The 88050-nt window shown below is 63.5% G+C and carries 70 protein-coding genes, 1 tRNA gene, 2 rRNA genes and 1 pseudogene (2 of these 74 cut by a window edge); 27 read left to right on the top strand and 47 right to left on the bottom strand.

Annotated elements, in window-relative coordinates:
• The 3 genes from HH800_RS12600 to HH800_RS12590 all read left to right on the top strand — a co-directional run.
• Positions 1-1643, top strand: a 23S ribosomal RNA gene (locus HH800_RS12600); it begins 1149 nt to the left of the window's first position.
• A 176-nt stretch (positions 1644-1819) separates the two neighbouring features.
• Positions 1820-1934 (top strand): 5S ribosomal RNA (rrf, locus tag HH800_RS12595).
• 112 nt (positions 1935-2046) lie between these two features.
• Positions 2047-2123 (top strand) — tRNA-Met (locus tag HH800_RS12590).
• Positions 2124-2148: 25 nt separating this feature from the next.
• Here HH800_RS12590 and HH800_RS29370 read toward each other — a convergent pair.
• From HH800_RS29370 to HH800_RS12555, 8 genes are all read right to left on the bottom strand, one after another.
• Positions 2149-2280, bottom strand: coding sequence for a hypothetical protein (locus HH800_RS29370; protein ID WP_268932926.1), 132 nt, complete (start codon positions 2278-2280; stop codon positions 2149-2151).
• Positions 2280-2462: a hypothetical protein gene (locus tag HH800_RS12585; RefSeq protein WP_169861288.1), complete on the bottom strand. Its 183-nt coding sequence runs from the start codon at positions 2460-2462 to the stop codon at positions 2280-2282. Before HH800_RS12585 ends, HH800_RS29370 begins: the two co-directional genes overlap by 1 nt.
• A 98-nt stretch (positions 2463-2560) precedes the next feature.
• Positions 2561-3514: an aminotransferase class I/II-fold pyridoxal phosphate-dependent enzyme gene (locus HH800_RS12580; RefSeq protein WP_235682110.1), complete on the bottom strand. Its 954-nt coding sequence runs from the start codon at positions 3512-3514 to the stop codon at positions 2561-2563.
• Positions 3515-3620: 106 nt separating this feature from the next.
• Positions 3621-5204 (bottom strand): PepSY-associated TM helix domain-containing protein, encoded by a 1584-nt coding sequence (locus HH800_RS12575; protein WP_169861286.1) that lies wholly within the window; start codon positions 5202-5204, stop codon positions 3621-3623.
• Positions 5201-5509 (bottom strand): hypothetical protein, encoded by a 309-nt coding sequence (locus HH800_RS12570; RefSeq protein ID WP_169861285.1) that lies wholly within the window; start codon positions 5507-5509, stop codon positions 5201-5203. Before HH800_RS12570 ends, HH800_RS12575 begins: the two co-directional genes overlap by 4 nt.
• Positions 5506-5781 carry a hypothetical protein gene (locus HH800_RS12565; RefSeq protein WP_169861284.1) on the bottom strand — a complete coding sequence of 92 codons (276 nt, stop codon included), beginning with the start codon at positions 5779-5781 and terminating at the stop codon, positions 5506-5508. Before HH800_RS12565 ends, HH800_RS12570 begins: the two co-directional genes overlap by 4 nt.
• Entirely contained in the window at positions 5778-6620 is an 843-nt protein-coding gene (locus HH800_RS12560; protein ID WP_169861283.1) for an alpha/beta hydrolase, read from the bottom strand. Before HH800_RS12560 ends, HH800_RS12565 begins: the two co-directional genes overlap by 4 nt.
• Positions 6617-8857 (bottom strand): TonB-dependent siderophore receptor, encoded by a 2241-nt coding sequence (locus tag HH800_RS12555; protein WP_169861282.1) that lies wholly within the window; start codon positions 8855-8857, stop codon positions 6617-6619. The genes HH800_RS12560 and HH800_RS12555 overlap by 4 nt, the downstream gene beginning before the upstream one ends.
• A 454-nt stretch (positions 8858-9311) precedes the next feature.
• Here HH800_RS12555 and HH800_RS29095 point away from each other — a divergent pair, with 454 nt between their 5' ends.
• From HH800_RS29095 to HH800_RS12540, 3 genes are all read left to right on the top strand, one after another.
• Positions 9312-9602: a hypothetical protein gene (locus HH800_RS29095; protein WP_235682109.1), complete on the top strand. Its 291-nt coding sequence runs from the start codon at positions 9312-9314 to the stop codon at positions 9600-9602.
• Between the two features lie 92 nt (positions 9603-9694).
• A complete protein-coding gene (locus tag HH800_RS12545) occupies positions 9695-11290 on the top strand; it encodes an FAD-binding protein (protein ID WP_169861281.1) in 1596 nt (531 codons plus the stop codon).
• Entirely contained in the window at positions 11287-11679 is a 393-nt protein-coding gene (locus HH800_RS12540) for a 4Fe-4S dicluster domain-containing protein (protein WP_169861280.1), read from the top strand. Before HH800_RS12545 ends, HH800_RS12540 begins: the two co-directional genes overlap by 4 nt.
• Here HH800_RS12540 and HH800_RS12535 read toward each other — a convergent pair.
• The 9 genes from HH800_RS12535 to HH800_RS12495 all read right to left on the bottom strand — a co-directional run bounded on the left by HH800_RS12535 (position 11676) and on the right by HH800_RS12495 (position 25208).
• Entirely contained in the window at positions 11676-12401 is a 726-nt protein-coding gene (locus tag HH800_RS12535) for an SDR family oxidoreductase (RefSeq protein ID WP_169861279.1), read from the bottom strand. The two genes, HH800_RS12540 and HH800_RS12535, sit on opposite strands and share 4 nt — an antisense overlap.
• A complete protein-coding gene (locus HH800_RS12530; protein ID WP_169861278.1) occupies positions 12401-13081 on the bottom strand; it encodes a DOPA 4,5-dioxygenase family protein in 681 nt (226 codons plus the stop codon). Before HH800_RS12530 ends, HH800_RS12535 begins: the two co-directional genes overlap by 1 nt.
• A gap of 41 nt (positions 13082-13122) precedes the next feature.
• A complete protein-coding gene (locus HH800_RS12525; RefSeq protein ID WP_169861277.1) occupies positions 13123-14487 on the bottom strand; it encodes an LLM class flavin-dependent oxidoreductase in 1365 nt (454 codons plus the stop codon).
• Positions 14488-14500: 13 nt separating this feature from the next.
• Entirely contained in the window at positions 14501-16999 is a 2499-nt protein-coding gene (locus HH800_RS12520) for a TonB-dependent receptor plug domain-containing protein (protein ID WP_169861276.1), read from the bottom strand.
• Between the two features lie 41 nt (positions 17000-17040).
• Entirely contained in the window at positions 17041-18003 is a 963-nt protein-coding gene (locus tag HH800_RS12515) for an ABC transporter substrate-binding protein (RefSeq protein WP_169861275.1), read from the bottom strand.
• On the bottom strand, positions 18003-18848 hold the full coding sequence (locus tag HH800_RS12510; RefSeq protein WP_169861274.1) for a class II aldolase/adducin family protein: 846 nt from the start codon (positions 18846-18848) through the stop codon (positions 18003-18005). Before HH800_RS12510 ends, HH800_RS12515 begins: the two co-directional genes overlap by 1 nt.
• 173 nt (positions 18849-19021) lie before the next feature.
• Positions 19022-21718 (bottom strand): Tat pathway signal sequence domain protein, encoded by a 2697-nt coding sequence (locus HH800_RS12505; protein ID WP_169861273.1) that lies wholly within the window; start codon positions 21716-21718, stop codon positions 19022-19024.
• 14 nt (positions 21719-21732) lie between these two features.
• A complete protein-coding gene (locus HH800_RS12500) occupies positions 21733-22425 on the bottom strand; it encodes a DUF6250 domain-containing protein (RefSeq protein WP_206379222.1) in 693 nt (230 codons plus the stop codon).
• Positions 22425-25208 carry a TonB-dependent receptor gene (locus HH800_RS12495; RefSeq protein WP_169861272.1) on the bottom strand — a complete coding sequence of 928 codons (2784 nt, stop codon included), beginning with the start codon at positions 25206-25208 and terminating at the stop codon, positions 22425-22427. The genes HH800_RS12500 and HH800_RS12495 overlap by 1 nt, the downstream gene beginning before the upstream one ends.
• 1105 nt (positions 25209-26313) lie before the next feature.
• On the opposite strand from HH800_RS12495, the gene HH800_RS12490 reads away from it, so the two are divergent.
• The 4 genes and pseudogenes from HH800_RS12490 (at position 26314) to HH800_RS12475 (ending at position 29486) form a co-directional block, all read left to right on the top strand.
• Entirely contained in the window at positions 26314-26688 is a 375-nt protein-coding gene (locus tag HH800_RS12490; RefSeq protein ID WP_169861271.1) for a hypothetical protein, read from the top strand.
• Positions 26689-26749: 61 nt separating this feature from the next.
• Positions 26750-27531, top strand: a pseudogene (locus HH800_RS12485) (IS5 family transposase).
• 8 nt (positions 27532-27539) lie between these two features.
• A complete protein-coding gene (locus HH800_RS12480; RefSeq protein ID WP_169861270.1) occupies positions 27540-27782 on the top strand; it encodes a hypothetical protein in 243 nt (80 codons plus the stop codon).
• 531 nt (positions 27783-28313) lie between these two features.
• Entirely contained in the window at positions 28314-29486 is a 1173-nt protein-coding gene (locus HH800_RS12475; protein ID WP_235682108.1) for a rhomboid family intramembrane serine protease, read from the top strand.
• A 420-nt stretch (positions 29487-29906) separates the two neighbouring features.
• Here HH800_RS12475 and HH800_RS12470 read toward each other — a convergent pair whose 3' ends face one another.
• The 6 genes from HH800_RS12470 to HH800_RS12445 all read right to left on the bottom strand — a co-directional run bounded on the left by HH800_RS12470 (position 29907) and on the right by HH800_RS12445 (position 40184).
• Positions 29907-33140 (bottom strand): glycoside hydrolase family 2 TIM barrel-domain containing protein, encoded by a 3234-nt coding sequence (locus HH800_RS12470; protein WP_169861268.1) that lies wholly within the window; start codon positions 33138-33140, stop codon positions 29907-29909.
• A gap of 10 nt (positions 33141-33150) precedes the next feature.
• A complete protein-coding gene (gene kduI / locus HH800_RS12465; RefSeq protein ID WP_169861267.1) occupies positions 33151-33987 on the bottom strand; it encodes a 5-dehydro-4-deoxy-D-glucuronate isomerase in 837 nt (278 codons plus the stop codon).
• A gap of 20 nt (positions 33988-34007) precedes the next feature.
• Entirely contained in the window at positions 34008-35147 is a 1140-nt protein-coding gene (locus HH800_RS12460) for a glycoside hydrolase family 88/105 protein (protein ID WP_169861266.1), read from the bottom strand.
• On the bottom strand, positions 35144-36454 hold the full coding sequence (locus HH800_RS12455) for an MFS transporter (RefSeq protein ID WP_169861265.1): 1311 nt from the start codon (positions 36452-36454) through the stop codon (positions 35144-35146). The genes HH800_RS12460 and HH800_RS12455 overlap by 4 nt, the downstream gene beginning before the upstream one ends.
• A gap of 62 nt (positions 36455-36516) precedes the next feature.
• A complete protein-coding gene (locus tag HH800_RS12450; protein ID WP_206379221.1) occupies positions 36517-39378 on the bottom strand; it encodes a TonB-dependent receptor in 2862 nt (953 codons plus the stop codon).
• 92 nt (positions 39379-39470) lie between these two features.
• Positions 39471-40184: a FadR/GntR family transcriptional regulator gene (locus tag HH800_RS12445; RefSeq protein ID WP_169861263.1), complete on the bottom strand. Its 714-nt coding sequence runs from the start codon at positions 40182-40184 to the stop codon at positions 39471-39473.
• A gap of 123 nt (positions 40185-40307) precedes the next feature.
• Here HH800_RS12445 and HH800_RS12440 point away from each other — a divergent pair, with 123 nt between their 5' ends.
• The 5 genes from HH800_RS12440 (at position 40308) to HH800_RS12420 (ending at position 45935) form a co-directional block, all read left to right on the top strand.
• Entirely contained in the window at positions 40308-41282 is a 975-nt protein-coding gene (locus tag HH800_RS12440; protein WP_206379220.1) for a DUF4861 family protein, read from the top strand.
• A 2-nt stretch (positions 41283-41284) separates the two neighbouring features.
• Positions 41285-42562 carry a DUF2264 domain-containing protein gene (locus HH800_RS12435; RefSeq protein ID WP_169861262.1) on the top strand — a complete coding sequence of 426 codons (1278 nt, stop codon included), beginning with the start codon at positions 41285-41287 and terminating at the stop codon, positions 42560-42562.
• A gap of 269 nt (positions 42563-42831) precedes the next feature.
• Positions 42832-43806, top strand: a complete 975-nt coding sequence (locus tag HH800_RS12430) for an ABC transporter substrate-binding protein (RefSeq protein WP_169861261.1) — start codon at positions 42832-42834, stop codon at positions 43804-43806.
• Between the two features lie 4 nt (positions 43807-43810).
• Entirely contained in the window at positions 43811-44986 is a 1176-nt protein-coding gene (locus HH800_RS12425; protein ID WP_097383539.1) for an acyl-CoA dehydrogenase family protein, read from the top strand.
• A 4-nt stretch (positions 44987-44990) separates the two neighbouring features.
• Positions 44991-45935 carry an NAD(P)-dependent oxidoreductase gene (locus HH800_RS12420; protein WP_161733307.1) on the top strand — a complete coding sequence of 315 codons (945 nt, stop codon included), beginning with the start codon at positions 44991-44993 and terminating at the stop codon, positions 45933-45935.
• 18 nt (positions 45936-45953) lie between these two features.
• Here HH800_RS12420 and HH800_RS12415 read toward each other — a convergent pair whose 3' ends face one another.
• Positions 45954-46790: a LysR substrate-binding domain-containing protein gene (locus HH800_RS12415; RefSeq protein WP_004207521.1), complete on the bottom strand. Its 837-nt coding sequence runs from the start codon at positions 46788-46790 to the stop codon at positions 45954-45956.
• 266 nt (positions 46791-47056) lie between these two features.
• Between HH800_RS12415 and HH800_RS12410 the strand changes: the two genes are divergently transcribed.
• From HH800_RS12410 to HH800_RS12375, 8 genes are all read left to right on the top strand, one after another.
• Positions 47057-47875, top strand: a complete 819-nt coding sequence (locus HH800_RS12410) for an ABC transporter permease (protein ID WP_169861260.1) — start codon at positions 47057-47059, stop codon at positions 47873-47875.
• Positions 47876-47877: 2 nt separating this feature from the next.
• Positions 47878-48669 (top strand): ABC transporter ATP-binding protein, encoded by a 792-nt coding sequence (locus tag HH800_RS12405; RefSeq protein ID WP_169861259.1) that lies wholly within the window; start codon positions 47878-47880, stop codon positions 48667-48669.
• On the top strand, positions 48666-49280 hold the full coding sequence (locus tag HH800_RS12400) for a cysteine dioxygenase (protein ID WP_169861258.1): 615 nt from the start codon (positions 48666-48668) through the stop codon (positions 49278-49280). The genes HH800_RS12405 and HH800_RS12400 overlap by 4 nt, the downstream gene beginning before the upstream one ends.
• A complete protein-coding gene (locus HH800_RS12395) occupies positions 49277-50539 on the top strand; it encodes a rhodanese-like domain-containing protein (protein ID WP_169861257.1) in 1263 nt (420 codons plus the stop codon). Before HH800_RS12400 ends, HH800_RS12395 begins: the two co-directional genes overlap by 4 nt.
• 21 nt (positions 50540-50560) lie before the next feature.
• Entirely contained in the window at positions 50561-51649 is a 1089-nt protein-coding gene (locus tag HH800_RS12390) for an LLM class flavin-dependent oxidoreductase (protein WP_169861256.1), read from the top strand.
• A 1-nt stretch (position 51650) separates the two neighbouring features.
• Complete coding sequence (locus HH800_RS12385; protein ID WP_169861255.1) at positions 51651-52604, top strand: aliphatic sulfonate ABC transporter substrate-binding protein; 954 nt, start codon at positions 51651-51653, stop codon at positions 52602-52604.
• A gap of 17 nt (positions 52605-52621) precedes the next feature.
• Positions 52622-53413 carry a class II aldolase/adducin family protein gene (locus HH800_RS12380; protein ID WP_169861254.1) on the top strand — a complete coding sequence of 264 codons (792 nt, stop codon included), beginning with the start codon at positions 52622-52624 and terminating at the stop codon, positions 53411-53413.
• 95 nt (positions 53414-53508) lie between these two features.
• Positions 53509-54159 (top strand): peroxiredoxin-like family protein, encoded by a 651-nt coding sequence (locus HH800_RS12375; protein WP_169861253.1) that lies wholly within the window; start codon positions 53509-53511, stop codon positions 54157-54159.
• 55 nt (positions 54160-54214) lie between these two features.
• Here the strand turns inward: HH800_RS12375 and HH800_RS12370 are convergent, their stop codons facing one another.
• The 8 genes from HH800_RS12370 to HH800_RS12335 all read right to left on the bottom strand — a co-directional run bounded on the left by HH800_RS12370 (position 54215) and on the right by HH800_RS12335 (position 62786).
• A complete protein-coding gene (locus tag HH800_RS12370; RefSeq protein ID WP_169861252.1) occupies positions 54215-55552 on the bottom strand; it encodes an LLM class flavin-dependent oxidoreductase in 1338 nt (445 codons plus the stop codon).
• 113 nt (positions 55553-55665) lie between these two features.
• Positions 55666-57813, bottom strand: a complete 2148-nt coding sequence (locus HH800_RS12365; protein WP_169861251.1) for a TonB-dependent receptor — start codon at positions 57811-57813, stop codon at positions 55666-55668.
• A 157-nt stretch (positions 57814-57970) separates the two neighbouring features.
• The gene (locus tag HH800_RS12360; protein WP_235682107.1) at positions 57971-58333 is read right to left on the bottom strand and encodes a hypothetical protein; all 363 of its coding nucleotides are present in this window, start codon (positions 58331-58333) and stop codon (positions 57971-57973) included.
• Entirely contained in the window at positions 58330-60384 is a 2055-nt protein-coding gene (locus HH800_RS12355) for a TonB-dependent receptor plug domain-containing protein (RefSeq protein ID WP_169861250.1), read from the bottom strand. The genes HH800_RS12360 and HH800_RS12355 overlap by 4 nt, the downstream gene beginning before the upstream one ends.
• Entirely contained in the window at positions 60381-60635 is a 255-nt protein-coding gene (locus HH800_RS29085; protein ID WP_235682106.1) for a hypothetical protein, read from the bottom strand. Before HH800_RS29085 ends, HH800_RS12355 begins: the two co-directional genes overlap by 4 nt.
• A gap of 2 nt (positions 60636-60637) precedes the next feature.
• The gene (locus HH800_RS12345; RefSeq protein ID WP_169861249.1) at positions 60638-60934 is read right to left on the bottom strand and encodes a hypothetical protein; all 297 of its coding nucleotides are present in this window, start codon (positions 60932-60934) and stop codon (positions 60638-60640) included.
• Entirely contained in the window at positions 60931-61221 is a 291-nt protein-coding gene (locus HH800_RS12340) for a DUF3325 domain-containing protein (RefSeq protein ID WP_069338624.1), read from the bottom strand. Before HH800_RS12340 ends, HH800_RS12345 begins: the two co-directional genes overlap by 4 nt.
• Entirely contained in the window at positions 61218-62786 is a 1569-nt protein-coding gene (locus HH800_RS12335; protein ID WP_169861248.1) for a PepSY-associated TM helix domain-containing protein, read from the bottom strand. Before HH800_RS12335 ends, HH800_RS12340 begins: the two co-directional genes overlap by 4 nt.
• Positions 62787-63280: 494 nt before the next feature.
• On the opposite strand from HH800_RS12335, the gene HH800_RS12330 reads away from it, so the two are divergent.
• Positions 63281-65401: a TonB-dependent siderophore receptor gene (locus tag HH800_RS12330; protein ID WP_169861247.1), complete on the top strand. Its 2121-nt coding sequence runs from the start codon at positions 63281-63283 to the stop codon at positions 65399-65401.
• Between the two features lie 136 nt (positions 65402-65537).
• Entirely contained in the window at positions 65538-65906 is a 369-nt protein-coding gene (locus tag HH800_RS29490) for a type IV toxin-antitoxin system AbiEi family antitoxin domain-containing protein (RefSeq protein ID WP_328805867.1), read from the top strand.
• 100 nt (positions 65907-66006) lie between these two features.
• Here the strand turns inward: HH800_RS29490 and HH800_RS12320 are convergent, their stop codons facing one another.
• The 8 genes from HH800_RS12320 to HH800_RS12285 all read right to left on the bottom strand — a co-directional run bounded on the left by HH800_RS12320 (position 66007) and on the right by HH800_RS12285 (position 74084).
• A complete protein-coding gene (locus HH800_RS12320) occupies positions 66007-66471 on the bottom strand; it encodes an SRPBCC domain-containing protein (RefSeq protein WP_066043757.1) in 465 nt (154 codons plus the stop codon).
• A gap of 265 nt (positions 66472-66736) precedes the next feature.
• A complete protein-coding gene (locus HH800_RS12315; RefSeq protein WP_066043755.1) occupies positions 66737-67306 on the bottom strand; it encodes an alpha-ketoglutarate-dependent dioxygenase AlkB in 570 nt (189 codons plus the stop codon).
• Positions 67307-67308: 2 nt separating this feature from the next.
• Positions 67309-67719, bottom strand: coding sequence for a thermonuclease family protein (locus HH800_RS12310; protein WP_066043752.1), 411 nt, complete (start codon positions 67717-67719; stop codon positions 67309-67311).
• Between the two features lie 10 nt (positions 67720-67729).
• Positions 67730-67993, bottom strand: a complete 264-nt coding sequence (locus HH800_RS12305) for a DksA/TraR family C4-type zinc finger protein (protein ID WP_066043749.1) — start codon at positions 67991-67993, stop codon at positions 67730-67732.
• 57 nt (positions 67994-68050) lie between these two features.
• Entirely contained in the window at positions 68051-68338 is a 288-nt protein-coding gene (locus HH800_RS12300) for a hypothetical protein (RefSeq protein ID WP_066043747.1), read from the bottom strand.
• Positions 68325-71585: an error-prone DNA polymerase gene (locus tag HH800_RS12295; protein ID WP_066043744.1), complete on the bottom strand. Its 3261-nt coding sequence runs from the start codon at positions 71583-71585 to the stop codon at positions 68325-68327. Before HH800_RS12295 ends, HH800_RS12300 begins: the two co-directional genes overlap by 14 nt.
• The gene (locus HH800_RS12290; protein WP_235682105.1) at positions 71585-73165 is read right to left on the bottom strand and encodes a DNA polymerase Y family protein; all 1581 of its coding nucleotides are present in this window, start codon (positions 73163-73165) and stop codon (positions 71585-71587) included. The genes HH800_RS12295 and HH800_RS12290 overlap by 1 nt, the downstream gene beginning before the upstream one ends.
• 142 nt (positions 73166-73307) lie before the next feature.
• On the bottom strand, positions 73308-74084 hold the full coding sequence (locus tag HH800_RS12285) for an ImuA family protein (protein WP_169861245.1): 777 nt from the start codon (positions 74082-74084) through the stop codon (positions 73308-73310).
• A gap of 151 nt (positions 74085-74235) precedes the next feature.
• Between HH800_RS12285 and HH800_RS12280 the strand changes: the two genes are divergently transcribed.
• Positions 74236-75339 (top strand): IS110 family transposase, encoded by a 1104-nt coding sequence (locus HH800_RS12280; RefSeq protein ID WP_015063481.1) that lies wholly within the window; start codon positions 74236-74238, stop codon positions 75337-75339.
• Between the two features lie 305 nt (positions 75340-75644).
• Here HH800_RS12280 and HH800_RS12275 read toward each other — a convergent pair whose 3' ends face one another.
• On the bottom strand, positions 75645-75887 hold the full coding sequence (locus HH800_RS12275) for a DUF6582 domain-containing protein (RefSeq protein WP_066043767.1): 243 nt from the start codon (positions 75885-75887) through the stop codon (positions 75645-75647).
• A gap of 74 nt (positions 75888-75961) precedes the next feature.
• Complete coding sequence (locus HH800_RS12270) at positions 75962-76549, bottom strand: SOS response-associated peptidase family protein (protein WP_066043739.1); 588 nt, start codon at positions 76547-76549, stop codon at positions 75962-75964.
• 52 nt (positions 76550-76601) lie between these two features.
• Between HH800_RS12270 and HH800_RS12265 the strand changes: the two genes are divergently transcribed.
• Positions 76602-77111, top strand: coding sequence for an SOS response-associated peptidase family protein (locus HH800_RS12265; protein ID WP_235682104.1), 510 nt, complete (start codon positions 76602-76604; stop codon positions 77109-77111).
• A gap of 497 nt (positions 77112-77608) precedes the next feature.
• On the opposite strand, the gene HH800_RS12260 is transcribed toward HH800_RS12265, so the two are convergent.
• The 5 genes from HH800_RS12260 to HH800_RS12240 form a co-directional block, all read right to left on the bottom strand.
• On the bottom strand, positions 77609-78631 hold the full coding sequence (locus tag HH800_RS12260; RefSeq protein ID WP_169861244.1) for a hypothetical protein: 1023 nt from the start codon (positions 78629-78631) through the stop codon (positions 77609-77611).
• Positions 78628-82662, bottom strand: coding sequence for a hypothetical protein (locus tag HH800_RS12255; RefSeq protein ID WP_169861243.1), 4035 nt, complete (start codon positions 82660-82662; stop codon positions 78628-78630). Before HH800_RS12255 ends, HH800_RS12260 begins: the two co-directional genes overlap by 4 nt.
• Before the next feature lie 211 nt (positions 82663-82873).
• Entirely contained in the window at positions 82874-83032 is a 159-nt protein-coding gene (locus tag HH800_RS12250; protein WP_169861242.1) for a hypothetical protein, read from the bottom strand.
• 275 nt (positions 83033-83307) lie between these two features.
• Complete coding sequence (locus HH800_RS12245) at positions 83308-86391, bottom strand: DEAD/DEAH box helicase (RefSeq protein WP_206379219.1); 3084 nt, start codon at positions 86389-86391, stop codon at positions 83308-83310.
• Positions 86388-88050 carry the 3' portion of a phospholipase D family protein gene (locus tag HH800_RS12240; RefSeq protein WP_169861241.1) on the bottom strand. The gene runs 146 nt beyond the window's last position, so 1663 of the gene's 1809 nt are visible here — the last part of the coding sequence; the start codon falls outside the window, past its right edge; it ends in the stop codon at positions 86388-86390. The genes HH800_RS12245 and HH800_RS12240 overlap by 4 nt, the downstream gene beginning before the upstream one ends.

Genomic DNA, 88050 nt, shown 5'->3' with positions numbered 1-88050 from the left:
ATCCTGCGGCGAAGATGTAACGGGGCTAAAGTGATGCACCGAAGCTTAGGGTTCAGTCTTTGACTGAGCGGTAGCGGAGCGTTCCGTAGGCCGTTGAAGCGGAAGGGTAACCGACCGTGGAGGTATCGGAAGTGCGAATGCAGACATGAGTAGCGATTAAGAGGGTGAGATGCCCTCTCGCCGAAATTCCAAGGGTTCCTGCTTAAAGCTAATCTGAGCAGGGTAAGCCGGCCCCTAAGACGAGCCCGAAGGGGGTAGTCGATGGGAACCACGTTAATATTCGTGGGCCTGGTGGTGTGTGACGGATGCCGTAAATTGTTCGGGCTTATTGGATTGCTCCGGGCAGTGAAGGGGTCCCAGGAAATAGCCCCACCGTATAGACCGTACCCTAAACCGACACAGGTGGAATGGTAGAGTATACCAAGGCGTTTGAGAGAAGTATCCTGAAGGAACTCGGCAAATTGCCTCCGTACCTTCGGAAGAAGGAGGCCCCATCTTAAGGCAACTTTTGATGGGGGGCACAGGCCAGGGGGTAGCGACTGTTTAGCAAAAACACAGGGCTCTGCTAAGTCGGCTTCAAGACGACGTATAGGGCCTGACGCCTGCCCGGTGCCTGAAGGTTAAGAGGAGGAGTGCAAGCTCTGAATTGAAGCCCAGGTAAACGGCGGCCGTAACTATAACGGTCCTAAGGTAGCGAAATTCCTTGTCGGGTAAGTTCCGACCTGCACGAATGGCGTAACGACTTCCCCACTGTCTCCAGGATATGCTCAGCGAAATTGAATTCTCCGTGAAGATGCGGAGTACCCGCGGTTAGACGGAAAGACCCCGTGCACCTTTACTGCAGCTTCAGAGTGGCATTAGGAAAGAACTGTGTAGCATAGGTGGGAGGCTTTGAAGCATTGACGCCAGTTGATGTGGAGCCATAGGTGAAATACCACCCTGTTGTTTTCTGATGTCTAACCTCGCACCGTTATCCGGTGCAGGGACCCTCTGTGGCGGGTAGTTTGACTGGGGCGGTCGCCTCCTAAAGAGTAACGGAGGCGCGCGATGGTGGGCTCAGGACGGTTGGAAACCGTCTGTTAGAGTGCAATGGCATAAGCCCGCCTGACTGCGAGACTGACAAGTCGAGCAGAGACGAAAGTCGGTCATAGTGATCCGGTGGTCCCTCGTGGAAGGGCCATCGCTCAACGGATAAAAGGTACGCCGGGGATAACAGGCTGATGATTCCCAAGAGCTCATATCGACGGAATCGTTTGGCACCTCGATGTCGGCTCATCACATCCTGGGGCTGGAGCAGGTCCCAAGGGTTTGGCTGTTCGCCAATTAAAGTGGTACGTGAGCTGGGTTCAGAACGTCGCGAGACAGTTTGGTCCCTATCTGCCGTGGGCGTCGAAATTTGAGAGGAGTTGACCCTAGTACGAGAGGACCGGGTTGAACATACCTCTGGTGTACCTGTCGTCACGCCAGTGGCGCAGCAGGGTAGCTATGTATGGACGGGATAACCGCTGAAAGCATCTAAGCGGGAAGCCTCCCTCAAGATAAGATTTCATCGAGCCGTCGTAGACCACGACGTTGATAGGCTGGATGTGGAAGTGCGGTAACGCATGGAGCTAACCAGTCCTAATTGCTCTGTTCGCGCTTAAGAGTCCCACCATCAACGACAATGCTGGAAACAGCTAAGACGCTGATGGCGTGGTGTTAAGCCAGCCCAGATATACGAACATACAAACTCAAAAGCTCTTGTTGTTCACTTTCCCAAGTGAAAGTGAATAGTGCACGGTATCGATTAAAAACCCGCAGTTATGCGCCTGCTTCATTGCTTGGTGACCATAGCGTCTGTGACCCACCCGATCCCATCCCGAACTCGGCCGTGAAACCAGTCTGCGCCGATGGTACTATTGCTCAAGCACTGGAAGAGTAGGGCGTCGCCAGGCATTGAAGCACGCGCATAGCAACGGATCAAAAACCCATCACAATGTTACAAAACAGGGCGGCCCGCAAAGCCGCCCTTTTTGCATGTCAGGGCCACACAAAAACGCCCAGTGTCGCGGGATGGAGCAGCCCGGTAGCTCGTCAGGCTCATAACCTGAAGGTCGTAGGTTCAAATCCTACTCCCGCAACCAACGCCATAGAACTACAAACACCGCCTCAGGACCTCCCCGGGGCGGTGTTGTCGTTCAGGGCGTAAACCGCCAGATCCGCCACCTTGGCGACAACCTCTGCCTCGGGACCATTGGCGCCGTCGGGATAGATCGTCACGCTCTCGATCAGCTGATCCATCAGTTCTGCAGCCTCAGTGCGGATAACGCTCTCCTTGAGCGTCTCGCGTAGCGCGCCAGGCGGCTTTCCAAATCCGCCTTCTCCGCTTCCGGATCTGAAAGCATCTTCATTAGCGTCGGGTTGAGGAGCCCGGTCAGCAGGATCGAGCGCATGTTCGGCCATTTGAAAATCAACCGCGCCATTGCTATGCGATATGAGCAGCTTGCCGTCAGATTCATGGCATTGCTCAGATCGCCACAGCCAGATACTGGCTCAAACGCGTCCACGCCGCCTAGATGGCTCAGATGATCTTGTCGACCACGCTGCAGAACTTCTCCATGTTGGCAGCCGATCCGACGGTGATGCGCGAGATGGTCGGCCAGATGTCCCACGACCGGCCGATCGCGACGTCATTCTGTTCGAACAGCGCCACAACATCCTTGGCCGGACGTTTCCAGTCCACCATAAACATGTTCGCATCGGATGGGATGTAGCTGAGCCTCTTATTCTGGAGATGATCGAAGGTGGCGTTGCGGGCGGCGATCATTTCTGCTTTGCGCTGGGCGATTAGCGCCGGCTGCTTCAAGCTGGCGGTCGCGCAGGCCAATGAAGGCAGAGGGAGCGTGCCCGACTGCTGCCGACCGTCGTAGCGCATCATCTTGTCGTGCAGGGCTTTGGGCGCCATGCTGATGCCCATGCGCATCGATGCCATGCCGAACAGTTTCGAGAAGGTGCGGAGCACCAGCACATCCTTGCCTTGCGCGACCAGATAGGAAGCGGGCTTGGCATTGGAAAAATGGATATAGGCTTCGTCCACCAGCACGATCGATCCGGCCGGCTTGTTGGAGAGGAGCCATTCAATATCTTCCAGTGGGGTATTGGTCCCCGTGAGGCCGGCATTGGGATCCGCCGCCAGCATGGCCTTCACATCATGCCGATAGTCCGACGTCAGCGGCACTTTCGAGATTTTCGCGCCCACCCAATCGGCGGTCCACCAAGGGAGTTCGAAGCCCGGATTGGCCGTCACGATGCCGCGTGTCGGCGAGCAGAAGGTCACAACCGCGCGCGAGAGCGGGTCGCTCGATCCCGGCCAGGGGAGAACAGTTTCGAGCGGCACTCGCTCGATTTCCGCGACTGCGCTCAGAAATTCGGGATATTCGTCATTGGGGCGATAGAAATTGCACAGCGTCAGTTTGGACGCGGCGGCCTGAACACCGGGATCGAAGGGGCCGACCCAGCATTCATTGCCGTTCAATCGACCAATCCTATGCCACCGATCGCTATGCCAGCCGCCGCTGCGACGCCTGCCATAACGGCCGATTGCACCGTGATTGATTTGAAGAGCGCGATTGAAGTGGGCATCAACCAGGGTCGGCAACCGGCCTGATCGTCGACCAGATGCTGTCGCGCTGACCGGCCGCCGCACGACGGGCCGCAGCCCGCGCCGACAGGAACAGCAGCACTGCCAGCAGCACTGCCGTGAGATCCACCAGCATCAGTGCAGGCGCATCATACCAGCCGGTCCCCGCGATCAGGCTTGCGGCCGGGATGCACAACATCGCCACCGCGCCCAGGATCGCCAATTCCACGCCCGATCGCGCCGCTCCGCGCGCCAGCGCCCAGCCGGCCGCGATCAGGAAGAGGGCATAATAGATGACGCTGTGCATGCCATAGCTGGCATGGCTGCCCAGCAGTTTGGCCGCCGCCAGCGTCACCGAAATGCCGGCGATGCTGCCCATCGGCACGCCCACAGTCAGCGCGCCCAGGATGCGTGTCGCCCGCGTCTGTTCGACCGCGCCCGCCTTGCGCTCCTTCTTGCGGCGCGATTCCACCCAGAGGAGATTGCCGGTATAGAAGAGGAAGGCACCGGCTAGCCCCAGCAGGAAATAGGCCCAGCGGATCGTATTCCCGCCAAAATTGCCGAAATGCAGGGCAAAGAAGCTGGTGATCGTCGCCGACCAGCCATCCTGCATGCCGGGCATATAGTCGGTGCCGGTGATCGCACCGGTCTGCGGATCGATCCCGGCCATGCCATAGGTCGGCGCGCGCAGGCCGTAGCGGGCATCGCTGCCCTGCACCCGCAGCGCCGGCAGGCCGCCACGTCCCTGACCATAGACTAATGTCTCTGGCGTGAAGCCGGGCGCCTGCTCGCGCACGCGGGCGACGATCTGCGCCGGCGTCAGCGTGGCGGGCGGCGGTCCCTCGGCCGGGGCCGACAGGCTTGGCCGCGCCCGCTCCGCGCCGCCACCAAAGGCCAGCCCCTGCGCACCGTAGAATTGGTCATGGAAGGCGAAGACGACTGCGGTCAGCGCCATGATGATGTGGAAGGGCAGGCTGAACAGGCCCAGCACATTGTGGACATCGAGCCACATGCGCTTCACATTCCTGCCGATGCGCAGCGCGAACAGGTCGCTGACGAGGCTGGGCAGCAGCACGACCAGCCCCGACACCAGAGCGATGGTGTAGAGCAGCGCGATCGCGCCCATGATCGGCATGGAAATCTCATGGTCGAAGGGCAGGCCGACCTGCTGGTGCAGCACATCGATCAACTGCGCGACCTCGGACGGCCCCTGGCTTTCGACCTGCAGTGCGCCATCCGGCGCCAGCGAAGCATAATAACGCTGGCCGCCGCCATGCTCGTCCGCTTCGCCACGCACCATCCATGTCATTCGGGCCGGATGGGCAGCATCGATGACGAGGTTGATGTCATAGCCCTTTGCCGCCTGCGGATGGGTGGCCAGAACCTTGGCGACCAGTTCCGGCGTCCGCTCCAGCGAAGGGGGCGGCGCCAGCGTCGGCGGGGGCGAGGCCCAGCGCTGCAAGGGCAACTCGAACATGGTCAGTGCCCCGGCATAGAAGGCGATGAACAGGCACAGGCCGGAAATGATGCCGACCCAGCCATGCACTTCCTTGTACATCTTCACGACGTCGGTCGGCAGTTTCACGGCCGCAGCCCTCCCATCAGCAGCACCGGCACCCAGACCAGCAGATTGGCGGCGAAGAGCCATAGCCAGGCGCGCAGGCCCGAACGGAAGAGGAAGCAGAAACTCAGCGTAAGCGCCCAGACCGGCGACATCAGCCACATGGCGAACTGCCCCTTGGTGGAGAAATAGCCTTCCCCCACATCCATCAGTTCGCGAAACAGGCCGGCGCAGCCGAGCGCCAGCGTGAAGCCCAGGATGAAGGCGGCCGATACCTTGCCGAACCAGTCGCCACTGGACAGCGGCCGGCGCGATCCGATCCTGCTCATCGTTTGCCCTCTGGCGCGCCGCGGCGCCAGGCGATGGTGACGGGCACTACCGACCAGATCGTCATCACCAGCGTCAGGACGATGAAGATCGCCGTCGCCACCCCGGCCCAGCGAAGCAACAGGCCGGTGCCGACGATCAGCAGTGCCACGCCGCCCCACCCGGCAAGGCGCGGCGGACAGGGCAGCCGCCCCATCCGCTGGTGCGGCGCCGCCAGATAGAGCAGCATCGCCGCCAGACAGGCAAGCAGCCCGCCAAGGATCGCAAAAATCATTTCGATTCCGTTTCAAATGCCATGGCAATGCCGTCCGTCATCATCGCCATCATCGTCGATCCATGACTATGCCCCGACAGCAGCCGGAACTGCGCCTCGACCCCATGGGTCGTGAAAAGGGCCGCTACCCTGTCACCTTCGCTGTCGCCCTTGGTCGGACCGCCCTCGCTGTCGCCACTGGCGGCCAGCAGCCTCTTGCCCGGCGCAGGCGCCATGTCTTCGACCTCCCGCGCGACCAGGCCATTGCCGAACCAGAAGGATGGACTGACCGCGACATAACGGCTGAAGGGCGCGCCCTTGGCCAGCGCGTGCAGCGCCAGCAGCCCGCCGAAACTGTGGCCCATCAGCGTCTGCCGGCTGGCGTCGATCTTCCAGCGCGCCACGATCTGGGGCCGGACCTGCTGCTCGATGAAGCGCAGGAAAATGTCGGCGCCGCCGGTTGGCAGGCCACTGGCCGGCGCCCCGGCGGGAATGGCATAGTCCGGCGCTGCCGGCGTATAATCGAACACCCGCCGGGCCAGCGGCCCGGAATCGATCGCGACGATCAACCCCGGCCCGATACCCGAGCGGGCGCCAGCACGCGCCAACCGACGGGCAGTGGTCGCGGCGATCGGAAAATTATCCTCGCCATCCAGCATCCACAGCAGCGGCCAGCCGCCGGCGGGTGGTTCGCCCTCCGGCCAGGCGACCAGCACCCGATAGGCATGGCCATCGGGCGACCTGATGGTCAGCACGTCGGATCGTTCCAGCTGCCATGGCGCCGTCACCGCAGGCGATGACGCCACGCCCGGCGCCATCGTCAGCAGGCCGAGCGCCGCAAGGGCCGACAGCCGCCTCACCAGTTGAACTGCAGGCGGGCGGTGAGGCTGCGGCCCTGGCCATAATAGCAGGCAGAAACCGCGCTGCAGGTCGCGACATAGCGCTTGTCGGCGATGTTGCGGCCGTTGATCGAGAAGGTCATGCCCTCCAGCGCACCCGACGCCTTGCCCAGATCATAGCGGATGAACAGGTCGAACAATGTATAGTCGGGAATGCGGAGCGAATTGGCTGTGTCGCCATAGCTCTTGCCGGTATAGCGCACGCCGCCACCGAAGCCGAGGCCGGCGAGCGAACCGCCTTCGATCGTCTGGTTGAGGAATAGCGACGCCATCCATTCGGGCACCTGCGGCAGTTCATTGCCGACCTGGCCCGCCGTGTTCGACTTGGTGACCTTGCTGTCCATGCGGGTCGCGGTGGCGATCACCGCCATGCCCCAGGGCAGGGTCGCTTTGCTCTCGAACTCAAGCCCGCGCACCCGTCCCTCGCCGGTCTGCACCTGACAGCTGGGCGCACAAGGCTTGGCGGCCAGCGTGGCGGCAGTGCTGCCTGTGGGAAGGTCCGCTAGGGTCGCGGGCGTGGTCATATTCTGCTGGGTGATCTGATAGGCGCCCAGCGTCACATAGATATTGTCGCCATGCTGGTAGCGGATGCCCGCTTCATATTGCTGGCCCGTCGTCGGCTTGAATGGCTCAGCCGTCAGATTGGTCGTGGGGTCGCTGACCTGCGGCTGGAAGCTTTCGGAATAGCTGGCATAGGGTGCCAAACCGTTGTCAAACATATAGACGGTGCCGGCGCGCCAGGTGAAAGCATCGCTCTTGGTGATGTAGCGATTACCGGTGATGGGGTTGTAGGTATTGTCCTTTGCCCAGTCCTGCCGGCCGCCCAAGGTCAGCCGCAGCTTGCCCAGCTTGATCTGGTCCTGGAGATAAACACCCGCCTGCTTGCTGACGGTCTCCGTATAGATTTGCGGCGACATGTTGCTGGCATAGCCGGCCGAGCCGCGCGACACCGGATCGAAGATATCGAGGATTGGCAGCACCAGCGACGAACTGACGAGATCGCGATAATGCTCCCACTCCGTGTGGAAATAATCGACCCCACCCAGCAGCGTATGCTCCACCGGACCGGTGGTGAACTTGGCCTCCAACTGGGTGTCGGTGGCCAGGCCGTCGCTCTCGCCCTTGCCCTGCACCGCACGGCGACTGATCGTCTGGCCGGGAATGCAGCCCGCGATGCTCGACGGGCAGGTCGTCAGCGTGTTCCCCGACAGCACGACGACGCGATAGAGCGTGTCGAGATGGGTATAGCGGCTGTTGTTGCGGATCGTGATCGCGTCGTTGAACTTATGCTCGAAGAAGGAGCCGATCAGATATTGGTTGCGGTCAAAGGTGTTCCAGTCCGGCTCGCCCAGATTGTCGTCATTGGCGATATATTTGCCGTTGCTGGGATAGAGTGCACCGAGCGCCGGCAGGAACTGGAAAGTCGAACCGCCCTTATCCTGCTGATACTGGCCCAGGATCGTCCAGGTCGTGGCATCGTCCGGCTTCCAGGTCAGGCTGGGCGAAATATAGCGGCGGCCGATCGAGACATCCTCGACCTGGGTATCGCCATAGCGCGACAGGCCGACGATCCGGCTCGACAGGGTCGAAGTAATTGGCCCGCTGACATCGGCCGCCGCCTGATAGTTCCAGTTGTCGAGGTCGGTCGTCCCTATCGCCTGCAACATGACATTGGCCTGGAATTCGTCGGTCGGCCGCTTGGTGACGATATTGACCAGGCCGCCCGGCGCGGTCTGGCCGTAAAGCGCGCCCGAAGGCCCCTTGAGCACTTCGATCTGTTCCAAAGCATAGGAATCGAAGCCCGGCCGCGTCCATTGTCCACCCGAAGGCAGGCGCAGACCGTCGACGAAATTATTGTTGGACGAAAAGCCGCCTGCGCCAAAGCCGCGCACCGACACTTCGTCGACGCGGCTGTCCACGCCCCAGCTTTCTGACTGCACGCCCGCCGTATAGGCCAGCGCATCGGCGATCGTCGGAGAGGCGCGCAGATTGATCTCCTCGCGGCTGATGATCGAGATCGACTGCGGCGACTCGATGATCGGCGTGGCGCTCTTGGTCGTCGAAATGGCCGACGACTGACCGGTCGCGGTGACGATGATGATGTCGTCGCGGTTCGCCTCCGCGGGCGCCGCCTGTGCATGGGCGATGGTGGACGTGTCCGCCAGAATGAGGGCGGTGGCGATGGAAATTCTGCGCATGATGATCCCCTAAATTCGGGACCCAGCTAATGCGAATAGGTCGCGTTAGCAACCTTGGAGATATTTCAGCTTCTTTGCAGGATGTTGCAAAGCGTCTGTTTGCGCGTCGGAGCAGAGCAATATCAGCCATTTCCTCGCGGGTTGTCTATTACGCTGACCGGACGGGACGCGTTCCTAAACTGTCGACAGGAACTGGCTTTTTAGAAAATCACCGTCATTTGAGCAGCATTTTCGGAGGTAATCCGTAACTAATGAACTTGGCCTTTTCGTTGCGTTCTTCTGCAACAACCTGTTCATCAGCCTTTCACAACAGCCTATGAGAAGCTCTCGTTATGCCGGTGGGGTCCGCACGGTTACGCTCGTCTCATTCAAGGGAGGCGACGATGGCCGACGAAACGCACAGCCAACTGCATCAGGGCGCGATCCTGGAGGGGGCGGGTGGCAACCAGTCGAGTTGGCTCGATCCCGAGCCTATCAATATCCTCGCCGACCCGAAGCCATTGCCGACAGCGAGAAGGCTCGCGCGATCGAAGACGCTGGTCGCGAAGCGCTCGACCACAGCTATATGGGGCAGGCCAAGCGGATCATCCAGACAGCGCAGGAGGCGGGTGTGACACTGCGCCTGGCCGTCGGTCGCTTCGGTGATTGGCGCTCGCAATTCGCCGGTTCGCCCGAACCGTTCCGCCGCTTCCGTGAGGAGGTGGTGCCGATCCTGCAAGCGCGGGGTCTGTTCCGCACCGAATAAGCGCATGACACGCTGCGCGGCCATCTTGGCCTGCCGGTGCCGGAAAACCGCTACAGCGCCATTGTAGCTTCGCCTGCCGCTGTTGCCGCTGAATGAGCGAAGCCGCGCCGATCACGCGCAGCGCCGATGTCCTGATCATCGGCGGCGGCATGGCGGCCTGCTGGGCAGCGATCATGGCGGCACAGGCGGGCGCCGACGTGCTGCTGGTGGACAAGGGCTTTGTCGGGACGAGCGGCGTCACGGCGACCGGTGGTCCCAATCATTGGTGGGTCGCGCCGGAACCGGGACGGCGCGAGGCCGCGATCGAGGAGCGTTACGCCCGCAGCTTTGGCCTGGCCGAACGGGACTGGATGGCGCGTATCATCGATGAAACCTGGCGTGCCCTGCCGCAGCTGGCGGGCTATTATCCTTTTGCCGGCGACGGCAAGGGCGGCACTTTCTACTCCGGCGTGCGCGGGCCGGAATATATGCGTGCCCTGCGTCGCTTTGCGCAGTATGCCGGTGTCACCATATTGGATCATCATCCCGCACTGGAACTGCTGCTGCATGCCGATGGATCGGTGGCGGGGGCGGCCGGCTATGCGCGGCTGAAGCAACAGGCCTGGACAGTGCGCGCGGGTGCGGTCGTGATTGCGACCGGCGGCTGCGCCTTCCGATCCGGGCTGATCGGCAGCCATGGCAATAGCGGCGATGGATTGCTGATGGCGGCGGAAGTCGGCGCTGTGCTGTCGGGCATGGAATTTTCCGTATCCTATTCCCTCTCGCCGGCCTGGAATTCGACCCGGACGCTGCCCTATTTCGCAGCCCGCTTCTTCGATACCGAAGGCCGCGAACTGGATGTGCCGCCACCGATGAGCGGGGAGGCGGCGCATCTGCGTGCCCTGGCCCGCGCGCTGGAGGCTGGACCGGTACTGGCCGACCTGTCCGACGCGCCGGACGCTCTGAAACAAGGCCTGCGCCGCATCCAGCCCGCCTCGCTCGCGCCGTTCGAGCACAAGCGGATCGATCTGTTCCGCGATCGCTTCCCGGTGCGACTATTCGGCGAAGGCACGGTCCGCGGCACCGGCGGGGTGCAGATCGTCGGCGACGGCTGCGAGACCAGCGTCGCCAATCTCTATGCGGCGGGTGACAGCGCCACGCGCGAACTGGTCGCCGGCGCCACTAGCGGCGGCGGCGCGCAAAATGCCGCCTGGGCGCTGACCTCCGGCCGGATCGCCGGCGCCGCTGCGGCGGCCCATGCACGTCGGACCGGACGACGAGGCGATACGCCGGTGCTGGCGGCCGGCACGGTCGGCCTGCGGCCCGCTTCCACCGCACGGCTTCCCGACGTTCGTGAGGGGCTGCCGATCATCCAGGCCGCGACCATCGGCTATGATGCAGCGCTCTGGCGCAGTGCGGGCAAGCTTGAGCGGCACCGGGACGCGGTCGAGGCCGTCTGGCGCACGATCGCGGATCATGGCCGTGCGGAGGGGCTGGCGGCGGTGGCCTTGCGCGAACATGCGGCAATGGCGGCGTGTGCGGGCTGGATCGTGGCAGCGGCCCTGGCGCGCGACGAAAGTCGCGGCATGCATATGCGCATCGATCGGCCGGGGACCGATCCGGCGCAGCAGAGCCGGCTGCTGGTCGCAGGGCTGGATCACGTCTGGACCCGTCCGGAACGGCCCGCAGCGCAGGAGATCGCCGCATGATCGCACAGATATTCGAGGAGCGCTGCACCGGTTGCCAGGCCTGCGTTGTGGCCTGTCCCACCCATGTCTTCGACGCCGGAACCGATGGCGTGCCGCTGATCGCACGGCTGGATCAGTGCCAGACCTGTTTCATGTGCGAACTCTATTGCCCGGCCGACGCCCTCTATGTCGCGCCCGAGCAGGAGGGCGCGCCAAGCCTGTCCGCCGTTGAGGCGCTGGCCATGGGGCAAGTCGGGCGGCTGCGCCATGATTATGGCTGGGATCGCGATGCACCGCCAGAGGCACCGCATCTACAGGACTTCTGGCAACTCGGCCCCTTGTTGCGCGAAGGGGCGGAGATCGCCGCCCGCCGTTATGCCGCGCGATGGGCGGACACGGACATTGCCTAGCGGAAACTATAGCCGCCATCGCAGAACAAGGTGGCGCCGGTCATATTGCCATTGTCGAGCAGGAACAGGGCCGCCTGCGCCTGTTCCTCGACTTGGGCGGGGCGTCCGGTCAGGCAAAGTCCGTTCCAATGGGCGTAGGCGGTCTCACGCTGCGGCGCGGGGCGACCCCGCCACAGGTCGCTGTCGGTGGTGCCGGGAGACAGGCAATTGACCCGGATCGGGGACAATTCGAACGCCAGGCCGCGCGCCAATCCCTCCAGCGCTGCATTGCAGGCGGCATAGGCCGGCGCGCCGATCGGTCGGACCGAGGCCGCACCCGACATCAGCAGGATCGATGCTGTCTGTTTCAACATCGGAAGGGCGGCGTGGACGGTCCAATATTGCCCCCAGAATTTGGCGTCGAACAGCGCTTCGCTTGTGTCAACATCGCCGTCACGAAAGGCCCCGGTGCGATAGCTGGCGGCCGGGGTGAATAGTCCGTCGAGCGCCGGCACATCGTTGAAGAAGGCCGCGATCGATGCGCGATCGCCGGTGTCGATGGAGCGGGCGAAGGCCTGCTCCCCCAATGTCGCGATGGCGCTGGACAATCGGTCGGGCGATCGCCCGCCGATCAGCACTCTGTCGCCGCGCGCGACCAGCAATTTCGCCACGGCAAGGCCGATGCCGCTGCTGCCGCCGACGATGGCATAATGCCGGCCCGCTTGTTCCCTCGCAGCGCCCATCAGCTACGCTCGATCGCGACCGTCGGCCGGGTATTGGGATAGATTTGTTCCACGGCCGGCTCGCCAGCCGCAAGGTCCGGCTTCTTCATGCCATAGGCGTTGACCGGCTGCGACCGGTTCACCCACAGGGCATAATGGAGGTGGTCGGCGCGCGGATCGTCGGTATTGGGATGGACAAGGATGGTCAGGCCCAGGCTGTTGAGCTGGAGCCAGGGCAGGATCAGCGGCTGCAGGTCGGTGCCGAAGCCGAAATAGAAGGATGGCGTGACATGCGGGCCGCGCGGCTTCGCATTCCAGTTGCCCAACTCCACCGCAAAGCGTTCCGCCGTCCATTGCCGGATGCGGACTGCCTTCTCGTAACTATCCTCGTCGAAATAGATATGGGCATGATAGCTCTTGATATCGGTATAGGCGCGGGGCCGATCGGGCAGACCATGCTCCTCGCCGGGGCGCACCGCCAGGGGACGGGGCGTCGGTTCCGTGGCGGTGGCATAGCCCCAGGGGCTCTTGCCCGTATGGGCGGCGATGGCGGCGGGAGAGGACGGAAGAGCGGCGGCAAAGGCAGGCGCGCCGATAAGGCCACCGGCAGCAGCCAGTCCGCCTGCGCGCAGCAATTGCCTTCGGCCGGGCGAGAGAAGATCGGCCCAATGTTGATCGATTGGGTCATGGGGCTGGGACATGTCCGGTTCCTTGTTCTAAGATTTTGGGAATGAAGCGCCGCTCAGTTCCTGACAGCCGCCACTGGCGGGGGACGGGTGAAGCGGTTGTCCGGGCGATCGAGGCCCAGATTGTCGCGCAGCGTGGCGCCCTCATAGGCGGTGCGGAACACACCGCGCCGCTGCAGTTCGGGGACAACCTCCTCAACGAAACGGTCGACCGATCCATGCAGGTCGGGGAACATGATGTTGAACCCGTCGGCCGCGCCGGCATGGAGCCAATGCTCAAAATCATCGGCAATGTCGCGCGCACTGCCGAACAGGATGCGATGCCCGCCGGCGACCATCTTGCGCAGCAATTGCCGCACCGTCGGCTGTTCGCGGCGGATCAGGTCGATCACCAGTTGCTGGCGGCTCTTGTGCGTGTTGGTGACGGGGATTGCGGCGGGCAGTACGACCGGTTCGTCCAGCGGCAGAGTCCACAGGTCGATGCCGATATTGACGAAGCGGGATATGCCCTTGAGCGCGAAAACCGGATCGAGCAGATCCTGAAGCGCTTCGTAGCGGGCGCGGGCTTCCTCGGCATCCTGGCCGACATAGACCGATATGCCGGGCAGGATGCGGACGTCGCTGCGCTTGCGGCCATAACGGCCGAGGCGGGCGGTGATGTCCGCGCCGAAGGCCAGCGCCTCGTCGATCGTCTGGGCGGCGGTGAAGATGATTTCCGCCGTCCGCGCCGCCAGTTCGCGGCCGTCATCGGATGATCCGGCCTGGGCGATCACGGGATAGCCCTGGACCGGGCGCGCCGCGTTGAGCGGTCCCTGCACCGAAAAATGCGCGCCCTTGTGATCCAGCCGGTGAAGCTTGGCGGGATCGGCCCAGATGCCGCTCTGCTTGTCCTGGACGAAGGCGTCATCTTCCCAACTGTCCCACAGGCCGGTGATGACATCGAAAAACTCCTCGGCCCGCTGATAGCGCTGGGCGTGCAGGACATGATCCTCGCGGTTGAAATTCTCGCCACCGCCGAGCGAGGTGACCAGGTTCCAGCCGGCGCGCCCTGCGCTCAGATGGTCGAGCGAGGCGAGCCGGCGGGCGAGCGTATAGGGTTCGTTATAGGTGGTGTTGGCCGTGCTGATGAGGCCGATCCGGCTGGTGACAACAGCCAGGGCGGGCAGCAGCGTCAACGGATCCCAGCGCATGCCCTGCGACGTGCGCGCCAGTGAATCGGCGTCGAGATCGGGAATGGCGACGCTGTCGTTGAGGAAGATCGCGTCGAACAGGCCCTGTTCCAGTTTCCGGGCGACCCGGGCATAGGGCGCGAAGCTGCGCGAGGCATCGACATCCGCCTCCGGCAGGCGCCAGCTCGCATTGTGCGAGCCGTGCCCCGACAGGAAAGCGCCGAGCTTGAGCGTGCCGGAGGGGTGGGTCATGCCTGCGTCTCCATCAGAAGCTGAAGGCCAGGCGGCCATAATAATAGCCGCCATAGAAGCCGAACGGGGACTGGGCCGGATAGGGCGGGAAGCCGTTGGTATCCGCCAGTATGTTCTTGTCGGGATAGGTGTCGAAGAAATTGTTCGCGCCGATCGCGACATTGATGTTGCGCGTCGCCTGGAAGGACAGGTCGATGTCGGCGATCCATTTGGCGCCGTAGAACTGGTCGGTCGCGGCCGTCGTGCCGAGGAAGGCGACCTTGGCATAGCGGGTCTCGCGCAGGTTGAGCTGGAGAGTGCCGAGCTTCAGATCCTGGCCCAGGATCAGTTTCGACTTGGGCAAGTTGCCGGCGATATAGCCCTGCGCCTGACGGTCGAACAAGGTGAGGTTGAGCGCGGCCAGTTCCGGCGGATTGTCGGAGACATGGGTGATCTTGGTCTTGTTGTAATTATAGCCGATGGTGAAGCGGATCGACTTGTCCTCGCCCAGTGGCTGGAGATAGTTGGCGACGGCTTCGACGCCGCGGGTCCGGGTGTCGATCGCATTGGCGAAATAGCGCACCGAATAATTGGGATCGAAGCCGTTGGCGACCAGGATGGCGCTGACGCCGGCGCCGGTCAGATAGCCGGTCTGGGCGATGCGATCGTCCAGCTTGATCTGATAGGCGTCGACCGACAGGTTGAACCGGGTGCCGATCTTGTAGCTGAAGCCGGCGCTGAGGTTGAAGGATTTTTCCGGGGTCAGCGCTTTGGCGCCCAGCGCGTCGCCGATCGGCGTGCCCGGCCGCACCGACTTTGCGGTGATGAAGGTCTGGACGCCGTTGACGGTGGTATATTGGTTCGACGTCTGGGCGAAGGCGGACTGGGCCAGCGAGGGCGCGCGGAAGCCGTTGCTGATCGTGCCGCGAATGGCGAAATTGTCGGTGAAGTCGTAGCGGGTGGTGAACTTTGCGTTCAGCGTGTTGCCGGCGCTGTCGTCATAATGTTCGGCCCGGCCAGCCAGGCCGATGAACCAGCGCGGCACCGGATTGACGCCCAGATCGACATAGGCGGCATAGCTGTTGCGGCTGAGCTTGGCCGCATCGTCGGGGGTGAGGACGATCGCCCCCTGCGCGCCGATGGTGGCATAGCGGCCGGCCAGCGGCGTACCGGCGGGATATTGATAAAGGCCGTTGGCATAGGCTGCCGGGTCGCCGGCGATGGTCTGGAACCGCTCATAGCGATGTTCGGCACCGAAGGAGATTTTCAGCGGTTCGGCCAGACCGATATCCACCCCCTTGGAAATATCCAGATTGTTGGTCCACTGGGCGAATTTCGCAGTGAAGGTCCAGAATTCGGTTGGACTTGCATCGCCCAAGGAGGCGTTGAGGCTCTCCGTAGAGCCATTCTTCGACCGGTTCTCGCCATAGGTGCTGGACAGATCCCAGCTCCAGCCCCCCGCTTCGCCCTTGATGCCGGCGAGGATCTGGAAATCATTCTCGTCCAGCGTGTAGTTGGGCGCATAGCCATCGGGATAGATGGACAGCACCGCATTGGTGGAATTGGGGCGCCGGAAATTCTGCCCGATGATCGCGGATCGCGTCGACCAGGTCGAGGAGGAATAGAGGGTTGCGGCCGGCGAAAGCGGCAGTTCTGCATTATAGAGGATCGTCAGCGCGCGCAGGTCGGGCAGGCCGCCGGTAAACACCGTCTTGTCCCGGCTCTCGCGCGGGTCGGGCTGCCCATTGGCCAGCGGATAATAGAAGGCGCCGGTCGCGGGAATGGCGCGGCGGGCATGATTATTGTCCTTGGCGCTGGCGGCAATGTTGACGAACCCGTCCGGCCCCAGCTTGAAACCGATATTGCCGCCTGCCTCGATATTACGCCCGTCGGAATTGCCGCGGTAGCTGTAGCGCTTGCCGCCGTTCACCGTCAGCGTGCCGCCATGGTCGTCATCCTTGAGCACGATGTTGATGACGCCGGCGATCGCGTCCGATCCATATTGGGCGGCCGCGCCGTCGCGCAGCACCTCGATCCGCTTGATCGCTGCCGCCGGGATCAGGTCGATATCGACCGAATTGGCGCCCTGGTCGACGCTACCGGTCGACAGGTTGAGCAGCGAGCTATTGTGGCGCCGCTTGCCATTCACCAGCACCAGCACATGCGACCCGCCCAGGCCGCGCAAGCCGGCTGGACGCGCTACGCTGTTCCAGGACGAGGAACTGACGGTCAGCGAGTTGAAACTAGGCAGCAACACGCCCAGTGCGTCGCGCAGCGAACTGTTTGCTCCCAATGTCGTCAACTGGCTGTCGTCGATCACATTGATCGGCACGGGGCTTTCCAGCGCGGTGGTCGCGCGGCTGCGGTTGCCGACGACGACGATCGTCCCCTCGACCTTGGCTTCGGTTGGGGCTGGGACAGGTTGTTCCTGCGCAAGCGCCGACGGACCGACCCCGAGCGCGGCCAGGGTAACCGTCGAAAGCCATAGCCGGCGCAGGACGCCAAAGGCCGGCCGGCTGATCTCATGTCGCATAAATTCCCCCTTTTTTAAGATGTTCGTGACGGTCGGCCCGATCAGATCAGGTCCGGTTCCCACAGCGCGGACAGGTCGTGGCGATCCCGCACCAGCGCGAAGCGGGCGAGATCGTCGGCGACATGCTGCAGGCTTGCGATGGCGGCCTTGGCGGGCGGGACGATCAGGGCAGGCCGGCTTGCCTCGCGGGCCAGGCGCTGGAACAGGGCGGCGGGCTGGCTACTGAGCGTTGCCGACAGCGCCGCCCAGCGTTCCGGGTTTCGGTCGATCCATTGCCAGGTCGCCTGTTCCCGGCGCAGATAGTCGCGGATCGCCGCTCGCTTGAGCGGATCGGCCAGCGCGGTCGGATGGGCAGAGATGCAGAAATTGCCCGAATAGAGACCGGCGACCGATCGGACGATCCAGCGTCCGCCGAGCAGGCTTTCGGTCAACAGGGCGGAAATGCCGCCGGTGACGATCGCTTCGACATGACCACGCGTGAAAGCGGCATTGGCGTCGTTGGCGGGCAGGCCGACGGCCTGCACGTCGGACAGGCGCAGATCATGCGCTTCGAGCAGTTTGAGCAGATAATAATGATTGTTGGTGTTGGGCGTGTAGGCGATGGTGCGTCCGCGAAGGTCGGGAAATTGCCGTGCGCTTGATCCCTTCACCACCAGCACGCCGCTATTGTTCACATCGCCCTGGTGGGTGGCGATCAGCCTGAGCGGCGTGCCCGACTGCAGCGCGAAAGCCGGTGGAATTTCGCTCATATAGGCATAGTCGAGCGCACCGGCGGCATAGGCATTGAGCACCAGCGGGCCGCCGGGCAGGTCGACATAGCGGACCTGGTATGGCGTGTCGGCCTGTCCTGCCGCCGCCATGAAATTGCCGGCCGTCGTCTTGTAGCGCCAGACGCTCAGGGTCACGTCGGACAATGCCCGTTCCGTGGCCGCGCCGCATCCGGCCAGCGTCAGGGCGCCGGCGCCGGCTAGCAGCGCCCGCCGGGAATAAAGCTGACGGGGCATCAGTCGAGCAGATCGGGCTGCGCGCGGACGATCTCGTCCCAATAGGGCAGGAAGCTGAGCCAAGCCCATCCTTCCCGCTGGTCGGGAGAGGGACGCTGGGTCGGCGGATCGACGATCGCTGTTCCGGCGGCCCGTGCGGTCAGTTGCACGCGGGCCGCGCTTTCATAGGCAATGAAGCGCCATGCCGCGCTTTCGACGCTGTTGCCGACGGTCCAGTGGCCATGATTGGCCCAGAGCAGGATGTTGCGGTCACCCAGTGACTGGACGAACTGCTGCGCGACGGCATCACGCCCCGTAGCGGCATCCAACGACCGGTCGGGCACGAAGACCACCTGATCCTCATGGAAGGCGGCGAGGTCGGCGATGATCGGCTCGACCGGTTGCCGGAAGGCGGACCAGGTCTTGGCGTGGAAACTATGGGCATGGACGATCCCGACGACGTCCGGCCGGGCACGCTGGACCGCATGATGATAGGGGATGCCGGAGATGTTGACTGGCCCGTCGCCCTCGACGACCCGCCCGTCGCTGTCGATCCGCAGCAGGTCCGATACCCGGATATGGGAAAAGGGGACGCCGACCGGATTGACCCAGAAATGGTCCACATGTTCAGGGTCGCGGGCGCTCAGATGGCCGGCCAGGCCAGGCTCGACGCCATGCTGGGCCAGCAGGCGCAGCGACGCGGCCAGTTGCTGCTTGCGGTGCAGCCGCTCGTCCCGAACTGTGCGCCGGGCCGCTTCCGCATGCAGCCGTGGCGCATCGCCATCGCGGGGAACGTCATGGATGCGGGGACGCCGTAGCGCTGGATGCGAGAATTCGTCCGCGTGACTTTGCGATATTATCGTCATTCACCGCTCTCGTTGGCAAACGTGGCTGGTGATGTTTTTTAGATAAGTCCCGTGATATGTATCAAATGACTATGGCGTCATTTGAATTGTAAGATTGAATAGGTGAATATTATCTATTTATGATTTTTCCTTTTTTATCATTGTCGCAATTGATCGGTCGTTGATCGAGATGTTCAATCTGGCGGGATCAGGGCCAGATTCTGGATTGCTGCCAGCCCCCATTGGGCTGCGCCATTTGTCGACAGGCCGGGAATCTCCACGATGCCGTCGCCCGCCTGGATGGTCGTCAGGCCCGGTTTCAGTTCGCCATCCTGAAATTCGTTCCAGGCGCGCGCTGCCAGCGCCGCGTCCTGCAACGCGTGCGCGGCATAGGCGGTCAGGCGCGAATGGGCCTGGCGCAGATTATGGCCGCGCGGCGCTTCGCCAAAACGCCTTTCCCATTGGTCGGCGGGGGCGTTGTACCATTTGCAATAGTCGATCCAGGCCGCCCGATAGCCGGGCGCATCGACCAGCGACAGAAGTTCGGCCATGATTTCGACAATGCCGAAGACCGCGTTGAGGTGGCTGACGCTGATATGATCGCCGCCGGACACGAAGCGGCCGCTGGCGAGATCGAAATTGGCGCCGCCGGCCCACCATTGGCGGGGCAGGGCGGCGATGCTGTCCATGCCGGCCAGGATGCGGTCCCGCCAGCGGCGGTCGCCGGTCCTTTCCCATTCGGTGAACCAGGCCGCGACCAGGCTGCCCCAGCTTGTGCCGAAGGACAGCTGGATCACGCCGTCGGGTAATCCTGCGGGTTTGACGACGGCGCCGACCCCGCCGGGCGGCAGCGATTCCGGCGCCCGATCGGCAACCTTGCGGCCAATATCCACATGTTGCAGCGCACGGTCGGAATGGACCAGCGAGTGCATCAGGTCGCCGACCCGTTCGTCGCCGGTCAGATAATAGAAGATGCGGCGATAGGCAGCGTTGGATACACGCGGCTGCTTGCTGCTGTCGCTCCAGTGCTGGACGCCATGGCGCGTGCCAAGGCCGGCCCAGGGGCCGGCATGATAGATATCGACCTCGCCGGTGTGCCGGGTCATCGCTTCCGCCATGCGGAATATGTCCGCTCGGCCCGATCGCAAATAGCTGTACCAGAACCACAGGTCGGTCGACAGTTCGCTATTGTCCCAGGCATAGCCGCCAATGTCGTACCGCCATTGATGCCGATCGCTGTCATAGCTGTGCATCACGTCGCCATGGTTCCAGAAACCATACCAGTGGCGCCGGTCGATTTCGTCGCGATAATGATCGATCAGCAGGTCATTCTGTCGCTCGATCGCCAGGGACAGGGCACCACTGGTCGCGCGCGGCGCCCAATCGCCGAACACGCCGGCGGCATGAATGCGATCCGGCTGGACCTGCAACCGGGCGGGGCGGGCCACCTGGGCGGCATAGCTGTCCAGCGTTGCGGCATCGGGCGTCGCGGGCAGCGCCCAGAGCCACAATTCATTGGTGCGGGCAATGCCTTTGGCCTGATCCCAGCCGGGTTCATAATCCTCATAGGTCATGTCCAGCCCGTCATTTTGGCGGGCATAATCGGTCATCCCCAGCACATCGCGATAGGAGCGCATGTCCATGGCAGGCGCGTCTGGTGCATGCAGCCAGGCGGTCAGGTCGGCCGTGTCTCCCGCCGCGCCGTCAATATCGAGTTGGACCGGATGGCGTTTCCAGAAATCGGCCATGCCGATCGCCGCGCCGCCCGATGGCGTGCCGACATAGGCCAGCCCACGGGCGCGATCGCCTTCGAGCGACTGGATCGGCGCACGCCCCTTGCGGGTGCGCTTGGTCAGGGTGAAACCCTGGGCATTGCCCTGGAACAGCCGGAAATCGCCCCATGCCGGGATACTGTCGAGCAACTGGCGCAGCCGATCCGGCAGCGTGTCGACCGATGGGGTTGCGCGTCCGTCAATCTGTGCCTGACGAAAGGCTTCGCCGACATCGCGGCGGAGGCCCGTGAGCGGCCGAACTGCTTCACTGAACAGGCCATGATCGGTGGCGATGCGGACATGTCGATCGTGCAAGGGCGCGGCCATCGGCACCTGCGCCCGGATGCCGAGACCGCGCAGGAAATCGCGATCGGCGTCGCCATCCCAAATGAAGCTGTGGACGATGCGGACGGCCGGACTGTCGGCGGTGAAATAGAGGCGCAGGCTGAAGGGCAGCCATTGGCGGCCGTTGTCGGCATGACTGCCCTCCACCTTGACGACGGCACGGACCGGACCGCTTTGTTCGACGGTCAGCGCGTCGATCCGGCTGGTATAGCGCTGGACCGACAGATTTTCCGATTCCTCGTCGGACGCCGCATTCTGGGCGCTGGCCAGCAGATGGACATTGCGCAGCAGGGTTTGGCCATCCCGTTCTGCCGCGGCGATGATGGCGCTGCCCGTGCGTGGTAGGCGCCAGGATGTCGCGCCAACCTGCACCAGCACGGCATCGGCCTGCTGTTCGACGCGGACGGGATGCGCGGGAGCGGGATTGCGTCCGATGCCGATCGAGACATGGGAGGGGGCTTTGTCGATCATCGCCGGCAGCGCATGGCCGCTCCATTTGATCGATCCGTCCGGCCAATAGGCCAGCGGCCAGCTTTGCAGCGGCAATATGGTACCATCTGCACCATGGGCCTGAAGCCGGTCCGTTGTGCGCAGCGTGTCGCGCGGCCAGGGCGTGCCCCAGCTCTGGCCGCCGTCCCAGGCTGGCGGGCTGCCGTCTAACCAATGCACATTCGTTGTCGGCAGCGCCTTCGCGGCGCGCGCGGGTGTCGGCAGGGCGAGCGCGGCGCCACTCAGCAGGCTGGACTGGAGCAGGGCGCGGCGGGAGAGGGGCATGCGGTTTCCTTGGGTCAGCGAAGTGCGCGAACGGTGAAGTCGCGGATTTTCAGATGGCTGGCGGTGGTGCGCAGGGCGAAATGGCCATGGGTGTAGGGATGATCGTCCTGAAAGGCGAACAGTCGCTGGCCATCGCGCAAGAAGGTGATCTCGTTCCCGTCTGCGGTCAGGACGATTTCCTGCCAGCGATTGGCGACCAGCATGTCTTCGGACCCGCGCCGGTCGTTTTCCGGCAAGAGTGGTCGCTCGCCGGCGCTGCCGACATAGCGGCGAAAGCGGGTGGTGCTGTTGCCGTTGCCGCCCAGCCCGACATAATAGGTCTGCAGGCTGTCATATTCCTCGAACTTGCCGCTGCGCGGTCGGGCCAGGACATCGCCGTCTGGCAGCGCGGGGTCATTGGCCATCCAGAAGCAGTTGAGATCGCTCACCCGATCATGCGGTCCGCCCTGCGCCACGGCCTGCGCCCGATAGCGGATTTCGAGAGGCCCGTAGAGCAGCGGGCGGAACCACAGGGTAAGCCCGGCGGGGGCTTCGATATCGAGCAGCCCGCCCTGCGCGCGCACCGTGGCGGGCTTTTCGGCTTCGATCTGCCATTGGCCCAGCCCATGCCGGAAATCGTCCCGATGCAGCAGGCGGCCGGTAGCGGCACGGGCAAAGGCCGGCAGGAGCATAGCCCCCGCCAGGCCTGCCAGCGTATCGCGCCGCATCACAGCTTTGCCCGGACGCCGAAATAGATGCGGCGGCCATATGTTTCGATCACGTTGCGACGATAGATGCTGTTGGCATTCTCGATCCGGGTGGAATCGGTCAGGTTGACGCCCTCCAGGAACAGAGAGACATGCGGGTTGACGACATAGCTGGCTGATCCGTCCAACTGGCCAAAGGCTTCGCCAAAGGACGGATTGTTGCCGCGATCGACCGCGTTGATCAGATAGCGGCTGCGCCAGTTATAGGATCCGCGAATGGCGAAGCGCCCGTCATCGTAGAAGAGCGAGGCATTATAGCTGTTCCGCGACACGCCGGGGAAGGGCAGGCTGGCATTGGTGAAATAATCACGCCCTTCATAGCCCTTGTCCTTGTTGTAGGTATAGTTGGCGATCACCCCCAAATGGCTCAACATGCCGGGCAGGAAATCGAGGCCCAGTTGCACGCCGGCCTCCACGCCCTGGATGGTGACATGCTGGGTGCCGTTGACCGGCAGGCGGATGGTGTAGACTTGCCCGTCAATTTCCTCCTCACGGCTGTCGGTGTCGATGAAGGACTTGATATCCTTGCGGAAAGCGGTGACCGACAGATAGTTGGTGCGCGAGATATAATATTCGACGCCCAGATCATATTGCCAGGCGCGATAGGGCTTCAGCCCCGGATTGCCGCGCGATCCGGTCAGCCCGACGGGATCGAGCCGGACATTGGGCGCCATTTGCGAAGGGGCGGGGCGGGCCAGCACGTCAGACGCGGTGGCGCGCACCACCAGCCTGTTGGGGACGAGTTCGGCACGCAGGTTCGCGGACGGCAGCAGAACGGTATATTCGCCGGTGTAGCGGGCAGGGGTGATGACGCCGCCGCTGCTCTGGCTGCCGGTCGATATGGTGCGGGTGTGGACCAGGCGCGCGCCGAACACGCCCGACAGGTCGAAGCCCAGATCGGCCTTGAACGCGGCCTGACCATAGCCGGCGATGGTTTCTTCCTTCACCCGATAGGTGTCGAGCGGCGATATGCTGGTATAGGGATCGGGAATGCCGATCGCATTGGCGAGGTCATCGCCCAGGTTCCACCAGCGGTCGATGCCGGAAAAGCCAAGGTCGCCGGTCTTGAAGAAGCTGCCGTCGCCCATGCCGCCATAATTGTTGAGCAGGCTCTGGATCGTCGCGAGTTGGGCCGCGGGCGTCGTGGTCGCCAAAACCTGCGTGCCGCTGATGCCTGACCGGGTCAAGGTGGTCTGGCCCGTGATGCCGTTCAGCGTATAGACCGCGTTGCTGAAGCGGCTGCTCGACACCAGCCTGTTCTGTTCGATGCCGCCCTTCAGCGATGTCAGCAGGCCGTCATTGTCCGGCCGATATTCGGCGTCGAACTTGCTGCCCTGTTCCTGCTGACGGTTGAGGCGCGGCCGCGCCTCGACGGACAGCGTGTTGATCCCCTGCGTCGTGGTGGTGTCGATCGGCAGGATGATGTTGGGGGCATGCTGCGGATTATTATAGTCGATGGTGATCCAGGGCAGGGCATCCTTGCCGGATACCGAAGCCGTCACGTCCACTTCGTCATTGAACACGCGCGACGCGGCATAGGTGCCACGGGCCGACAGCTTGACCTTGCCGACCTGCCATTCCGCGCCGACGATGCCGTTGAAGGTGCGACGGCGCAGCCCGCCGATGACGCTGCGATAATTGACGCTGGGGCCAGTCCCTGCGGCGCTGTTGTTGACGAAGGTGACGGTCTGCGCCGTTTCGTCACGGATCACGACGCCGGTCGGATCGATGCCGCCATTGGCGACCGACTGGGTAGTCGAAAGCTGGAGATATTGGTCGTCCGACCGCGTGTCGCTCTTGGTCAAGGTGCCCTCGACATAGGCCTTGAAATTATCGTCCGGGCGCCATTCGACGATGCCATTGAGGGCATAGCGCTTGGTCGGCTCGGTCGCTGTGATGTAGCGCGGAATGTCCGGATAGAAATCGCCAAAGCCGCTGCCGTCCAGGTCGACGCAGCGCGCCTGGTTGCGACCCGACAGGCAGTTCTGGTTGGCGGGCGTTGCCGGTTGCACCGTTTCCACCTGGCGCCAGCCGGTGGTGCGCGCCTGATCGTAGCGGATGGTGCGATCTTCATAGGTGCCCGACAGCAGCACGCCGATCGTGTCATGCGCGAACAGCTTGGAGCCGATCAGCGCGAATTTGGGATCCACCTTGTCCGCCAGTTCATTGTAGATGCCCTGTGCCGACCCGGCCAGATAGCCTTCCTTCGCATCGAACGGGCGGCGCGTGATGATCCGTACCGTGCCGCCCAGGCCGCCTTCGGTCATGTCGGGCGTGGCGGACTTGAGCACTTCGAGGCGCGAGACGAATTCGGCGGGCAGGTCGCGGAAGTCGACCGCGCGGTTGCTGCCATTCCCTGCGGCTGCAGCGATCGACGTCGAGAGGGCCGACTGGCCGTTGATCTCGACCCGGTTGAGTGATGGATCGGCGCCGCGAATGGTGATCGCCTGGCCCTCACCGCCGCCGCGGGTGATCTGGACCCCGGTCACGCGTTGGAGCGCTTCGCCGATATTCTTGTCGGGAAACTTGCCGACATCCTCGGCCGAGATGACGTCGACGACCTGCGCGGACTGGCGCTTCACTGCCAGCGCGTCGGCCAGGCTCTTGCGGATGCCGGTGACGACGATGTCGGAGCGTTCCGTTGCCCCTTCCTGAGTGGCTTGCTGCGCGGATTGGTCTTGCGCCTGGGCGAAGGTGGATGTCGTAGAGAGAAGCAGGAAGACGGCGCTGGTAAGACGATGCACGACAGAGGACCCCTTTTGTCGGACTATTGGACGAGGGGCGGGCTAAAGGTAACGGAATTGGTAGACAAAAAAGTTTTTCTACCCCGGTATGAAGGGAGAGGCGGTGGCCGCTGCTCCTATTGGCAATGCTAAAGGTTTGAAATTTGGCCATTGGTGCTGGAGAAGATGGCGATACGGAAATTAGGCATCGTCGGCGCGTATGGGCACATTGGGGTCGGCCACGACCTATGAGATATACTCATGGGTCAACAACAGGGCTATTTGCTTCTGAACGCCAAGGCACGCCGCACGCCCCCCCCCCACTGCTTGGTTCGATCTTAGCAGACCCGAATGGAGCCGTTTATTTGGTCATCTGGGGCGACGAAGTGGCAGTAGTTGCCCCAGCCGTCGGTCGGCCTTGGTCAGGTTGCTGCCATGAGGGGGGGGCGGAAGCGGTGGGATTCGAACCCCAATCTCAACCGCCTTTATTTGAATATCCCGGATTTCCTGATTGATAAAGGCGCAAGTGAATGCGCATTTACAGCCGGCCCTTGGCGGTGGCCGGGCTAAAGTTGACCGGGCTAAAGCGTCGTTCTTGCAGATTGACTTCCGATCTGCGACGGATGCGATGTCGTCGATGAAAGCTCGGCGATGGGGCGTGGAAACCTCAACGAATGAACTCGGTCACCTATTCGGAGGCCGGGTGGCATGCGCGCATGTCCAATCGGCTTGCCGATAAAGGCGCATGCGCCTGTACATTCGTCAGGTTTCCAACACCCGGCTCGTGCCGGTCCGCCCCTGCTTCTAGCGTTTGAGGACCGAGCATGCGTATCGAGTTTACGGGTAACATTAAGCCCGAGGATTTCGACCGGATTGTAGCAGCAGCTATGGGCGTGCTTTCAGACGAAGGCGTCGCGAAGATAAACAGTGTTACCCTAGATTTTCTTGCTTGGAGAGCGACGGCAAGCGGTCGACAGCGACGGATACATGGCATCGTTGACGATACCAGGTGAAGAACTGGCTGCCATTCCAACCGTTGTACACCTTCAAGCGCCGGGAACTATCACGTTCCGCGATCGGCCTGACGACATGGAATTCAGCATGTTCAATATAGGAGCGGGTCGAGATGACTGAGGATGAAATTCTCCTAAGAAATCTCGAGTTGGCAGTCGGTCTACCGGCCGGATGGCAAGCGCTCTATCGGCAACTGATCAACGATGTAGCAAAGGTCGATGGAACCACAACGGTAGTCCAGGCAAAGGAGAAATTTGGCGAGATGCGGGTCTATTTGAAGACCTATAGCGAACCGGCATTTGCTCTCACAGACGCGGCCACGGCTCGTTCTCGTACCCTGTGCCAGACATGCGCGAAGCCTGCCGTTCTTTCACGAACGACTGATGGGTTTCATGCGACCGTCTGTCCACAACATGCAGATGGATTTGCACCCGCGAAATTTACTCCCATGCGCCATGTAAGGGTGTTGATCCCTAGGTCGCGTTGACAAAGTGGATTCCCAATCGGCCTGATTTCTGATTCAGAGCTTCTCTTTGCGAGGAGCGACGATGGGCCGGGGCGATCTGACGGATGAGGAATGGGATGTGATCGCGGGACTGCTGCCATCGGAGCGCGGTCGCAAGTCCCGTCCTGCCCATGATAACCGGCGTTTCCTCAACGGCATGCTGCATGTTTTGCGGGTCGGCTGTCCGTGGCGGGATATGCACGAACGCTATGGTCTGTGGAACTCAGTCTATGTGCGGTTCCGGCGCTGGGCCGAGCAAGGCGTGTGGGATGCGATCCTGGCGACATTGGTGGAATTGGGACTGACCGACGACTGGCAGCATATGATCGACAGCACCATAGTCCGCGGCCACGTATCGGCGGTGGGCGGAAAAGGGGGGCCTTTGCGCAGGCTCTTGGTCGATCACGCGGCGGCTTTACGTGCAAGGTCCACGCCCGCTGTGACAATCAGGGACGCCCTATCGGCTTCATCCTGACGGGCGGTGAAGCGTCCGACTATGGCGCTGTCGATGCCCTGATGGCGATCCCCGTCGCCAAGCCCAAGGCGCTGTTGGCCGACAAGGGCTATGACGGTGATGCTGTCCGCGAAAATCTGCTGATGCACGGCATCCTGCCGATCATCCCGCCCAAGGCCAATCGCCGCGAACCCATTCACTGCGACTTCCGCCGCTATCGTGACCGCAACCGCATCGAGCGCATGTTCGGCCAACTCAAGCAGTTCCGCCGGATCGCAACCCGTTACGACAAAACAGCCCTATCCTTCGCAAGCTTCCTGAACCTCGCCGCCATTCGCAGATGGTTGCCACACTTTGTCAACGCGGCCTAGAACTGACGATGATGTCGAAGGCGATTCAAGCTGGTGATGCGAAGGGAGCAAAAATGATCGCTACTCTCTTAGAGCATTTGGCGCGGATCCGGGCCCGCAAAGTCGAGCTCGGTATCGTTGATAGCCCTGAGCGCACCGAAGCAATGCGCAACTCAGGGCTTCGGCGCACGGCGCGGAAGCGGGCAGCTCTCGCGCGGATCGACGAACGCGCTCTCGCCGTGGGTGTCGTACCGCTAAACTCGCGCTTCTAACATTTCGACCGTGGAGCGGCATCGCTATGGACGACATGGTAGCTATTGTGGCTGGTTCGGAGAATTTCTTCACGTACTCGGCGAAGGCTGGCCGCGGTATCCAATATGACTCCGTAGAGCGCACGCAACGGGCTCGACACGGCGCTCAAGACTCGCCAATTTGACGTGAACCATTATGGAGCGCAAACTTCCGCAACGTGCCCCACCCAAACCGTTCGGCGGGGAGTTTAGCGCGCTTATGGGCGGGCATTCTAATTATGCTAATTATGACCGGCGCTGGGACTTTCGCGACTGTCGCCTTCGGAGAAGCCCACCCAGGAAAGCGGTCATTCACGGACTTGTAGAATCCTTCTGACGGAAGGCAGCAACGCGCCCTAGTTGGTCGTTCAGAGAGGCAGCCGTGATACCGAATGCAGACGTTCGTCCGGGTATCACGGCCATCTCTTCTGCCGGGAAAAGCGGTCGCGATATTTGTAGTCGGGTCGATGATTCGGCATTGCAAACCGGATTTTGCCGGATCACATCGTCAATATGGCCGCCCAGGACAATGAGCTTTCAATCAGGTCGCGTTACGGGCTGCTGCGCGACTTGGTGCCAATCTACAGCCTTTATCAACTGCTTCCCAATCTGATTGCCGTCGGGCTTTTTCTTTGGCTGAACGATAGGCTGGGACATTTCCCGCCGATCCTCATTCTACTCCTGATGCTGGGGTGGGTGTTTCAGTTCGTCCTTAGACCCTCCTTGATGATCGTCTCGACGGATCAGGCAGCGTGGCTGGAGGCCGTGCTGGAGGCACAGGGCTTTTTCGCCAAATCCGAAACCGATGCCCGCTGGCGCATTGCCGGAAAGGAGTGGTGGCAGCTGTGGCCGCATCAGTTCATCGAATTTGTCCCCGGCGATACTGTGACGGTGATCGCGCCGCGCGAAGTGATGGAGGCGCTACGCGGCAGCCTTGAACTGGTGGAAGAACATGGTGAGCTGCGGTTCGCCTCGGATGCCCAGCCCTTCGCATTCGAACTGCCCGAACCCGAGCCCGAGCTGTCTTGGCAAATGAAGGTGCCTGCGGTGCTGCTTGGTGCAGGCTGCGTGGTCTCGATGGTCTGGACAACATTCACCGGTGGACCGGAGGGCTTGCTCCGCTGGGGGCTGTCCGCCAAGGCGCTGTCCGAGGGACGATTCGAGACGATCTTCCTACACATGTTCGCGCATGGCAGCGCGATGCATCTGATGATGAACATGACCGCGTTGGCAGCAATCGGCCCCACGCTTACATCGCGGCTTGGACTCGTCCCGATCAACGGTCTGCGCTTCGGGCTATTATTCTTTCTCAGCGCATTGGCCGGGGCTACCACCTTTCTGGCGCTGCACCCTTTCGGCGCAGTGCCGATGGTCGGTGCATCGGGCGGCCTATACGGCCTTATTGGCCTGATGATCCGGACGTCTTCGGATGGCGGCGGCGTGCTGGCGGTCAGGTCCAAGCGGGTACAGCGCATCTGCTTGGACCTGATAAAGCAGAACGCATTCCTCTTTTTGATGCTCGCGTTCATGGCATGGGCGAGCGGCACCACCGGAGGTCTGGCGTGGGAGGCACATCTGGGCGGCTTCCTGTTCGGTTTGTGCATCGGCCCGAGGCTGTTGCCGCGCGCTGGGGCGACCACACCAGATGGGACGCTGCCTCCCGAAACTTTCGTGCCTGCTAAATAGGCGCTGAGAGTCAGGCCGATGGCAATGGAAGTAGTCTGGTAATCTCCGTATCGGACCGGGTGCCAACATCAATGCCGCGTGCGGACGAACGGCCGGAATTCCTTGTCCCCACTCTGAAAGCGGAAATTCCGCAATCGGCCAGAATGAGACGTCGTGCTTATGGTTGTCGAGCTGGAGGGGCAGGAATTTCGGCTAAGCGAAACAAATGCACGTCTCATCACATATTGTTCTTTATGGGGGTACTGCAGGGGGACTCTTCGACAAGTCGCAGGGAAATATCACGCAAAATCATTGCATTGGGCTTATCCTGAGGCCCGTTCGAGATCCTACTCCCGCAACCACACACACACACACGCACACGCACGCCGCCTCGGATCTCCCCAAGGCGGCTTTTCTGTGTCCGCGTCTTAGCGGCCTCTCTCACTCAACCCCAGTCGCCCGCGCTAACTTCGCCTTGTCGGGCGTGGTGCCCGTGCCGGCGAAGGAACTCAGGCGGAAGCTGAAGCGCGTCGGCGCGCTGGTGGTGCGATAGGCGGCCATGGGCTTGCCGAACTCGCTCCACTGGGTGTCGCCGCCCACGCCCCATTGCGCCGTGTCGATCAGCAGCGTGCCCTGATCGTGCGGCCGGATGTCCGACGATTTCCAGGTGCCCGGCTTGTGCCGGTCGAGATCGGCATAGGGGAAGGCGAGGGCGTTCATCATCATCGGCTGCTCGCCCTGCACGCGCAGGCCTGCGCTGCCGCCTGATAGTTCCATCCAGCGGACATCGACCTTGTTTCCGGTCTCCTGCGGCCGGATATAGTCGTGATTCTGATCCGCCAGCGCGCCGCGCCACAGGCCGATCGGCGCCGATGTCTTACGATCGACATAGCTTTCATGCGGGCCGCGGCCATACCATTCGACCGTATCGAGATCGGCCGGCAGGCTGAAGGCCAGGCCGATGCGGAAGGGGGGCGGCAGGTCGGGTTTGACGGGGGTGAAGCTGCCGGAGACGGTCACCGAGCCGTCGCCGACCATGCGGTAGATGCTGGTGAAGCTGGCCGCGCCATCGCCCAGTTGATAGTCGACCTCGACGGTGCGGCTGTCGTCGGTCTGGGGCGTCAGGCGGATGGCGCTGACCTTGCGCTGCTCGCTCATCCCCTTCCAGATCGCGAATTGCCTGTCGGTGCCGATGCCGATGTCATTGTCGGTCACCGCGCGCCAGAAATGGGGCGCGCCACCCTGTGCTAGCATCCGGCCCCCCTTGCTGTAGGAACGGACCAGGCCGCTCGTCCGGTCGATCACCAGCGCAGCGTCACCGGCACTCAGGCTGATCGCGCCGCCCTTGTCACTGATCGCGACGGTGCCGCTGGCGGCGGCGGGCAGGGCGGGTGTGTCCTGTTGCAGGGCAAACTGTTCCCACCCGACCAGCGCATTGGCTTCCACGGCGGGGATGGTCCCAGCTTTTGCGCGGGCGCTGATCGTCACGAAATATTCCGATCCGGCCCGGCGCGGCATGGTTGCGATCGGCAGCGTCATTGCAGCCGCGCCATGGGCGGGAACGTTAGGCGCGCTGAGCGATCCACGCGCAACCTCCACGCCATCCTCCAACAGTGCCCAGTCGAAGCTGAAGCCCGACAGGTCGATGAAGTCATGCCGGTTGCGCACGGTCAGGCGGCCGCTCGCCGGATCGAAGCCGTCGAACTGGACCGGCGCATAGACCTTGCGCAGTTCGTAGAGCGCGGGATTGGGGGTGCGGTCGGACTGGAGCAGGCCGTCGCCAAATTCGATATCGCCGCCCGGATTGGGGCCATATTCGCCGCCATCACCCCAATAGCGCTGTCCGTCCCTGGTGTAGCGATACATGGACTGGTCGACCCAGTCCCAGATGAAGCCGCCTTGCAGCTTGTCGGGATGGGCGTAGATCGCGTCCCAATAATCCTTCAGATTGCCACCCGAATTGCCCATCATGTGGGCATATTCGCACTGGATCATCGGCTGCCGGAAATTCCAGTTGGTGGCATAGTCAACCAGCTTGGCGACCGGATCATACATGGGCGCATAGATGTCGGCATAGTCATTGGGGCGGTGATCGCCGATGCCGTCCCATGTGCCCCAGCCCAGATAGCTGATCAGCCGATCAGGATCGCGTGCCTTGGCGGTGGCTGCGGCGGCGGCGAAATTGGGGCCGATCCCCGCTTCATTGCCCAGCGACCAGAAGAGGATCGAGGGATGGTTCTTGTCGCGCTCCACCATGTTGGCGACGCGGCTGACATGGGCATCCTTCCAGGCCGGGTCGAACCCGATCTGGAATTCGGCGCGCCGGTCGCCATGCTTGTTGGCATAGTCCATATAGGCGTGGCTCTCGATATTCGCCTCGTCCATGACATAGAGGCCATAGCGATCGGCAAGCTCGTAGAGGCGCGGGTCATTGGGGTAATGCGACGTGCGGATCGCATTGATATTGTTGCGCTTCATCAACTTGATGTCGCGCTCCATCGACTCCAGTGAAATGACGTGGAAGGTTTCGGGATCATGTTCGTGGCGGTTGACGCCGCGAATGGTGATCGGCTTGCCGTTCACCGTGACGACGCCATTCTGCATCGCTACGGTACGGAAGCCGATCCGCGCATAGCTGGACTGGATGATCCGCCCCTGCGCATCATAGAGTTCGACCAGCAGCATGTAGAGATTGGGCGTCTCGGCCGTCCATGGCTTCACCTTGTCGACCAGGCCGGTCAGCGTCACGGCGCGTTCGGCCTGGCCCGCCGCAACGGGCTGGCGGCCTTCGATCACGGTGCGATCGCCGTCCATCAGTACATAGCGGGCATTGGTCGCGGCCCCCGGCGTCACCGCGACATCGACCGCCAGCTTGCCTGCGCCCGTCACATTGTCGAAGCCGGCATGGGCGAAGAAGTCGCGGATGCGCGTCCTGGGCGCGGCAATCAGGAACACCTCGCGCTCGATGCCCGACACGCGCCAGAAATCCTGATCCTCCAGATAGGAGCCGTCCGACCAGCGGAATATCTGAATGGCGATGCTGTTGCGGCCGGGACGGATGAAACGGGTGACGTCGAATTCCGACGGCAGCTTGCTGTCCTCCGAATAGCCGACCTTCTGGCCATTGACCCAGACATAATAAGCCGAACCCGCCGCCCCGATATGCAGCACGACATCCTGACCGTTCCAGCCCGCCGGAAGATCGACGTCGCGGCGATAGGAACCGACCGGATTGGTCGCATGGGGAATTAGTGGCCGGTTGGCAGGGAAGGGGTAGGTGATATTATTGTAGCGGGCCTGATCATAGCCCTCCGCCTGCCAGTCCGCCGGTACCTTGATCGATTTCCAGCTCGACACGTCGAAATCGGGCCGCTCGAACCCGGTCGGCAATGTGTCGGCATCGGGTGAGAAGGCGAATTTCCATTCCCCGTTCAGCGACAGGAAGCGGTCCGATTGGGTGCGATGGCCGGCCAGCGCCCGCTCCCGGTTCTCGAACGGAAAGGCGGTGGCGCGGGCGGGCAGCTTGCCGATTGCGAAGATGGCGGGATTTTCCCAGTCGGGCCGGGCAGGATCGACCTGCACGGGCTGCACCTTCGGCGGCCCGCCCTGCGCCAGCGCGCCGCCGGCCAGCGCCACTGTGCTGACCGCCGCCAGCGTCCAGATCCGTCCGTGCATTCCCATCCCCTTATTTCAACTGGCAGATATCGAGGACGTCCATGTCCTCATAATCGAGATTTTCGCCGGCCATGGCCCAGATGAAGCTGTAATTGCGGGTGCCCGCGCCCATATGCACCGACCAGGGCGGCGAGATCACGACCTCCTCATTCTCCATCACAATGTGCCGCAATGCGTCCGGCTGGCCCATATAGTGGAAGATTCTATCCTCCTCTTCCAGATCGAAATAGAGATAGATTTCCGATCGCCGCTCATGGACATGGGGCGGCATGGTGTTCCAGACGCTGCCGGGCTCCAGCCGGGTGAGGCCCAGGCACAGCGACGCGCTTTGGCACAGATGGGGCAGGATTAACTGATAGATGGTCCGCTCGTTGGACGTTTCCAGGCTGCCCCGCTGCATCGGGTTACTGTCCGCCTGCGACAATTTGCGTAGCGGAAAGGCAGCATGAGCCGGGACGCTGAGCAGATAGAAACGCGCGCCTTCGCCGCTGAAGCTGATCGCCTGTGACCCCATCGGGATGTAGAGGGCCTCATAGCGGGCGAGCCTGTGGTCGGTGCCATCGACGCGGACCGTGCCGTCGCCCTTGCCGATATTGACGACGCTCATCTCGCGCCGTTCCAGCAGCGGATGGCCGGCCGCACTTTCCGGTTCGCTCTGGCATGGCAGGTCCAGCGTCCCGACGCCCGGCACCGCGCCGCCGATGATGAACCGTTCGCCATGGGAGTAGGTGAGGGTGATTTCCCCCGCGCGGAACAGGCCGGATACCAGATGCCGGTCGCGCAGATCCTCATTGCTGGCGCCGTCCATCATCGCGGGATGGGTGGCGTAATAGGTTTTTTCGAACATGCCGCTGGTCCTCCCGCGCGTCAGCGTTGCGCGTCGAGCGCGGCCACCGCGGTCGCAGCCATCAGGAAGGCGCCGACGCCATAATATTGGGTGTCGCTGGCGGCCACCTTGTCGGGCCGGTCGCCAACTTGCTGGACCCAGCCCAGTCGGCCGTCGGGTTGGATCGCCTTTTGCAGCGCGGCCCAGCCCTTGCGCACCACCGGTTCATATTCGGCGCGGGGCAGCAGCCCGGCCTTGATCCCCCAGGCGAGGCCATAGGTGTAGAAGGCGGTGCCGCTGGTTTCGGGCGGCGCATTTTCCGGCGCCAGCAGCGAGGGTGCCCAATAGCCGTCCGGCTTCTGCAGCGTCTTGATCTTCGCCGCCATCTCCTTGAACAGCGCTTCCATACGGCTGCGGTCGGGGCTGTCTTGCGCCAGCTGCGGGAGGACACGGGCGATGCCGCCGAATACCCAGCCATTGCCCCGGCTCCAGAACTGCTTGCGGCCCCTTTCGTCGCGCCGCTCGAAGAAGCGGCTGTCGCGATAATAGAGATGCTCGGCAGGGTCGAAGAGGAAGTCGGTGGTTGCCCAGAATTCCTTCATCGCAAAGCGCATATAGCGATCATCGCCGGTCTGGCGCGACAGTTCGACAAAGGCCGGCGGCGCCATGAACAGGGCATCGCACCAGCACCAGCGCTTGAGGCATTCGGTCGCGCCATAGCCTTGTGGCGGAATGGCGAAGGCAAGGGTGGTGACCGCCGGCTTGTCGACCACCGTGTCGAACGCGGCGCGGGTCGGCGCCAGCGCATCCTTGCCGGCGCCATGGGCTGCGGCCCAGAGATAGGCCTGGGCGATCGCCTGGTCGTCGGCGAAATAGAGATTGTCGCCCGGCTTCCAGCCATTGCGCTGGCCCATCGCCAGGATTGCCTCCTTGATCCGGGGTGGCGCGCCGGCGTCGGCGAGGGCGGTCATGCCGACCCAGAACACTGCCTGTTCCCAGCCGCGTGTCTTGCGCGTTTCGTCGGTGGCGCTGGGGATGTGCGACAGATCGTCGAGTCGCGCCAATTGCCAGTCGGCCAGCTTCACCGCCGCCTCGATCGGTGTGCGGGCGGGCTGGGCGGCATGGGCCGGCGCGGCGATGGCGCAGGCCAGCATGATCGGCGCGAAGGAGCGGAAGGTCATGATGCAAGCTCTCCAGTAGGCAAGAGACGGGGACTGATGATGTGGAGCAGCGCCAGCGCCACCAGATAGGCGCTGCCGGCGACGGCGAAGATCAGGGCATAGCTGCCGGTCATGTCCAGCACATAGCCGACGAACTGGGCTATCAGCATGCCGCCGATCGCGCCGGCCGTGCCGCCGATGCCGACCACCGATCCCACGGCGGCGCGCGGGAACAGGTCGGACGGCAAAGTCAGGATATTGGCGGAAAAGGCCTGGTGTCCGGCGGTCGCAAGACCGATCAGCAGCACCGCCGCCCAGAGATTGTCGATCGACTGGACGGTCACCACCGGCAGCACCGCCAGCGCGCACGCCAGCAACGTCGCCTTGCGCGCGGCATTGACGCTCCAGCCGCGTGCGATCAGCCGCGACGATGCCCAGCCGCCCAGCACGCTGCCCGCGTCCGACATCAGATAGATGACGACCAGCGGCGGACCGAAGCTCTTGAGGTCGAGGCCATAGCGCTTGCCGAGGAAATCGGGCAGCCAGAAGAGGAACATCCACCAGATCGGATCGATACAGAATTTGGGCAGCGCATAGGCCCAGGTCTGGCGAATAGTGAACAGGCGTGACCAGGGGATGGGCGTGCTGGCGCGCACCGGATCGCTGCGGATATAGGCGAGTTCACCGGGCGATACCCGCGCATGATCCTCCGGCCGGCGATAGAGGAGCAGCCAGGCCGCCACCCAGATCAGGCTGGCGAGACCGGTGACGATGAAGGCGGCGCGCCAGCCGTAGGCGATGGTGATGGCGGGCACGATCAGCGGCGTGGCGATCGCGCCGACATTGGCGCCGGCGTTGAACAGGCCGATCGCCAACGCCCGTTCTTTCTGGGGAAACCATTCGGCCACGACCTTCAGGCCGGCCGGGAAATTGCCCGCCTCGCCAATGCCCAGGGCAAAGCGGACGGCGATGAACTGGGCGATGCCGCTGACCAGGCCATGGGCGGCATGGGCGAGCGTCCAGAAGGTGAAGGCAGCGGCATAGCCGATCCGCGCGCCGACCCGGTCCATGAAGCGGCCCATCGCCAGGAAACCCAGCGCATAGGCGCACTGGAACCAGAAGACGATATTGGCATAGTCGCTCTCGCGCCAGCCCAGTTCGGCCTGCAGCACGGGCTTGAGCACGCCGATCATCTGCCGGTCGACATAGTTGATCGCGGTCGCCGCGAACAGCAGGCCGCAGATCAGCCAGCGATAGCGGCTGGCCCGATCGCTGGCGCCGGCAACGGCGTCATCGACGATATCCGGGGCGGGATGCGGCATGGTCATGATCGTCTCGCGAAAAGATGGGCACCGGGGCGTGCAGTCCCCGGCGCCCAAGGGGGGAGGGGTCAGAATTTGCCGCGAATGCCGAGCGAAATGGTCGTGCCGTTGAAGAAGCTGTTGTCGCGCCGCGACTGGCCATTGCCCTTCGGTCCGTCCGGATCCTGATAATAGATATAGACATTCTCGTTGGTGATGTTCAGCGCATCGACGCGCACCTCCAGCGCATCGCTGAACCGGTAGCTGATCGTCCCGTCGAGGAAGCCCTGCGGCGCGGTATAGGGGATCTGGTCGTTGCCGGTATTTTGCGAGGTGATGCCGGTCTTGGCGCGGTAATTATAGGAACCGCGGATCGCGAACGGGCCCTTTTCGTAGAAGAGCGTCGCGCTGTAGCTATATTCCGGCACGAAGGAGATCGGCACGCGCGTCCCTTCGGTGGTGACGAAATCATCGCCCTTCTGGTCGATCAGCGTCAGGCTGCCGGTAAAGCCAAGCCCGTCGAACGGCTTGGGCAGGAAAGTGAAATTCTGCTGATAGGCAAATTCCAGCCCCTTCAGCTTCAACTGGCCCTGATTGATATATTGGGTCCGGCGGATCAGGAAATCATCCGGGATGGTGCCGCCGGGGAAGCCCAGCGAGGTCGTGTTGAACGCGCTCGACGGCAGGCCGAGTGAGCCGAAGGTGACGAAGTCCTGCACCGCGGTTGCGCGATCGGTAATGTCCTTCTTGAAGGCACCGACGCTCAGCAGCGCGCCGGGGGCGAAATACCATTCGACGCCGGCGTCATACTGGGTCGCGACCTGGGGCCGCAAATTGGGATTGCCGACCGTGACGTCGGGATTGAAGACGTTGGGCACGATGGTGCCGCCGGCAATGGCGGTCAGCGCCGCACGGGTGATCGTCTTGCCGGCTGACGCACGCAGCAGCAAGCTGGACGTCAGGTCATAGGCCAGGCTGGCCGATGGCAACCAATTTTCATAGCCGCCCTCGCGCCGCTGCGGCAGGAAGACGCCGGCGCCCGCGCTCTGATAATTGTTGATGATGGTGCGGGTGTCGGAATAGCGCAGGCCGGCATAGCCGCGCAGTTCCTTGCCGAACAGCGGCAGGGCGAAATTGCTCTCGAAGAAGGCCGTCTTGACGATTTCCTTCGCGTTGAAGGCCGCGTTGAGATTGATGTTGGCCGCCTCGTTCGCCGCGTTGGCATCGAGATAGTCCATCACGAAGGAGCGCGGGAAGCTCGCAAATTGGGACGGATAGCCCGAATTGCCGCCATCGCGGATCGCGCCATATTGGATATAGGGATCCATGTAGGAAAAGACGTCGAGGCCGACCAACTTGCCGGCCGCGATGCTGCTGCCGTCCTGGGTCGAGATGCGTTTGCCCGTGTTCACATAGCTGCCGCCGATCTTGAGCGCGAACCTGCGTTCGCCATCGTCCAGCAGCGACCAGTCGAGGACGGCGCGTGCCGTCTTCTGCTTGTCGATCTCGCGGTTGAGCGAGAAGCCCAGCGTCGGCGTGGTGTAGTTTGACGGATCGGTGAAATCGACCGGCGAACTGATGGTCGGATAGGTGACATTGCCGGTCGGGTCGAATGTGCTGGTCACGCCATAGATGTTGCTGACGATCCGGTTGGCGGTGTAGCGGGCGTTGCTCTCGCTCAGATTGGCCTGGGCCGACAATTTCAGATTGTCGGTGAAGTCATAGACGCCCCGGATGATGCCATATTTGAAGCGGGTGCGGGCATTGCGGAAGAAATTCTCGTTGATGAAGCTGCTGTTCCCGAACGTGCCGTAGAGATTATTATATTCGTCGATCTTCACATCGAGCGGGATCAGGCCGGAATTGGTGCCGGTGCCCGGTGCGCTGGTCGATCCCGGCACGGTGCGGGAGTTGCGCACCGCGACGCCGAAGGTGAACTCGTCCGCCTGATCCTTGAGCTGCGAGAAGATGCCGTCGGCGCTCAGTTCCAGCCGATCCGACTTATATTGCAGCGACCCGACCAGGCCCAGCCGCTCACGCTCATTGTTCGAAGTGAAGACGCGGTAGAAGCGCGGCATATAGGCGTTGGCCACCTGGTCGCGGGTGAGCGACCCATAATTGGCCAGCGGATTGTCGAGGTCGAGCTGGAACTGGAACGGGCCGCCGGTCGTGGTTGGTCCGGCATAGGCACGCGAACCGATAACCGAGCTGTTATAGCCGCCGGTCGACTGGAAGCCGGACCGTTCATTGACATTCTTGGCATAGGCCGCGCCCAGCAACACACCGAAGTCGCCCCATGTGTCGCTCAGCAGCAGCGATCCGCGCGGCTGCCACTTCTTCGACTGGGTGTTGTAATTGGCCTGGGCGGTATAGCGGATGACCCGGTCCTTGCTGTCGAAGGGGCGGGGCGTCTGCAGGTCGACATTGCCGCCGATGCCGCCTTCTTCCAGATTGGCGAGCGGGGTCTTGTAGACATCGACACGGCCGAACAGTTCGGATGGGAAGACGTCATAATTGAAGTCGCGGGTCGAACTGCCGACATTCTGTGACGATGTCGTGCGCACCGGCGCGCCGTTGATGGTGGTGACGGTGAATTCCGATCCCAGGCCGCGGATGCTGATGCGCTGGCCCTCGTTCGATGCACCGTCGCGGCTGAGGAACACGCCCGGAATACGCTGCAGGGAATCCGCGACATTGGCCTCCGGGAATTTGCCGATGTCCTCGGCAACGATGGAGTCGCGCACGCCCACGGCTTCGCGCTTCAGTTCGATCCCCTTTTGCAGGCTGCCGCGAAAGCCGGTGACGACGATGTCGGCGGTGGTGGCTTCACCCTGTGATGCATCGGCCTGGGGTGTCGGCTGGGGTTCTGCCTGGGCCAGTGCGGGGGCCGAGGCCGCAATCATGGCCAGCATGCTCACCGACATGGCGACGCACGGAAACGCCTTGTTCATATCCATCCTCCCTCATCACGACTCTGATCGTGTTAATCAGGTTATCATACAACTTTGAGGAGGATGTCAATTGTCAGACTTTAGTCATGCAATCATTCGTTCCGGCTGATCAGGTCGTTGAGTTCGGAATGGCGCAAAAGGCTTTCCTGCATGTGATGGCGGGCGGCATGGCGCGCCTTTTCGATGTCCATGCGGACGATGGCGTCAAGCACCGCGTCATGCTCGTCGCTGACCTTGTGGGTATAGGCGTCGTGCGATCTTTCTGGCTGATATTTGAGGTAGAGGCTGCTTGGCGGCACCAGGCGGACGCCCAGAAATTCAACGAAGCGGGCGTAATAATCATTCCGGGTCGCGCGGGCGATCGCCATGTGGAACTGGCTGTCGGCTGTGGCGGCGACGGCTGGATCCTCGGCCTCGCGGATGCGGCGTAGTGCGTCGCGCATCGCCGAAATATCTTCGTTCGTGCGGCGGGCAGCCGCAAGGCCGGCCATTTCGGTCTCGATCGCCAGGCGCATTTCCAGCAATTTGATCACGTCCGATAGCTCGGACAATTCATCCTTGGTGACCTGAAAGGCGCGGTAGCGCGCGGCATCCGACACGAACACGCCCGATCCCTGGCGGGCGACGGCAAAGCCCTGTGCCTCCAGCCGGGCGACCGCTTCGCGAACCACGGTGCGGCTGACATTTTCCTGCTCGGCAATGTCTTTTTGCGCGGGCAGGCGCGATCCGGGCGGGATGCGGCCGGACAATATGTCCTCTTCCAGTTTTGTGTAGAGCATGTCGGCGAGTGAGGCGGCTTTGGCCATGATGTCGTTCCAGTGAATATTCTTTTTCGAGCCTGCCAGCCTGCGGCAATGTGAGCAAGGGCTTGGCAAGTTTGATTCGATGATTTATCAGCTTATCATACAAATAATCGAAAGGAGCCTGTGGTGAGCCGCCCCCAGCCAACAGCATCGTCATGCCGCATTCGGGCGCCCTATCTGTCGATCGGATTGCTGGCGACCGGTCTTTGCGTCGGCGCGGCCCTGGCGCAGGGCGATGGGGTGGGCGATCGTCTGCCGGTCGAGAAGCGCCTGCCGCCACCGCCCAGCCAGGCGGCGGCCGCCGTCACGCTGGTTGCATCCTATCGCTATGACGACCTGCTGTGGGAAAATGACAAGACCGCCCATCGCATCTATGGCCATGCGCTGGAGGCAGCCGAGCCGCCATCGGGATCGGGAATCGACAGTTGGGGCAAGAATGTCGCCTGGCCCTTCGCCGATCGCCAGCTACGCAGCGGCGACCAGCATGGCTATCATGGCGAAGGGCTGGATTTCTACAATGTCGGTACCACGCGCGGCGCGGGTGGGCTTGGCATCTGGCATGACAACAAGCTGTGGACCTCGCGCAACTATGTCCGTGCCCATATCCTGAAATCGGGCGGGCAGGTCGCCGACTTCAGCGTCGATTATGCGCCCTGGCCAGTCGATGTCGATCGCAAGGTTTGGGAAATGCGGCGTTTCACCCTGCCGCTCGGCACCCATTTCACCCGGCTGGTCTCGACCATAGGATCGGACAAGTCGGCGGCGCTGACCGTGGGCATCGGCATCGGCAAACGCACTACGGGGCAGGGGGCTGGGGACCTGACCGTCGATCGTGCCCGTGGCCTGATCAGCTGGTGGGGGCCGGAAGATGGTGCGCATGGCCGGATGGCGCTGGCATTGCGGGTCGATCCAGCGCAGATCGCCGATATCCGCGCGGATGCCGACAATCAGCTCATATTGCTCACGGTCAAGCCGGGCCAGCCCTTCGTCTATTATTCCGGTAGTGCCTGGAACAAGGGGGAGGGCGGCTTTTCCACCCGTGCCGCCTGGGATGCCTATGCCGCCGGCCAGACCCTCGACTTCACCCCGCCCAAGGATTGACCATGACCAGCCATATCGACCGTCGCGCGATCCTGACCGGTATGGCGACCGGCACTGCCGCTTTCGCCGCCATGCCCTTGCTTGCCAACGCCGGGGAGGCCGCGCCGGTCGCCGTCGATGCGGACGACCGCAGCTATGCCCTGGCGCTGCTCGAACGCATGGCCAGCCCCGTGCTGTCGCGCATGGCCAGGGGGCAGTTGCAGGCGCAGTGGAAGCCCGAGCTCAGCCCGACCTGGGATGGCCGCAATCCCAAGGTCGCCTTTCTGGAAGCCTTTGGCCGGCTGATCGACGGCATCGCGCCCTGGCTTGCGCTGCCCGATACCGATGGCGCGGAAGGGCGACTGCGCGCCCGGCTACGTGAGCAGGCGCTGGCGAGCTATGCCCATAGTGTAGATCCCAAGAGCCCCGACTATCTGCTCTGGCAGGCAGAGGGACAGCCGCTGGTCGATTCCGCCTATTTTACCAGCGCCCTGCTGCGCGCGCCGCAGACATTGTGGGAGCCGCTCGACCGGACAACCAAGGACCGGATCATCAAGGAGATACAGGGGCTGCGCCGGGTCGCGCCGCCCTATACCAACTGGCTGCTGTTTGCGGCGATGAACGAGGTGTTCCTGCTGTCGGTTGGGGCGCAATGGGATCCGATCCGGGTCGACCTGGCGCTGCGCAAGTTCAGCGAATGGTATGTCGGCGACGGCTGGTATGCCGACGGCGAGCATTTTCATTTCGACATGTATAACAGCTATGTCATCCACCCGATGCTGACCCAGATTTGGGACGTGCTGGTCCGCTGCAATGCGCGCTTCAACGCGCTCGATCCCAAGGAGCGGCTCGCCATCCAGATCCAGCGGATGCAGCGTTTCGGTGAGGCGCTGGAGCGGATGATCGGCCCGGACGGCGCCTTCCCGCCGGTCGGCCGTTCGCTCACCTACCGCACCGCCGTCCACCAGCCGCTCGCCTATCTTGCCTGGCGCAAGCTGCTCCATGCCAAACTGCCCGAGGGGCAGGTGCGCGCCGCGACAATGGCAACCCAGCGCCGCATTTTCTCTGACCCCAGCAATTTCGATGCCGATAGCTTCCTGACGATCGGTTTTGCCCGGCATCAGCCGAGCCTGGGTGACGTCTATTCCAACGCCGGCAGCATGTATATCACCTCGGAAAGCCTGCTGGCGCTCGGCCTGCCTGCCTCCGGCAGCTACTGGACCGCGCCGGCCCAGCCCTGGACCATGCGCAAGGCTTATGCGGGCCAGGATTTCCCGAAGGACTATTATATCGCCAATTGAGGCGGCCGGCGCCGCTCGATGAAGGTCAAGGCTTTCTAATAAGCGGCCCAGCAAAGCTTGACAGACATATCTCTACTTAATTGGCAGATAAAGTCCTCTCATATCAGACGAGGACTTGGATATCATGGCGTGGACGCAGCGGTGGACGGATAGGCTGGCCCGGTTCAGGGCGGCGGCCCGGCGCGAATTGCTACGCGATCCGACGGTAATCCTGTTCGAACGTGATCCCAGCGCAGCAAGTGTGCGAGAAACGAGCGGCGGTCGCTGAGATGTTGTCCAGACGCAATCTGCTGGGCGCGGCGGCGGGCAGCCTGCTGCTCACCGCCTGTGGCAGCGCTGGCAAGGGCCGGCCGAAACTGCGGGTGTCGATCACCGGCAAGGGCGATGGCGACACCCGCCTGCTGTTCAAGGCGGCGGGCATCCAGCCCAAGGGCTTTGACCTTGTCTATAGCGAGTTCCAGTCCGGCCACCTCGTGGTCGAGGCGCTCAATGGTGGATCGCTCGACTATGGCGGGATGAGCGAGATCCCGCCGATCTTCGCCGCCGCTTCGACCATCCAGAGCTTCCGCCAGATCGCGGTCGCCCATGGCGACGTCAATAACCAGATCGTGCTGGTGCCGAAGGGATCGAAGGCGCGCTCCATCGCCGACCTCAAGGGCAAGCGCGTCGGCTATGTCCGCGCCACCACCGCCCAATATTTCCTGATCCGGATGCTGGAGGAGGTCGGCCTGAGCTGGGACGACATCACTCCGGTCGCGATGGGCGTGTCCGATGGCGCCGCCGCTTTTTCGCAAGGGGCGCTGGATGCCTGGGCGATCTATGGCTTCCCGATCCAGCGGGCGATCGCGACAGAGGGTGCGCGGATCTTGCGCACCGCTTATGGTATCCTGTCAGGCAACTATCTCGTCTCCGCCCATGTCGATGCGCTGGCCGATCCCGACAAGGCGGCGATCATCCGCGAATATCTGGCGCTGGTGCAACAGGGCTTTGGCTGGGCGGCGGCACATCAGGACGAATGGGCCGGCATCGTCGCCCAGGATATCGGCGTGCCGCGCGACTATGTGCTCGACCAGTTCCGCCGTAAGAGCGCGACCTATGAACTGCGCCCGGTCACGCCCGAGGCGATCGGATCGCAGCAGCAGGTCGCCGATGTCTTCTTCAAGGCCGGGCTGGTGCCCAAGCGGGTGGACGTCCGCCCGCTATGGGACGCCCGCTTCAATGACGCCATTCCCAAGAGAGGCTGATATCATGGCGACCCAGGCAATTTCCGTGCAGCCGCAGCCGCCCGAAGGGCCGGTGCCCGCCGACCAGCTCGACCGGCTGACCCGCTTGCTGGCGGCCAATGCGGAGCAATATGACCGCAGTGCCGAATTTCCCCGCGCCAATTTCGACATATTGGCGCAACAGGGCCTGATCGCGCTGACCGTGCCGCGCGCGCATGGCGGGCGGGGCGCGTCGGTTTCCGAAGCGCTGCGGGTGCTGGCGGCGGTGGCGAAGGGCGATCCCTCGACCGCGCTGATCCTGTTCATGACCTATCATTATCATGCGACGCCCAACCGGGCGCGCGGCTGGCCGGCGGACATCTATGAGACGCTGGCGCGCGATGCGGTGGCGGGCCGGGGGCTGATCGGCGGGCTGCGGGTCGAACCGGAACTGGGCACGCCCGTGCGCGGCGGCCTACCTGCCACGATCGCGCGGCGCACCGCCCATGGCTGGGCGATCAGCGGCACGAAGATCTATTCGACTGGATCGACCGGGCTCGACTGGTATTCGGTCTGGGCCAAGACCGACGAGGATGTCCCGCGCGTCGGCAATTTCCTGGTTCGCGCCGGCAGTCCGGGGGTGGAGATCGAGCCGGCCTGGGATCATCTGGGGATGCGCGCGACGGTCAGCCATGCCGTCCATTTCACCGACACGCCGACGCCGGCCGACCATGCGGTCGATATTCGCCGGCCGGAGGAATGGGGCGCGCCCGATCCGGTCCAGACGCTGTGGAATGCGCTCTCCATCTCGGTCATTTATGACGGGGTGGCGCGCGCCGCGCGCGACTGGCTGCGTGCCTATCTCAACGATCGGGTGCCGAGCAACCTCGGCGCATCGCTTGCCACCCTGCCGCGCGTGCAGGAGAAGTTCGGCGAGATCGAGGCGCTGTTGCAGGTCAACCGGACGCTGGTGCGCGACGCCGCCGCGCGGATCGACGCAGGCGATCCGCCACCGGCGGTCGAGGCCAATGCGATCAAATATGTCGCCACCGCCAACGCCATCCGCGCGGTCGAGATCGGGCTGGAACTGACCGGCAACCCCGGCATCAGCCGCCATAATCCGCTGGAGCGCCATTATCGCGACGTGCTGTGCAGCCGTATCCATTCGCCGCAGACCGACACCATCCTGATTGCCGCTGGTCGCGCGGCGCTGGGGAATTGAGCCCATGTCCCTGATCATCGCCAGCCAGATGGAGCCGGATTTCAACCGGAGTCTGGCCCGTCATCCGTCCGCCCCCGTGCTGATCGACGTTGCCGAGGACGCGCCCTGGAGCGCCGCCGACGAGGCCGATATATTGCTGATCCGCCCGTCGCCGGCCTGGCGCGCGCCGGAGGTGCGTCGTCCCGCACCCTGGCCGGGGCGCCTCAAATGGGTCTACAGCGCTTCGGTCGGGGTCGATTTCTATCCCGACTGGCTGCTTGACGCGCCGCTCGTCACCTGTGGCCGCGGCGTCGCGTCGGAGGAGATCGCCGATTATGCGATCGCCGCCATCTATGCCCATGCCAAGAATCTGGACGCCGTCACCGTCCGTTCGCGGGCACAATGGGGGCCGGCGCAACTGGGCCGGGTGTCGGGCACGACCATCGGCATCATCGGCATGGGCGCGATCGGCGCGGCGGTCGCACGACGCGGCCTGGCGCTGGGCGCGCAGGTGATCGGCGTGCGGCGATCCGGCGCGCAACCCAGCGTGCCGGGCGTGCAACTGGTCGGCGATGTCGGGACTTTGGTGGAGGAGGCGGATCATATATTGCTCGCCGTCCCCGCCACTGCCCAGACCCGCCATCTGGTTGACGATGCACTGCTGGCGCGGGTGCGGCCGGGCGCGCATCTCATCAACGTCGCACGCGGATCGGTGGTCGATCAGGCGGCTTTGGTGCGGGCGCTGGATGATGGCCGGCTGGGCTTTGCGACGCTGGACGTCACCGACCCCGAACCGCTGCCGGAGGGGCATGTCCTCTACACTCATCCCAAGGTGCGGCTGACCCCGCATATTTCAAGCAATTACCAGCTGGTGCGCCATCGCCTGCTGGAAAAGATCCAGGACGATCTGACCCGCTTCGTTCGGGGCGAGGCACCGTCCGACATCGTCGATCCGGCGCGCGGGTACTAAGGTCTGGGTGACCGGGGGTTAAAGCCCGGTCACTGTCTCGCGCGCCAGTTCTGCCAGTCGATGCGCGGCGCGGTCCAGCTTGTCGCTGGTGCGCAGGATCGCGGCGACGCGGGGTAGGGTGGGCAGCCGCTCATGCTCCAGCACTGTCATGTCATCCTGGAACAAATGGGTCCGCGCGGTGATGCCCAGCCCCGCGGCCACTGCCGCGCGCAGCGTGGCGAGGTTGGGCGTCTCGACCGCGATCCGCCATTGCAGACCCATATCCTCCAGCGCCCGGATCGCCGCCTCGCGGAAACGGCACGGCTCCTCCAGCACCGCCAGCGGGATGGTGTCGCGATCAACCAGTTCGGCCGTGCCATACCAGCTCATCGGCGCCACCGTGACCGCGCTGCCGTCATTGGGCGCGGCAAAGCCCAGCAATATGTCCAGCTCGCGCCGGTCGAGCAGCGCCTGCAACTCGGCCGTGCCCGCGACCCGCGCATAGATTTGCGCGTCCGGGTGCAGCTCGGCAAAGCGGGAGAGCAGGCCCGAAAGCAGGCTGTCGGCGAAATCCTGGACCATGCCGATCCGCGCCGGGCCGGCAAAGCGGCCGGCACTGACCGCCGCCACCGCCTCGTCATGCAGGCTCAGCACCCGGCGCGCATAGTCGAGCAGCACCTCGCCCGCCGCGGTCAGGTGCAGGCGGCGGCCTTCGCGCAGGAACAGCGACTGCTGCACCAGTTCCTCCAGCCGCTTGATCTGCAGGCTGAGGGCGGACTGGGTGACGAACACCTGTTCCGACGCATTGAGCATCGACCCGGTGTCGACGATCGCGACAAAGCTGCGCAGGAGATTGGTCGGCAGATTGACCGGCACGGCATATCCTTCTGATGGTGAAAGGGGGCCGATCCGATGCCGGGCACGGGCCTGTGCTTATGATCCATGGCAATATATCAATCAAAATAGTAGAGTTTGTCCGGGGACAGGAAAAGCTATCGCGGCCGTCGCGCGCCGAAACGCCCGGAATCGGGGGCGAATGACCACCTATGATTTTCCCTCATAGACCCATCGGATAAAACTCAATTGAATGAGTAGAGAATTGGTGTTGGATGAAGGCGACTTCACCAGCATGACGGATGGACATGACCGCATTGGCAATAAGGGGCGACACGCCGTCGCAGCGCGCCAGACGCCGCTTCTCCCTCGCTCGCTTCGGCGGCCGATGGCTGTCACCTTTGCTGTTACTTTTGCTGTGGGAACTGGGCTCGCGCACGGGCCTTATCCCCGAACGCACGCTGGCCGCGCCCTCCGCCGTGATCGGCACGCTGATCCAGATGGTGCTGAGCGGCGAACTGCCCTCCAACCTGCTCGTCTCCTTCGCCCGCGTCGCGGTCGGCCTGCTGATCGGCGTTGGTCTGGGTCTGGGTCTGGGGCTGGCAGCGGGCCTGTCGCGCGGCGCGGAACTGGCGATCGACCCGCTTATGCAGATCAAGCGGACCATTCCCGCGCTGGCGCTGACGCCGCTGTTCATCGTCTGGTTCGGCATTGGCGAGACGCCCAAGATCGCGCTCATTGCCTTCGGCACCATCTTCCCGGTCTATCTCAACCTTTATGCCGGCATTCGCGGTGTCGATCCGCGCCTGCTCGATGCCGCCAAGAGCTTCGGCCTCAGCCGCTGGGAACAGGTCTGGCACGTCGTGTTGCCCGCCGCCTTGCCCTCGCTGCTGGTCGGGCTGCGCTACGCCCTGTCCATCTCGATCCTGGTGCTGGTGGTGGCGGAGCAGATCAACGCCTCGGCCGGGCTTGGCTATCTCATCAATAATGCCCGCGACTTCATGCGCACCGACATCATCGTCGTCTGCCTCATGGTCTACGCCATTCTCGGCCTTGGTGCCGACTGGCTGGTCCGGTCCCTCGAAGCCCGCGCCCTCGTCTGGCGCCCCAGCATAGTGGAGAATTGATCATGGACGCGCGCCTCGGCTTTTCCAGCATCGACAGCGCGGCGCACCAGCCGCATCCCGAACCGGTCGTCCGCCTGCAGCACTTCACCCGCAGCTTTGGCGCCAACCGCATCATCGACGGACTGGACCTGGAAATCGCGCCGGGCGAGTTCATCGCCCTGCTGGGCCGGTCGGGATCGGGCAAGACCACCTTGCTGCGCACCCTCGCCGGGCTGGACGATGCCGGCGCGCAGGATGTGGAGGTGCCCGACAGCCGCGCCGTCGTGTTCCAGGATGCCCGACTGCTGCCGTGGAAACCGGTCTGGAAGAATGTCGCGCTGGGCCTGAAAGGCGGTGCCATCCGCGACCGGGCGCAAGCCGCGCTGAAGGAAGTCGGCCTTGGCCATCGGCTGGACGCCTGGCCGCTCACCCTGTCCGGTGGCGAGGCGCAGCGCGCCGCGCTCGCCCGCGCGCTGGTGCGCGAACCCCAATTGCTGCTGCTCGATGAGCCCTTTGCCGCACTCGATGCGCTGACCCGTTATCGCATGCATGACCTCGTCCTCTCGCTCTGGCGGACGCACAAGCCGGCGGTGCTGATCGTCACCCATGATGTCGAGGAAGCGATTGCGCTGGCCGACCGGGTGCTGGTGCTCGACAAGGGACGGATCGTCGCGGAGGAGCGCATTCACGCGCCGCGCGGCGAGCGGGCGGGGCTCGCCGGCCGGCTGCGCGAACAGCTTCTGTCCCATCTGGGCGGCGACCATCATGGTGAGGGGGTGGTGCCCTTCGCTCGTCAGGCGGAGGCGGCGGAATGAACGCGGTCACCACGATCGACCGGCCGGTCGATACCAGCCGCCTACGCGGTTTCGTCACCGCCTTGGCCGATCTGATCGCCTGCACCCGTGACGAACAGGCGCTGCTGGAAAGTGGCCGCACTCTGCTTGCCCGGCTGATCGCCCGCGACGGCTGGCTGCCGCCCGAATATGCCCGGCCGGACCCCGATCGTTATCAGCAATATCTGCTCCATTGCGACAGCCGCGAGCGGTTCAGCATCGTCAGCTTCGTCTGGGGGCCGGGTCAGTCGACCCCGATCCACGACCATGGCGTCTGGGGGCTGGTCGGCGTGCTGCGCGGCAGCGAGCAGGTCGAGCGGTTCCACCGGCTGCCCGGCGGCGGACTGGTCGCGCAGGGCACGGACATATTGCGCGAGGGCGAGGTGGATGCCGTGTCGCCCCGGATCGGCGACATCCACCGCGTATCCAACGGCCGGGCCGATGCGCCGTCGGTCAGCATCCATGTCTATGGCGGCAATATCGGCGCGGTCGAGCGCGCGACCTTCGCCCCTGACGGCACACCCAAAAGCTTCATCTCCGGATACGCCAACCGCGTCATCCCCAACCTCTGGGACAGATCGAGAAACGCATGACCACCGACATATTGGACCGCATAGAGGTCGCCACCCCGGCCGATATCCGCACCGCGCTGATCGCCCGCGACGAGATCGCCCTGATCGACGTGCGCGAGGAGCATGAGTTTGCGCAGGGCCATCCACTGTTCGCCGCCCAGATTCCGCTGCGCCGCATCGATGAGGAAGCGCGCTGGCGCATCCCCCGGCTGGACACGCCGATCATCGTCTATGATGCGGGCGAGGGGCTGGCGCGCCGTGCCGCCGTGCGATTGCAGGCGCTTGGCTATACCGACGTGCGCGAACTGGAGGGCGGGCTGCAAGGCTGGCGCGACGCCGGCTATGAATTGTTTGAGGATGTGAACAGCTATTCCAAGGCGTTCGGCGAACTGGTCGAGCATCGCCGCCATACCCCCAGCCTGGCGGCCGAAGATGTGCAGGCGCTGATCGACGAAAAGGCCGACATCGCGATCCTCGACGCGCGCCGTTATGACGAATATCACACGATGAGCATCCCGACCGGGACCAGCGTGCCCGGCGCCGAACTGGTGCTGCGCGCAGGCACGATCGCGCCCGATCCCGACACCACCATCATCGTCAACTGCGCCGGCCGTACCCGGTCGATCATCGGCACCCAGTCTCTGGTCAATGCCGGCCTGCCCAACAAGGTCTATGCGCTGCGCAACGGCACGATCGGCTGGACGCTGGCCGGGCAGGGGCTGGAAACCGGCCAGGTGCGCGCCGCGCCGGAGGTCGATGGCAAGGCGATCGAGGCGGCCCGTGCCCATGCCCGCGATGTCGCCTACCGCGCCGGGGTCAAGTGGATCGGCTGGGACGATCTGGAGCATCTGAAGGCTGATACCGCCCGCACCCTCTATCTCTACGATGTGCGCCAGCCGCGTGAATATGAGGCGGGTCATCTGCCCGGCTTCCGCAATGCGCAGGGCGGCCAGCTGGTGCAGGAAACCGACCATAATGCGCCGGTGCGCGGCGCCCGCATCGTCGTCACCGACGATCTTGGCCCGCGCGCCGACATGAGTGCCTCCTGGCTCGCCCAGCTTGGCTGGGAAGTCTATGTCCTGTCGGTCGACTGGTCGGCGGTGGTGCTGGAACGCGGCAGCGACGGCGCGCCACCCCCGCGTGGACCCGAGGGCCGCTACAAGCGCCCCTATGAGGGCACCGACAACAAGGCCGAGAAGATGCAGGCCTATCTCGACTGGGAATATGGCCTTGTCGCCCAGCTCGAAAAGGACGGCACCCACGGCTTCTACGTCATCTGAACTTCGGGAAGGAATGACCCCATGAGCGTCAAGTTCATCGGCTATATCGGCTTCAACAATGGCTCGGAAACCCAGGCGGCGGTGCGCAGCCGTGTGCTCGACAAGGACTATGTCGAGGCTGCGGCGAAGGCGCAGGAAGATGGCGGCTTTGATCGCGTCCTCATCCCCTTCGGTTCCAATAGTCCGGAAAGTCAGATCGTCGCGGCCCATGCCGCCGCGCTGACTAGCAGGCTGGGCTTTCTGGTCGCCCATCGGCCCGGTTTTACCCAGCCGACCGTGGCCGCGCGCCAGCTGGCCACGCTCGACCAGCTATCGGGCGGGCGGGTCGCGGTGCATATCATCACCGGTGGCGCCGACGAGGAAATGGCACGTGACGGCGACACCGGCACGGTCAAGGCGCAGCGCTATCAGCGCACCGACGAATATCTGACCATCCTGCGCCAGGAATGGACCGCGGCCCAGCCGTTCGACCATCAGGGTGACTTCTACGACATTCGCCAGGCCTTCAGCGCGATCAAGCCGGACAATCTGCCCGTCTTCTTCGGCGGTTCCTCGGCCGAGGCGATCGAGGTCGCCGGGCGCCATGCCGATGTCTATGCGCTCTGGGGCGAAACGCTCGAAGCGGTGCAGGACACGGTGCGCCAGGTGCGCCGTGCGGCCGCCCGTCATGGCCGCACTCCCGGCTTCTCGCTGTCGCTGCGCCCGGTGATCGCCGACACGGAGGAAGCGGCCTGGAAGCGCGCGGCGGAGATCGAGGAGCAGGTGCGCGAAAACCGCGTCGCGGCTGGCCTGCCGCTGACCGGCCATCGCCCGCCCAATGTCGGATCGCTGCGCCTGCTGGAGGCAGCCAAGGCCAATCGGCAGGACAAGCGGCTGTGGACCGGCGTCGCTGCGCTCACCGGCGCGGCTGGCAATTCCACCGGCCTGGTCGGCACGCCCGAACAGGTGGCCGATGCAATGCTCGATTATTATGATATCGGCATCGATCATTTCCTGATCCGCGGCTTCGATCCGCTGGGCGATTCCATCCTCTATGGCCGCGAACTGCTGCCGGTCGTCCGCCGCAAGGTGGCCGAGCGGGAGAAGGTCGACGTCGCGCTCGCGGGCTGACATGGCGAAGACAAAGCTGATCCTGACCGCCGGCGCGCTGATCGCCTCCGCCGGTGTCGCTTTCGCTGTCACCCAATATCGCGCCGAACAGGTGCCGGTGCTGCGCGTCGCCAACCAGAAGGGGCAGGTCAAGGCGATGATGCTTGCCTCCGGCGCGCTCGATGGCGCCTCCTACAAAGTCGAATGGTCGGAATTTCCCGCCGCTCAGCCGCTGCTGGAAGCGGTCGGCGGCGGTGCGGCCGATCTGGGCCTTGCCGCCGACGCGCCCTTCATCTTCGCCTATCAGAGCGGCAGTCCAGTGAAGGCGATCGCGGTCCAGGCCCCTGCCAACCAGGCGGCCGAGGCACTGGCGATCCTGGTGAAGGACGGATCGTCGATCCGCTCGCCGCAGGATCTGGTCGGCAGGACAATCGCCACCACGCGCGGATCGATCGGCCATCACCTGCTGCTCCAGGCGCTGGAGCGGGCGCATATCCCCGCCGACAAGGTCAAGGTCACCTTCCTGCCGCCGGGCGATGCCAAGGCTGCGTTCGACAGTGGATCGATCGACGCCTGGTCGACCTGGACCCCCTATACCAATGTCGCGGTCAAGGAAGGGGCGCGGGCGGTTGCTGACGCCAAGGATTACGGCCTGCCGCTCTATATCGACATCGCCCATGATGCCTCGATCGCGCCCAAGCGCGCATTGCTCGCCGATTTCCTCCAGCGTGAGACGACGGCGGTCGCCTGGGCCCGCGCCCATCCCGACCAGTTCGCCGCCGTGCTGGCCAAGGAAACCGGCCTGCCGATCGACATCGCCCGCGCCAGTTTCGAACGCAGCAACCGCATTTCGCAGCCCGTCGATGCCAAGGTGATCGCCCATGAGCAGGCGATCGTCGACCGCTATCGCCGCGCCGGCCTGATCGATCCCAAACGGGACGTGGCGCAGGCCTTCGACACCAGTTTCGGATCCTGACGCAAGGAGCTTTCCCCATGGCCACCATCCTCAAGGATGATCGTTTTTCCCGCACCGGCATCAGCGAAGCCGAATGGAAGGTGCGGGTCGATCTCGCCGCTTTCTACCGGCTTTCGGCGCTCTATGGCTGGGACGATTTCATCTACACTCATATTTCCGCCCGCGTGCCGGGGCCGGACCATCATTTCCTGATCAATCCGTTCGGCCTGATGTTCGACGAGATCACGGCATCCAGCCTGGTCAAGGTCGACCTCGACGGCAATGTCATCGGGGAGAGCGACTATGGCATCAACTATGCCGGCTATGTCATCCATTCGGGGATCCACGGCGCGCGCGACGACGCCCATTATATCGCCCATTTTCACAGCGCCGACGGCATGGCGGTTTCGGCCCATGCCGAAGGGCTGCTGCCCTTGAACCAGCGTGCGCTGGCCCTGATCCCGCGCCTGTCCTATCATGACTATGAGGGCGTGGCGCTGAACCTGGACGAGCGCGAGCGGTTGGTGGCGGACCTGGGCGATACCAAGGTCATGCTGCTGCGCAACCATGGCACGCTGGCGCTCGGCGCTTCTCCGGGAGAAGCATGGAGCGGCATCTATCAGCTGGAATCCGCCTGCACCGCGCAGGTCCGTTCGCTCAGCGTCGGGCGCGACAATGTGCTGATCGCGCCGGAGGAGGCGCAGGCGGAAGTGAAGCGCCAGATGTCGCGCGAGCGCCAGCCGGTCGAGGGACGGCGCACCCATTATGATCTGGTCTGGGAAGCGGCGCTGCGCAAGGCATCGCGCCAGGCAGCGGGCTATGACAGCTGATCTATAAGGATTAATCGGCGGCTTTCCGTCAAGTCTCATTGGCGTCGCGTGCCCCGCGGCGCCATTTTCCTATCTCCAGCAAAGGAGACAGGCAGATGGCGACGATCGTCGGCGACAATTTGAGGGCGCGCTATGCCGCGCTTCAGGCAGAACGGGAACGGGACTGGTCGCCCGCCCAGCTGGCGCGTAACGCGGCGCAGCGGCAGCAGCTGGTGGCGCGCTTCGATGCGGCGACGGTAGCGCAGCCGGGCGATGTTCTGCCCAATCTGGGGTTCGATGATGTCGATGGTGGCAGCCTGACACTCGACGCGCTGACGGCGCAGGGGGCGGCGCTGCTGATCTTCTTCCGCTTCGCCGGCTGCCCGGCCTGTAATATCGCCTTGCCCTATTATGCCGAAACGCTCTGGCCGGTGCTGCGCGCGCGCGGTATCCCGCTGGTTGCGCTCAGCCCGCAGCAGCCCGATCGGCTGGCGGAGATCAAGCGCCGCCACGATCTGCCCTTCGCCGTCGCGACCGATCGCGACAATCAGCTCGCCCGCCTGCTCGGCATCGCCTTCGTCCCCGATGATCGCCCGTCGCCACCGCCCGCCGGCTGGATCGGCGAGGTGACCGGCACGGGCAGCTGGGAATTGCCGCAGCCCGCGGCGCTGCTGCTGGGGCCGGGTCGGGTGGTGCAGCGCTTGCAGGTCAGCCCCGACTGGCTCGACCGACCGGAGGCGGATGATATCCTCGCCTGGCTGCGCTAAACGCGAGAAAAAGGCCCGGCAATTTGATTGCCGGGCCTTTTCTTGTTCGATGGGATCAGGCGGCCGACTTGGCCTCGCGCGCCGCGCTGTAGCGATTGTCCGGTACCGACAGGCCCAGATGCTCGCGGAAGGTCGTGCCCTCATAGTCGGTGCGGAACAGGCCGCGCTGCTGCAGGATCGGGATCACCTTGTCGACGAACAGGGCCAGTTGCCCCGGCAGCGGCTCGAACAGGACGAAGCCGTCGGCCGCGCCACTTTCGAACCAGCGCTGCAACTGATCCGCCACCGTCTCGGCCGAGCCCACGAAAGCGCCGCGCGGCGTCGCCAGCCGTTCGGCCACCTGGCGCAAGGTCAGGCTCTCCGCCTCGACTTCGGCCAGAATGCGCAGCGTCCCGCTCTGCTGGCTGTTGAGGCCCAGATGCGCGACGTCGGGGAAGGGGGCGTCCAGATCATATTGGCGGAAATCATGGTCGTTGAAGGTGCGCGACAGGAAGCCGAGGCCAGTGTCGATCGACTCCAGCGCAGCCAGTTCGCGATAGCGCGCCTCGGCCTCTTCGTCGCTGTCACCGACGATCGCGGCGATGCCCGGCAGGATGAACAACTGGTCGGCATCGCGGCCAAAGCCCTTCGCCCGCGCCTTCACGTCGGCATAATAGGCCTGGCCCGCCTCGATCGTCTCGGCATGGGTGAAGATCACCTCGGCTCGGCGCGCGGCGAAGTTGCGGCCATCGTCCGATGCGCCGGCCTGGAAGATCACCGGCTGGCCCTGCGGCGTGCGCTTGATGTTGAGCGGCCCGCGCACCTGGAAGAATTCGCCCTTGTGATCGAGCGGATGCAGCCGATCGGGATTGACGAATTGGCCGCTCGCCTTGTCGGCGACATGGGCGCCGTCTTCCCAACTGTCCCACAGGCCCTGGACCACATCGAGATATTCGGCGGCGATGCGATAGCGCACGGCATGGGCGGGATGTTCGGACTTGCTGAAATTGGCAGCGGTATCGCCCAGCCAGGATGTGACGACGTTCCAGCCGGCCCGTCCACCGCTCAAATGATCGAGCGAGGCGAATTGCCGCGCCACATTGAAGGGCTCGGAGTAACTGACCGTCAATGTGCCGACCAGGCCGATCCGGCTGGTGGTCGCCGCCAGTGCGGACAGGATGGTGATCGGCTCGAACCGGTTGAGATAATGGGGGCTGGATCGTTCGGTGATCGACAGGCTGTCGGCGACGAACAGGAAGTCGAACTTGCCCCGTTCGGCGGTCGCCGCCTGTTCCTGATAGCGGGCGAGGCTGGTGCTGGCATTGACGTCGCGGTCGGGATGGCGCCAGTCATGCCAGGTGCGGCCGACGCCATGCAGGATGAAGCCGAGCTTGATATGCGGAGAACGGGCCATGGCCTTGTCCTTCTGCTGGAGGGGAGGGTGAGCCCATTCCATCTACGCCCGGGCAGTTCGCGCGACCAACGCGGTCTCATCAAGCACATATGAAATGGGCAAATAGCGCGCCGTCAGTAGGAGAAGCGGACGCTCAGCAGTACCGTCGCGGGGTCGGGATAATTTTTGTAATAAACCCCGGTCGACGGCGTGTAGGTCGAACTGACCGGCTTATTCGCGCCCAGGATATTCTTGCCCTGGATGGCGAACTGGAAGCGGTCGTCCGGCAATATCCAGGTGATCGAGCCATTGACGAAGGTCTGGCCCGGCACCTCGTCCTGCGGTCGGGCGAGGGCGTTCTGGTAGAAGCTGCTCTGATATTGGGCATTGGCCGACAGCCGCAGCCTGCTGCCGCTCGCGCCCAGCGGCAGTTCGTAATTGGCGCCGCCCGAGAAGGACCATTTGGGCGCGTTCAGCAGGGGATTGCCATCCGCGTTGACGCCGACCCCGCCGGCGCCCTTATAATCGTCATAAATGGCCTTGAGATAACCGCCCGATGCCTGGATCGCGAAACGCTCCGACAGGCGCAGGTCGTTTTCCAGCTCCACGCCCCAGCTATGCGCCTTGCCGGCATTACCCCGGCGCGTGCCGACATAGACGGGATCGTAGAAGGAGACCTGAAGGTCCTTATAGTCATTGTAGAAGACCGCGAGGTTGCTGCGCAGCGCGCCGCCGAACAAGGTGGCCTTGAGGCCCCCTTCATAGGTGGAAACCTTTTCCGGATCGAAGGGCAGGGTGGCCAGGTCCAGTCGGGTGGCGCGATTGTCGAACCCGCCGGATTTGAACCCGCGCGAATAGGTGAGGTAATTGAGCAGATTGGGCGTCCATTGCGCCTGCACCGACAATTTCGGTGTCAGCGCCTTCCAGGTCTTTTCCGCCTCGCCGGCGATCGACTGGGCCACGACATTGCGATCATCGTCGATCACCTTGTTGTCGAAGACGAAGCGCTTCTTCTCGATCGTGCCGCGCAGGCCGGCGGTCAGGCTGAATATGTCGCTCGCCTTCCAGCTGCCCTCGCCGAACACGGCATAGGCATCGGTATAGGTGATGTTGTGGGCGCGCAGCCGGTTGATGGGCGCGGTCGCCGCGGTGCCGGTCCGGCTGAAGCCGTCGCGCTCCACGAAGAAACGTTCGTGCAGGTAGAAGAGGCCGCTGGTGAAGCTGAGGTCGCCAAAGTCGCCGTTCAGCTGCATCTCCTGGCTGAAGGCCCGGTCATTATAATGGATCAGGTTCTTCTGGATCAGTGCGGCCTCGCCGTCATTCTCGTAATTGACGGGGTTGAGGTTGAAGCCGGTATAGGCGCTGATCGACTTGATCGACAGGCTGGGCGACAGGTCATAGACCAGCCGCAGCGACGCGCTGCGCGAATTGAGATGCTGGTCCGGTTCGACCTCCGAATAGGATCGGCGGCGGCTGAAGCTGCCGGGCTGGTTGACCGGAATATAGGACCGGGTATCGCTGCGGTCGCGCAGGATGTTGACGGTCAGCAGCGCGTCGAGATTGGCGATGCCGGTATAGCGCAGCTTGCCGCGCCAGGCGTCGAGGTCGATCCGGTTGACGTCATGGCCCAGCGTCGGGTCGTAGGTGACGCCGTCGCGGGTACGATGGATCCAGGCGATGCTGCCCGACAGGTCGCCCGCGATCTTGCCGCTGACCAGCGCCCGGCCCTGTACGTCATTATAGCTGCCATAGCCCAGTTCGGCGGTGACACGGGTGGTTTCGTCGGGGGCGCGGGTGATGATGCGCAGCGCACCGGCCGACGAGTTGCGGCCATAGAGCGTCCCCTGTGGCCCGCGCAGCAGCTCGATCCGTTCCAGATCGACAAATTCGCTCATCGAGGCGATCTGGCGCGGAATGTAGACGTCATCGACATAGATGGCGAGCACCGGCTCCTGGATTGGGTCGGATTCGCCCACGCCGCGCAGCGAGAAGGTCTGGGTGGTGTGGCTGATCGATGTCCGCGCCACGAACAGGTTGGGCACCTGGCCGGCCAGGTCGCGCACATTGGTGATGTTGCGCTGCTCCAGCGTTTCCGGCGTGAAGGCGGAAATCGCGATCGCGGTCTTCTGAAGGTCCGTGGCGCGCCGCTCGGCGGTGACGATGATGCCGCCGCCGGCGCCGCCATCCTCTGCCGGCGCTGGCGCCTGTGCCCAGGACGACCCGGCCATTGCCGCGGCCATGATCGCGCTGCAACCAGCGGCCAGGAAAATCCCTTTTTTCATTGTTCCCCACTCAATCTTGATCCGCCGCAGCCGGGGCTCAGCGTTAACTGTCAACTAAAGTTGTAGACAATTTGCGCAAATGAGTTCGGGCAATCTGGCGGGAGAATGGCTCATAGATTCGTGCGGCAGAGATGGGGGCGCCGATCATCGGCTGTGGTCAGCTTCGGCGTGCTCCGCGCCCGCTATAAAGGGTAAGGGGCGATAGCCGCAGATTATTCCGGATCAGCAGCTCCGCGCAGGAGCGGATATCGGCGGTCAGCCGTTCGTCCAGGGTTGTTGTGGGGCCAGAGCTGAGGCGCTGGGCATCGGCCAGCGAGGCAAGCAGGACCAGTTCGTCGTCACTGACATAGCGGGCGCCGGGCGGCTGGATGCGCAGGCCGCATTCGATGGCGATCCTGCGCAGGCGGGCGAAGCTGTCGATGGCCGCGAGACCGATCCGCTGCTCCTCGCCTCGCAGCATTGCGAGCACCCGGCGCTCGGTCCGCGTGCGGCGGTGGAGGGGCAGGGTGGAGCGGTTCACAGCGCATGCGCCAATGTCAGCGAGACGATGGCCCCCTCCCACTGGTTGCGCTGTTCCTGCCCGCTATAGCTGCCTGCCCGGCTCGGGCTGTAGAAGCGGCGCAGCCGATGATAATCCTGACCGTTGAGCGCGCTGGCCCGCAGCGTCGTCTTGAACCCGGCCAGCGCCGTGGTTTCGACATAGGCATCGAACGCGGCATCGTCGCGCCAGGTCAGTCGCTCACTGGTGTAGAAAACATCGCCCTGTTCGGCGGCGGTATAGCTGATCCCCCAGGATGAACGCAGTTTCGGCACGTCGTGGCGGAACTCGGCGGTCAGGCTGCGTGGCGCGATATCGTCCATCTTCCTGTTGTCTCCGGTTACAGGGTCGCGCATGCGCGATCCCCGTAGCGTGCCGTCGAGCGTCAGCCGCGCGCCACGCAGGGCGGCATCGAGCGGCAGGGTTGCTTGCGTGCTGATGCCCCATTGCCGGGCATTGCCGATCGTCCCCAGCGCTTCGTCGCCGGTGGGGAGGAGGAGATAGCCAAGCATCCCCTGGTGCCATTGATGATAGGCCTCGACCGCCAGCGCGCCGCCCTTGCCCCAGCGATGATCGGCACGGGCAAGGGCGCGGGTAACGCGGGCTGGGCGCAATTGCGCGTTTCCACCGAGCGGCCGGCCGTCGGCCTGATTTACCGATGCGGCGAAATCGCCGAAGTCGAGCTGATCGACCGTGCGGCGAATGCCCAGTCGCAACTGGCTGGTATCGCGCGGCGACCAGACCAGAGCGGCAGACGGTTTCCAATAGGACAGGCTTTGCTTGTTCGCAGCATCCCCCGTAACGCGGATACGCGACAGTTCGAACGCCATGCCGCTTTCCAGCGTCCAGCGCTTGCCGAGGCGCAGTGTGACATTGGCAAAGGCCTCGCCCCGCAGTTCGGATACACGGCTATTGGCGTTGGCCAGGGTGATCGGCGTCAGGCCGCTGCCATTATCCTCCGCATAGTCGAGGGCACTGTTGAGCCGGTTATAGGCGATCTCCATCCCCAGTTCGGGGCGGAGCATATGGTCACCACCCCGCGTCAGCGTCGTGCGACCGACCAGCTCCAACGGCTTCTGCGCCAGCGTCGAAACGCCACGATAGCCCGGCTCGACATAGTCCTCGTTGGTGGTCAGGCGTTCGACCCGACCGAGCCCCACCAGCTTTGCCGACCAGTCCTTGCCAAGGGTGCGGGTCCAGTCGAGCCCCAATTCGCCACTGCGCCCCTTTTCGTCATAGCCGATGGTCCGCTCGATCATCGCTGCACCGTCAGTCGGCGTGATCATGATCGCCCGGTCGGATTCATAGCCATCCCGATTGAGCCGGAGATTGAGCGTCAGCGTACCGCCGGCCAGCGCGCCCGATGTCGATGCCGCAAGCCCGATCTCCGGTGCCTTGCCGATGATGCGCTCATGCCGGGTCTCGGTCGGCATGCCGTTGCCGTCGCTGATATGATAGATGCCGTCGATCGGGTAGCGGACCTGCTCGACCGACAGTTCCACATTGCTTTGCCAGCCGGCAATCTTGCGTGCGTGGCTGATCTGGGCAGAGGGCGATATTCGGCCGTCGCGGGTATGGCTGAGCTTCAGCGAGGCATTGCCCGATCCGCCCCCATCGGTGCGCAGGATGACATTGGCCACCAATGTCTGTCCCTGTGCCTCGGCCGCGTCGGTCCCGCGCAACAGCACGACCCGCTCGACGCGTGCGGCACCGATCCGGCGCAGCACCTCGGTAATGCCGCCGGCCTTCACCGTAGGTCGCTGACCATCGATCAGCACATTGCCGGCCGCGCCGCCAAAACCGCGCAGGCTGTTGCCCTCGCTCAACAGGAAGCCGGGGGTGCGCTCCAGCATGTCGAGCGCGGTCTGGGGCTGAAAGGGCGCGTAGAAATCGGCCGGATAAACCGGATCAGGACCAGCCGGGACGATCGGCGGATGAGCCGGCGGACTATTGTCCTGCGCCCCTTCCTGTTCGCTCGCCATCGCACCCGCCGTCATGGCAAGGCCGGCCATCATCGCATGGAACAGCATCATTGCGGGAAAGACTTTACCGGCACGACCCGTTCGATGCTTTCGACCTTCACATCCTCGGGTGGCTCCAGGATAGGCTGCCGGGGCATTGACTGCGACTCTTCCGCCCGGAACTGTTCGGGGCCGGGCGGCACTTCGCGTGCCGCTTCCGGTGGCGCAGCCGGCGGAGCCAAGGCAAAGATGCTCAGCGTCGGCGCCGATTTTGGCACGACATAATCGGTCAGTGGCGCACGGGGGAGAGGGGGCGAGGCCATATCTATTCCGAAAGCATGAGCAGCAGCATGGCGGGTGGCAGGGCCAGGAGGATCATGACGCTCCATGCCCGCGCCGGATTGCGCGCGTGAAAGGCGCTTATTGCGATCACCGCGAACAAGGCAAAGCTGGCAAGCGTAACGCCGGTGACGGCTTCGACCGCATCAGTGCCAAGGCGAACGAGCAGGCGGGAAAGGGCCGCAGTGACGAGCGCGGTCAGGCCATAGGCACCCAGCGTGCAGGCCGTGATCCGTCCGGCATTGGCCCAGCGCGCACGAGCGACAGAGCTGAACCCGATCATGGCCGCACCCAAGTGAGGATGCGCTCGCGATTGCAATTGAGCGTCACGATCGTGACGGCGCCGGCGCTCAGCCAGCCGAACCAGGCGACGCTGCCATAACCCCAGCCAAGGCCAAGGCCTGCGATCAGGAAGGCGATGCTCAGCAGCGCAAAGCCCGCCTGGCGCAATCGGCGTGATTGCTGGTCGGGCAGCTTGCGACGAAGCCAGTCCTGCTGGTGGCGGGCCATCGCCAGAAACAGCAGCGCAAAGCCGCCGAGCGACAGCAGGGCTGTTGCGACATGGGTCATGCCGGCACCTCCTGAAAATCTTGCTTGGGCTGGCGCGTGCGGCTGCGCGCCTTGGCCTTGGACTGGTGGGTTGCCACCTTGCGGGCGGCAAAGGCGAAGCCGGTGGCGGTCAGGATCATCATCAGGTCGAACAGGATGAAGATAGCGTCACCCGCCATCACGCTGGCGGGCAGGCCGCGGGGCGTGGTGGCGGCGTTGACCAGCGGAATGGCGGCATAGAGCAGGGCGCAGGCGGCCAGCGTCTCGACCCAGGCCCGCCGTGCCGGCCGGCCCAGGCTCCACACAAAGATCGCGCCCCAGGCGATGAACAGGGCGTTGACTTCCCAGTCGGCGCGTTTGGCGATTGCCGGATCAAGCAGCCGGTTGGCGAGGAAATAGACCGCGATCCCTGCCGATGCGCCGGCGATGACGCCGATGTTCAGCCGTTCGACCAGACGGAAACCGAAATGGGGCCGGGCCGGATCGGGCAGCTTGGCGCGACGCTTGACCGTCCACAGCACTAGCCCGCTGCCGACCATGATCGTGCCGCCCACACCAGAAAGGAAATAGAGCCACCGCAAGGCCGGGTTGGCATAGCGGCCGGCATGGAGGTCGATCATCACCCCCTTGGTCGCGGTCGCTGCACCGCCTTCGCGTGGGCCAGCCAGCGGTTCGCCGGTGGCGCCGTTAAGGTAGAGCATCGGCTGGTGGCCGCCCAGCGTTTCGGTGCGGGGCCAGATGCGGACGATCGCGGCTGCATTGCCGGGATGGCTGATGCTGACATAGCTGGGCTCGAAACCGGGACGCAGAGTGCGGGCACGCTGCAGCAGTTCGGGGATCGGGCGCAGTTCCGCCTTGGTCTCGCTCGGTTCGCTCTTCGGCCCGGACGGGAAGGCGGCCTCATAATAGGCGTCGGTCGACGGGAAATTTGCGCTGATCGCCCATGGCATCAGGGTGAAAAGCAGGGTGACGAGCCCGGTATAGGTGATCATCAGATAGAAGGGCAGGGCGAGGACGGCGGTCACATTATGCGCGTCGAGCCAGGAGCGCTGGCCCTTGCCGAAGCGCAGCAGGAAGAAGTCAGTGAAGATCTTCTTGTGGGTGACGACGCCGCTCAGGATCGCGACCAGCATGGCGAGTGCAGCCAGGCTTACGAGCAGGCGCGCCCACATGACCGGCATATAATGAAGGTCGAAATGCATGCGATAGAGGAAGAAACCGCCGCGCGTATCGCGCACGCTGGTCAGGGCGCCGCTGGTGGCATCGAGCGTCCGTTCCTGCTGACTTGAGCGGTCGCCGCCCGCCGGTGTCCAACCGATGGAGAAGCCTTCGCCGCCGCGCGAACCGGGAAGGGAGAGCGTCCAGTCGTCTGCACCCGCGCCTTCCTTGCGCAGGATCGTGTCGGCGGCGTCGATTGCCTTTTCACTGACCGGGACAGGTGCCAGCTCGGGTCGCATCCATTGCGATATTTCCTGCTGGAAGAACGCAACCGTGCCGAACAGGAAGATGACGAACAGCAGCCAGCCAGGCAGCAGCCCGGTCCAGGTGTGCAGCGTCGACATGGTCTGGCGCAGCGATGCCTTCATGATGCCTTGCCTCCAGCGATCTCTACTGACCTGTGCTCGTGCATAACCCGCTGTTCGCTAATGCTCATCAATGCCCTGTTCGGTTGACGTTTGGCGTGACTGGATTTCCAAAGAAAAACGTCGAGAAATATTGGAAAGCCGCCCCGTTGCCTACAAATTGCATACCCCATGGCGAGTGGTTCGCTTGGCACCTCGTCGCGTTGGGATGGTGCCATTAACGCAAATGAGATTTATTTGCAAAACAAGACATTTGATTTTTTGTGGTCGTAAGGGCTGCCATGTCCGGCAAATAGTCCTTGTCGAACGCGCAACATGCCCCGTACTGGACAGCATAAATCACAGCCCCTAATTCGCATATGCGAATCAATAGCAATAAAGGGGCTGGAATGCGACATATGAGATGGATGGGGGCGTTGCTGTCTGGGGGCGGTATCGTTGCCGCGGCGGTGCCTGCGTTTGGGCAGGAACAAGCCAGTCAGGATGGTCAGGCTGTCATGCTCGGGTCGGTCCGGGTTGAAGGGGAGGCCGTTGATGATGGGCTGACCAGTGATCCCGCATCTACCGAAGGGACCGGCTCTTACACGACCCGGTCGATGAAGACCGCGACGAAGCTGCCCATGTCGATCCGCGAGACGCCGCAGTCGGTGACCGTCGTCACCCGCCAGCGACTGGATGATCAGGTGATGACCAACATCACCGACGTGGTGAAAAATACGCCAGGCCTTTTCCTCAACTATTCCAGCGGGCCCGGCCGCCCGAGCTTTACCGCGCGCGGTTTCGATATCGACAACATCATGTATGACGGTCTGCCGTCCCGCTATCAGGGATGGGTCGTGGGAAGTCAGGCCAATATGGCCATCTATGACCGGGTGGAGGTGGTGCGCGGCGCTACGGGCCTTGTAACCGGCAGCGGCAATCCATCGGCGGCGATCAATCTGGTGCGCAAGCGCCCGACCCGCGACTTTCAGCTCAATCTCGAAGGATCGGCCGGCAGGTGGGACAATTATCGCGGGCAGATCGACATGTCGGGCGGTGTCGATCAGGCCGGCAATCTGCGGGTGCGGGTTATCGGCTCCTATCAGGACAGCAGCAGTTTCCGCGATGGCGAGGTCATTCATCGCGGCCTGATCCATGCGATCGGCGAATATGATATCGGCCCTGATACGACGCTCATGGTGGGCGCCACCCATCAGGATGATTTCTTCAATAGCTTCTGGGGCGGCTTGCCGCTCAGCGCTACCGGCGCGCATCTCGACCTGCCGCGCTCGACCCGACCCAGCTATGACTGGGAAGGCAAAAGCCAGAAGTCGAACACTGTCTTTGGCGAACTGACCCATCGGTTCGGTCACGACTGGAGCGTCCGGCTGGCGAGCATGAAGGTGTGGCAGGATGCCATGTTCTCCGGCACCTATGTCTATCGCCGGCCCGACCTGACGCTCACCCATTCCGCCTATCAGGCCGCCTATGACGAGGATCAGGCCAGTGTCGACCTCTATGCCAGCGGGCCGGTCACGTTGTTTGGTCGTGACCATGATCTGACATTCGGTGCCAGCCGACGCGAGACCTCGACAGGCACGCAAAATTACAGCGGGGGCGGGCTGCTCGCGGGCGATGTCGACATGTTCGATTTCGACCCGGCCAGCGGTGCTCGACCCAATTTCGTGCCGACGACCTACAGCCGGAACGTCATCACCCAGGGCGGTCTCTATGCCTCGACCCGGCTCAATCCGTTCGACGGGCTGAAGGTTATCCTGGGCGGGCGGCTGGATTGGTATGATTATGATAATCGCACGGCTGCGACCGGCGATTACAAGGTCGATGCCCACAAGACCGTCTATGCCGGCGCGATCCTGGACATCGATCGTCGTCATTCGCTCTATGCCAGCTTCACCGACATTTTTCAGCCGCAGACGGCCAGGGGCTTTGCCGTAGACACCGATAGCCAGGCGATCCTGAAGCCGATCACCGGCCAGAATTACGAGGTGGGCATCAAGGGCGAATATCTCGACGGGGCGCTGAATGCGGCGATCGCGCTCTTCCGCATCGACCAACGGAATAGGGCATTTGTGCCGACCGATCAGAGCGGTTGTCCCAGCTTCCCGGCCAGCAGTTGCTCGACGGCTGCTGGCCTGGTGCGCAGCAAGGGCATTGATGCCGAGCTTCAGGGCGCGATTACGCCCGACTGGAACATTTCGCTCAGCTATACCTATACCAGCATTCAATTTGTGCGGGACACCAACCCCGAAAATGGCGGCAAGAATTTCGACACCGACATGCCCCGCCACATGGCTAAATTGTCGACCTTCTACACTATGCCGGGGAAGCTCGACCGGCTGCGTGTCGGCGCCGGACTTAACTGGCAGAGTCGCATATACAACGACAATAACGGCGCCAATTTCAACAATGTCGCCTTCCGCGTCGAACAGGGGGGCTATGCCGTTGCCGACCTGATGCTGGGATACAAGATCAGCGACCGGTTCGATCTTCAGGCCAACATCAACAATCTGTTCGACAAGCATTATTACAAGGCGATCGGCTATGATATCCGCTGGGGCTCGACCGATGCCTATGGCGATCCGCGCAATACTCTGGTGACGCTGCGCGGCAGAATCTGAAGGCATGCGCTCGCCAGCCATGGTTGGCGAGCGCCGCAATCGTGCGATGCGCTGAATTTCGGATTGTCTGGAGCCAGCCCGGCCTTGCCAAGGGCTGAAATAGTGGCTCCCATCTCAGGATACGTCTAAAACAATTTTGCTTTTCGCATCCGACGAGGCGAGGAAAACCCTATCACGCTTCCGTGCTTCAGCAAGCAGATCCTTATTTACACAGTCCGACGAAGCCACCGTTTTTGCCTCCGATTCGCCGCTTCCGGCTCCCCGACAGCCTACAGGTGGCATTCGGAAGCGCGAACGCGATAGGGCTGAACGGGTCAGATCGGAGGGCGGTCCTCAACCTTCGTTGAGAGAACGCGCGGTCGCACTTGCCCGGCGACGAGGGGTGGTTCGGACGAAGGATCTTGCCAGCATTGGCGTACCTCGCTGCTACCTCTCCCCGATGTGCGACGAAGGCCTGCTCGTACGCGTAGGGCACGGGCGGTATAGCGCCGGATCCAATCCATGAACGCTCAACCAACCTCGACCCCCAGATGCGCTCAGCGAGCGAGGAGGCTTCTAGATCGAGAAGCACCACCATGTCGAAAGAACTCCGCGTCACCGTGGTTTCACTCAAGCAGGTTGGCGAGGTTCTTCAGCGTCGACTCCATGCCGGCTTTATGGTCTGCCTCGCTGATTCCGGCCGGTACATTCTCGGCGACAAACGTGACCTTCGTGCCGTCGCGCACGGGCGTGAGCCGGGTGGTAATCGTCATCGTGCCGCCGAACGCCGGATCCGCGCTCTCGAAGGTCACTGCCTCGACGATCTTCTCTTCCGGAACCAGCTCGACGAACCGCCCTTCGAAGATATCAGCGTCAGCAGTCGACTTGCCTTTTCCGGTCTCGGCATCGTCGTAGATGAACGCCATCCGATAGCCGCCACCCGTTCGCGGATCGAAATGAAAGATCTTGGCGCTCATTCCCTTCGGCGGCCGCCAGGAACCAACGGTCTCAGGATCGAGGAAGGCGCGATAGATCGCCCGAGGCGATGCCAGGATGGTGCGGGCTGCTGAATGGGTGGCGGATTCGATCATCCGGATCTGAATAAGAGGAGCGTGGCATGGCGACCAACCCAAAAACGAAAGGCCGCCCCTTACGGGACGGCCCTTCCATTGTCTTGCCTTCGCGGCCAACTCAGACGAGCCGGACCCCCGCGGTGGAGGCCATGCTCACTTCAGTCGCCGCAGTCGGCGTTGGACAATGAGACATTCGACCACCTCCTTTCCGTTGTTGAACGATAGGCGTGATGTAGGGTTGCCGTCCCCAGATTCAATTCGCCAAGTCGCTCTGGAAAAAGGATTATGGTGCGTCTCCATCGCGCAGGCTGCGGAAGGTGATCGACCAGCGCGGCACCTCCATCGGTGCAATGCTGTGCTCCCATTGATGGCGAACCTCGCCGGCAAGATGATAAATCGACCGAGGCGCAAGCTCGGCTTTAGCGCGCGCGAACCCGTCGGCGGTCCGCTGGCGCAACCGCAGCGTGGCGCCGTGGCCGAGTGAGATGCCGATGACATGCTCGAACACCGGCCGGTCCTTGTGCCAGCCGATGCCTGCACCGGGATCGTAGCGTATCAACAAGGCCTGGACGAGCTGATCGGGCGCGAGGCCGGCGAAGGCGGCAGCCCGCGCCTTCACTGGCTCAAGCCAGTCCGGCAGGGGATCGGTGGGCGTGAACCGCCCGCTCTCGAAATCATAGCTCCAGCCGAACGACCGGGTCAGGCGCTTGCCGGTCCATTGCTGAAACCGGAATGGGCTGAGGCCCTCGGCATCGATCTTGGCAATGAGGGAAGCCTCTTCCGCGGCCGATACGATCGCTGGCCGCGTGGCCAGCCCCGGAACGAGCGGGGCATCGAACAGGTCGGCCATCATCGTCACCTGTGCCAGCCCCGTCCGCCTTCGATGCCGCCGGCTTCACGTAACAGGGTGCCGAGCGGGCGACCGCCAAGCGTGCAGGCGCCGATCACGCGGTCGTAGCTGCGCCGCCCTGCGCGGCAGACCAGGGGCTTGCCGATCACAAGCCGCTCCAGCCGCCGTTTGGCTTCGCGGCCGCCTGCGTCGTGCAACTCAGGCGCATAGAAGTCGGCAAGCCGAACCTCGATCCAGCGATCCGGCCGGCCGGCTGGACCGACGCAAAGGCCGTCGCCGTCACCGACATAGCGGACGACACCGGCGAAGGTGGTCGCCTTGGCGGGCAACGCCCCCTCGCACGGGTCGGCGAGTGCAGGCGCGGACCAGGCGCAGGCGAGGAAGCCCGCCGCGGCGATAAGGTGCAGGCGGTTCATGAACGTCCGATCAGCGCAGCTGGCTGTCCTTGCTGCCGCGCCGGTTGATCCCCGAATAACTCGGACGCTTGTCGCGAAGAGACTGGCAGCCGACGCATGTGCGCGCACCCGGCAGCGCGCGGCGGCGCGCTTCCGGGATCGGCTCGCCGCATTCTTCGCATTCGGCCAGGCCAGCGCCCGAGGGCATGCGCGCGAGGGCGCTGGCCAGCGCGTCCTTCACGCTGTCTTCGATCTGCTCCTGAACGGCGCCATCGGGCGCCCAGCCGTTGGCCATGCGTACTCATTCCTGCGGAAGTGTCTGTTAAGGCTCCAATATAGGTAGGTGGGAGCATCATTTCATCCTCGTGGGGTCGGCCAGCGCGCCGCTGCAACGGAGTTGGCGCACGATGCCGTTATAGGCAGCGTGCAAGCCCTGACTTCGGCCGATCTCGTGGTTCGACCCGGCCGCGTCCCAGAACGCGACCAGCCATTCGTCGGGACAGCGTCCCCGCAGCACCCAGAGCGCGAGCCCGACGCCGCGTGTCTGGACCTTACCCTTGATGGCCGTGGCCTCGCGCAGGACGTTGACGGCGCGTTCGATGGTCCCGGTCGCGCGGGCGCTCGCCTCAATGGAAGTCATGGCTGCGGATGCGGAGGATCTCTTCTTGCTCCTGAACCGTGCCGGACGGAGGCGAGGCCAGCGTGCGTCCGCGCGGGAAGCTCGGATCGCGTGGGTCGGGTCCGCCGCCATTGTGGGCGCCATCACCGCGACCCGGCGCGACTGCGAAGTTTGTGCGGCCGATCGAGCGTAGCATGTCGTCATGATCGGTGATGCGATCGCAGATGATGTGGATGACCTCGCCTTCCTTTTGCAGCCGCCCGCGCATGGCGATCATCGATGCCGACATGACCTGACGGCGGTAAATCTCGAACCTGTCGGGCCAGAGGATGCCGTTGGCGATGCCGGTCTCATCCTCGATCGTGATGAAGAGGACGCCCTTCGCCGAGCCGGGCCGCTGGCGAACAAGGATGACGCCGGCCACCTCGATATTGCGACCGTCGCGGATGGTGGCGAGATCGGCGCATCGAACGATACCCATCGTGTCCAGTTCGCCACGTAGGAAGCTCATCGGATGTCCGCGCAGCGACAGCTGCAGCGAGCGATAATCTTCGACGACCTCGCTCCCGGCGGTCAGTGGCGCCAGCGTCACGGTGGGCTCGACGCCTTCGGGTGAAAAGCCCGCCTCTCGCGCGTCGGCCGCGGCAAACAGCGGCAACGGGGCTTCGCCGAGCCCCTTCACCTTCCACAGGCCTTGGCGGCGATCCTCGGCAATGCAGTGGAACGCGTCGGCTTCGGCCAGCCGCTCGATCGCCACGCGCGGCACGTCCGCGCGGCGCCAGACTTCCTCCACGCTGGCATAAGGCGTGTCACCTCGCGCCACGGCGATCTGCGCGCCATGAATATTGGCGAGCCCGCGTACCTGCCGAAACCCGAGGCGGACCGCCATGAAGCGGCCCTTGGTCGGCTCCAACGTACAATCCCAATGGCTGTGGTTGATCGAAACCGGCCGGACCTCGACGCCGTGCTTACGGGCATCCTGCACGATCTGCGCGGGGGCGTAGAAGCCCATGGGCTGGGCGTTGAGCAGCGCCGCGCAGAACACGTCCGGGTGGTGATGCTTCACCCAGCAGCTGGCATAAGCGATCTTCGCGAAGCTCGCGGCATGGCTCTCCGGAAAGCCGTAGCTTCCGAAGCCCTCGATCTGCTTGAACGTCCGCTCGGCGAAGTCTTTCGGATAGCCGCGGTCGATCATGCCGCCGACCAGCTTGTCGTAGAAATGGCTGACGCCGCCGGTCAGCTTGAACGTCGCCATGGCGCGGCGGAGCTGATCGGCTTCGACAGCCGTGAAGCCGGCGCCGACGATCGCGACCTTCATCGCCTGCTCCTGGAAGAGCGGGACGCCCAGCGTCTTCTCCAGCACGGCACGTAACTCGGGCTTCGGATACTCGGGTTTTTCCTTGCCCTCGCGGCGCCGGAGGTAAGGATGGACCATGTCGCCCTGGATCGGGCCGGGACGCACGATCGCGACCTCGATCACCAGATCGTAGAATTCCTTGGGTTTCATGCGCGGAAGCATCGACATCTGGGCCCGGCTCTCGATCTGGAAGACGCCAAGCGTGTCGGCGCGCTGGATCATCTTGTAGACCTCCGGATCATCGTCCTGCAGGTCCGCCATGCTGATCTTGATACCCTTGTCCTGCTCCAGCAGGTTGAAAGCGCGGTTCATGCAGCCGAGCATGCCCAGGCCCAGCACGTCGACCTTCATGAACTTGAGCGCGTCGATATCGTCCTTATCCCACTCGATGATCTGCCGGTCTTCCATCCGCGCCGGCTCGATCGGCACGAGATCGTCGAGCCGATCCTGGGTCAGCACGAACCCGCCCGGGTGCTGCGACAGATGCCGGGGGGTGCCGATCAGTTGCCGCGCAAGCCGGAGCGTCAGCTTGAGCCGATGATCCTGGGCGTTGAGGTTGAGGCTCTCGATCTGTTCGTCGCTGATCCCGTCCATCGACCAGCCCCAGACGAGGCCGGTCAGCATCTTGGTGAGATCGCGCGGCAACCCCAGCGCCTTGCCGACTTCCGCCACCGCGCCGCGCGTGCGGTAGCGGGTAACGACAGCGGTCAGCGCCGAGCGATCACGCCCATAGGTCTCGTAGATCCACTGGATGATCTCCTCGCGCCGCTCGTGCTCGAAATCGACGTCGATATCGGGGGGCTCCTTGCGCTCCCCCGAGACGAACCGCTCGAACAGCAGCTCATGCTGAATCGGATCGATCGACGTGATGCCGAGCAAATAGCAGACGCAGCTATTGGCGGCCGAGCCGCGCCCCTGGCAGAGAATGCCGCGCCGGCGGCTCTCGGCGACGATCGAATTGACCGTCAGAAAATAGGGGGCGTAACCGAGCTGCTCGATCAGCTGCAGTTCGTGGCTGATTTGGTGGTGATAGCGCTGTGGCACCCCATCCGGGAACATCGCCGCGGCGGCGAGCTCCGTCATCTCCGCCAGTGCTTCCTGCGCCGTGCGGCCGGCGATCACCTGCTCATAGGGATATTGGTACTGGATCTCCCCCAGGTCGAAGGCGCAGGTGCGGGCAATGTCGGCGCTGGCCCGGATCGCGTCAGGGAAGGCCCTGAATCGGCGCTCCATTTCCTCGGGCGTCTTCAAATGGCGATCCATGAAGCGTTCGCGACGATAGCCGAGCGCGTCGACCGTCGTCCTCTCCCGGATCGCCGTCACCACGTCCTGCAGCGGCCGCACCTCCGGGCTATGGTAGAGCACATCCCCGGTCGCGACAGCCCGGACGCGATGCCGGCCCGCCAAGGCGGCCAGTTCATGCAGTCGGATGGCATCGTCCGGCCGGCGGCGGAACGACAGCGCGCAATAGCAGCGGTGCCCGAACGTCGCCGATACATCGCTGAGCTGGCGCGCGGTCGTTGCGTCCGGGAGATCGGGCAGCAGGATGGCCACCAGCCCTTCGGCGTGATGGACGATGTCGGCCCAATCGAGGATGCAGAAACCCTTGCCGCCGCGTGCCTTGCCGATCGACAGCAGGCGGGTCAGCCGACTCCAGGCGGCACGATCCTGCGGGTAGAGCAAAAGGTCGTGCCCCTCGGTCGCATGGACGCGAGCGCCGGGAATCATGCGCACGCCGGTGGTTTTCTGGCCGTCCCATCCGCGCACCACGCCGGCAACACTGCCCCAGTCGGCGAGCCCGAGCGCCCTATGGCCCTGGAGCGCCGCCGCCGCGAACAGCTCTTCCGGCGAACTCGCTCCGCGCAGGAACGAGAAATGGCTCGTCACCTGAAGTTCGACATAGGACGTCATCAGCCGAACATCCCATGGATGTACCAGCTCAAGTCGCCAGTCTCCGGCTCAACGCCGTCACCGCGCCGGAACAGCCAGAATCGCTCGCCGCTCTCAACCTCCACCCGGAAATAGTCGCGCACCGCCCACAACTCGGTGTCGGTCCGCCACCATTCGCCATGGACCCGCTCGGGACCATCGCCGGCGGTTACGCGGTAGGCTTGGCCGCGCCAGGTGAAGCGCCGCGGTGCATGGTCGGGGAGCAGCGCCACGACATGCGTCAGATGCTCCGGCCGACGCAGCACCCGAACCGGCCGCTTCCAACGCGGCCAACAACCCGGTTCGTCTAGCGGACCGACGCGGCGAAAGGCGCGTTCGGGAACGTCGCTTTCATTCGGGGCTACGCGAAACACGGAGGCGGCGCCGGCCCGACCGACAAGCTGATCGATCGCTGGTGCGAGGTCCGTCACGGCTGCATCAGACTCGATGAGCGAGCCTGCCGGGCTTGCGCCGAGCGGCTCGCTATGCGGCACGAGCAGGTGCATCGCCTCAATGCCGAGGCCGGGCTCCATCCGATCGAGCTTCAGTCCGAACATGCGCTTGAGGTGTTTTGCGTCGCGCGTTGCGCGCGAAGCGCCGATCACGATCCGCTGGGCTTCGCCGTCGACCCGGTCCGCCAGGAGCAGCGCGGTGCGAACGCCGAGGCCGCGCTCACGAAGAACTGTGATCATGTCATCGACGAGATCGGCGATCACTTGCGTGATGCTCTCGGGCGTTCCGATCGGCTCCAGCAGGCGACGGGATACTTGCGGTGCCTCGAACGGCACCACCGGGATGATTGGCTCGGCGACATGGCCGAGCGCCTGGTCAAGGCGGGTGACGGCCGCGAGGCCGAGCCGCTTTGCCATCGGACCGCGCGGAAGCCGGATGAGATCCGCCACCCGCTCCAGACCGAAGCGTGCCGCCGCCGTCAGCGCCGCCGCTTCGAGCCGGAGCGCAGCAACTGGCAACTCGGCAAGCGCTGACGCTTCCGTGCCCGGATCGAGCATGAGGATTTCCCTGCCGCCATAGCGGGCCAGCGCGTGCGCGGCACCCGGTGTGCCGGCGATCGCGACGCGCGCCGTGAAGCCCAGCCGCTGCAGGAAGCGGAGCAGGCGGCGGCAAAAGCGCTCCTCACCGCCGAAAAGATGGGTCGTCCCCGAAAGGTCGAGCCACAGGCCATCGCCGCCGGACACGCTTGCGGTCGGCGTCCAATGCGTCACGCCATGAAGCGCCAGCCGATCGAGCCAGGCCTTGTCACCATCCGGATCGGCATCCCGGACGTCGAGATCAGCGACAAGTGCCCGAGCGTGCGCCGCCACCATCCCCGGGGTCAGGCCGAGCGACAGCGCGACTGGGCACGCCGAGCGTATCAGGTCTCGCTGCCCGACACGCTCGATCAAAACGGACGGGCGGTCATGCCGGAAAGCCATGACGGGCATTGGCACCGCGCCGCGCCCGCCCTCGTCGGGCGGCATTGCCTTGAAGGGATGATCGACCGGCTCAGAGCGGCGCCCCAGCATCCGCATAGGCGGACGCTGGTGGGCCGGCAGTTGCGCCATTTGGCTAATGACCTGGGCTTTGCTCAGTCCGCCATCCCAGGCCCAGCGCGCGCCGGGGCGCCAACCCCCGCCGCGCGGAACCGAGCAGGCGCCGGGATCATCATCTACCGGTAACGGGAGCGGCGCTGCACCAGCGCCCGGCTCAAGCGGCCTGGTTGGCCGCTCCGACCGCCGCAGCCGCTCGATGGCGAGCTGGGGCAGGTAGAGCGAGGCGACCCGTGTCATCGCAAGCCTCCAGCACAATAGAGAAGGGATTGCCGTTCCGCTGCCGGACCAGCTCGACCGACCAGCAGCCCCGCCCGACGCCCGGCGCGGGCAACGGTACCGAGGGTGCGCAGCCAACCCGCCAGCGCGTCATCGCCGCGGACGGACGTTCGAGCGGATCGCGGCTGCTCCTGGCCCAGCGTCGGAGCAGCAACATCGGCGTGGCTCCATCCGCCGCTGCCAGCTGAAGCCGTCGGGTGGCGGTCTGGTCCGCGACCTTCACCTCGGCGACCACGACGGCGAAACTGCCGTCACGGAGTGAATCCTCGGCGAGAGCGAGTGCCATCGTCTCGTTTGTGCCTTGCAGGTAAAGCAGCTTGGCGGCCGGCAGCCCGGCCTGTTCGAGGCCTGGTGCGTAGAGATCGAAGCGGGTGAGTGCCCAGGCGACATTGGCACCGGGCGCAGAGGCAAACCGGGCCGCCAGACCCGCGACGAACAACGTCGCGGCGGCATCGTCGCCGAGTGTCGGCGATGCGGCGGTGATTTCGTGAAGGCCGGCGCCGTCTATGCCGCCCGCCCCGAGCCGACTATCGAGCGCCTCGATCCCGAACGCCAGCACCGGTCCGCGCTGGCTTTGGGCCTGCGCGAGCTGCGCACGGAGCGCGGCTAGCTGATCGGCGCAGGGCCGATCGAAGGACGACGGTTGGGCGGACATCGGGCAACATCGACTCACTTGTTCGCTTTATGTTCCGGTGAGTCAGAGGATTCGTCAAGGCGTATGAATCCTTAGACCCAATGACCGTCATTCGCCTCGCGCTTCGAGGCAGGTGGGGCGTAAGCTCAGCTTGTCAGGAAGGAGAAGGACAATGTCGATCAGCAAGTTTGTCGGTCTCGATGTCCATAAAGAGACGATTGCAGTTGCGCTCGCCGATGACGGTCGGACTGGAGAAATCCGGTTCTACGGGACCATACCCAACACGCAGGATTCGATCCGGCGTCTGGTGGCCCGACTGAGCAGCCCGGATGTCGCGCTGCATTTCTGTTATGAAGCAGGCGGCTGTGGCTACGGAATTCATCGTCAGTTAGTCGATCTGGGGGCGGAATGTAGCGTGATTGCGCCATCGGTCATGCCGCGCAAACCTGCGGACCGGATAAAGACCGACCGACGTGACGCGATGACGCTCGCCCGATTGCTACGGTCTGGTGAATTGACGGCGATCTGGGTCCCGGACGAGGCACACGAGGCTATCCGTGATCTGATTCGTGGGCGACGCCAGGCGAAACACGATTTGGTTGCTGGCCGGCAGATGTTGTTGAGCTTCCTTCTGCGCCATGGGCGCAAGTTCGCCGGTCGATCCAATTGGACCAAGGCGCACTGGCGCTGGCTCGGTGAGCAGGCGTTTGATGCACCTCACCAGCAATTCGTATTCGGCGAGAGCATCCGCCGGATCGAGGAAGCACAGCAGCGCTGCGACCGACTGGATGCAATGCTGGTGGAGGCATTGCCCTATTGGTCGCTGGCGCCGTTGGTTCAGGCTCTGCAGGCCTTGCGGGGTGTCGGCTTGATTGTCGCCGCCACCTTAGTTGCAGAAATAGGCGACCTTGGTCGGTTCGATACCCCAAAACAGCTCATGGGTTGGCTGGGGCTGGTCCCGTCTGAAGCGTCGAGTGGTGCCCGGACGCGCCGAGGCGCAATAACGAAGACCGGCAACCGCGAAGCGCGAGCAATGTTGGTGGAGGCGGCCTGGTCCTATCGACTGCCAGCGCGGGAAGAACGCCGCTATCGAGCCCGGGTCGAGGGACTGCCGGATGAAGTCAAAGCCATCGCCTGGAAAGCACAAGTCCGACTGTGCCAGCGCTACCGGATGTTGGCTGCGTCCGGGAAGCCCTTGCCGAAGGTCATCACGGCGATCGCTCGCGAATTGGTGGGATTTGTCTGGGACATCGGGCGACGTATGCAGCCCGCATGACGACGGCATCTCAAGTTATTGGACCTGATGGGCGTGCCGCGAAGACCAGGCAAGATGGGTAACCCTCGGCGTACGTTGGGGCAGGTTTCGACCGATGCCCGTGCTTAGAGAGAGGAAGGCCCACGACGGAAATGGGAAATGCGGTAGTCAATCCGCGGATGAGAGCATGATCAATCGTCGTCGATCGGCTCGCGGCACACCCATCAGGTGCATCATCAGTTTCAATTACACCGGACCTCAGTTTTGGTGTAGGTTCTGTGCGGCTCCGCTTCCAAAATGACGGTCATGAGAGGTATGATGCTGACCTAGCGTTTGGCGACCTCGCGCCAAGATTTCTCGCTGATTTCCACGCCGTGCTTCTTCGCCGCCGCCTTAATCCGCTTCCAGGCTTCGTCGCGCTCGTCGTCGCTCACGTCCTTCACCTGGTTGAATCGGGCGACCGCGTTGCGGACGTGGCTCGCGTTCTCGAGCGGCTCCTTCCGCTGCTTCGGGAATGCGAATGAGCCCTTGGACAGGTCGTCGCGGTCTTCGGTGCTGAGCTTGGTCATCGTGGCCTCCATATGCTGGCGCTCAACGATTGAGAGAGGCTACGGGTTCGGCCGACGTATCGGGCCGTCGCCAGTTACCCCACCTGCTCGACATTGAGGCTGCCTGCTGGGCGCGTCTTTAGAATGTCCTTCGCCGACACCGAAGGGTCCAGCCAGTTCGCCCAGTCGGAGCGATCGAGGATCGCGATCTGGCGGTCGTGATAGGGCGCGATGTCGGCGCCTGGCTCCATCGTCAGCATCGTGAAGGCTTCACCAATGTCCGGATTGCTCCGCCAGATTCCGGCAATGCAGAACCACGGCTCGTCCTTCTTCGTGAACAACCATTTGTCCTTGCGCTTCTTTTTCGGATCGTCGGGGGTCGTAAACTCGTAGAAGCCATCGGCGATGATCAGGCAGCGACCAGTGGTGAACTCACGGCCGTCTGACCGAAAATTGTAGACCGGCTTTTTATTTGGCGCGGGCCAGCTCCATCGACGCTGCACGAGCTCGCCCTCCAGGCGGCTGGCACCTGTGCGCACGATCGGCGCCGTATCGGTAATCTTGATATCCGCTCGCGGCGCGAGGTTGGGAACACCCTCAGGCGTCTTGATCTTGATCTTGAGGTCGTCGAAATCCTCGATGATCGAGGCGACATCCACCTCCAGCCGGTAGTCATTGCACACGCGGGCAGCCTTTCTTGCGATCCGTCGTCGTTCCCATTATGTTCCTTGCATTATGGAGTCGCCAACACCCTTCGATTTGGAAGCTCCGCTGGGGAGCCGTCGTGCCATCATCCGGCGAAACCCAGACGATACCAGCGAAATCGAAATGGTGGAGGCGACCTGGGGTTCCGATCCGCGGTTCAGCGCTGGGGTCACCTATCGTTTCGCGCGCTCGGAGGGGCAGACCTTCCCGAGTAATCGCTGTCTGATCCCGGCGAGCGAATTCCATATGACCGTCGGCGAGAAGCGCTATCGGGTAACGCTCGACGGCGGTAACCACTTCTACCTCGCCGCCATCTGGGAGCCGGCGATGGCCGATTGGCCGCTCAGCTATCGCGTCATCACGGTGGCCGCCAATCCAGACGTCGCGCGTTATCAGGAGCGCCATGGTGCGATCATCCAGCGGCGGCAGGTGATGCAGTGGCTCGACGCCCAATTGCCGGAAGCGGATCTGCTCGTGACGCCGGCGGCGCGGACCTTCATCACCGAAGACATAACCTCGGGTTCGCGGCTTCCGCTGTAGCGGACACTCGCGCCTGACCATCGGCCCGCTGTGAGAAACCGTGGCGATGACTATGATCTTCTTGCCGTCCGTCGATCGCAACTGAAATGTCTGGTGATCCCTGATCCGGCATTGCCGAGGCAGGCCTGAGCGCGACCTTGCTCGAGGTCTCGGTTACGGGGCTGAAGGCAGTTTATACAGCATAGCGCGACTTACGGGCGGGCCTTTTACGGGCAATCCAATCGTCTACAATATCAGCTCCGATATGGCCCGCTCAATCGGAGAGGCCGACGAAGCGCAGGAGCTCGTGGTTTAACTAAAGCCTGGCCATGCCTTTGTTCTTCGATACACGCAGCTTCAGGTCTACGGAAAGGATACGGCTCATCCGGCGCTCGGCGCGAACGCGGTGGCGGCGACCAAACGGTTGGGGGATGCTCGGCGACGAATCAGTCCGAGCGCTTATGCTCCAGGATTGAAGCACGCGGAAGCGAGCCGCTGTTGGCGTGGCTTTCCATGGGCTAGAAGTCTTCGTAGTTGGGTTGCAAGAGGAAGCGCCAAAGCGGCATCCGTCCCAAACCCGTGCTGACACGTAGCGATCCGAACCATTCGCTCTGGACGGGAACGTTGATATCAACGACCTCGTCGCCGGACATGGTGCGTTGTGCATAATAGTGAGCGAACATCCGGCTGAGGCTTCCCGCCATCTCGAAGCCCTGATAGCTCAGCTCTGGCGGATTGCTCTCGAACTCGATGGAGATAAGGCGGTTTCCATCCACCTTCGCCCGAGCGTCCGGTGTTTCCCAATCACTATAGTTCATGACTGTCCAGGCGATCTGCTGATCGTGCGGGTGCAGGAGTTCCTTGCCGTCGCAGAACAGCTGGGCTTTGCCAATCGTTACCAGCACGCGACCGTCCTCTCCGATCTCGCTGGTGCGATCCGGATCCATCGTCAGTCGCAGCGTTAGCGGTGCCCGCAGCGCAAGGGTCTGATCGCCAACCGCTGCCATCTCACTGGCTTTGACCGCTTCCATCATGTCGAGCGTCAGGTCCTGGTCACCGGGAGCGAGGCGCTCGGGGTCAATTAACGTCCAGATCGACCACCGAGCCCAGAAAACAGCCAGTTTCAACGTCCCGCCGGTCGCCTGCGAATAGTTGTTGAGCCCGCGCCGATAATTCCGGCTCAGGATCTTGCGGCGCTGGCGAAAGGCGTTCTGTACGTAAACATTCTTGACCTCAACGAGCCAGTTCGACCCGTCCTTCAGCACGATACGGAAATCGGGTGCTTGCATGGGCACCGCGGATTGGAGTGGACCAGTGTCTTCGGGCTTGATCATCATGACCTCGCCCAGGCTCGTCACGAGGTTTTCGAACATGGCCTCGGCGCGGAGACCCTGGAGAAAGGCCGGATCCGACATCGCCTGCTTCATCGAGTCATCGACATGCAAGCCGAACGCTGCCGGCATAGCGGGATCATTGAGCGAAACCCCTTGGCTCGCGCCGAACCGGGCGACCTCACGCAACAGGTCGAAGGGCTTTTTCACGCCTTTGGCTCCTTGGGGTTGAGCCAGCGCAGGACCTCTTGGCAGACCGCCGGATCGCCCAGATCCTTGACGAGCTCATCCTGGGCAGTCGTCTCGGGGCCGCTCCGAAGCCAGGCGATCGCTGCATGGCATGTGGGAAGGAGCGCCTCCAACGCCTCAGCCACTTCCGGACGCTCTTCGCGGGTTAGCCAGATCGCAAGGAGGACGAGTACGCGCCGCTTCGGGCGCGCCGCCAGATACTGTGCGAGCTCGATCACGAATTCGCTCCGGCCACGACAGGCGGCGACAAGCACGAGCGAAGCGGCGACGCTCGGCATACGGGTCGCGACTGTCGTCGCGTCGATGTCGGCGACAACGGCCGCATCTAGGCTCTCCGATTTGAAGACGAGGGCATGGGCAGCTGCGCGTCGTACAGCCGGGCGACCGGGCGAGCAGGCGCGATCTAGCAGGCGCTCCTGCATCGCACGCCCCCCATGCGTGACGAGGAGTTCAAAGACGTCGTAGCGGAGTTTTGGATCGGTGGTCTCGATCCCGAGCGTGTCGAGACGTTCAAGATTATCGTCTGGCAGGCTTGGCAGTGCCGCAAGCGCGGCAATCGCCTGGTGGGCGATTGGGAAGTGATCATCCTCCTCGTATCGCCGATAGGAAGCAGACCACTGGTCATGTGCCAGCGACATCAGGGTCGGAACATGGTCGGGATGGGGCTTTGCAACCAAAAGAGCCACCAGAGCCTTCCGAACCGGACTCCCCTCTGCCTTTGCCAGTTCGAGCAAACCCGCAGGAAGTGGGGCTTCCAAGGGATCGCCGACCGCCTTGAGCGCGGGGGCGACGACGTCGGCGAACATGTGATCAAGCGCGTCTTCGACGATGGAATTGAGGCCGAGCGCGATTGCGGCGGCTATCGCCTCGGCACACGGGTGCGCATCCTCCCAGGTGACCTTGGCTTCAGAAAGCGTTGCCTCAATGTCTGCCGCGACATTGGCTCCCAACACCGCGTGTTGCTTGATCCGCAGCCGCCGAACGTCGGGGCGTGTTCCGGGCGTAGCTGCTAGCAACGCTGCCGCTGCTGGCGGGAGCGGAACGATCTCGGCCGCATTGCTTCGCAGCGCGCGGGCGGCGTATGCGATAGCGGCGTATTCCGCAGGCAGTAGGTTCCTGGCGGCGTTGACTTCATCTTCTTCCGGGTTCGGAGCGTCTTCGTCCGGCTCAAGAAAATGCCCGCTCCTGGCGTGTTGAGCTAGGATGTGGCCGAGATCGATCGCGAGTTCGACCGCTCGCTCCTGTTCACCGGCAGCGATCAGGCCGTCGAGAATTTGCGGCAACTGTTCCCGGTGATGGGCAATCAAACACGACAGCGCCGCCGTCCTGACATCTCTGTCGTCGAGCCCTCTCCGGATTCGTTCGGTGAGACGATCATGATAGGTATCGTCCCAATGATGACGAAGCGCGTGCCAGATCGCATCTTCGTTCTCGCCGTCCCGGACGATCGACCAGGCACCACCAAGCTCCTCTGAGCTGGGCGGAGTTCCTTTGCGGGCGTCGGCCGCGAGCGATCGCATCCAGTCAGCCTGAAGCGCTTCAGCCTGCGGATGCTGTGCTAGCCGCTGCCAGCCTTTGACCTCACGCACCTTATCGACATAGGCGCGCAGGAGTTGCTGGGCAGTGTGTCCGTCGCCCTGGTCGGCGAGATGTTCCATATATTCATCGGAATAGACGCTGTTGATGTAGGCGAGGCGTTCCTTGCGGTCCATCTCGGGATCGCTCGGTGTGGGCGCAAGCTCAGCGACAGCGGCGTCAACGATGGTTTCGAACCCGTCGAGATCGCGCAAAGCTCCCTCGGCCAACGTGTCGACGACCGGGTCAAATCCATTTCGAACGATCCCGGCGGTCGCCTCGAGATAAACTGGGGTCAGATCGGGCGCGAGGCGCTCGAGATCGGCCACGAGCGCGGAACCGTAGTCGGTTCGATCATTCGGCAGCATCTCGCGGACGAACCGTGTCGCAATCGTCGGCATCTGCGGTTCGTGAGCCATTCGATCGTACCAATCCTGGCCGTGCCCCGGCGAACTCCAGTGCATCAGGTTGGCGAAGGATCTGTCGGGCCGATGGTTGATGTATCGCGCGAATTCCGCGCCGACCGACTCCTCCGATCCGACCGCCGCTGCGATCCGAAAATGTTCAGGAATGCGCGTAGCGGGATCTGAGAACTGTTGATCGATCCAGGTGTCGATCGCTTTTTGCGCGGCAGGTTTCGCCGATACAGCCAACTCCTCCACGCGACCTGTCGCTTCGAGGATACGTGCCGCGATCCCCGACCCCCAGGCAGCCCCAGGGCCGTCTGGATCCGTCAACACGTCAATCAGCGTCCGAAGTCCGACGGCCGCAGGAACGGGATCGCGCTTCAGCGCTGCCTGAATGCCGGCCTCCACTCGAGGATGATAATAGGTCGCATCGCCTTCGCCGACGCGCAGATTGCGTGCGGCCGCGAAGAAATCGATAAGGGGTTGCACGCCGTGGTCGAACCGGTCGCTGCGTTCCGCCAGATCGACTTCCAGCGATCGAACGGCCCGGATCGACAGCTTCTCGCTCGCCTTCAGGAGCCCCCAAATCACGGCTGCGGCTGCGACGTCTTTCCGTTCCCGAATCTGCTCGACGACCGTTAGCTCAATCGACTCCTCGTGCGCGCGAGCCATCGCCGCTTTGATGAACCCACCGCCATTATTGGGCTCGGGTCGGCCTGATGTTCGCATGGCATCGAAAAACTTCTCGATCTCGAGCGGTGAGGCGAGCTCGTCGAGCACCTGCTTTTCGGCATCGGCGGCGAGCGTTTGCACATCGCGAGGCAGCGTGCCGATCCGGGTTCGATAGAGCTTGCTGCGCTCATTCGGGCCGTAGTGCTCGACCTCGAGCGGCACTAACCACGGCTCGATGGTACTGAGGACGCCTGCCGATACACCCACGTCGCGTCGGGTAGTGACGACGATACGGCGATCATGTGTGGCGCCGGCAAGAAAGCGGGCAAGCTGATCGTTCCAAGGCCGGCTGGCCGGCTCGAAATCGAAACGGCCCCACGGATCCTCGATGTCGTAAAGGACGGGAGGATCGGTCTTGTCGTCGCGAAGTTGTTGCGGTCCTTGCCGGATCGGCTTTGATGCCATGCCGGGATTCTCGGCGCGCAGCTCCTCGTAGAGCTTACGCGTCGCGAGGGTCTTGCCCGTTCCTGACTGTCCGATGATCACCGCGGCATATCGGGGCGAGCCCATCGCGTCACGCAGCGCCGCCCAGTTCTTGGGATAGACATAGTTTTCCAGCTGAGGCGAGGTCGCAAGATATCCATCGTGCGCACGAATGACGTGGGCAACTTCGTCTCGCTGCCAACGTCCAGCACCGACGCGGCGAACGCGCATACGGGCTTCCTCACGCAGCCGATGCAGGCATTCGATCCAGCGAGAATTGGGAACTCCAAAGCGCTCGATGAGCAGACGCTTGATCTCACCGACGAGCCGGTCCTCGTCCATGCTCGCAATTATACCGACGCGCCCAGCAGCATTTCCGGGAAGGCTAGATACTATCGAAGTTGGCATGCCGGCCGGTTTCGGCCAACTTCCCGGGCGGCCGACACGCAGACCGCGGGTATCGCCGTTAAGCCCCGCGCTGGTAATAAGAAGGTACCTGACGTTTGCATCGGCGAGGCGTCTTGCGGCCGACAATCTCCGAATGCCGCCATGCTTCAGCAGCGCATTGACGCTTGGGACAGTCCACGCATCTCCGCCGCGCAGCTTGGCCTGAACGACAAGCTTATAGCCGTCGCCAGCGACCGTCGTCACAAGGCGGCCCGGTTCTGGCTCGATCAGCTCCGCCTCTAGGTCCTCTTCGCTCGCGGGCTCAAGTTCAATCGACTGCGCTATCTTGTTGGCGAGCAAGAGGTCGAGCGCGAGCCATACCGACACATCCACTTGGTAATCGTACCCCGCGAGGGAATAGGCTCCCGATCCAGCGTCATCGCTGCCAGCGGATTCGCCGTCAGTCATGCAGGTAGCCCCAGCGACCATTCGCGGCGAAAAGGATTGAACTCGCGTCTAAAAATCTCATGGAGGCAATCTGCCATTCCATTTTGGCTTAGCCAATGCGTGATAGACCCCTCGAGGTGAGATCCTTTTTGGGCCCAGCGGATCTGCCAAGGGCGTAGTTATTCCATCGAGGCTTGGGAAGTAGTGCTCGGATGACCGATCGATTCTGGGTCTAGCCGCTGCTGAGGGCGCGATAGAGTTGCACAGTCGAGACCGCAAATGAAACGGGGAGCGCGAAGCGGATCACGTCGGTCGCGATCACCGTCGCACCGACTTGGTTGAGGACGGTCAGCACGTTGGACAGCCAGCCGACGAGAACGACCGCTGCCACGGGTGCGAGGACCGCCGCTGGTAAAAGGGGTTGGCTTTCTGTTCGATTTATGTTCCAGTCGCCTCACGCCTAAGGAGGTCGACCATGTCCGTTAGAATGGGTAGCCCGAAGAAAACGTTTCTTCGAACTCTGAAGGCGAAGCGATCGAACGACGCTCCAGTCGAGATCCACGAGTTCTTGATCTCTGGCACCGACCCGACTTCGACAGGGACGATTTGGCAGAACCAGATGTCGTTCAAGACGCACTGGCTCGCGACCGGAGAGGAAGTGGAAGTCTATGATGACGGCACTGCCATGGTCTCTGGCTCAGGCGAGATGCTTAGTATTGTGGGCGCGCCCGCCGTTTGAGGCTGGTCTGGTGTCTTGTGCGCGAAGGCAGATAGGTCCAGCGTAAGGCGCTGCAGTGAGCGCATGGCCTCGGGATCGTCATTGGTGAGAAGCTCGACCAGATCCTCCTGATCGGGTTGGCCAAGCGCCACTCGGTAGAGCAGCCGCTGGGTCTTCAGCTTCGCGAAGCGATCAATGTCGCGGCTCTGTGGCAGCGCGAACAGGTGCCGCTTGAGTTCTGCGCCGGGCAAGGTCCACCATGGCGTGAGACCGGTTTCGTCGTCCTTGAAGGTCTCGTTGGCGCAGGCTGCGATCGCCTCCCAGGGCGAACTGCCATCGCTCCGCGCTGCGGCCAAGGCGTCGGGCCCGAGCTTTGCGACGAGCGGGCGCCGCACCGTTAGCCCGCCGAAGCGCTGAACGCGTCCTTCCCTCTGTTCCAGATCGACCGGGCTCGAACATAGATCCCAGTGACCGAGCCGGTCGCACCAGCTATGGAAATCGAGACCTTCCTGACCGACTGACGTGGTGGCGAGAATATAGGGCCAAAAGGGCGTGTTGAAGGCGCTGCGGATTTCCTCCGAACGAGCGGGCCTCTGGGTGTCGTCGCCTTGATCCTGGCGCAGGGTCTCGCTTTCGGTCGCACCAAACGGCACGGCCGCATGACAGCGAATGCGGATCTTGTCCTTCTTGGCCGGACCCTTGAAGCCGAACGTGCCAATGTTGGCGGACAACGCCGCGGACAGATCGTCGATCAGGCCGGCCGCGCCGACCTTCGATTTACGCAGCCAGAAATGCTCATCGAGCACTGCCTCAAGGCAGCCTTCAACGCAGGCGCGCTGATATTTGGCCGTGGCGTCCTTTCCAGGGAGAACGGCCCAAAAAACCGGACGATCGAGATAGGTGCGAAGCTTCGTCCAGCAGAACCGCGCCAGTTTGCGGAAATGCTTGGCTTTGAAGTCGAACAGGTCCGGCAGGTGCCGATAAAGCGCTCGGCCCGCGACAACACCCGGCGCACCCAGCGCGATGTCAACAAGGGCGTCGAGCTCCCATTTGCTGATCCAGCTGATCGGCTCTGCTTCATCGCGCAGCTTGAGAAGCGACTGCAGCGCGGCGTCCTTCGGGGCGGCCCAAGCCCAGTCTCTCTGGATCGTTGCAAATTCGCGCGCGTAGGGCTGCCTTTGCGCAGCTTCGATCGCGGCGAGCACCGCCCATCCGGGCTTGCGGCGGCGACCATCGCGCCTGTTAGGGGCTTGAGGCGCAATGGATGCCGGCAGCGCGCGTATGATCTGTTGCCGGGCACGGGCGCGGATCTGCTTGATCGATGCGCCGGCGCGGACATCCAGTGGATCGACCGCGCGGATCAGGAATGGGCTAGGGTGGAAGAGCGCCAGGGTCGGCCCCTGATTGGGCTTGGGGTTGAGGTGGCGCTTCTTCCAGGCGTCCTGATAACGGAGGCTTGGTTTCGCCACGAACGTGCGTTCGACCTCCAGGCTGACGAGGGCGGCCACGCTCTGGGGTGTAGCCCTGAACCGGCTGAAGATCAGCATTTTCTGCGGCTGGTCGACTTTCGCCCATGGACCGGCGACGTCCCACCAGGCGAGCGAGGGCAGCATCCAGGGTAAGGCCAGCGCTTCGGTCGAAACGATTTCGCTGAGCGCTCGAAGCTTCGCACTCCCCCAACCATCCCGCGGAGGTTTGGACCAAGTGGTGACGCCAAGCCGCGGAACGCTCCGCGTGGCCGGGAAGTCTCGGTCCCGCGCGATCTGATACCTTTCGCCAAGCGACTGGGCGGGCAGGGGAACCGACAGCCAGTACGCGATCGTCGACGTCCTTAGCTTCTCGTCGACCCCGTTGGTGAAATGGCGGTAGACGTCGAGGTCGTGTGGTTCGATCCGCACCGGCTTTGGCGGCGGCTCCTTGCCTTCTCGGACTGCCGGGCGCTCGGTCCGCGACATGAGGGGCGTCAGCAGGGCCTCAAGGTCGTGCTTGATCGTCTCTGCCTCCGCGATCGCAGGCTGGCGGCTCTCGACCGGTAGCCGGCCAATAAGATGGAGCAGGTCGCCGAACCGACGGAATTGCGTCTCCGCCTTCGCGCGAATGTCGGCGCCGCCCAGAAACGCGATTAGATCGAAAAGCTCGATATGGGGTGCGGCGCCGGCTCCGGTTTCCCAACGTTCCGCGTAGAAGCGATAGGGCGTGGCGGAGAGCAGCAGGATGGGCGGGGCGGTATCTCCGTCCTTTCCGTGGAGCAGCTGTCGCGCGAGGGGATTGTCGGCGCTGGCGTCGAGCAATTCGCGGTAACACTGGAACTCGTCGAGGATCACGAGATGCGGCATAGCCGAGTCGAGCGCCGCCTGCGCCAGCGCTTTCCGCATCAGGCCGATCGTGTGGCCATCCGAAATCGTGGAATCGTTGGCCATCTTGGCGATCGCGTCACGCGCCGGCGTGCCAAATTCACTGCGGAGCGCCCGACCGTAGGCGGTCTTGAATCCGGAGGAGGCGTGCGCATACTTTTCTTGAGCCTCGGCGACCGCCCAGCGCCAGCCCGTCGTGGCACCATGCTCGATGAAGTTCTTCGGGAATGCGTCGGTCAGGCCGGGGTAGATTTCGTCCAGCAGCAACTTGATGAAGGCTCGCTCGACCGCCTTCCCGCCATAGAGGCGCTTCGTGCCCGAGAACGAGGTGAGGGGGGTGAACGCGTAGAGGCGCAGGCTGCCGGCGCGTTTCTGTTCAAACGGGATGAGGCCGACGCGGTCGATCTTCGAGAGCGCTGCGTCCGCTGCCTCTTCGTCGAGGAAGCGCAGCAGCTCGGTTTTATTCTGATCGGCCACCTTGTGGCCGCTAGAGATGTAATAGACCGTGAACTTGCGCGCTTTTTCACAAAGGGCGGCCAGCGTGTCACGGGCAACGACGGTTTTGCCGAGGCCGACCTCGTCGGCGACGAGGAATCGGCGCAGCGGGTTAGCGCCCCGAAGAGCCTGTGTCGCGGCCGCGATGGTCGCCTTCTGGAAGGGCTTTGAAGAGGCGCTCATGGGACGAGCTGCGTGCGGGCCATTGCCCAGATCTGCCGGAGCTCGTTCAGATCCTTCTTCTCTTCCGCGGTGAGGCTGCCGTCATGAGCAAGCAGCGCTTCGACGTAGGGGGCGAATTGCTTGTCGACCCTTGCGAACGCGCCCGGGTCTCGCGCCCAGGCGGTGAGAATATCTTCAAGCGTCAACCGCCCGTCTCCGAAGGACGAGCGCGTCCTGGCTGATCCACCCACATCTTCGTCCCAGGCGAAATCGCCGGCGGGAATTGTCTCGCCGTTCAGCCTTGCCCGCATCCAGTCGTGAAAGGCGCGCAGGCCCATGTGGGTCGCAAGCGCAGCGAGGTCTCGCGCCTCATCAAGGGGCGGATCGACCTCCACCCGCTGCATCCACCGTAGCGCCTCATCGCCCGATGCGATCTGGACCTGAATGAACGCGGATTGGATCGACAGCGGCAGTATCCCCAGATCGAGGCGAGTGCCGCTTTGCGGCCATGCGAGAAGGTCGCTGTTGGCGTGCCCGGCGGAGAAAAGGTGTCCCTCATGGGCAAGCCGCGGTACCGCTCTAGCGTCCAGGACGAAGCGATCTCCATCACGGCGCAAGATCGGGTCCCAAGACGCTATCAGTGCCTTGCGGGATTCCTCGAGCGCATCGACCGCACTGGTGTCGGCGGCCTTCGTCTGCGCGAGCTCGTCGATCGTGATTGGCGTGGCCTTCCCGATCAGGAATTCGAGGCCGGGATTGAAGGCGTCGCTCGCCTCGAGTTCGATCATCACTTCCGAATTGCGCCCTGACCAGGCGCGCCCAGTGGCGTTTGCACTGCCGACCCGGACGATCGTCGTTTCGCCGCGATGAAAGGCGACCAACTTGGCGTGAAGCGCCATTGGCTGCGGCTCGGCGTCGTCGTCCTCGGCTGGCGATGCTGCAGAAGGCGCCGACAGCGTCTTCTCGATCGTCTCGTCCGGAGCCGCATAGGCGAGAACGCGCGAGAAGGCGGTGAGCGGGGCACTCGGTCTATTCGCCATGTCGACCAACGCTGGCATCGACGAAATCAAGGTTCGGGAGCCGTCGGGCCCCCACCGTCCCGCCGTTTTCAAGAAGTCGGCAGACAGGAACGGACTGACGATCGTGAGGCCGTCGATCGCGCCCTTGGGAGGGGCGACCGGGAGAGCAACGTCGGCGATAAGCCCATCGAGGAGAGCGCGTAGGCAGAAGCCCTCGGGCGCTTCCCACCAGACGGTATCCAACTCCCCGCCAATAGCCGACGCGTCAGAGCGCCCGGCTGCCTTGGCGAGGTTAGCACCAAGCTGCCCAACGCCCTTGAGGGCTGCCCTGCCTTTGCCGCGCTTCTCGCGCCCGTCGAGAAGGACGCCGAGCTCCAGATCCTGGGTTCGGGTGAGATTGCGGCTTCCGATCCAGAACTTCCACCGCGTCCCCCCCTTTTCGTTTTCGTAAGCCACTAGCGCGATTTTCGGATGCCAGCTCCGCTCGCGCTCGTCATGCGTTTGCTCGACGACGAACTGATCAAGAATACCCGCGACGCGGGGCAGGGCGATCGGCTTCGCTATCCTTCCGCGCTGAATGATGATCCGCACTCGGTCGCGTAACTGATCGACGGCCTCCGCGAAATCGATCGCGGCGCCGCTTCCCTTCTCATTGTTCCGT

The organism is Sphingobium yanoikuyae (genome assembly GCF_013001025.1).
GTDB classification, from domain to species: Bacteria; Pseudomonadota; Alphaproteobacteria; order Sphingomonadales; family Sphingomonadaceae; genus Sphingobium; species Sphingobium yanoikuyae_A.
The sequence above is the reverse complement of the archived record's forward strand: the minus strand, read 5'-3'. Positions and strand labels throughout refer to the sequence as shown.

What these genes read in the sequence shown, in the direction of transcription:
- HH800_RS12400 (WP_169861258.1), top strand. Translation starts at nt 48,666, where the DNA reads ATGAACGCGGTCACCACGATCGACCGGCCGGTCGATACCAGCCGCCTA.
- HH800_RS12315 (WP_066043755.1), bottom strand. Translation starts at nt 67,306, where the DNA reads ATGATGGCCGACCTGTTCGATGCCCCGCTCGTTCCGGGGCTGGCCACG.
- HH800_RS12450 (WP_206379221.1), bottom strand. Translation starts at nt 39,378, where the DNA reads ATGAACAAGGCGTTTCCGTGCGTCGCCATGTCGGTGAGCATGCTGGCC.
- HH800_RS12480 (WP_169861270.1), top strand. Translation starts at nt 27,540, where the DNA reads ATGATGTCGAAGGCGATTCAAGCTGGTGATGCGAAGGGAGCAAAAATG.
- HH800_RS12525 (WP_169861277.1), bottom strand. Translation starts at nt 14,487, where the DNA reads ATGACCCACCCCTCCGGCACGCTCAAGCTCGGCGCTTTCCTGTCGGGG.
- HH800_RS12470 (WP_169861268.1), bottom strand. Translation starts at nt 33,140, where the DNA reads ATGCACGGACGGATCTGGACGCTGGCGGCGGTCAGCACAGTGGCGCTG.
- HH800_RS12295 (WP_066043744.1), bottom strand. Translation starts at nt 71,585, where the DNA reads ATGACGTCCTATGTCGAACTTCAGGTGACGAGCCATTTCTCGTTCCTG.
- HH800_RS12345 (WP_169861249.1), bottom strand. Translation starts at nt 60,934, where the DNA reads ATGATCGGGTTCAGCTCTGTCGCTCGTGCGCGCTGGGCCAATGCCGGA.
- HH800_RS12355 (WP_169861250.1), bottom strand. Translation starts at nt 60,384, where the DNA reads ATGATGCTGTTCCATGCGATGATGGCCGGCCTTGCCATGACGGCGGGT.
- HH800_RS12455 (WP_169861265.1), bottom strand. Translation starts at nt 36,454, where the DNA reads ATGACCATGCCGCATCCCGCCCCGGATATCGTCGATGACGCCGTTGCC.
- HH800_RS12365 (WP_169861251.1), bottom strand. Translation starts at nt 57,813, where the DNA reads ATGAAAAAAGGGATTTTCCTGGCCGCTGGTTGCAGCGCGATCATGGCC.
- HH800_RS12460 (WP_169861266.1), bottom strand. Translation starts at nt 35,147, where the DNA reads ATGACCTTCCGCTCCTTCGCGCCGATCATGCTGGCCTGCGCCATCGCC.
- HH800_RS12300 (WP_066043747.1), bottom strand. Translation starts at nt 68,338, where the DNA reads ATGACTTCCATTGAGGCGAGCGCCCGCGCGACCGGGACCATCGAACGC.
- HH800_RS12310 (WP_066043752.1), bottom strand. Translation starts at nt 67,719, where the DNA reads ATGAACCGCCTGCACCTTATCGCCGCGGCGGGCTTCCTCGCCTGCGCC.
- HH800_RS12585 (WP_169861288.1), bottom strand. Translation starts at nt 2,462, where the DNA reads ATGGCGCGGTTGATTTTCAAATGGCCGAACATGCGCTCGATCCTGCTG.
- HH800_RS12330 (WP_169861247.1), top strand. Translation starts at nt 63,281, where the DNA reads ATGCTCGGGTCGGTCCGGGTTGAAGGGGAGGCCGTTGATGATGGGCTG.
- HH800_RS12555 (WP_169861282.1), bottom strand. Translation starts at nt 8,857, where the DNA reads ATGCGCAGAATTTCCATCGCCACCGCCCTCATTCTGGCGGACACGTCC.
- HH800_RS12380 (WP_169861254.1), top strand. Translation starts at nt 52,622, where the DNA reads ATGGCCACCATCCTCAAGGATGATCGTTTTTCCCGCACCGGCATCAGC.
- HH800_RS12265 (WP_235682104.1), top strand. Translation starts at nt 76,602, where the DNA reads ATGGAGTCGCCAACACCCTTCGATTTGGAAGCTCCGCTGGGGAGCCGT.
- HH800_RS12320 (WP_066043757.1), bottom strand. Translation starts at nt 66,471, where the DNA reads ATGATCGAATCCGCCACCCATTCAGCAGCCCGCACCATCCTGGCATCG.
- HH800_RS12410 (WP_169861260.1), top strand. Translation starts at nt 47,057, where the DNA reads ATGACCGCATTGGCAATAAGGGGCGACACGCCGTCGCAGCGCGCCAGA.
- HH800_RS12255 (WP_169861243.1), bottom strand. Translation starts at nt 82,662, where the DNA reads ATGACTGACGGCGAATCCGCTGGCAGCGATGACGCTGGATCGGGAGCC.
- HH800_RS12420 (WP_161733307.1), top strand. Translation starts at nt 44,991, where the DNA reads ATGTCCCTGATCATCGCCAGCCAGATGGAGCCGGATTTCAACCGGAGT.
- HH800_RS12515 (WP_169861275.1), bottom strand. Translation starts at nt 18,003, where the DNA reads ATGCCCCGTCAGCTTTATTCCCGGCGGGCGCTGCTAGCCGGCGCCGGC.
- HH800_RS12505 (WP_169861273.1), bottom strand. Translation starts at nt 21,718, where the DNA reads ATGCCCCTCTCCCGCCGCGCCCTGCTCCAGTCCAGCCTGCTGAGTGGC.
- HH800_RS12390 (WP_169861256.1), top strand. Translation starts at nt 50,561, where the DNA reads ATGAGCGTCAAGTTCATCGGCTATATCGGCTTCAACAATGGCTCGGAA.
- HH800_RS12570 (WP_169861285.1), bottom strand. Translation starts at nt 5,509, where the DNA reads ATGAGCAGGATCGGATCGCGCCGGCCGCTGTCCAGTGGCGACTGGTTC.
- HH800_RS12500 (WP_206379222.1), bottom strand. Translation starts at nt 22,425, where the DNA reads ATGCGGCGCGATACGCTGGCAGGCCTGGCGGGGGCTATGCTCCTGCCG.
- HH800_RS12340 (WP_069338624.1), bottom strand. Translation starts at nt 61,221, where the DNA reads ATGACCCATGTCGCAACAGCCCTGCTGTCGCTCGGCGGCTTTGCGCTG.
- HH800_RS12565 (WP_169861284.1), bottom strand. Translation starts at nt 5,781, where the DNA reads ATGATTTTTGCGATCCTTGGCGGGCTGCTTGCCTGTCTGGCGGCGATG.
- HH800_RS12535 (WP_169861279.1), bottom strand. Translation starts at nt 12,401, where the DNA reads ATGGGCGCTGCGAGGGAACAAGCGGGCCGGCATTATGCCATCGTCGGC.
- HH800_RS12375 (WP_169861253.1), top strand. Translation starts at nt 53,509, where the DNA reads ATGGCGACGATCGTCGGCGACAATTTGAGGGCGCGCTATGCCGCGCTT.
- HH800_RS12540 (WP_169861280.1), top strand. Translation starts at nt 11,287, where the DNA reads ATGATCGCACAGATATTCGAGGAGCGCTGCACCGGTTGCCAGGCCTGC.
- HH800_RS12530 (WP_169861278.1), bottom strand. Translation starts at nt 13,081, where the DNA reads ATGTCCCAGCCCCATGACCCAATCGATCAACATTGGGCCGATCTTCTC.
- HH800_RS12425 (WP_097383539.1), top strand. Translation starts at nt 43,811, where the DNA reads ATGGCGACCCAGGCAATTTCCGTGCAGCCGCAGCCGCCCGAAGGGCCG.
- HH800_RS12430 (WP_169861261.1), top strand. Translation starts at nt 42,832, where the DNA reads ATGTTGTCCAGACGCAATCTGCTGGGCGCGGCGGCGGGCAGCCTGCTG.
- HH800_RS29085 (WP_235682106.1), bottom strand. Translation starts at nt 60,635, where the DNA reads ATGGCCTCGCCCCCTCTCCCCCGTGCGCCACTGACCGATTATGTCGTG.
- HH800_RS12510 (WP_169861274.1), bottom strand. Translation starts at nt 18,848, where the DNA reads ATGACGATAATATCGCAAAGTCACGCGGACGAATTCTCGCATCCAGCG.
- HH800_RS12445 (WP_169861263.1), bottom strand. Translation starts at nt 40,184, where the DNA reads ATGGCCAAAGCCGCCTCACTCGCCGACATGCTCTACACAAAACTGGAA.
- HH800_RS12280 (WP_015063481.1), top strand. Translation starts at nt 74,236, where the DNA reads ATGTCGATCAGCAAGTTTGTCGGTCTCGATGTCCATAAAGAGACGATT.
- HH800_RS12285 (WP_169861245.1), bottom strand. Translation starts at nt 74,084, where the DNA reads ATGTCCGCCCAACCGTCGTCCTTCGATCGGCCCTGCGCCGATCAGCTA.
- HH800_RS12545 (WP_169861281.1), top strand. Translation starts at nt 9,695, where the DNA reads ATGAGCGAAGCCGCGCCGATCACGCGCAGCGCCGATGTCCTGATCATC.
- HH800_RS12405 (WP_169861259.1), top strand. Translation starts at nt 47,878, where the DNA reads ATGGACGCGCGCCTCGGCTTTTCCAGCATCGACAGCGCGGCGCACCAG.
- HH800_RS12305 (WP_066043749.1), bottom strand. Translation starts at nt 67,993, where the DNA reads ATGGCCAACGGCTGGGCGCCCGATGGCGCCGTTCAGGAGCAGATCGAA.
- HH800_RS12335 (WP_169861248.1), bottom strand. Translation starts at nt 62,786, where the DNA reads ATGAAGGCATCGCTGCGCCAGACCATGTCGACGCTGCACACCTGGACC.
- HH800_RS12490 (WP_169861271.1), top strand. Translation starts at nt 26,314, where the DNA reads ATGACTGAGGATGAAATTCTCCTAAGAAATCTCGAGTTGGCAGTCGGT.
- HH800_RS12370 (WP_169861252.1), bottom strand. Translation starts at nt 55,552, where the DNA reads ATGGCCCGTTCTCCGCATATCAAGCTCGGCTTCATCCTGCATGGCGTC.
- HH800_RS12290 (WP_235682105.1), bottom strand. Translation starts at nt 73,165, where the DNA reads ATGGCGCAACTGCCGGCCCACCAGCGTCCGCCTATGCGGATGCTGGGG.
- HH800_RS12385 (WP_169861255.1), top strand. Translation starts at nt 51,651, where the DNA reads ATGGCGAAGACAAAGCTGATCCTGACCGCCGGCGCGCTGATCGCCTCC.
- HH800_RS12395 (WP_169861257.1), top strand. Translation starts at nt 49,277, where the DNA reads ATGACCACCGACATATTGGACCGCATAGAGGTCGCCACCCCGGCCGAT.
- HH800_RS12475 (WP_235682108.1), top strand. Translation starts at nt 28,314, where the DNA reads ATGGCCGCCCAGGACAATGAGCTTTCAATCAGGTCGCGTTACGGGCTG.
- HH800_RS12435 (WP_169861262.1), top strand. Translation starts at nt 41,285, where the DNA reads ATGACCAGCCATATCGACCGTCGCGCGATCCTGACCGGTATGGCGACC.
- HH800_RS12520 (WP_169861276.1), bottom strand. Translation starts at nt 16,999, where the DNA reads ATGCGACATGAGATCAGCCGGCCGGCCTTTGGCGTCCTGCGCCGGCTA.
- HH800_RS12245 (WP_206379219.1), bottom strand. Translation starts at nt 86,391, where the DNA reads ATGAGCGCCTCTTCAAAGCCCTTCCAGAAGGCGACCATCGCGGCCGCG.
- kduI (WP_169861267.1), bottom strand. Translation starts at nt 33,987, where the DNA reads ATGTTCGAAAAAACCTATTACGCCACCCATCCCGCGATGATGGACGGC.
- HH800_RS29370 (WP_268932926.1), bottom strand. Translation starts at nt 2,280, where the DNA reads ATGGATCAGCTGATCGAGAGCGTGACGATCTATCCCGACGGCGCCAAT.
- HH800_RS12275 (WP_066043767.1), bottom strand. Translation starts at nt 75,887, where the DNA reads ATGACCAAGCTCAGCACCGAAGACCGCGACGACCTGTCCAAGGGCTCA.